The 113,934-nt window shown below is 62.4% G+C and carries 104 protein-coding genes and 2 pseudogenes (2 of these 106 running past the window's edge); 73 read left to right on the top strand and 33 right to left on the bottom strand.

The genetic code is table 11. The features are described 5' to 3' along the window. Together treS and IFT57_RS12880 are read right to left on the bottom strand one after the other, a co-directional pair. Window positions 1-1,096: the 5' portion of a maltose alpha-D-glucosyltransferase gene (treS, locus tag IFT57_RS12875; protein WP_192151646.1), read on the bottom strand. The gene continues 2,228 nt to the left of window position 1, outside the view; only the first 1,096 of its 3,324 coding nucleotides appear in the window; its start codon is at window positions 1,094-1,096; its stop codon lies off the left edge, out of view. 93 nt (window positions 1,097-1,189) lie between these two features. Further along, window positions 1,190-3,217 (bottom strand): alpha-1,4-glucan--maltose-1-phosphate maltosyltransferase, encoded by a 2,028-nt coding sequence (locus IFT57_RS12880; protein WP_192151647.1) that lies wholly within the window; start codon window positions 3,215-3,217, stop codon window positions 1,190-1,192. Between the two features lie 208 nt (window positions 3,218-3,425). Here IFT57_RS12880 and IFT57_RS12885 point away from each other — a divergent pair, with 208 nt between their 5' ends. From IFT57_RS12885 to IFT57_RS12895, 3 genes are all read left to right on the top strand, one after another. Next, complete coding sequence (locus tag IFT57_RS12885; RefSeq protein WP_192049235.1) at window positions 3,426-3,590, top strand: hypothetical protein; 165 nt, start codon at window positions 3,426-3,428, stop codon at window positions 3,588-3,590. A gap of 99 nt (window positions 3,591-3,689) precedes the next feature. After that, a complete protein-coding gene (mapR, locus tag IFT57_RS12890) occupies window positions 3,690-5,105 on the top strand; it encodes a GntR family transcriptional regulator MpaR (RefSeq protein WP_192151648.1) in 1,416 nt (471 codons plus the stop codon). Between the two features lie 525 nt (window positions 5,106-5,630). Further along, on the top strand, window positions 5,631-7,019 hold the full coding sequence (locus tag IFT57_RS12895; RefSeq protein WP_122477825.1) for an MFS transporter: 1,389 nt from the start codon (window positions 5,631-5,633) through the stop codon (window positions 7,017-7,019). A 52-nt stretch (window positions 7,020-7,071) separates the two neighbouring features. On the opposite strand, the gene IFT57_RS12900 is transcribed toward IFT57_RS12895, so the two are convergent. Then, complete coding sequence (locus IFT57_RS12900) at window positions 7,072-7,548, bottom strand: hypothetical protein (RefSeq protein ID WP_122715826.1); 477 nt, start codon at window positions 7,546-7,548, stop codon at window positions 7,072-7,074. Window positions 7,549-7,826: 278 nt separating this feature from the next. On the opposite strand from IFT57_RS12900, the gene IFT57_RS12905 reads away from it, so the two are divergent. The 3 genes from IFT57_RS12905 (at window position 7,827) to IFT57_RS12915 (ending at window position 10,030) form a co-directional block, all read left to right on the top strand. Beyond that, a complete protein-coding gene (locus IFT57_RS12905; RefSeq protein ID WP_122715514.1) occupies window positions 7,827-9,122 on the top strand; it encodes an Nramp family divalent metal transporter in 1,296 nt (431 codons plus the stop codon). A 310-nt stretch (window positions 9,123-9,432) separates the two neighbouring features. Further along, window positions 9,433-9,768, top strand: a complete 336-nt coding sequence (locus IFT57_RS12910) for a hypothetical protein (RefSeq protein ID WP_122797000.1) — start codon at window positions 9,433-9,435, stop codon at window positions 9,766-9,768. A gap of 34 nt (window positions 9,769-9,802) precedes the next feature. Next, window positions 9,803-10,030 carry a hypothetical protein gene (locus IFT57_RS12915; protein WP_192151649.1) on the top strand — a complete coding sequence of 76 codons (228 nt, stop codon included), beginning with the start codon at window positions 9,803-9,805 and terminating at the stop codon, window positions 10,028-10,030. A gap of 30 nt (window positions 10,031-10,060) precedes the next feature. Here IFT57_RS12915 and IFT57_RS12920 read toward each other — a convergent pair whose 3' ends face one another. The 4 genes from IFT57_RS12920 to IFT57_RS12935 all read right to left on the bottom strand — a co-directional run bounded on the left by IFT57_RS12920 (window position 10,061) and on the right by IFT57_RS12935 (window position 13,329). After that, entirely contained in the window at window positions 10,061-10,291 is a 231-nt protein-coding gene (locus IFT57_RS12920) for a hypothetical protein (protein ID WP_192151650.1), read from the bottom strand. A 166-nt stretch (window positions 10,292-10,457) separates the two neighbouring features. After that, window positions 10,458-11,876 carry a short-chain fatty acid transporter gene (locus IFT57_RS12925; RefSeq protein ID WP_192151651.1) on the bottom strand — a complete coding sequence of 473 codons (1,419 nt, stop codon included), beginning with the start codon at window positions 11,874-11,876 and terminating at the stop codon, window positions 10,458-10,460. Between the two features lie 59 nt (window positions 11,877-11,935). After that, complete coding sequence (locus IFT57_RS12930) at window positions 11,936-12,592, bottom strand: 3-oxoacid CoA-transferase subunit B (RefSeq protein WP_122715519.1); 657 nt, start codon at window positions 12,590-12,592, stop codon at window positions 11,936-11,938. 38 nt (window positions 12,593-12,630) lie between these two features. Continuing rightward, window positions 12,631-13,329, bottom strand: a complete 699-nt coding sequence (locus tag IFT57_RS12935) for a CoA transferase subunit A (protein ID WP_122715520.1) — start codon at window positions 13,327-13,329, stop codon at window positions 12,631-12,633. Between the two features lie 129 nt (window positions 13,330-13,458). On the opposite strand from IFT57_RS12935, the gene IFT57_RS12940 reads away from it, so the two are divergent. Both IFT57_RS12940 and IFT57_RS12945 read left to right on the top strand, forming a co-directional pair. Further along, window positions 13,459-14,352, top strand: coding sequence for a LysR family transcriptional regulator (locus IFT57_RS12940; RefSeq protein ID WP_192151652.1), 894 nt, complete (start codon window positions 13,459-13,461; stop codon window positions 14,350-14,352). Window positions 14,353-14,536: 184 nt separating this feature from the next. Beyond that, the gene (locus IFT57_RS12945; RefSeq protein ID WP_192151653.1) at window positions 14,537-15,358 is read left to right on the top strand and encodes an aldo/keto reductase; all 822 of its coding nucleotides are present in this window, start codon (window positions 14,537-14,539) and stop codon (window positions 15,356-15,358) included. Between the two features lie 44 nt (window positions 15,359-15,402). On the opposite strand, the gene IFT57_RS12950 is transcribed toward IFT57_RS12945, so the two are convergent. Next, complete coding sequence (locus IFT57_RS12950) at window positions 15,403-15,936, bottom strand: DUF4174 domain-containing protein (protein WP_192151654.1); 534 nt, start codon at window positions 15,934-15,936, stop codon at window positions 15,403-15,405. A gap of 31 nt (window positions 15,937-15,967) precedes the next feature. Beyond that, window positions 15,968-16,852 (bottom strand): EamA family transporter, encoded by an 885-nt coding sequence (locus tag IFT57_RS12955; protein WP_199868889.1) that lies wholly within the window; start codon window positions 16,850-16,852, stop codon window positions 15,968-15,970. Between the two features lie 195 nt (window positions 16,853-17,047). Between IFT57_RS12955 and IFT57_RS12960 the strand changes: the two genes are divergently transcribed. The 10 genes from IFT57_RS12960 (at window position 17,048) to prpF (ending at window position 28,780) form a co-directional block, all read left to right on the top strand. Beyond that, window positions 17,048-17,473, top strand: a complete 426-nt coding sequence (locus IFT57_RS12960; RefSeq protein ID WP_122715525.1) for a 3-isopropylmalate dehydratase — start codon at window positions 17,048-17,050, stop codon at window positions 17,471-17,473. A 50-nt stretch (window positions 17,474-17,523) separates the two neighbouring features. After that, a complete protein-coding gene (locus IFT57_RS12965) occupies window positions 17,524-18,246 on the top strand; it encodes a GNAT family N-acetyltransferase (protein WP_192151656.1) in 723 nt (240 codons plus the stop codon). A gap of 76 nt (window positions 18,247-18,322) precedes the next feature. Then, window positions 18,323-20,050 (top strand): gamma-glutamyltransferase, encoded by a 1,728-nt coding sequence (gene ggt / locus IFT57_RS12970; RefSeq protein ID WP_122800409.1) that lies wholly within the window; start codon window positions 18,323-18,325, stop codon window positions 20,048-20,050. Window positions 20,051-20,197: 147 nt separating this feature from the next. Then, a complete protein-coding gene (locus IFT57_RS12975) occupies window positions 20,198-20,761 on the top strand; it encodes a type 1 glutamine amidotransferase domain-containing protein (RefSeq protein ID WP_192151657.1) in 564 nt (187 codons plus the stop codon). Between the two features lie 33 nt (window positions 20,762-20,794). Continuing rightward, a complete protein-coding gene (locus tag IFT57_RS12980; RefSeq protein ID WP_192151658.1) occupies window positions 20,795-21,871 on the top strand; it encodes an alkene reductase in 1,077 nt (358 codons plus the stop codon). A 130-nt stretch (window positions 21,872-22,001) separates the two neighbouring features. Further along, a complete protein-coding gene (locus tag IFT57_RS12985; protein ID WP_244657305.1) occupies window positions 22,002-22,754 on the top strand; it encodes a GntR family transcriptional regulator in 753 nt (250 codons plus the stop codon). After that, window positions 22,751-23,638, top strand: a complete 888-nt coding sequence (gene prpB, locus IFT57_RS12990) for a methylisocitrate lyase (protein WP_192049208.1) — start codon at window positions 22,751-22,753, stop codon at window positions 23,636-23,638. The genes IFT57_RS12985 and prpB overlap by 4 nt, the downstream gene beginning before the upstream one ends. Before the next feature lie 41 nt (window positions 23,639-23,679). Continuing rightward, the gene (gene prpC / locus IFT57_RS12995; RefSeq protein WP_192151659.1) at window positions 23,680-24,807 is read left to right on the top strand and encodes a bifunctional 2-methylcitrate synthase/citrate synthase; all 1,128 of its coding nucleotides are present in this window, start codon (window positions 23,680-23,682) and stop codon (window positions 24,805-24,807) included. Between the two features lie 162 nt (window positions 24,808-24,969). Continuing rightward, the gene (gene acnD, locus IFT57_RS13000; protein WP_192151660.1) at window positions 24,970-27,585 is read left to right on the top strand and encodes a Fe/S-dependent 2-methylisocitrate dehydratase AcnD; all 2,616 of its coding nucleotides are present in this window, start codon (window positions 24,970-24,972) and stop codon (window positions 27,583-27,585) included. Window positions 27,586-27,595: 10 nt separating this feature from the next. Next, window positions 27,596-28,780, top strand: a complete 1,185-nt coding sequence (prpF, locus tag IFT57_RS13005) for a 2-methylaconitate cis-trans isomerase PrpF (protein WP_192151661.1) — start codon at window positions 27,596-27,598, stop codon at window positions 28,778-28,780. A gap of 17 nt (window positions 28,781-28,797) precedes the next feature. On the opposite strand, the gene IFT57_RS13010 is transcribed toward prpF, so the two are convergent. The 3 genes from IFT57_RS13010 to IFT57_RS13020 are packed head-to-tail and all read right to left on the bottom strand — an operon-like array spanning window position 28,798 to window position 30,888. Continuing rightward, a complete protein-coding gene (locus IFT57_RS13010; protein WP_192151662.1) occupies window positions 28,798-29,496 on the bottom strand; it encodes a dihydrofolate reductase family protein in 699 nt (232 codons plus the stop codon). Window positions 29,497-29,553: 57 nt separating this feature from the next. Continuing rightward, complete coding sequence (locus tag IFT57_RS13015) at window positions 29,554-30,057, bottom strand: GNAT family N-acetyltransferase (protein WP_192151663.1); 504 nt, start codon at window positions 30,055-30,057, stop codon at window positions 29,554-29,556. A 45-nt stretch (window positions 30,058-30,102) separates the two neighbouring features. After that, a complete protein-coding gene (locus IFT57_RS13020) occupies window positions 30,103-30,888 on the bottom strand; it encodes a sulfite exporter TauE/SafE family protein (RefSeq protein WP_122477789.1) in 786 nt (261 codons plus the stop codon). A gap of 269 nt (window positions 30,889-31,157) precedes the next feature. Between IFT57_RS13020 and IFT57_RS13025 the strand changes: the two genes are divergently transcribed. The 4 genes from IFT57_RS13025 to IFT57_RS13040 all read left to right on the top strand — a co-directional run bounded on the left by IFT57_RS13025 (window position 31,158) and on the right by IFT57_RS13040 (window position 34,807). Continuing rightward, window positions 31,158-31,880, top strand: coding sequence for a pirin family protein (locus IFT57_RS13025; protein WP_122797019.1), 723 nt, complete (start codon window positions 31,158-31,160; stop codon window positions 31,878-31,880). Between the two features lie 163 nt (window positions 31,881-32,043). Next, window positions 32,044-33,048, top strand: coding sequence for a GTP 3',8-cyclase MoaA (gene moaA / locus IFT57_RS13030; RefSeq protein ID WP_192151664.1), 1,005 nt, complete (start codon window positions 32,044-32,046; stop codon window positions 33,046-33,048). A gap of 185 nt (window positions 33,049-33,233) precedes the next feature. Further along, window positions 33,234-34,415: an acetyl-CoA C-acetyltransferase gene (locus IFT57_RS13035; protein WP_192151665.1), complete on the top strand. Its 1,182-nt coding sequence runs from the start codon at window positions 33,234-33,236 to the stop codon at window positions 34,413-34,415. Between the two features lie 89 nt (window positions 34,416-34,504). Further along, a complete protein-coding gene (locus IFT57_RS13040; protein WP_192151666.1) occupies window positions 34,505-34,807 on the top strand; it encodes an RcnB family protein in 303 nt (100 codons plus the stop codon). A gap of 43 nt (window positions 34,808-34,850) precedes the next feature. Here the strand turns inward: IFT57_RS13040 and cysG are convergent, their stop codons facing one another. From cysG to IFT57_RS13070, 6 genes are read right to left on the bottom strand one after another with little or no spacing between them, the layout of a single operon-like run. Further along, on the bottom strand, window positions 34,851-36,242 hold the full coding sequence (gene cysG, locus IFT57_RS13045; protein WP_122715539.1) for a siroheme synthase CysG: 1,392 nt from the start codon (window positions 36,240-36,242) through the stop codon (window positions 34,851-34,853). After that, entirely contained in the window at window positions 36,243-37,523 is a 1,281-nt protein-coding gene (gene serS / locus IFT57_RS13050; protein ID WP_122715540.1) for a serine--tRNA ligase, read from the bottom strand. 26 nt (window positions 37,524-37,549) lie between these two features. Next, a complete protein-coding gene (gene crcB, locus IFT57_RS13055; protein ID WP_122715541.1) occupies window positions 37,550-37,924 on the bottom strand; it encodes a fluoride efflux transporter CrcB in 375 nt (124 codons plus the stop codon). Continuing rightward, window positions 37,921-39,246: a replication-associated recombination protein A gene (locus IFT57_RS13060; protein WP_122797023.1), complete on the bottom strand. Its 1,326-nt coding sequence runs from the start codon at window positions 39,244-39,246 to the stop codon at window positions 37,921-37,923. Before IFT57_RS13060 ends, crcB begins: the two co-directional genes overlap by 4 nt. Before the next feature lie 21 nt (window positions 39,247-39,267). Further along, a complete protein-coding gene (gene lolA, locus IFT57_RS13065) occupies window positions 39,268-39,891 on the bottom strand; it encodes an outer membrane lipoprotein chaperone LolA (protein WP_122797024.1) in 624 nt (207 codons plus the stop codon). Between the two features lie 37 nt (window positions 39,892-39,928). Beyond that, window positions 39,929-42,409: a DNA translocase FtsK gene (locus tag IFT57_RS13070; protein WP_244657306.1), complete on the bottom strand. Its 2,481-nt coding sequence runs from the start codon at window positions 42,407-42,409 to the stop codon at window positions 39,929-39,931. Between IFT57_RS13070 and IFT57_RS26995 the strand changes: the two genes are divergently transcribed. The 4 genes from IFT57_RS26995 (at window position 42,388) to infA (ending at window position 44,577) form a co-directional block, all read left to right on the top strand. Further along, a complete protein-coding gene (locus IFT57_RS26995) occupies window positions 42,388-42,819 on the top strand; it encodes a hypothetical protein (protein WP_244657347.1) in 432 nt (143 codons plus the stop codon). The two genes, IFT57_RS13070 and IFT57_RS26995, sit on opposite strands and share 22 nt — an antisense overlap. Next, window positions 42,813-43,493, top strand: coding sequence for a leucyl/phenylalanyl-tRNA--protein transferase (gene aat, locus IFT57_RS13075; RefSeq protein WP_192151668.1), 681 nt, complete (start codon window positions 42,813-42,815; stop codon window positions 43,491-43,493). The genes IFT57_RS26995 and aat overlap by 7 nt, the downstream gene beginning before the upstream one ends. Window positions 43,494-43,551: 58 nt before the next feature. After that, the gene (locus IFT57_RS13080; RefSeq protein ID WP_122715546.1) at window positions 43,552-44,259 is read left to right on the top strand and encodes an arginyltransferase; all 708 of its coding nucleotides are present in this window, start codon (window positions 43,552-43,554) and stop codon (window positions 44,257-44,259) included. Between the two features lie 99 nt (window positions 44,260-44,358). Further along, window positions 44,359-44,577, top strand: a complete 219-nt coding sequence (gene infA, locus IFT57_RS13085) for a translation initiation factor IF-1 (protein WP_002553999.1) — start codon at window positions 44,359-44,361, stop codon at window positions 44,575-44,577. Window positions 44,578-44,718: 141 nt separating this feature from the next. On the opposite strand, the gene clpA is transcribed toward infA, so the two are convergent. Together clpA and clpS are read right to left on the bottom strand one after the other, a co-directional pair. Next, complete coding sequence (clpA, locus tag IFT57_RS13090; RefSeq protein ID WP_122477768.1) at window positions 44,719-46,989, bottom strand: ATP-dependent Clp protease ATP-binding subunit ClpA; 2,271 nt, start codon at window positions 46,987-46,989, stop codon at window positions 44,719-44,721. 29 nt (window positions 46,990-47,018) lie between these two features. Continuing rightward, window positions 47,019-47,381, bottom strand: coding sequence for an ATP-dependent Clp protease adapter ClpS (clpS, locus tag IFT57_RS13095; protein WP_043190060.1), 363 nt, complete (start codon window positions 47,379-47,381; stop codon window positions 47,019-47,021). Between the two features lie 229 nt (window positions 47,382-47,610). On the opposite strand from clpS, the gene cspD reads away from it, so the two are divergent. The 23 genes from cspD to nuoN all read left to right on the top strand — a co-directional run bounded on the left by cspD (window position 47,611) and on the right by nuoN (window position 74,891). Further along, complete coding sequence (cspD, locus tag IFT57_RS13100) at window positions 47,611-47,895, top strand: cold shock domain-containing protein CspD (RefSeq protein WP_192151669.1); 285 nt, start codon at window positions 47,611-47,613, stop codon at window positions 47,893-47,895. Between the two features lie 437 nt (window positions 47,896-48,332). Beyond that, window positions 48,333-50,561: an NADP-dependent isocitrate dehydrogenase gene (locus IFT57_RS13105; protein WP_192151670.1), complete on the top strand. Its 2,229-nt coding sequence runs from the start codon at window positions 48,333-48,335 to the stop codon at window positions 50,559-50,561. A gap of 817 nt (window positions 50,562-51,378) precedes the next feature. Then, a complete protein-coding gene (locus IFT57_RS13110) occupies window positions 51,379-51,819 on the top strand; it encodes an NUDIX hydrolase (RefSeq protein ID WP_122715548.1) in 441 nt (146 codons plus the stop codon). Window positions 51,820-51,878: 59 nt separating this feature from the next. Beyond that, window positions 51,879-53,000: a tRNA 2-thiouridine(34) synthase MnmA gene (gene mnmA, locus IFT57_RS13115; RefSeq protein WP_122797028.1), complete on the top strand. Its 1,122-nt coding sequence runs from the start codon at window positions 51,879-51,881 to the stop codon at window positions 52,998-53,000. Then, window positions 52,997-53,617, top strand: coding sequence for a high frequency lysogenization protein HflD (hflD, locus tag IFT57_RS13120; protein WP_122477760.1), 621 nt, complete (start codon window positions 52,997-52,999; stop codon window positions 53,615-53,617). The genes mnmA and hflD overlap by 4 nt, the downstream gene beginning before the upstream one ends. An 89-nt stretch (window positions 53,618-53,706) precedes the next feature. Next, complete coding sequence (purB, locus tag IFT57_RS13125; protein WP_122715550.1) at window positions 53,707-55,077, top strand: adenylosuccinate lyase; 1,371 nt, start codon at window positions 53,707-53,709, stop codon at window positions 55,075-55,077. A gap of 84 nt (window positions 55,078-55,161) precedes the next feature. Continuing rightward, entirely contained in the window at window positions 55,162-56,331 is a 1,170-nt protein-coding gene (locus tag IFT57_RS13130) for a ribosomal protein uL16 3-hydroxylase (protein ID WP_122715551.1), read from the top strand. Continuing rightward, complete coding sequence (locus IFT57_RS13135; protein WP_192151671.1) at window positions 56,324-56,749, top strand: GNAT family N-acetyltransferase; 426 nt, start codon at window positions 56,324-56,326, stop codon at window positions 56,747-56,749. The genes IFT57_RS13130 and IFT57_RS13135 overlap by 8 nt, the downstream gene beginning before the upstream one ends. Window positions 56,750-56,961: 212 nt before the next feature. Continuing rightward, window positions 56,962-57,717: a secretin N-terminal domain-containing protein gene (locus tag IFT57_RS13140; RefSeq protein ID WP_192151672.1), complete on the top strand. Its 756-nt coding sequence runs from the start codon at window positions 56,962-56,964 to the stop codon at window positions 57,715-57,717. Window positions 57,718-58,000: 283 nt separating this feature from the next. Beyond that, window positions 58,001-59,326 (top strand): isocitrate lyase, encoded by a 1,326-nt coding sequence (gene aceA, locus IFT57_RS13145; protein ID WP_122715554.1) that lies wholly within the window; start codon window positions 58,001-58,003, stop codon window positions 59,324-59,326. A gap of 598 nt (window positions 59,327-59,924) precedes the next feature. After that, window positions 59,925-60,338, top strand: a complete 414-nt coding sequence (locus tag IFT57_RS13150; RefSeq protein ID WP_043190089.1) for an NADH-quinone oxidoreductase subunit A — start codon at window positions 59,925-59,927, stop codon at window positions 60,336-60,338. Window positions 60,339-60,348: 10 nt separating this feature from the next. Next, entirely contained in the window at window positions 60,349-61,023 is a 675-nt protein-coding gene (locus IFT57_RS13155; RefSeq protein ID WP_122477749.1) for a NuoB/complex I 20 kDa subunit family protein, read from the top strand. A gap of 79 nt (window positions 61,024-61,102) precedes the next feature. After that, the gene (gene nuoC / locus IFT57_RS13160) at window positions 61,103-62,890 is read left to right on the top strand and encodes an NADH-quinone oxidoreductase subunit C/D (protein ID WP_122797032.1); all 1,788 of its coding nucleotides are present in this window, start codon (window positions 61,103-61,105) and stop codon (window positions 62,888-62,890) included. Between the two features lie 2 nt (window positions 62,891-62,892). Further along, window positions 62,893-63,390, top strand: a complete 498-nt coding sequence (gene nuoE, locus IFT57_RS13165; RefSeq protein WP_122477746.1) for an NADH-quinone oxidoreductase subunit NuoE — start codon at window positions 62,893-62,895, stop codon at window positions 63,388-63,390. Continuing rightward, entirely contained in the window at window positions 63,387-64,745 is a 1,359-nt protein-coding gene (nuoF, locus tag IFT57_RS13170) for an NADH-quinone oxidoreductase subunit NuoF (RefSeq protein WP_192151673.1), read from the top strand. Before nuoE ends, nuoF begins: the two co-directional genes overlap by 4 nt. Window positions 64,746-64,875: 130 nt before the next feature. Beyond that, window positions 64,876-67,593: an NADH-quinone oxidoreductase subunit NuoG gene (gene nuoG / locus IFT57_RS13175; protein WP_192151674.1), complete on the top strand. Its 2,718-nt coding sequence runs from the start codon at window positions 64,876-64,878 to the stop codon at window positions 67,591-67,593. Beyond that, complete coding sequence (nuoH, locus tag IFT57_RS13180; protein ID WP_122477741.1) at window positions 67,590-68,597, top strand: NADH-quinone oxidoreductase subunit NuoH; 1,008 nt, start codon at window positions 67,590-67,592, stop codon at window positions 68,595-68,597. Before nuoG ends, nuoH begins: the two co-directional genes overlap by 4 nt. 11 nt (window positions 68,598-68,608) lie before the next feature. After that, window positions 68,609-69,157 carry an NADH-quinone oxidoreductase subunit NuoI gene (gene nuoI, locus IFT57_RS13185; protein WP_122477739.1) on the top strand — a complete coding sequence of 183 codons (549 nt, stop codon included), beginning with the start codon at window positions 68,609-68,611 and terminating at the stop codon, window positions 69,155-69,157. 9 nt (window positions 69,158-69,166) lie between these two features. Then, the gene (gene nuoJ, locus IFT57_RS13190) at window positions 69,167-69,664 is read left to right on the top strand and encodes an NADH-quinone oxidoreductase subunit J (protein WP_049860090.1); all 498 of its coding nucleotides are present in this window, start codon (window positions 69,167-69,169) and stop codon (window positions 69,662-69,664) included. A gap of 4 nt (window positions 69,665-69,668) precedes the next feature. After that, window positions 69,669-69,977: an NADH-quinone oxidoreductase subunit NuoK gene (gene nuoK / locus IFT57_RS13195; protein ID WP_043190115.1), complete on the top strand. Its 309-nt coding sequence runs from the start codon at window positions 69,669-69,671 to the stop codon at window positions 69,975-69,977. Further along, the gene (gene nuoL / locus IFT57_RS13200; protein WP_122477737.1) at window positions 69,974-71,827 is read left to right on the top strand and encodes an NADH-quinone oxidoreductase subunit L; all 1,854 of its coding nucleotides are present in this window, start codon (window positions 69,974-69,976) and stop codon (window positions 71,825-71,827) included. Before nuoK ends, nuoL begins: the two co-directional genes overlap by 4 nt. Before the next feature lie 39 nt (window positions 71,828-71,866). Next, on the top strand, window positions 71,867-73,399 hold the full coding sequence (gene nuoM / locus IFT57_RS13205) for an NADH-quinone oxidoreductase subunit M (protein ID WP_192151675.1): 1,533 nt from the start codon (window positions 71,867-71,869) through the stop codon (window positions 73,397-73,399). 7 nt (window positions 73,400-73,406) lie between these two features. Then, window positions 73,407-74,891, top strand: coding sequence for an NADH-quinone oxidoreductase subunit NuoN (gene nuoN / locus IFT57_RS13210; protein ID WP_122477733.1), 1,485 nt, complete (start codon window positions 73,407-73,409; stop codon window positions 74,889-74,891). Between the two features lie 95 nt (window positions 74,892-74,986). Here the strand turns inward: nuoN and IFT57_RS13215 are convergent, their stop codons facing one another. The 5 genes from IFT57_RS13215 to IFT57_RS13235 form a co-directional block, all read right to left on the bottom strand. Continuing rightward, on the bottom strand, window positions 74,987-77,236 hold the full coding sequence (locus IFT57_RS13215; protein WP_192151676.1) for an ATP-dependent DNA helicase: 2,250 nt from the start codon (window positions 77,234-77,236) through the stop codon (window positions 74,987-74,989). Continuing rightward, window positions 77,233-78,885: a VRR-NUC domain-containing protein gene (locus tag IFT57_RS13220; RefSeq protein ID WP_342030350.1), complete on the bottom strand. Its 1,653-nt coding sequence runs from the start codon at window positions 78,883-78,885 to the stop codon at window positions 77,233-77,235. Before IFT57_RS13220 ends, IFT57_RS13215 begins: the two co-directional genes overlap by 4 nt. A gap of 84 nt (window positions 78,886-78,969) precedes the next feature. Next, window positions 78,970-80,373, bottom strand: coding sequence for an aminotransferase-like domain-containing protein (locus IFT57_RS13225; protein ID WP_192151678.1), 1,404 nt, complete (start codon window positions 80,371-80,373; stop codon window positions 78,970-78,972). Then, complete coding sequence (locus IFT57_RS13230; RefSeq protein ID WP_192151679.1) at window positions 80,370-81,683, bottom strand: hypothetical protein; 1,314 nt, start codon at window positions 81,681-81,683, stop codon at window positions 80,370-80,372. The genes IFT57_RS13225 and IFT57_RS13230 overlap by 4 nt, the downstream gene beginning before the upstream one ends. Before the next feature lie 332 nt (window positions 81,684-82,015). Beyond that, on the bottom strand, window positions 82,016-83,029 hold the full coding sequence (locus IFT57_RS13235) for a zinc-dependent alcohol dehydrogenase family protein (RefSeq protein WP_122715562.1): 1,014 nt from the start codon (window positions 83,027-83,029) through the stop codon (window positions 82,016-82,018). 230 nt (window positions 83,030-83,259) lie between these two features. Here IFT57_RS13235 and IFT57_RS13240 point away from each other — a divergent pair, with 230 nt between their 5' ends. The 7 genes and pseudogenes from IFT57_RS13240 to IFT57_RS13270 all read left to right on the top strand — a co-directional run bounded on the left by IFT57_RS13240 (window position 83,260) and on the right by IFT57_RS13270 (window position 88,898). Continuing rightward, window positions 83,260-84,174 carry a LysR family transcriptional regulator gene (locus IFT57_RS13240; RefSeq protein WP_122477722.1) on the top strand — a complete coding sequence of 305 codons (915 nt, stop codon included), beginning with the start codon at window positions 83,260-83,262 and terminating at the stop codon, window positions 84,172-84,174. Window positions 84,175-84,413: 239 nt separating this feature from the next. Continuing rightward, window positions 84,414-84,713, top strand: coding sequence for a His-Xaa-Ser system protein HxsD (gene hxsD / locus IFT57_RS13245; protein WP_122715563.1), 300 nt, complete (start codon window positions 84,414-84,416; stop codon window positions 84,711-84,713). Continuing rightward, the gene (gene hxsB / locus IFT57_RS13250) at window positions 84,710-86,197 is read left to right on the top strand and encodes a His-Xaa-Ser system radical SAM maturase HxsB (protein WP_192151680.1); all 1,488 of its coding nucleotides are present in this window, start codon (window positions 84,710-84,712) and stop codon (window positions 86,195-86,197) included. The genes hxsD and hxsB overlap by 4 nt, the downstream gene beginning before the upstream one ends. Further along, window positions 86,197-87,431: pseudogene (hxsC, locus tag IFT57_RS13255) on the top strand (His-Xaa-Ser system radical SAM maturase HxsC). Before hxsB ends, hxsC begins: the two are co-directional and overlap by 1 nt. Continuing rightward, window positions 87,428-88,036 carry a His-Xaa-Ser repeat protein HxsA gene (gene hxsA / locus IFT57_RS13260; RefSeq protein WP_192151681.1) on the top strand — a complete coding sequence of 203 codons (609 nt, stop codon included), beginning with the start codon at window positions 87,428-87,430 and terminating at the stop codon, window positions 88,034-88,036. The pseudogene hxsC and the gene hxsA overlap by 4 nt, the downstream one beginning before the upstream one ends. Before the next feature lie 213 nt (window positions 88,037-88,249). Next, on the top strand, window positions 88,250-88,540 hold the full coding sequence (locus IFT57_RS13265) for a type II toxin-antitoxin system ParD family antitoxin (protein ID WP_192151682.1): 291 nt from the start codon (window positions 88,250-88,252) through the stop codon (window positions 88,538-88,540). A gap of 2 nt (window positions 88,541-88,542) precedes the next feature. Next, window positions 88,543-88,898, top strand: a pseudogene (locus tag IFT57_RS13270) (type II toxin-antitoxin system RelE/ParE family toxin). 6 nt (window positions 88,899-88,904) lie between these two features. Here the strand turns inward: IFT57_RS13270 and IFT57_RS13275 are convergent. Beyond that, window positions 88,905-90,155, bottom strand: coding sequence for an MFS transporter (locus IFT57_RS13275; protein WP_192151684.1), 1,251 nt, complete (start codon window positions 90,153-90,155; stop codon window positions 88,905-88,907). A 102-nt stretch (window positions 90,156-90,257) separates the two neighbouring features. On the opposite strand from IFT57_RS13275, the gene IFT57_RS13280 reads away from it, so the two are divergent. The 3 genes from IFT57_RS13280 to IFT57_RS13290 all read left to right on the top strand — a co-directional run bounded on the left by IFT57_RS13280 (window position 90,258) and on the right by IFT57_RS13290 (window position 92,832). Further along, entirely contained in the window at window positions 90,258-91,226 is a 969-nt protein-coding gene (locus tag IFT57_RS13280) for an AraC family transcriptional regulator (protein ID WP_192151685.1), read from the top strand. Between the two features lie 194 nt (window positions 91,227-91,420). Continuing rightward, the gene (locus tag IFT57_RS13285) at window positions 91,421-92,284 is read left to right on the top strand and encodes a LysR family transcriptional regulator (protein WP_192151686.1); all 864 of its coding nucleotides are present in this window, start codon (window positions 91,421-91,423) and stop codon (window positions 92,282-92,284) included. Between the two features lie 122 nt (window positions 92,285-92,406). After that, window positions 92,407-92,832 carry a VOC family protein gene (locus IFT57_RS13290; RefSeq protein WP_122477711.1) on the top strand — a complete coding sequence of 142 codons (426 nt, stop codon included), beginning with the start codon at window positions 92,407-92,409 and terminating at the stop codon, window positions 92,830-92,832. Between the two features lie 8 nt (window positions 92,833-92,840). On the opposite strand, the gene IFT57_RS13295 is transcribed toward IFT57_RS13290, so the two are convergent. Next, the gene (locus tag IFT57_RS13295) at window positions 92,841-94,112 is read right to left on the bottom strand and encodes a type II toxin-antitoxin system HipA family toxin (protein WP_192151687.1); all 1,272 of its coding nucleotides are present in this window, start codon (window positions 94,110-94,112) and stop codon (window positions 92,841-92,843) included. Beyond that, window positions 94,105-94,422: a helix-turn-helix domain-containing protein gene (locus IFT57_RS13300; RefSeq protein WP_192151688.1), complete on the bottom strand. Its 318-nt coding sequence runs from the start codon at window positions 94,420-94,422 to the stop codon at window positions 94,105-94,107. The genes IFT57_RS13295 and IFT57_RS13300 overlap by 8 nt, the downstream gene beginning before the upstream one ends. A 346-nt stretch (window positions 94,423-94,768) precedes the next feature. Here IFT57_RS13300 and IFT57_RS13305 point away from each other — a divergent pair, with 346 nt between their 5' ends. The 3 genes from IFT57_RS13305 to IFT57_RS13315 are packed head-to-tail and all read left to right on the top strand — an operon-like array spanning window position 94,769 to window position 97,781. Next, window positions 94,769-95,551, top strand: a complete 783-nt coding sequence (locus IFT57_RS13305) for an endonuclease/exonuclease/phosphatase family protein (protein ID WP_192049130.1) — start codon at window positions 94,769-94,771, stop codon at window positions 95,549-95,551. Beyond that, window positions 95,548-96,786 carry a cardiolipin synthase ClsB gene (gene clsB / locus IFT57_RS13310; RefSeq protein WP_192151689.1) on the top strand — a complete coding sequence of 413 codons (1,239 nt, stop codon included), beginning with the start codon at window positions 95,548-95,550 and terminating at the stop codon, window positions 96,784-96,786. The genes IFT57_RS13305 and clsB overlap by 4 nt, the downstream gene beginning before the upstream one ends. Next, entirely contained in the window at window positions 96,783-97,781 is a 999-nt protein-coding gene (locus IFT57_RS13315) for a lysylphosphatidylglycerol synthase domain-containing protein (protein WP_122797050.1), read from the top strand. Before clsB ends, IFT57_RS13315 begins: the two co-directional genes overlap by 4 nt. A gap of 9 nt (window positions 97,782-97,790) precedes the next feature. Here the strand turns inward: IFT57_RS13315 and IFT57_RS13320 are convergent, their stop codons facing one another. From IFT57_RS13320 to IFT57_RS13330, 3 genes are all read right to left on the bottom strand, one after another. Next, window positions 97,791-99,866 (bottom strand): hybrid sensor histidine kinase/response regulator, encoded by a 2,076-nt coding sequence (locus IFT57_RS13320; RefSeq protein ID WP_244657307.1) that lies wholly within the window; start codon window positions 99,864-99,866, stop codon window positions 97,791-97,793. Between the two features lie 39 nt (window positions 99,867-99,905). Then, on the bottom strand, window positions 99,906-100,901 hold the full coding sequence (locus IFT57_RS13325) for an aldo/keto reductase (RefSeq protein WP_192151690.1): 996 nt from the start codon (window positions 100,899-100,901) through the stop codon (window positions 99,906-99,908). 110 nt (window positions 100,902-101,011) lie between these two features. Further along, on the bottom strand, window positions 101,012-101,863 hold the full coding sequence (locus IFT57_RS13330) for a LysR family transcriptional regulator (RefSeq protein WP_192151691.1): 852 nt from the start codon (window positions 101,861-101,863) through the stop codon (window positions 101,012-101,014). 275 nt (window positions 101,864-102,138) lie between these two features. Between IFT57_RS13330 and IFT57_RS13335 the strand changes: the two genes are divergently transcribed. The 6 genes from IFT57_RS13335 (at window position 102,139) to IFT57_RS13360 (ending at window position 107,008) form a co-directional block, all read left to right on the top strand. Continuing rightward, window positions 102,139-102,729 (top strand): amino acid synthesis family protein, encoded by a 591-nt coding sequence (locus IFT57_RS13335; protein ID WP_122715581.1) that lies wholly within the window; start codon window positions 102,139-102,141, stop codon window positions 102,727-102,729. Between the two features lie 23 nt (window positions 102,730-102,752). Further along, window positions 102,753-103,586 (top strand): alpha/beta fold hydrolase, encoded by an 834-nt coding sequence (locus tag IFT57_RS13340; protein WP_192151692.1) that lies wholly within the window; start codon window positions 102,753-102,755, stop codon window positions 103,584-103,586. Next, window positions 103,583-105,064 carry an aldehyde dehydrogenase gene (locus IFT57_RS13345; protein ID WP_192151693.1) on the top strand — a complete coding sequence of 494 codons (1,482 nt, stop codon included), beginning with the start codon at window positions 103,583-103,585 and terminating at the stop codon, window positions 105,062-105,064. The genes IFT57_RS13340 and IFT57_RS13345 overlap by 4 nt, the downstream gene beginning before the upstream one ends. Window positions 105,065-105,075: 11 nt before the next feature. Beyond that, a complete protein-coding gene (locus IFT57_RS13350; RefSeq protein ID WP_122477692.1) occupies window positions 105,076-105,561 on the top strand; it encodes a flavin reductase family protein in 486 nt (161 codons plus the stop codon). Window positions 105,562-105,686: 125 nt separating this feature from the next. Beyond that, entirely contained in the window at window positions 105,687-106,439 is a 753-nt protein-coding gene (locus IFT57_RS13355) for a GntR family transcriptional regulator (protein ID WP_122715584.1), read from the top strand. 5 nt (window positions 106,440-106,444) lie between these two features. After that, entirely contained in the window at window positions 106,445-107,008 is a 564-nt protein-coding gene (locus IFT57_RS13360; protein ID WP_122797055.1) for an NUDIX hydrolase, read from the top strand. Here the strand turns inward: IFT57_RS13360 and IFT57_RS13365 are convergent. Then, window positions 107,005-107,307, bottom strand: coding sequence for a DUF1330 domain-containing protein (locus tag IFT57_RS13365; protein WP_122715586.1), 303 nt, complete (start codon window positions 107,305-107,307; stop codon window positions 107,005-107,007). The two genes, IFT57_RS13360 and IFT57_RS13365, sit on opposite strands and share 4 nt — an antisense overlap. An 88-nt stretch (window positions 107,308-107,395) precedes the next feature. Here IFT57_RS13365 and ribBA point away from each other — a divergent pair, with 88 nt between their 5' ends. From ribBA to IFT57_RS13390, 5 genes are all read left to right on the top strand, one after another. After that, window positions 107,396-108,544 (top strand): bifunctional 3,4-dihydroxy-2-butanone-4-phosphate synthase/GTP cyclohydrolase II, encoded by a 1,149-nt coding sequence (ribBA, locus tag IFT57_RS13370; protein ID WP_192151694.1) that lies wholly within the window; start codon window positions 107,396-107,398, stop codon window positions 108,542-108,544. 95 nt (window positions 108,545-108,639) lie between these two features. Further along, on the top strand, window positions 108,640-109,665 hold the full coding sequence (locus IFT57_RS13375) for an ABC transporter substrate-binding protein (protein ID WP_192059732.1): 1,026 nt from the start codon (window positions 108,640-108,642) through the stop codon (window positions 109,663-109,665). Further along, a complete protein-coding gene (locus tag IFT57_RS13380) occupies window positions 109,650-110,588 on the top strand; it encodes an ABC transporter permease (RefSeq protein WP_122477681.1) in 939 nt (312 codons plus the stop codon). Before IFT57_RS13375 ends, IFT57_RS13380 begins: the two co-directional genes overlap by 16 nt. 6 nt (window positions 110,589-110,594) lie before the next feature. After that, the gene (locus IFT57_RS13385) at window positions 110,595-111,404 is read left to right on the top strand and encodes an ABC transporter permease (RefSeq protein WP_192151695.1); all 810 of its coding nucleotides are present in this window, start codon (window positions 110,595-110,597) and stop codon (window positions 111,402-111,404) included. A gap of 9 nt (window positions 111,405-111,413) precedes the next feature. Next, on the top strand, window positions 111,414-112,568 hold the full coding sequence (locus IFT57_RS13390; RefSeq protein ID WP_192151696.1) for an ABC transporter ATP-binding protein: 1,155 nt from the start codon (window positions 111,414-111,416) through the stop codon (window positions 112,566-112,568). Window positions 112,569-112,655: 87 nt separating this feature from the next. Here IFT57_RS13390 and IFT57_RS13395 read toward each other — a convergent pair whose 3' ends face one another. Continuing rightward, window positions 112,656-113,934 carry the 3' portion of a purine-cytosine permease family protein gene (locus IFT57_RS13395; protein WP_122797060.1) on the bottom strand. 125 nt of this gene lie beyond the right edge of the window, so the window shows 1,279 of its 1,404 coding nt (coding positions 126-1,404); its start codon lies off the right edge, out of view; its stop codon occupies window positions 112,656-112,658.

Raw genomic sequence — 113,934 nt, forward strand, 5'->3', positions numbered from 1 at the left:
GTTCGAGCAGCGGCGCCAGCCGGCGACGAATGCCGAGGTTGATCCGCGCGCGGCTGTCGGCCGCGTAGTAGTTCCACAGGTAGTCGCGTTCACGATCGGTGACCATTTCCAGGGTCAGTTCATCGTGGTTGCGCAGAAAGATTGCCCACTGGCAGTTGGCTGGGATGGCTGGCGTCTGGCGCAGAATGTCGGTGACCGGGAAGCGGTCTTCCTGCGCCAGTGCCATGTACATGCGTGGCATCAACGGGAAATGGAACGCCATGTGGCATTCGTCGCCGTTGTCGCCGTGGGCATCGCCGAAGTAAAGCTGGGTGTCCTCGGGCCACTGGTTGGCCTCAGCCAGCAGCATGCGGTCCGGGTAGTTGGCGTCAATCTCAGCACGGATCTGCTTGAGCACCTGGTGGGTTTCGGGCAGGTTCTCGTTGTTGGTACCGTCGCGCTCGATCAGATACGGGATGGCATCCAGGCGCAGGCCGTCGATGCCCATGTCCAGCCAATAGCGCATGACATCGATGACCGCTTTCATCACCTGCGGGTTGTCGAAATTCAAATCCGGTTGGTGCGAATAGAAACGGTGCCAGAAGTATTGGCCTGCGACCGGGTCCCAGGTCCAGTTGGACTTCTCGGTGTCCAGAAAGATGATGCGTGTCCCGTCGTATTTCTCGTCGCTGTCGGACCACACATAGAAGTCACGGGCCTTGGAGCCCTTCTTGGCCTTGCGCGCGCGCTGAAACCAGGGGTGCTGATCGGAGGTGTGGTTGATGACCAGCTCGGTGATCACCCGCAGACCGCGCTTGTGCGCCTCGCTGATGAAGCGGCGAACATCGGCCAATGTACCGTAGTCCGAATGCACCGCCTTGTACTCGGCGATGTCGTAGCCGTCGTCGCGGCGGGGGGACGGGTAGAACGGCAGCAGCCAGATGGTGTTGACGCCCAGATCGGCGATGTAATCGAGTTTGGCGATCAACCCCGGAAAGTCACCGATGCCGTCGTTGTCGGAGTCGAAGAACGACTTGACGTGGACCTGATAGATAACCGCGTCCTTGTACCAGAGCGGATCATCGATGAACGCTTGCGACCGAGGCTTTTTCGCCATTGTGGATTCCCTGTAGTGAGCAGCCTCTGGAGCGGCCGGACAACCTTGAGTGCAGCGTGAGACACGGTGTGGAGCGTATGGCCAGGCGCTTGCCTACGGCTGTACGCGGGTGATCCTCCAGATGCCGAACGGTTGGTAGGCCGGGTCGATCCGCATGAACTGATTCTTGCCGTGCCACGTCCAGCGATGCCCGGTCATCAGGTCTTCGCCATTGGTGGCCGCATCGTCGTCCAATCCCAACTCCCAAAGCGGCAGCTCGAAGTGGGCTTCCTGGACGGTGTGCGGATCGAGGCTCACTGCGACCAGCACATAGTTGCTGCGGTCAGCGGTACGCTTGCCGAAATACAGGACGTTGTCGTTGTAGCACTGAAAGAACTCGACGCCCAGATGTGTTTGCAGCGCCGGGTTCTGACGGCGAATCCGGTTGAGCTGGGCGATCTCGGCAATGATGTTGCCGGGGGCGGTGAAGTCGCGCGGACGGATCTCGTATTTCTCCGAGTCCAGGTACTCTTCCTTGCCGGGGATGGGCGCCGATTCACACAGTTCGAAGCCCGAATACATCCCCCACAGACCCGAGCCCATGGTGGCCAGCGCGGCGCGGATGAGGAAACCGGCACGGCCGCTGTCGTGCAGAAAGAATGGGTTGATGTCCGGCGTGTTGACGAAGAAGTTCGGCCGGTAGCAGTGCGCCCATGGTGCCTGGTTGAGCTGGGTGAAATAGGTGGTCAGCTCGGGCTTGGTGTTGCGCCAGGTGAAGTAGGTGTAGCTCTGCGAATAGCCGACCTTGCCCAGGCGCGCCATCATGGCTGGCTTGGTGAACGCTTCGGCAAGGAACATCACGCTGGGGTCCTTGCTGCGGATATCGGCAATCAGCCATTGCCAGAATGGCAGCGGCTTGGTGTGCGGGTTGTCGACGCGGAAGATCTTCACGCCTTCTTCGACCCAGCCCCACACGACGTCACGCAGCTCGGTCCAAAGGCCCGGCACTGCGTCGGCAGCGTAGAAATCGACGTTGACGATATCCTGGTATTTCTTCGGCGGGTTTTCCGCATAGCGGATGGTGCCGTCCGGGCGCCAGCTGAACCAGCCTGGATGCTCTTTGAGCCACAGGTGATCCTGGGAACACTGGATGGCGAAGTCCAGAGCGATCTCCAGGCCGTGCTCGGCCGCGGCGGCGACCAGTCTGCGGAAGTCTTCGCGTGTGCCCAACTGCGGATGAATGGCATCGTGCCCGCCCTCCGCGCTGCCGATGGCATAGGGGCTGCCAGGATCATCCGGGCCGGCGGTGAGGGAGTTGTTCGGACCCTTGCGGTGAGCGCGTCCGATCGGATGGATCGGCGGGAAGTACAGCACGTCGAAGTTCATGTCGCGAATCATCGGCAGACGGCTGTGCACGTCATTGAAGGTGCCATGACGCGCCTTGTCATCGGTGATCGAGCGCGGGAACAACTCGTACCAGCTGGCGAATTGCGCCAGTTCACGTTCCACATCCAGCGCATATTCGCTACTGGAACAGAGGAACGCACGCGGATCCGCCAGGGACATCAGCGCCTGGGTGTCACGTTGCAGCAGCAGCGCTACCTTGGCGTCCTGATCGAGCCCCTGCAATTCATCGTGCAGCTGGCGCAACTGACGCGCCAGGGTGTCCTGGCTGCGGGCAGCGGCCTGCTCGAGGTGCACGCGCCCTTCTTCCAACTCGAGGTCGATGGTAACGCCGGCGGCATATTTCTTTTCCAGCTCGTAACGGTAGCTGGCGAACTGGTCGATCCAGGCGTCGATGCAATAGGCATGGGTGCCGACGCTGTCGACTACCAGCTCGGCTTCCCAGCTGTCGTTGCCCAGTTCACGCATGGCGGTGCTGTGCCAGGTGTCGCTGCCCGCCTCGTGCCAGCGCAGAACCACGGCCAGCTTGTCGTGGCCGTCGGCGTAGACCTTGGTGCTCACGGTGACCGTCTGGCCTACGATGGCCTTGACGGCGAACTGCCCACCGTCAATGACTGGCTGTGTGTCTTCGATCACGATCCGAGGCAACAGCAGCGCCTGGGACAGGCTCAGCACATGGTCTGGGGTCTGTTCGTCGGTCGCGTTCTGGTCCGCTTGGAAAGTCTGATCAGCCGTCATCGAGCCTCGCTCCTGTGCGTCACCTGGACGCTGTTGTGCTTGTGCAAGCGGTGAAGTGAACCGGGTTTGTCTTTCGCTTAGGTTCGGAGCCGGGGTGGCAGGGAAAGTTCATATGCTTTTACACCCTGCAACGCGCTTCGAGGGACCGAAATGATGGTAGCCGGTGTCAACCACAGGCATATGTCCATCACCCACCAGAGGCCGTCCCATGAACCTTCCCCTTCCGCCTGGAACACCGGATCCGAACATCGACCAACCGAACCTGCCGCCGCCGGTGCCGCAGGACGATCCGGACGGTGTGCCCGTGCAACCGACCGTGCCGCCGACCCCGGTCGGCGACCCTCCCATCGACCCCGCCCCGATCCAGGCCTGAAACCGACGCAGGTCACCGGCGGGCCATGTGCGCATGGCCTGCCGGCTGGGCGTGGGGCTGTGGCATAGTGCGGCCCTCGCCCATGGACCCAGGCCGGTCATGAAACGCTACGAGCAGTTTGCCCACCACATCGCCGAGCTCATTCGCACCGGCGTACTGAAGCCGGACGAGCGCGTGCCTTCCGTGCGGCATGCCAGCCAGACTCAGGGCGTCAGCCCTTCCACGGTGTTCCAGGCCTATTACCTGCTCGAACGCCGCGGGATGATCCGCGCCCGGCCGCGCTCCGGGTATTTCGTCAATGCCCTGGCCGAACGGTCACTCGAGGAACCCACGGCGACACCGCAGTTGCTGGCCGAATCGACCGATGTCGACGTCAGTGAGCTGGTGTTTTCCATCCTCGATTCGATCAAGGACCCCAACACCGTGCCATTGGGCTCCGCCTTTCCCAGCCCGGACCTGTTCCCCCTGCCGCGCCTGGCGCGCTCGCTGGCCAGTACCAGCCGGGCCATGCACCCGCGCGAAACGGTCACCGATCTGTCGCCGGGCAGCCCCGAGCTGCGCCGGCAGATCGCCTTGCGTTACAACATCGCCGGAATCAACCTGCCGGTCGACGAATTGCTGATCACCAACGGTGCATTGGAAGCGTTGAACCTGTGCCTGCAGGCGGTGACCGAGCCGGGCGACATGGTGGCCATCGAGGCACCGGCGTTCTACGCCTGCTTGCAGGTGCTGGAACGGCTCAAGCTCAAGGCAGTGGAGATTCCCACCCATCCGCGCGACGGGTTGGACGTGGATGCCTTGGCCAACGCTCTGCAGCGCCTGCCGATCAAGGCTTGCTGGTGCATGCCGACGTTCCAGAATCCGATCGGTGCGAGCATGCCGGAGGCGCGCAAGCGCCAACTGGTGGCGCTGCTGCATGAACACCAGGTACCGCTGATCGAAGACGACGTGTACGCCGAGTTGTACTTCGGGCAGCATGCGCCGCGCCCGGCCAAGGCCTATGACAGCGAAGGCTGGGTGCTGCACTGCGGATCGTTCGCCAAGAGCCTGGCACCCGGATACAGAATCGGCTGGGTCGCTGCCGGACGCTTCGCGCAGAAGGTCGAGCGCCTGAAGATCATGACCTCGATCTGCGCTTCGGTGCCGGGCCAGGCGGCGATTGCCGACTACCTTCAGCACGGCGGCTATGATCGACACCTGCATCGGTTGCGCGACGCCCTGCAGGGTCAGCAGCATGCAATGATGGCGGCCATCGCACGCTATTTTCCCGAGGACACCCGAGTGAGTCGTCCCGAAGGTGGGTATTTCCTGTGGCTCGAGTTGCCGGCGAAGGTGGATTCGCTGCAGTTGTTTCGTCTGGCGCTGGCGCAGGGCATCAGCATCGCGCCGGGGCCGATCTTTTCCGCCAGCGGCCGGTTCGGCAACTGCATTCGTTTGAATTACGGCACACCGATGGGCAAGGTACAGTTGGCGGCGATGCAGACGCTGGGCAATCTGGTCCGCGAGTTGGCCTGAGCCGGGGGCGCAATCAGCGGCAGCGAATGACACACCGTGCATTGACAGACGCACCGTGGCGCTCTCTTCGCGGCCGTTGACCGCTCCTACGGGGGATTTGGGATCTTGGCTCGACGAGGGATGCGGGGGAACCAGGATCCTGTAGCAGCGGCGCAAGCCGCGTCCGGGAGCGCCGCAAATCGGGCTGAATCAAAACCAAATGTGTGCGATCAGCGGCTACAATAGCAAGCAAGCTAGGCACCGATCGCGGCCGCGAGCGACCTGCTTCGTGCGCCTGCGCAACGCTCTATTCCGGCACTGTCGGTTGAAACCCGACCCCACTTGGGGCAGTCTTGCACGCAGCCCGGGCGACGGACCTCCTCAACCCCGGCATGCGGCTGTATTGACACCTCTTCGGCACCACTGCTAAACATTAACTACCCAGTTAGTTTTGCCCCACTCCAGCGCACGCAATCTTGCCTGCCCAAGGGTGGAAACGAAGCCAACGGTTCCAATGCTTCATAATAAAAACAAAGGAGACACAGCATGGCGCATGCTCAGTCAGAATCGCACGGCTCGCAGCAAACCAAGAAGGCCACCGCCAGCGGTTGGGTCGGTTCCGCTCTGGAATACTACGACTTCTTCATCTATGCCCAGGCCGCGGCGTTGATCTTTCCGCAGATATTCTTCCCCAATACCGACCCCAAGGTCGCCATCGTCGCCTCCCTGGCCACCTACGGCGTAGGCTACGTTGCACGCCCCATCGGCGCGTTCTTCCTCGGCCACTGGGGCGATACCCGCGGCCGCAAGAACGTACTGCTGTTGTGCATGTTCCTGATGGGCTTCGCCACCATGGCCGTCGGCCTGCTGCCGACCTATAGCCAGGTCGGCCTGTGGGCACCAGCCATGCTGGTGGTACTGCGCTTGATCCAGGGCTTCGCGGTCGCAGGGGAGATATCCGGAGCCAGTTCCATGGTCCTGGAACACGCGCCGTTCGGACGGCGAGGTTTCTACGCCAGTTTCACCTTGCAGGGCGTGCAGGCCGGGCAAATCTTCGCCGCAGCGATTTTCCTGCCGTTGGCCTATTTCATGCCCGACGAAGCGTTCAACTCGTGGGGCTGGCGTATTCCGTTCCTGCTCAGTGCCGTGGTGCTGATCGCCGGCTACATCATTCGCCGCGAGGTCAATGAAACCCCGGCCTTCGAAACTCAGGAAGCGCGCGCCACCATCACCAAGTCGCCGGTCCTGGAGGCTTTCAAGCACAGCTGGCGGAACATGGGTCTGGTCATGTGCATGGCGCTGATGAACGTGATCCCCGTGGTCGCGACCATCTTCGGCGCCGCGTACGCGGTGCAACCGGCCTACGGCATCGGTTTCGCAAAGAGCGTGTACCTGTGGATCCCGGTAATCGGCAACATCGTGGCGGTATGCGTGATCCCGTTCGTGGGCAATCTGTCGGACCGGATCGGCCGCCGTCCGATGATCATCGGTGGCGCACTAAGCTCCGGCATCCTGTCGTTCTTCTACCTGTATGCGATCAGCGTGCATAACGTACCGCTGGCCATCGGCATGTCGATCCTGATGTGGGGCGTGTTCTACCAGGGCTACAACGCGGTATTTCCGAGTTTCTACCCTGAACTGTTCGAAACCCGCTACCGCGTCTCGGCCATGGCCATTTCGCAGAACGTCGGCACGCTGATCACCGCTATGCTTCCGGTGCTGTTCGCCGCGATGGCCCCACCGGGCTCCGCCAACATCCCCATGGTAGTGGGTTCACTGGCCTTGGGTGTGTGCTGCATCGCAGCGTTGGCAGCGTTCTGTGCCAAGGAGACCTATCGCATCCCGTTGAACGAGTTGGGCAAGCCAGGCGCCGCTGCAGTGGACCCGCAGGCGTATGAGCGCAGTCGCCAGGAGGCTTTCAGTTCGGTGCGCTGAGCTACCCCCGCATGACCCGAAGGCCCCTGCACATGCAGAGGCCTTTTTCGTTTCAACCGCCTGGATTGGTGTATTGCGCGTACACCGCGAACACACCCAGCAATACCCACAACACGCTGAACAGAAACGGCGATCTCATCGAGAACAGCAGCGCCCCACGCCAGCGCTTCTCGTTCGACTCGCGCTCGCTGAACAACGGCGACTCGTCATAGGCGGCGCCCATTGCCGGTTCGCTGTCCAACAGTTGGCTCTGCTTGAAATGCCAATGGTCGATGATGTCGTAGGCCGAACGGATACCCGGCCAGGCATGCAGCGAACTGACCAGGCCGAACAGCGCCAGCAGCGGCGGCACGACCAAGGTAAACAGCTTGCCCCACTCCGGATTAAGGTTGGCCATGGACGAGGCGTAGGCAATGACCAGGAACGACTGTGCGGACAGATAGGCGTCGGTGCGGTTGGAAAGAATGGATGTTTCGTACTGGATCTCCTTGCGGTAGAAATCCAGGCGGTCCTTGGGGCTGCCGAACATCAGCACATCGGCTGCCGCGTCGGCTCTGGCAGGCGTCTGAGTGTCATCGACGATGATCTGCGACATGGCTGCATTCCTTTTGCGGTAAGGCTCATCGGAAAGCCTGCGGCATGATTGGTTCAGCGCAGTCGATAGGCGGATGCTGTGGACGGCGAGGCAGGCGGAATGTGAAATATCCTCTTACACCTTTTTGCAACTTGTCAGGTCATATGACATCCTAACTCATGATTGAATGACCCCCTGATCCATCCACAAAAACAACAAAGGGAATTCACCCAATGACGAGTACCCACTCGCTCGAAAAAAAGGCGGCTGCCCCCACGACCCGCATGGGCCGCCTCGCCAAGATCATCGGACCGGGCATCATTGCCGTGCTGTCATGGCTGGGCGCCGGTGACCTGATCACCTCCTCCGTGGCAGGCGCCAACTACGGCTATGCCATGATGTGGGTGCTGGCGGTGTCGCTGCTGCTCAGATTCCTCATCGTCAACATCATTGCCCGCTTCCAGCTGTGCAACAACCAAGGCATGACCATCCTGCAGGGTTATGCACAACTGCACCCGTTCTTTGCCTGGTTCATGCTGGGCTACGCATTGATCATGGGCCACTTGACCAACGCCTACATGATCAAGGGCGCCGGCGAAGCATTGGCCACCCTGCTCCACATCAATCAGCCACTGCTGGCGTCCTTTGCCGTGGTACTGGGTGTGTGGCTGCTGGTGGGGCGCAACATCTATTCGCTGATCGAAGGCGTCATGAAAGGTCTGCTGGCCCTGATGACCCTGGCGTTCATGGCGCTGGCGATCATGTCCAAACCGGACGTGGGCGGCATCCTGGCCGGGACTATCGGCTTCAGCATTCCACCGGATGAAGGCGTGCATGGCGCGCTGCTGGTCGCGGTATCGGTCATCGGTGCGGTTGCCGGTTCCATCGCCAACTTCGTACACCCCTACGTGATGCGGCAGAAAGGCTGGGTCGGCCCGGAACACAAACGCATCCAGCGTAACGACCTGCTGTTCGCGGTGTTCGTCGGCATCATCATCAACCTGGCCATCTGGGTAGTGGGTGCGGAAATCCTGCGTCCCAACGGCATCGAAGTGAAAACCCTGGACGACCTGGGTTCGGCACTGCAGATGTTCTTCGGCACCGGCGGCTGGTTGATCTTCTTCGTCGGTGTGTTCGCCACCCTGTTCGCCAGCATCGCCGGCAAGACCACAGCCTTCCCGATGCTGATCACCGATGCCTTCCAGCACATCCGTCCCGAGCGTCGCGAGAAGTACGGCAAGGAATTCCACCATGACCCGATGCACAAATGGTTCATGCTGTTCATTCTGGTCACGCCGCTGGTGTGGTCGCTGCCAGGCATGCCCGACTTCGTGACCCTGACCATTGGCGTGAACGCGCTGAACATCATTGGTTTGCCGGTGATTTCCCTTGGCCTGCTGATCATGTCCAACCAGAAGAAGTTGCTCGGCAAATACCGCAACAACTGGTTCGAAAACATCGCGCTGGGCTTCGCCACCATCCTGGCCGTATGGGTCGCGTTCCAACTGGGCATGCAATTGCTGGCCTGATAGCCCCTCCCCTACGTGGGCGGCAGCGGTCGCGCCCACGCCCTGTACATCCCCTGTGGGAGCGGTCAATGGCCGCTCCCACTTTTTGTACATGACATGTGAAAGCGGTACTGGTGGGAGCGGTACTTGTAGGAGCGGTCAGTGGCCGCGAAGCAGTCACCGCGGTGCCTCCGGGAGCCCGCATCGCTCCTTTCGCGGCCAATGACCGCTCCTACGAGGTTTCCAGAACTTGCCGTTCGTCGGCATGTGGGCACCTATAACCGTACCTCATAGCCCAATGCATGAAGCATTCACGAACAAGGAGAGCTCCATGAAAAGCCAGAAATACATCACTACAGCATTACTCGCAGGCCTGTTGGCGGCTGCAGCCCTACCGGCCATGGCCGACAACAGCACCGGGCCGACCAACCCAGCCGCCAAGGGCACAGTGCCTTCAGCGGTAGGTGTGCCTTCCGGTACCGGTACCAACATGCCCAATGGCAACACCGACGGGTCGGCAGCCCCGCGTGACGGCACCAGTACCCAGATCAAGCCGCAGAACACCGGCAACCCTGAAGGGAGCTCCATGGGCGGTGCAGTGACCAAGCCTGAGTCCGGTGCGATGGACAATGGCGACGGTACCGGTTCCGAAGGCGGCAAGCGCTGATCGGCCACGCATCCAGTCACAGCGGGAGAACACCATGAGCGAACACACACCTGCACCGAACCCGGTCGAGCGTGATACGGACGAAGCACAGAGCAGCTTGCCCAACGATCCAGCGCTTGACCCCAAGCCCGAAGATTCCGGGGATCCAACCACCCCGGAGGGGAATCGCTTCAGTCCCGATTTCAAATCGGAGCCCGAAGTCGATCCTGGTAGCGTGGGCACTGAAGAAACCGACGCCGACATCGACACTGCAGGCGGCTGATCAGCGCTTCAACGCTTGCTGAGCGCTCGCTCAGCGGCTGATGCGACTGCGCTCGTTGCGCACATCGAAGATCAGTTGCCGAGCGACCTCCGAACTGATCAAACCCTGCTCCCTGAAGCCCTCGACCTTGCCTATGATCTGCACTGCTGCCTGATCCAGGTCCCTGGATGCTGCGGTATGCAGGTTGCGTATTTCCTGGGAAATGATCTTATCGACCTGTTCACCCTGGTCCGGACCTCCGCCCGCGCCGTTATCAAGCATTTCAAGATCTCCCTTCATCGGTTCACGATGGGTGGGCGTCCAGCCCATATCCCGTTCAACCTAGATGTTTACCGCGAGCGCTGGCTACTTCGCAATAGCCACTATGCAATCAATCGCCCGGCGGGAGCATATTCCCGATCAACGTAGCGCGCGGATCGAGCTGGCGTCAGGGTGCAACGGGAGGCACGTAGGCCAACGTCGTTCCCAGCGCCCACAGCAGAAACAGCACCAGCGGCGCATGCACCAGCAGCTGCACGAACGAGAAGCCGATCAGATCCCGAGCCTTCAGGCCCAGCACGCCGAGCAGAGGCAGCATGTAGAACGGGTTGATCAGGTTCGGCAAGGCCTCGGCGGCGTTGTAGATCTGTACGGCCCAACCCAGATGGTATTGCAGCTCGTTGGCCACCTGCATGACATAGGGCGCCTCGATGATCCACTTGCCACCGCCCGACGGAATGAAAAATCCGAGCACTGCCGAATAGACCCCCATCAACAGCGCATAGGTATCGTGCGAGGCGATCTGTACGAAGAAGGTGGAAATGTGGTGGGCCAGGGTCTGCGCATCGCCACCCTTGACCGTGGTCATGATCGCGGCGATCGAGCCGTACAGGGGAAACTGGATCAGCACGCCGGTCGTGGTCGGCACCGCGCGCGCGACGGCGTCGAGGAAGCTGCGCGGACGCCAGTGCAGCAGCAGGCCCAGCATGATGAACAGAAAGTTGTAGGTATTGAGCCCGGAGATGGCGGTGATCGCCGGTTTGGTAGAAAACTCGTGGAACAGCCATCCTGCGGCCAGCAACACCAGAAAAATGGTGATCACCGGGCTGTATTCCAACCATTCGCCAGGCCGACTGCGCTTGCTCAGTGGCGGCAGACTGAAGGCCGGGTCGATGCCGCAGGCCTGGGCGTCGCGGGCAGAGTTGGGGCCCGGCGCCGTGGCGTAGGCCACCACCAGCGAGACCAGCACCAAAGCCAGCAGCAGTACCCCCGACTGCCACAGAAAGATCGTCTGGGTGAAGGGAATCACGCCCGTGATCGACAGGATCGACGGTGGCAGGCTGGCAGGGTTGGCCTGTAACTGAGCCGCCGACGACGACAGCCCGAGCGCCCATACCGCGCCCAACCCCAGATAGGCCGCGGCACCGGCTGCACGGTAGTCCATGCGCAGGTCGGTCCGTCGTGCCAATGCCCGCACCAGCAGCCCGCCGAATACCAGCGACAGCCCCCAGTTGAGCAACGAAGCGACCATCGATATCAACGCCACCCAGGCCACGGCCGAGCGACCATTGCGCGGAATGCGCGCGAGGCGATCGATCAGCTTGACCGCAGGTGGCGAACTGGCGACCACGTAACCGCCGATCACCACGAAAGCCATCTGCATGGTGAACGGAATCAAGCTCCAGAATCCGTCGCCAAAGGCTGTTGCCGTTGCGGTCGGGGTGCCGCCAATGGCCAGCGCTCCCAGTGCCACCAGCAATACCGCGACGGCGGCGAACACGTAGGAATCAGGGAACCAGCGCTCGGCCCAGCTCGAACAGCGCAGGGCGAAGCGAGCGTAGCGGCTCTCTTCAAGTTGTGCAGACATGGTCGTGTTTCCCTTGTTCTTATAAGTATGAGATCGGCTATGGGTAGTGCAGCAGGTGCTCAGAAGCTCATTTCAATGACGTCATCGGCAATGATCAGCTTGCCGGCCGTCTTCGCCTTGATTTCATCGATACTGACGCCGGGCGCACGCTCCTTGAGGATGAACGCGCCGTCTTCGATCTCCAGGTAAGCCAGGTCGGTGAGCACCTTGCGAATGCACCCGGCACCGGTCAGCGGCAGCGTGCACAGCGGCAGCAACTTCGACTCGCCATCCTTGGAGGCATGGGTCATGGTGACGATGATGTTCTCTGCGCCCGCCACCAGGTCCATCGCCCCGCCCATGCCCTTGACCAGTTTGCCGGGGATCATCCACGAGGCAATGTTGCCCTGCACGTCCACCTCGAACGCACCCAGCACAGTGAGGTCGACATGGCCGCCGCGGATCATCGCGAACGACTGCGCCGAGTCGAAGATGGACGCGCCCGCACGGGCCGTCACGGTCTGTTTGCCGGCATTGATCATGTCGGCGTCGACGGTGGCCTCGGTGGGGAATTCGCCCATGCCCAACAGGCCGTTTTCCGATTGCAGCATGACGTCGATGCCTGTCGGCACGTAGTTGGCCACCAGGGTGGGTATGCCGATCCCCAGGTTCACGTAGAAGCCGTCTTGCAGTTCGCGCGCCACGCGCTGGGCCATCTGTTCGCGGGTAAGTGCCATTTGGGAAACCTCATGTGAAACAGAGCAGATGGGAAGACTCAGGCCTTGAGCGTGCGTTTTTCGATACGCTTCTCGAAGGTGCCCTGGATCACCCGGTCGACGTAGATACCGGGCGTGTGAATGTGCTCGGGCAGGAGCACGCCGGGCTCGACGATTTCCTCGACCTCGACCACAGTGATGCGCCCGGCGCTTGCCGCCAGCGGGTTGAAGTTCTGTGCGGTATGGCGATAGATGACATTGCCGAAATGGTCGGCCTTCCAGCCCTTGACGATGGCGAAGTCACCGGTGATGGCCTGCTCCAGAATGTACTGGCGGCCATTGAATTCACGTACTTCCTTGCCTTGCGCTATCGGCGTGCCGTAGCCGGTGGCGGTGAAGAACGCGGGGATGCCGGCGCCGCCGGCGCGCATCTTTTCCGCCAGGGTGCCTTGAGGGGTCAGTTCGACTTCCAGTTCACCGTCCAGCAGCTGACGCTCGAACAGGGCATTTTCGCCCACGTACGAGGCGATCATCTTGCGGATCTGCCGGTCTTCGAGCAGCACGCCCAGGCCAAAGCCATCAACTCCGCAGTTGTTCGACACCACCGTGAGGTCACGCACACCCAGCCGCTTGATTTCGGCAATGAGATTTTCGGGGATGCCGCACAGGCCGAACCCGCCGGCCAGTACGGTCATGCCATCGCGCAGGCCTTCGAGTGCCTGGGCATAGGTTGCCACTCGTTTATCGAGTCCAGCCATGATTGTTCGCCTTGTTTTGTTTGTTATGGCGCCGTCACTTCGGCAACGGCAAGCGTGACGGTATCTTCTCCCCACGGTGGTAATTTGTTAAATTTGTTTTTCTTGGGGATTGATTGGTTTTGCAAATAAATGAACGTCAAACAATTGCGCGCCTTTCTCGCTGTAGCCCAAGCGCTGAGCTTCGCCCAGGCCGGCGAAAAACTGCACCTTTCGCAACCCGCCTTGAGCCTGACCATCAAGGGCCTGGAAGAAGACCTGGGCGGCGCGCTGCTGATCCGCACTACGCGCAGCGTCAGCCTGACGCCGGAAGGTGAGGTGTTGGTGCCACTGGCGCGCCGCTTGCTGGCGGATTGGGACAATACCGAAGAGCTGCTGCGCCAGCACTTCACCCTGCAGTTGGGCAAAGTGTCCATCGCGGCCATGCCGTCATTCGCCGGCAACCTGCTGCCAGCGGCGCTGCGCATCTTTCGTGACCGGCACCCACGGGTCAATGTCGCCGTGCATGACGTGATCAACGAGCACGTGGTGGAGATGGTCCGCCATCGCCGGGTCGAGCTGGGCATAGGCTTCGAACCGGAAAGCACCTCGTCCCTGGTGTTCACGCCCTTCTACACCGATCGGTTCGTGGCGGTGGTAGCAGCCGATTCGCCGTTGGCCGAGCAGGCAATGCTCACTTGGGAGACTCTGCTCGCCCACGATTTCATTGCCCTGCAGCGCCCTTCCGCGGTTCGCCTGCTGCTGGAAAGTGCCATCAGCGAGCAGCATGGCAAGCTTGCGGTGGCATTCGAGAGCCATCAGTTGAGCACCATCGGCCGCATGGTTGCCCACGGCCTGGGGGTGAGCGCGGTGCCGGCATTGTGCATCGAACAGATGCACGAGCTGGGTGCACGCTGCGTGCCGTTGGAGTCGCCCAGCGTCGAGCGCCGAATCGGTCTGATGCGCTTGCCGGACCACAAGCTTTCGGCCGCCGCGCATGCGCTGATGGAAGTGCTGCTGGAGCACACGGCCCACCGTCGCCAGTGATCCTGCCACCCGACGGTTTGAACCGCAGCCCGATGACACTGCCCAACCCACACGCTCCGTGTAGCAGCGGCGTAAGCCGCGTCAGCGGGCCCCGCGGTATTCTGACCCGCCGCGTCGAGGCCGGACGCGGCTTGCGCCGCTGCTACAGAGGCGCTTAATTCCTTTTCCATCAAGGAGCATTGTGATGAACAGCATTGATCTGGCCGGCAGGTCGGTACCACGCATTGGCCAGGGGACTTGGCGCATGGGCGAGGATCCGGCCCGCGCACGGCAGGAAATCGCCGCGCTGCAGCAGGGTATCGACCTGGGCCTGACCCTGCTCGACACCGCCGAAATGTACGGCGAAGGCGGCGCCGAGAAGATCGTCGGGCAAGCCATTCAGGGCCGTCGTGACGACGTCATGCTGGTCAGCAAGGTCTACCCGCACAACGCCAGCAGCCAAGGTGTGATCAAGGCCTGCGAGCGCAGCCTGCAGCGCCTGAACACCGAGCGCATCGACCTGTATCTGCTGCACTGGCGCGGCCAGTATCCCTTGAGCGAAACCGTAGAGGCGTTCGAGCGCCTGCAGGCCCAGGGCAAGATCGGCCGTTGGGGCGTGTCGAATTTCGATGTCGATGACATGACCGAGCTGGACGACGCTGGATGCGCGACCAACCAGGTGCTGTACAACCTGGAAGAGCGTGGCATCGAGTTCGACTTGTTTTCGTGGTGCGCGAAGCAGGCGATGCCGCTGATGGCGTATTGTCCGATTGCCCAGGGCGGTCGGCTGCTCGACCAGCCGGCATTGCGCAAGGTGGCCGAGCGCCACGGCATCACGCCGGCGCAGGCATGCCTGGCCTGGGTCCTACGCCACGACAACGTGATCGCGATCCCCAAGGCTTCCACGCCCGAGCATGTCAGGCTGAATGCCGGGGCCTTGCAGGTGAAGCTCGACGAAGCAGATCTAGCCTCGCTGGATGCTGTTTACCCACCGCCCCTGCGCAAGCAGCGCCTCAACATGGTTTGAACGCAGGCGTTTGAACCTGCAACGCGGCGCGGACCGCTGACCGATCAATCGTCGAGCGGCTGCGGCGCCTTGCTCGGCTTGGCCGCCTTGCCCGGTTTGCTGGCAGGCTCCTGGGCAGCAGGCGCCACGGCTGCGGGCGCACTGGCGTCCTTTTCCGTTGCCGGCAACTGGTCAATGGTGCTGAACAGCTGTGAAGGCTCGACGTAACCCGCCTGTTCGAGCTTCTTCTCGCCATCCTTGCCCAACAGCACGAACTTCTGGCTGGACCCGGCACCCAGTTTCAAGTCGCGGATCAGCGACATGGTGGCTTGCGGGTCGAGATCCTTGCCGTCACGCTGGCCAATGGTATTGATCACGGTGTAAAGGACCATGCCGCGCTGCTTGAAGCCGTCGCGATTGGCGGGTTCTTCCAGCGCCTTGCGCAGCTTCAGCAGATTGGGATCCACGGAGCTTGGAGCAATCACCACCAGCGGCCGGGCCCTCCCGCGGTCCTGGGCCAGGGGGCTGTCACCATCGGCGGCCAGCAAGGGCGCGGCGAACGCGAACAGGGTGGCGAGGGTCAGCGACCGGATCATCATGCTGCATCTCCTTGACGTATCGATGGCCTCATCATTGCAGAGATTTCGCCTCGGTGCGACCCGTGCCCAGCCGGCTGAACAGAGTGCTGCCGAACACGTTGATCAACAGCCCGACCATGACCAGCGCCCCGCCCCACCACTGCAATGCACCCAGGCGCTCGCCCAGGATCCACGCCGAAGAACTCAAGCCCACCACCGGCACCAGCAACGAAAACGGCGCGACCTTGCCTGCCGGATAACGCGACAACAGCTTGCTCCAGAGGCTGTAGCCGAGCACCGTAGCCACGGCTGCCAGATAGACCAGGCTACCGATGGATTTCCAGCCGATGCCCAACAGCGACTGCTGGATCAGTGCCGGACCTTCCAGCCACAGTGACAAGGCGAAGAACGGCAAGGGCGGAATCAATGCGCCCCAGATCACCAGCGCGACCAGGTCGATGTTGCCGAAGCGGCGGGTGATGACATTGCCCATTGCCCACATCGACGCTGCGCACAGGGTCAGCAAGACCGCCATCAGCGGCGTGGCCTGATCGCTTTCCAGGCCGATCATCGCCAGACCTCCAGCCGCTACCAGCAAGCCCACCACGCTGGCGGCGCGCAGCCGCTCGCCGATGAACAGCGCAGCGAAGAACAAGGTGAAGAAGGCCTGCGATTGCAGCACCAGCGAGGCCAGGCCGGCGGGCATGCCATTGGCCATGGCCTCGAACAGGAACGCGAACTGGCCCAGGGAAATGGTCGCACCATAGGCGATCAGCCAGCGCAGCGGCAGGTTCGGCCGGCGGATGAAGAACACCGCGGGAATCGCCACCAAAGTGAAGCGCAGGCCGCCCAGCAGCATCGGCGGCAGGCCATCGAGACCGTAGCGGATCACCACGAAATTCAAACCCCAGACAACGATCACGACCAGGGCCAACATCAGGTCTCTAGGTGCCACGGTACCTCCACAGGTTCAGGTCAGTCCGTACGGATAAGCCTGCCCATTCTTGCCCATCGCGGACCTTGGCGTGAACCTGTTTCAAAACTTTTCTGAAGCTGGTCGCCTCGCGAGTGTTCAGCAGCCCGTCACCCTTGAGCTAGAGTGGGAGCACAGTGCCCTCTGAGGAATCGAACGATGCGTGTGTTCTGGATAATGCTGGCCGCGGCAAGCCTGTCGGGTTGTACCTCGTTTCGCGCTGATTCGGAGCATTTGAAAGCCGTACCGGCCGAACGCCTGTCGGCCTGGCAACAGACACTTTCGCCCTCGAGCGAACTGGTGGTGGACCGCGACATCGGCATGCTGGGGGGCGGCTGTTACGTGGCGCTGCTGATCGACCGCGAACCCGCCGCGCTGCTGGCCGTGGGTGAAGTGGCGACCTTCCACCTGCCGCCCGGCGAACACATCGTCGGCATCACCACCGACAAACAAGGTGGCCTGCTGTGCAGCAAGGGCCGCCTGAATCGCGAACTGCGCCTGCAGGCACAGCCCGGCGAGCGCCAGCACCTGCGTATCGTCAGCGAAGCCAAGAGCGGCTTCGGCATCGTGCTGGATCCGCGCTGAGGTCGGTGCAACCTTCTTGCCTCACCCTGCTTACTTCATCAGGAGTCGTCATGCCCAGCAACCAGAACAGCCACAACGAGCACCACCAGCCAGTCGGTCACGCCCTCCCCGAGTGGAGCGCCCGCCCTCGCCCGGCCCACGACGTCATCGAGGGGCGCTATTGCCGGCTCGAACCGCTGGACGCCGCGGCCCATGCCGAAGACCTGTTCAGTGGCTATTGCCAACAGACCGATGGCAGCGACTGGACCTACCTGCCGGTCGGACCGTTTGCCGACCTGGACAGCTATCGCACGCATTTGCAGCACGCGGCAGCCAGCCAGGATCCGCAACACTGGGCAGTGATCGACCTGCGCACCCAGCGCGCGGTGGGCACCCTGGCCTTGATGCGCATGGACCCGGCCAACGGCGTCATCGAGGTCGGCCATGTGACGTTCTCGCCGCTGATGAAACGCACACCGCTGTCGACCGAAGCGCAGTACCTGTTGATGCGCCGGGTGTTCGACGAACTGGGTTACCGCCGCTACGAATGGAAGTGCGACGCCCTCAACGAGCCCTCGCGCAAGGCCGCAGCGCGGCTGGGCTTCAGCTTCGAAGGCGTCTTCCGCCAGGCGCTGGTGTACAAGGGCCGCAACCGCGATACCGCCTGGTTTTCCATCATCGACAGCGAATGGCCGGCGCTGCGCGCAGACTTCGAGCGGTGGCTGGCAGCGGATAACTTCGATGCTGCCGGCCAGCAGCTGACGGCGTTGACCGCCGGTCGCCAGCAACATTGAGAAACACGGCTATTCTTGCGATTGGCGAAGCGATTCGCTTTTTTGCTCCCCATCCGCAGAAGAAGAGAGCCACCTCTTGAAACTCGAACCCTTGCCCAAGTCGCTGATCGCCCTTGCGTTCGCGCTGGTACCCGCCTGTACATTCGCCGCCTCTCCCGCCCCCGTCGCTGCCGAGAACGGCATGGTGGTCACCGCGCAGCAACTGGCCACCCACATTGGCGTGGATGTGCTCAAGGACGGCGGCAATGCCGTCGATGCCGCCGTGGCCGTAGGCTATGCCCTGGCCGTGGTCTACCCGGCTGCAGGCAATATCGGCGGCGGTGGCTTCATGACCCTGCAGATGGCCGACGGCCGCAAGACCTTCCTCGACTTCCGCGAGAAGGCGCCGCTGGCCGCCACCGCCGACATGTACCTGGACAAGGCCGGCAACGTCATTGAGGGCCTGAGCACCGATGGCCATTTATCGGTAGGCATACCCGGCACGGTCTCGGGCATGGAGCTGGCCTTGCAGAAGTACGGCACCTTCAAACGCGCCGATCTGCTGGCACCGGCCATCAAACTGGCGGACGAAGGTTTCACCCTGGCCCAGGGCGACGTCGATCTACTGGAAACCGCCACCGAGGACTTCCGCAAGGACAGCCAGGATTCGGCAAAGATCTTTCTCAAGCAGGGCCAGCCGTTCAAGGCCGGCGAGAAGCTGGTGCAGAAGGACTTGGCGCGCACCCTGCGGGAGATCTCCGACAAGGGTAACGCCGGGTTCTACCAAGGCTGGGTGGCCAAGGCCATCGTCGATTCGAGTCAGGCAGGCAAAGGCATCATCACTCAGGCCGACCTCGACAAGTACAAGACCCGCGAACTGGACCCGATCGAGTGCGACTACCGCGGCTACCATGTGGTTTCCGCGCCACCGCCCAGCTCCGGCGGCGTGGTCATCTGCCAGATCATGAACATCCTCCAGGGCTATCCGATGGCCGAGTTGGGCTATGGCTCGGCGCAGGGCATGCACTATCAGATCGAAGCCATGCGCCACGCCTACGTGGACCGCAACAGCTACCTGGGCGACCCGGATTTCGTCAAGAACCCGATCGCGCACCTGCTCGACGCCAACTACGCGACCAAGCTGCGCGACAGCATCGCACCGAACAAGGCCGGCGTTTCCGCCGAGATCAAGCCGGGTGTGGCGCCTCATGAGGGCAGCAATACCACCCATTACTCCATTGTCGACAAATGGGGCAACGCGGTGTCGGTGACCTACACCCTCAACGGCTGGTTCGGCGCGCGAGTGATGGCCAGCGGTACCGGCATCCTGCTCAACGACGAAATGGACGACTTCACCTCCAAGGTCGGCGTGGCCAACATGTATGGGCTGGTCCAAGGCGAGGCCAACGCCATCGCGCCGTACAAGACGCCGCTGTCCTCCATGAGCCCGACCATCGTCACCAAGGACGGCAAGCCAGTCATGGTGCTCGGCACGCCCGGCGGCAGCAGGATCATCACTGCCACCCTGCTGACCATGCTCAATGTCATCGACTACGGCATGGACATCCAGCAGGCGGTCAATGCACCGCGCTTCCACCAGCAGTGGATGCCCGACGTCACCAACCTGGAAAACTTCGCCATCAGCCCCGACACCCGCAAGATTCTCGAAAGCTGGGGGCACAAGTTCGGTGAGCCGCAGGATGCCAACCACTTGGCTGCGATTCTGGTAGGCGCTCCGGCGCTGGGCGCCAAACCGGTGGCCAACAACCGTTTCTACGGTGCCAACGATCCACGCCGTAACACCGGCCTGGCCGCAGGCTACTGACCCGGCAAACGCAAGGGCAGGCCTGCAATCGGGCCTGTCCGCCCGCCGCACCGAAGACGAATCCGCCTGAACTTTCCATTTTCCTCCGTGCTCAGATTTTCTGATCGCCTGGCATGCCAGGCACCTACTGAGCTGAGGAAGACCTTCATGAGTACCCAACTGCAAGGCAAGAAAGTCCTGTTCATCACTGCCAACACCGGCATCGAACGCGATGAACTGCTCAAACCCCTCGAAGCGCTGCGCGAAGCAGGCGCCACCGTGACCCACGCTTCGAGCGAAGGCGGCACCGTGCAGACCTTCCAGCAGGACACCGAGAAAGACCGTACCGTTGAATCCGACGGCAAGATCCAGGGCCTGAACGCCAGCGACTTCGACGCACTGGTGATTCCCGGCGGCACCGTGAATGCCGACACCCTGCGCCAGGACACCGATGCCCAGCAATTGGTCAAGGCATTCGCCGATGCCGGCAAGGTCGTGGCCGCCATCTGCCATGGTCCATGGCTGCTGATCAATGCCGGCGTGATCCCCGGCAAAACCCTGACCTCGTACCCCAGCGTGAGTCTCGATTTGACCAACGCCGGTGCCGCTGGTTGGGTCGACCAAGAGGTCAAGCAGTGCGGAGCCAACGGCTGGACCTTGATTACCTCGCGCAACCCAAAGGACATCCCGGCCTTCAATGACGCCATCATCAAGGCCCTCGGCACTGCCTGAGCCGCCTTTCAACCCACAGACCAGGGAGACCAGATGCCTTCTTTATTCGACCCGATCCAGGTTGGCGCGCAGAAGCTGCCCCATCGCATCCTGATGGCGCCGCTGACCCGCGGCCGTGCCACGCGCAACCATGTACCCACCGATCTGATGATCGAGTACTACACCCAGCGCGCGAGCGCCGGGTTGATCATCACCGAAGCCACCGGCATCACTCAGGAAGGCCTGGGCTGGCCCTACGCGCCCGGCATCTGGAGCGACGAGCAGGTCGAGGGCTGGAAGAAGATCACCGCTGCGGTGCATGAGGCCGGTGGCCGCATCGACCTGCAACTGTGGCACATGGGCCGGATCGTTCACCCAAGCTTCCTCGGCGGCGCGCAGCCGGTTTCCTCGTCGGCGACCACTGCGCCAGGTCAGACCCACACCTACGATGGCAAGCAGCCCTATGTGCAAGCGCGTCCGTTGGGGATCCACGAGATTCCACGGTTGCTGGACGATTACGAGCATGCCGCGAAAAACGCCATGCGTGCCGGTTTCGATGGCGTGCAGATCCACGCGGCCAACGGTTACCTGATCGATCAGTTCCTGCGCGACAACAGCAATTTCCGCGAGGACGCCTACGGCGGCTCGGTGGAAAACCGCATCCGTCTGTTGACCGAGGTCACACAGCGGGTTGTCGACACCATTGGTGCCGAGCGCACCGGCGTGCGCCTGTCGCCCAACGGCGATTCGCAGGGGGTCAACGACAGCGATCCGGAAACCCTGTTCTCGGCTGCGGCCGCGGCGTTGGACAAGATCGGCATTGCCTACCTTGAACTGCGTGAGCCACCGTTCGACGGTACCTTCGGCAAGGCCGACCGCCCGCCCGTGCATCCGGTCATCCGCAAGGCCTTCAGCCGCACGTTGGTGCTCAACTCCGATTACACCCATGAGAAAGCGCAGGCCGCGCTGGACGCAGGTGAAGCTGACGCCATTGCCTTCGGGCGCCCGTTCCTGGCCAACCCCGATCTACCCCATCGGTTCGCCGAAGGCTTGCCGCTGAACAAGGATGTAATGGAAACCTGGTACAGCCAGGGGCCCGAAGGCTATGTGGACTACCCCACAGCCGAGTGATAGCAGCACGGTATCGGGGGCCAGCGCCCCCGATCACTTCAACAGATTGTCGACACTTGACCTAGCGCGTATTGACTAGCTGCTTTAACAGGGCTATTTTTTGGTCACTACCTGCCCAGGTGTCGACAATATGTCTTCCGCTCCCGTTTCATTGCACGTCCTGCCCAACGATGACGCCTCGCTCGTTTCCAGTGTTCCGGGTGAAACCGAGACGCTGTCGGAAAACGTCTTCCGTCGTATCCAGGCGGCCATCGTCAATGGCGAAATTGCCCCTGGCAGCAAGATTTCCGAGCCCGAACTGGCACGCACCTACGGCATCAGTCGCGGTCCCCTGCGTGAAGCCATCCATCGGCTGGAAGGCCAGCGCCTGCTGGTGCGCATCCCACACGTGGGCGCACGGGTGGTGTCGCTCAATCACGCCGAACTCATCGAACTCTACGAAATCCGCGAATCGCTCGAAGGCATGGCCTGCCGGCTCGCGGCCACGCGCATGAGCCAGGTACAGATCGACGAACTGCGCGAGGTGCTGGCCACCCATGAGCGCGATGCCGCCTTCCAGGCCGGCGTCGGCTACTACCAGCAGGAGGGCGATTTCGACTTCCACTACCGGATCATCCAGGGCAGCGGCAACAGCACGCTGGTGCAGATGCTGTGTGACGACCTCTACCAGTTGGTGCGCATGTACCGGATCCAGTTCTCGGCCACGCCCAACCGCCCCCATCAGGCCTTTGCCGAACACCACCGTATCCTCGACGCCATCGCCGAGCGTGATGGCGAACTGGCCGAGTTGCTCATGCGTAGGCACATTGCTGCGTCCAAGCGCAACATCGAGCGCCATTACCTGGAACCCAACCACAACAACACCCCAGGAGCCCAACCATGAATCAGCCGTCCCGCCCCGGCCAACGCTTCCGCCAGGCACTCGCCGAAGAGTCACCCCTGCAGGTAGTCGGCACCATCAACGCCAATCACGCACTGCTCGCGCAGCGGGCTGGCTTCAAGGCCATCTACCTGTCCGGAGGCGGCGTCGCGGCGGGCTCACTGGGCCTGCCCGACCTAGGCATCACCGGACTGGACGATGTACTGACGGATGTGCGCCGCATCACCGACGTCTGCGAACTGCCGTTGCTGGTCGATGTCGACACCGGTTTCGGCTCGTCGGCGTTCAACGTCGCGCGCACCGTCAAGTCGATGATCAAGTTTGGCGCGGCGGCCATGCACATCGAGGACCAGGTGGGCGCCAAGCGCTGCGGCCATCGGCCGAACAAGGAAATCGTTTCGCAGCAGGAGATGGTCGATCGCATCAAGGCGGCCGTGGACGCCCGCACCGACGACAGCTTCGTGATCATGGCGCGCACCGACGCCTTGGCGGTGGAAGGCCTGGAGTCTGCCCTGGATCGCGCCGCCGCCTGCATCGAGGCGGGTGCGGACATGATCTTTCCCGAAGCCATCACCGAATTGCAGATGTACCAGCTGTTCGCCAGCCGAGTGAAAGCGCCGATTCTGGCCAACATCACCGAGTTCGGCGCCACACCGCTGTTCACCACCGAGCAGTTGGGTGGCGTTGGCGTCGGCCTGGTGCTTTACCCACTGTCGGCATTCCGCGCCATGAACAAGGCGGCCGAGAACGTCTACACCGCGATACGCCGCGACGGCACTCAGCAGAATGTCATCGACACCATGCAGACTCGCATGGAGCTGTACGAGGCAATCGACTACCACGACTTCGAGCGCAAACTGGACGCACTGTTTGCGCAGAAAAAGTGACTACTGCATTCCAATAAAAAATCCAAGATCGGAGAAAACCCATGGCCGAAGCAAAAGTACTCAGTGGCGCTGGCCTGCGTGGCCAGGTGGCCGGACAGACCGCCCTGTCGACCGTCGGCATGCCCGGTGCCGGGCTGACCTATCGTGGCTATGATGTGCGCGAACTGGCCGAACACGCCCTGTTCGAAGAAGTCGCCTACCTGCTTCTCCACGGCGAGCTGCCCACGCCTGCCGAATTGGCTGCCTACCAAGGCAAGCTGCGCAGCCTGCGCGACCTGCCGCAGCCGCTGAAGGAAGTGCTCGAACGCATTCCGTCGAGCACTCATCCGATGGACGTAATGCGCACCGGTTGCTCGTTCCTTGGCACCCTGGAGCCGGAGCGCAACTTCGACCAGCAGGAACACGTAAGCGACCGTCTGCTGGCGGCGTTCCCGGCGATGATGTGCTACTGGTACCGCTACAGCCACCATGGCGTGCGCATCAGTTGCAGCAGCGACGAGCAGACGTTCGCCGGGCACTTCCTGTACCTGCTGCATGGCAAGTCGCCGAGTGAATTGCACAGCAAGGTGATGGACGTTTCGTTGATTCTCTACGCCGAGCACGAATTCAACGCCTCGACCTTCACCGCCCGCGTCTGCGCATCGACCTTGTCGGACATGTATTCATGCGTGACCGCTGCCATCGGCTCCTTGCGCGGCCCCCTGCACGGCGGTGCCAACGAAGCCGCCATGGCGATGATCCAGAAGTTCGCCTCGCCCGAAGAAGCGATGCGCGGCACTTTGGCCATGCTGGAACGCAAGGACAAGATCATGGGTTTCGGCCATGCCGTGTACAAGGACAACGATCCGCGCAACGAGGTGATCAAGGGCTGGGCCAAGAAGCTGAGCGAAGAAGCCGGCGACAAGGTGCTCTACCCGGTGTCCGAGGCCATCGACAAGACCATGTGGGAGCAGAAGAAGCTGTTTCCCAACGCCGACTTCTACCATGCCTCGGCGTACCACTTCATGGGCATCGCCACCGAACTGTTCACGCCCATCTTCGTTTGCTCGCGAGTGACGGGCTGGGCGGCGCATGTGTTCGAACAGCGGGCCAACAACCGGATCATCCGGCCCAGCGCGGAGTATGTCGGCGTGGAACAGCGCGCATTCGTGCCCCTGGATCGTCGCTGACCTGGCGGGCCTCTTCGCGGGTAGATGGCTGGCCGTCCGCCCCGCTCCCACAATCCTCCGAATCTGGAGCTGGGTTTTATGTGGGAGCGGGTTCTACCCGCGAAGGCCGCCCAGCCGAACTTTTGCCATGCCTGACCATGCCGTGCACCGTGAGCCGACCTGATGAACACACAATACCGCAAGTCCCTGCCGAACTCGCCACTGGACTATTACGACGCCCGAGAAGCCGTCGAAGCCCTCCAGCCAGGCGCTTACGCCACCCTGCCCTACACCTCCCGCGTACTCGCCGAAAACCTGGTGCGACGCTGCGACCCGATCACCCTGGACGCCTCGCTGCGCCAGCTGATCGAGCGCAAGCGCGATCTGGACTTTCCCTGGTACCCGGCGCGAGTGGTGTGCCATGACATCCTCGGCCAGACCGCGCTGGTCGACCTCGCCGGCCTGCGCGACGCCATTGCCTCCCAGGGCGGCGACCCGGCGCTGGTCAACCCGGTAGTGCCGACCCAATTGATCGTCGATCACTCGCTGGCGGTGGAAAGCGCCGGCTTCGACCCCCAGGCGTTCGAAAAGAACCGCGCCATCGAAGACCGTCGCAACGAAGACCGCTTCCATTTCATCGACTGGACGCGCAAGGCCTTCAAGAACGTCGACGTCATTCCACCGGGCAACGGCATCATGCACCAGATCAACCTGGAGAAGATGTCGCCGGTCATTCAGGTTCGCGAAGGCGTGGCCTTCCCTGACACCTGTGTCGGTACCGACAGCCACACGCCCCACGTCGACGCGCTGGGGGTGGTTGCCATCGGCGTCGGCGGCCTCGAAGCCGAAAGCGTCATGCTCGGTCGCGCCTCGTGGATGCGCCTGCCCGAGATCGTCGGGGTCGAACTGACCGGGCAATTGCAACCCGGCATCACTGCCACCGACATGGTGCTGGCCCTGACCCAATACCTGCGCCAGCAGAAGGTCGTCGGAGCCTATTTGGAATTCTTCGGCGAAGGCGCACGCGAACTGACGCTGGGCGACCGCGCCACCATCTCCAACATGGCCCCGGAATACGGTGCCACGGCGGCGATGTTCGCCATCGACCAGCAGACCATCGACTACCTGCGCCTCACCGGTCGCGAAGAGCAGCAAGTGCAGCTGGTCGAGGACTACGCGCGTCTCACCGGCCTGTGGGCCGACAGCCTGGGAGCCGCCGTCTATGAACGCGACCTGAGCTTCGATCTGTCGGGCGTGGTGCGCAACATGGCCGGCCCGAGCAACCCCCACGCGCGGGTGGCGACCAGCGACCTGGCCGCCCAAGGCATCGCCGGCCCCTGGACCGACGTGCCAGGGCAGATGCCGGACGGCGCGGTGATCATCGCCGCCATCACCAGTTGCACCAACACCAGCAACCCACGCAACGTGATCGCCGCCGGCCTCTTGGCGCGCAACGCCAGCCGCCTGGGCCTGATCCGCAAGCCCTGGGTGAAGTCATCCCTGGCACCGGGCTCGAAAACCGTGGCGCTGTACCTGGACGAAGCCGGGCTGACCAAGGAACTGGAAACCCTGGGCTTCGGCATCGTCGCGTTCGCCTGCACCACTTGCAACGGCATGTCCGGCGCGCTAGACCCGGTGATCCAGCAAGAGATCGTCGAACGCGACCTGTATGCCACGGCGGTGCTCTCGGGCAACCGCAACTTCGACGGGCGCATCCACCCGTATGCCCGTCAGGCGTTCCTCGCCTCACCGCCTTTGGTAGTCGCCTATGCCATCGCCGGCACCATCCGCTTCGACATCGAGAAAGACGTGCTCGGCTACGATCAGCAGGGCCAACCCATTCGGCTCAAGGACATCTGGCCCAGTGACGAAGAAGTCAATGCCGTGGTCAAGTCGTCGGTGAAACCGGAGCAGTTCCGCCAGGTGTACATCCCCATGTTCGCCATTCACGAAGACACCGGACCGAAAGTCGCGCCGCTCTACGACTGGCGCCCGGCGAGCACCTACATCCGCCGTCCACCCTACTGGGAAGGCGCCCTGGCCGGCGAGCGCACGCTCAAGGGCATGCGCCCCCTGGCCGTGCTGCCGGACAACATCACCACCGATCACTTGTCGCCGTCCAACGCGATCATGCTCGACAGCGCTGCGGGCGAATACCTGGCCAAAATGGGCCTGCCCGAAGAAGACTTCAATTCCTACGCCACCCACCGCGGCGATCACCTGACCGCCCAACGCGCGACGTTCGCCAACCCCAAGCTGTTCAATGAAATGGTGATGGAAAACGGCAAGGTCCGCCAAGGCTCGCTGACCCGCCTGGAACCCGAAGGCCAGGTGATGCGCATGTGGGAAGCGATCGAAACCTACATGCTGCGCAAGCAGCCGCTGATCATCATTGCCGGGGCCGACTACGGCCAGGGTTCCTCGCGCGACTGGGCGGCCAAAGGCGTACGCCTGGCCGGGGTCGAGGCGATTGCAGCGGAGGGCTTCGAGCGCATCCACCGGACCAATCTGGTGGGCATGGGCGTGCTGCCGCTGCAGTTCGCCGCCGGTACCGACCGCAAGACCCTGGGTATCGACGGCACCGAAGTGTTCGATGTCATTGGCCGACTGACGCCCCAGGCGCAGCTGACGCTGATCATCGAGCGGCGCAATGGCGAGCGCCTGGAGGTGCCGGTGACCTGCCGACTGGACACTGCCGAAGAGGTCTCGATCTACGAAGCCGGTGGTGTGCTGCAGCGCTTCGCCCAGGATTTCCTGCAGGCCACCACGCCCGCTCCCCATGCCGCCGGCGCTCACTGAGGACAGCTCCATGACGCAGATTCGCATTCCCGCCACCTACATGCGCGGCGGCACCAGCAAGGGCGTGTTCTTCAACCTCGCCGACCTGCCCGAGCCGGCGCGCCAGCCAGGGCCGCTGCGTGACGCCCTGCTGCTGCGGGTGATCGGCAGCCCGGACCCGTACGGCAAGCAGATCGACGGCATGGGTGGCGCCACTTCGAGCACCAGCAAGACGGTGATCGTCAGCCCAAGCAGCCAGCCGGGGCATGACGTCGACTATCTGTTCGGCCAGGTATCCATCGACAGCGCGTTTGTCGACTGGAGCGGCAACTGCGGCAACCTGTCCGCGGCGGTCGGCCCCTTTGCCATCAGCAATGGCCTGCTCGATCCTTCCCGCGTTCCCCACGACGGCATCGCCGTGGTTCGCGTGTGGCAGGCCAACATCGGCAAGACGATCATCGCCCATGTGCCCATGAGCGGCGGTGTGGTGCAGGAAACCGGTGACTTCGAACTCGACGGCGTGACGTTTCCGGCCGCCGAAGTGCAACTGGAGTTTCTCGATCCGGCTGCCGAAGCCGAGGGCGCGGCAGGTGCGATGTTCCCCACCGGCAACCTTGTCGACACGCTGGACGTGCCCGGCGTAGGTCGTTTCGAGGCGACCCTGATCAACGCGGGTATTCCGACCATCTTCATCGATGCTGCCGCGCTGGGTTACAGCGGCTGCGAATTGCAGGAGGCGATCAACGGGGACTCGCAGGCGCTGGCCCGCTTCGAAACCATCCGCGCCCACGGCGCGTTGCGCATGGGTCTGATCAGCCGCCTGGAAGACGCGCAGACGCGCCAGCACACGCCCAAGGTCGCTTTCGTCGCGCCACCGGCCGATTACCTCGCGTCCAGCGGCAAACCCGTAGCGGCCGCTGATATTGACCTGAGCGTGCGCGCCATGTCGATGGGCAAGCTGCACCACGCCATGATGGGCACCGCGGCGGTGGCCATCGGTACCGCCGCGGCCATCCCCGGCACCGTGGTCAACCGCGCGGCCGGGGGCGGCGTGCGCAGTACGGTGTGTTTCGGCCATCCCTCGGGCACCTTGCGTGTCGGCGCCCAGTCGGACGAAGTCGCGGGCCAGTGGCAAGTGACCAAGGCGATCATGAGCCGCAGCGCGCGAGTCCTGATGGAAGGCTGGGTACGCGTGCCCGAGCAGACCCTGGCTTAGCTTCGCGCGTCTGGCCTTCAGCCCGGCAGTGCTTGCTGCCGGTAGCGCAGCCACACCGCACCGCCCTCCTGCACTTCGGCACTGTCCAGGGACAGGTAGGTTGGCTGTTGCCACTGCTCGGCGTCGATCTCGAACGACGCCGGATGCTCGCCGCGGCCGTCTACCAAGGGCAGCAGCAGGACACTGATTTCATCGACCAGCCCTGCATTCACGAACGAGCCACTGACGTGCGGCCCGCCTTCGACGATCAGGCGTTTGATCCCCAATTCACGGCCGAGAATGTCCAGCACTCGATGCAGGTCGAGGGTGTCCTGGCCGCCAAAAATGTAGGACACCTGGATCGATTGCAGGTAAGCCAGGTAGTCGTCGCTGACGCCTTCGGTCAGCACTTCGACGATGTGCGAGTCCAGCGCCGTGTTGGATTTCCAACCGACCTTGCCCTTCGGATCGATGGAAATGGCATAGGCGCTCGCCGCGCGATCGGCAAAGTACGGGGTACGCGCAATCGGCCCGGTGGCCAGGCCGGACGGATAACCCTCGTCGTGGGCGATCTCCTGCATGGTCACCCGGCCACAGGCCCAGGCATCGAACTCGAACTGCTTGGCCAGCCGCTCGTACAGCTCACCTGCGGCGTTCTTGAACGGCCGCGCCCAGCCGTCGGTGAGGGCATGACCATCGACGGAGGACATCATGTGGCAGATCACGTAGGGCTTCATTGGGCGCTCCAAGGCTTTCGGTATGTCTATCACCGACCGGCGCCCTTGGCCGTTGGTTCAGCCTGAAGCGGCGCAGCGCATGTGGGTCGTCTGCCACACGGGATCGGACTCGACGTCGAGCACCTCGAACCCCTGTTTCTGCCAGAACGCGATGGCTCCGGGAAGGAACGGGTGAGTATGCAGGTACAGGGTTCGCACACCCGCCGCACGCGCCTGCGCAAGCAGCGCTGCATACAGCGCCTTGGCCACGCCGGCGCCACGGCAGCTGGGCGAAACGAACAATCGGACGACCTCGACGGTGGCCTCGCGCGGCAGCTGCAGCTGATTGAAGCGCTGGTCGTAGGGCAGGTAACCGATGCTGCCAACGATCTGGCCCGCCTGCCAGGCCAGCAGGAAACAGCCTTGGGCGGGGCCCAGGTAAACCTCGGTAAAACGCGCCAGGTCATCCGGCATCTGCGTGGCATCCAGTTGCGGAAAGATCGAGGCCCGCGCAGCCATGACGTAATCGAGGGTCGTAGCGACCTGATTCGATTGCACGGGGCGAATGTCAACTGCGTTCATGGAATCTGCTCCGCACATGAGATAACCCGCGCCGGTATGAGGGGCTCAGAAAGCAAGCTTGAAACCGATCAGCAGCAGCATCACCGCCAGGCAAGGCCGCAGGATGTCGTCCGACACTCGCCCGGACAGATGACTGCCCAGCCAGATGCCTGGCAACGAGCCAAGCAGCAAGTGGCCGAGCAGCGACCAGTCCATGTTGCCCATACTGGCGTGGCCCATGCCCGCCACCAGGGTCAGGGGCACGGCGTGGGCGATCTCGGTGCCGACCAGGCGCCGCGTCGCCAGGAACGGGTACAGCAGGAACAGGGCCACGGTGCCCAGTGCACCGGCGCCGATGGACGTGAGCGAAACCATCACACCAAGGACTACGCCAGTGATCACCGTCAAGCCGTTGAGGGTGCTGGCGCTGAGGTTGTAGCGGTCGCCGGCATGGCGGCTGGCAAAGGCCTGCAGGCGCTTCTTGAAGAGGATGGCGAACGCGGTCAGGAACAGCACCGCAGCCAATGCCTGCTTGATTACCGCGCCCATGGCCTGCGGTTCGGCATCCAGGCTTTTCAGATACCAGAGCACCAGCGCCGCCGCGGGCACGCTGCCCAGCGCCAGCCAGCCGGTAATCTTCCAGTCGATGTTCTTGTTGCGGCCATGCACCCAGACGCCACTGGCCTTGGTAATGGCGGCGTACAGCAGGTCGGTGCCAACGGCAGTGGCCGGATTGATCCCGAACCAGAGCAGGATAGGCGTCATCAGCGAGCCGCCGCCTACACCCGTCATGCCGACGATGAAACCGACCACCAGCCCGGCCACGGTGAAACCCCAGGTACCTACGTCCATTCTTACGTCCTACACATCAGATTCAGCATCGCGGGAGCGGTAGCCGGGCGGCAGGATAACAATTTCTGATATAGCCAATTATAACTATGCAGCATTAGCTTATAACCATCACATGATCATACGGAGCAAACGCGACACCCCAAGATTGTCAACCTGAGAGCGACAGTCCTGCGCTCTCGGGGCGATTTATCCCGGCGCTGCGAACGCATAATCTTTACCCATCGCACAGCATCTCCAACGCTGCGCCCCACCAGAATCGGGAGAACACCATGCTCGCACTTCGCAAAGCTTCGGACCGCGGTCTCGCCAACCATGGCTGGCTGCAATCCTTCCATACCTTTTCCTTCGGCCATTACCGTGATCCGCAGGAGCAGGGCTTCTCCGATCTGTTGGTGATCAACGACGACCGCGTCAGCGCCGGCAAGGGTTTCGGTCAGCATCCGCACCGCGACATGGAGATCTTCTCCTACGTGCTGCAAGGCGCACTGGCGCACAAGGACACCCTGGGCACCGGCTCGGTCATTCGCCCGGGCGACGTGCAGCTGATGAGCGCAGGCCACGGGGTGGCCCACAGCGAGTTCAACCACAGCGATGTCGATTCCGTGCACTTCCTGCAGATCTGGATCGTGCCCGCGCAAGCAGGCGCCGAGCCTCGCTACCAGCAGGAGCATTTCTCGGCCGAGCAGAAACGCGGCCGCCTGCAACTGATCATCTCGCCCGATGGCGCGCAAGGTTCGCTTGAAGTGCGCCAGGATGCGCGGGTCTACGCCGGACTGTTCGACGGCGCGGAACAGGCCACGCTGACGCTGGCGGACAACCGTTACGCCTATGTGCACGTCGCCACGGGCAGCGTCGAACTCAACGGCCAGCGTCTGAATGAAGGGGATGGCGTGCGCCTGCGCGAGGAAACCGTGTTGCAGTTGGCCAACGGAGTGGATGCTGAGGTGTTGGTGTTCGACTTGCGTCCCAACGAGTTGCCACAGATGCCTTGACCCGGCTATGCACCGGGGACCGATCAATCCTGTCGATGACTGCATTGAAAAAAGCGATTGGCTTGACCCCGGTGTGGCGCGTACCTTCAAGGTCTGCATTTTTTTTGCAACGCCTGCATGGCGTTGGCAGTCGAAATGGTCATGCCCTTTACTGGTACCCCCGATGCACACCCCTGAGCGCACCCTGCACGATGGCTACGCCCGCAAAGTCGATTACCTGAGGTTGTCGGTTACCGATCGCTGCGATTTCCGCTGCGTGTATTGCATGGCCGAAGACATGACGTTTCTGCCGCGCCAGCAGATCCTCAGCCTCGAGGAACTCGAGCAGGTGGCCGCAAGCTTCGTCGCCCTGGGGACGCGCAAGATCCGCCTGACCGGCGGTGAACCCCTGGTGCGCTCGGGCATCGTTGACCTGTGCCGCCGCATCGCCGCCCTGCCCGGCCTGCAGGAACTGTGCATGACCACCAATGGCTCGCGACTGGAAACCTTGGCCCAGCCGTTGTTCGACGCCGGCGTCAAGCGCCTGAACATCAGCCTGGACAGCCTCGATCCAGCGCGCTTTCGCGAGCTCACCCGCACCGGCGACCTGAACAAGGTGATTGCCGGCATCGACGCCGCGAACGCGGCCGGATTTCACCATACCAAGCTCAACTGCGTGGTCATGCAGGGTCGCAATGATGACGAAGTCGTCGACCTGGTGACCTTTGCCATCGACCGCGGCCTGGACATTTCCTTCATCGAGGAGATGCCCCTGGGGGCCATCAGCGAGCACAGCCGCGCCGAAGCGTTCTACTCGAGTGATCAGGTGCGCGCGCGCATCGCCGAGCGTTACGAGCTGTTGCCCTCTACCGACTCCACCCAGGGCCCATCGCGCTACTGGCGCATCCCCCAGGCCCCGGGCACGCGCATCGGTTTCATTTCCCCCCATAGCCACAACTTCTGTGCGACCTGCAACCGCGTGCGCCTCACCGTCGAAGGGCGCCTTCTGCTGTGCCTGGGCAACGAGCATTCGGCGGACCTCAAGCAAGTCCTGCGTGATCATCCCGGCCAGCCGGAAGTGCTCGAACAGGCCATCATCCAAGCCATGCAGCTCAAGCCGTGGAGCCACAACTTCCGTCTCGACGACGACGTGCAGGTGGTGCGTTTCATGAACATGACCGGCGGCTGATCGCGGGCGCCGGTGTTCTGCATTGTTCTGCTTTTTTTATGAACCCGTTTGAAAATGCAATTTATCAAATCAGTGCACAGGGCTGACAATCACTCTGTGCCGTCGCTGTGTCTCCGGTACGTCAAGCGGTGCCATCCGCTTCCTACAAGAACAAGGCCACCGGCCGCCCTACCGAGGACTCCTTCATGCAAGACGTCGTTATCGTTGCCGCCACACGCACTGCCGTCGGCAGTTTCCAGGGTTCACTGGCGAGCGTACCCGCCGTCGAGCTGGGCGCTGCGGTGATTCGCCGACTGATCGCACAGACCAGTCTTGATCCCGCACAGATCGACGAAGTCATTCTCGGGCAGGTACTTACCGCAGGCGCGGGGCAAAACCCTGCGCGCCAGGCGGCGATGTTTGCCGGCCTGCCCAGCGCCGTGCCGGCCATGACCTTGAACAAGGTCTGCGGTTCGGGGCTCAAGGCCGTGCACCTGGCCGCCCAGGCCATCCGCTGCGGCGACGCCGAGGTGATCATCGCCGGCGGCATGGAAAACATGAGCCTGGCGCCCTATCTACTGCCGGGCGCACGTACCGGTCTGCGCATGGGCAATGCCGCGCTGGTCGACAGCATGATCAAGGATGGCCTGTGGGATGTCTTCAACGACTATCACATGGGCATTACCGCAGAAAACCTGGCCGAACAGTACGGCATCAGCCGCGAGGCGCAGGATGCGTTCGCCGCGCAGTCTCAGCAAAAAGCCGTGGCAGCCATCGAAGCGGGTCGTTTCGTCGATGAAATCACCCCCATTGCCGTGCCCCAGCGCAAAGGCGAACCCGTGCAGTTCGCGGTAGACGAGCAGCCCCGTGCCGACACCACGGCGCAAAGCCTGGGCAAGCTCAAGCCGGCCTTCAAAGCCGAGGGCAGCGTTACTGCTGGCAATGCGTCGTCGCTCAACGATGGCGCTGCGGCCGTGCTGCTCATGAGTGCGAGCAAGGCCCAGGCGTTGGGCCTGCCGGTGCTGGCGCGCATTGCAGCCTATGCCAATGCCGGTGTGGATCCGGCGGTGATGGGCATCGCGCCGGTGTCGGCGACCCGTCGCTGCTTGGAGAAGGCCGGCTGGAGCCTGGAGCAACTGGACCTGATCGAAGCCAACGAGGCCTTCGCAGCACAAGCGCTGTCGGTTGGCCAAGTGCTGGGCTGGGACGCCGACAAGGTCAACGTCAACGGCGGCGCCATTGCCTTGGGCCACCCCATCGGCGCTTCCGGCTGCCGGGTACTGGTCACGTTGCTGCACGAAATGCTGCGTCGAGATGCCAGCAAGGGTTTGGCCACCCTGTGCATCGGCGGTGGGCAAGGTGTAGCCCTGGCTCTGGCGCGAGACTGACCCGGCAGCAGGCAACGCGCACTGGCCAGCGTGTAGTGAATGGATGGAGAATGGTAGGCTCAGCCCACGGTATTGTTCAGGAGTTACCCATGAGCCGCATGCTGTTCGCTTCGCTGTGCGTCACCGGCGCGCTACTGTCGGCCGCATCGCCCGCCACGTTCGCCATCGAAGTATTCCGCCCGCCCGGCAACGGCACCGAACTGGTGTCCCTGGGCAAGGGCGACCGCGTTCCGGCAGCCTATGCCCAACCCGATTCAGCTTTCACCGGGTGGAAATCCTCCGGGCTCAAGCAACCCGACCCGGACAGCCAGTGGGTGCAGATCGGCGACAACTTCGTACTGGTCCGACGCAGCAACGCGGTGATTCAGGACATCCAGCCCATTCCCAAGTAACGGCTGTCGCCTGTCAGCGACACCCGGCGCCGGCCTGTGCTCGTCAGCGATACTGCGCGCCGTCGAACCAGGCCAGTTTCTCGCGCAGCACCACCACTTCGCCAACGATGACCAGCGTAGGTGCATGTACTTCATGCTCGGCGACCATCCGCGGCAAGTCCGCCAGGGTGCCGGTGAACACCCGCTGGTTCACCGTGGTGCCCTGCTGGATCAACGCCGCCGGTGTATCCGCGGCGCGCCCGTGGCGAATCAACTCTTCACAGATGATCGGCAGGCCGATCAGGCCCATGTAGAACACCAGGGTCTGCCCTGGAGACACCAGATCGTGCCACGGCAGATCACTGGTGTTGTTCTTCAAGTGCCCGGTAACGAAACGCACCGACTGCGCGTAGTCGCGGTGGGTCAGTGGAATGCCGGCATACGCCGCACAGCCGCTGGCTGCAGTGATGCCCGGTACCACCTGGAACGGGATGCCATGGGCCGCCAATTCCTCGATCTCTTCGCCGCCCCGGCCGAAGATGAACGGATCGCCGCCCTTGAGACGCAGCACGCGCTTGCCCTGCTTGGCCAAGGCCACCAATTGCTGGTTGATCTGGTCTTGCGGCAAGGCATGCTCGGCGCGACGCTTGCCGACATACACCCGTTCGGCGTCCCGGCGGCACAGGTCGAGGATGGCCGGTGCGACCAAACGGTCGTACAGCACCACATCGGCCTGCTGCATCAAGCGCAGGGCGCGGAAGGTCAGCAGGTCCGGGTCACCGGGGCCGGCACCCACCAGGTAGACTTCACCAGGGGCATGGGGCGGCGCGCCGTCCACCTTGGCCTGAAGCATGCGCTCGGCCTCGGCGCCCTGCCCGGCCAACTGGCGATCGGCGATCGGGCCCTGAAACACTTCTTCCCAGAACGCGCGGCGCTGAGTGACATCCGGGTACAGCGCTTTCACCTTCTGCCGAAAGCGCGCCGCCAGACCGGCCAGCTCGCCGTAGGTGGATGGAATCCAGGTTTCCAGCTTGGCGCGGATCAGCCGTGCCAGGACCGGGGCGTCGCCGCCACTGGACACCGCCACCACCAAGGGTGAGCGGTCGACGATGGCCGGAAAGATCACCGTACACAGTGCTGGCGCATCCACCACGTTGACCGGCACACAGCGCGCGCGGGCATCGGCCGACACCTGGGCGTTGAGCGGTTCGTCATCGGTCGCGGCGATCACCAGCACGCAGCCGTCCAGATCGCTGCTCAGGTAACCCCGGTCGAGCATCTGCCCGCCGCTGCCGCGCACCAGATCGGCAAGCTGCGGGTCGATGCTCGGAGCGACCACGCGCAACACCGCGCCAGCCTCGGCCAGCAGGCGCGATTTGCGCAGGGCGATCTCGCCCCCGCCTACCACCAGCACCTGGCTGTCGCGCAATTTGTGGAACAGCGGCAGAAACTCCATTTAGCCGATGACCTCGAGGCCGCCCATATAGGGCTTGAGTACTTCGGGCACGCGGATGCTGCCGTCGGCCTGCTGGTAGTTCTCCAGCACGGCCACCAAGGTGCGACCGACGGCCAGGCCCGAGCCGTTCAAGGTATGCACCAGTTCGGGTTTGCCTGTCTCTGGGTTACGGAAGCGGGCCTGCATGCGCCGCGCCTGGAAATCCCCGGTGTTGGAACACGAGGAAATCTCGCGGTACTTGTCCTGGCTCGGCACCCAGACTTCCAGGTCGTAGGTTTTCACCGCGCTGAAGCCCATGTCGCCGGTGCACAAGGCCAGTACGCGGTACGGCAGCTCCAGCGCCTGCAGGATGCGCTCGGCGTTGGCAGTCAGGCTTTCCAGAGCCTCCATGGACTTGGAAGGTTCGACCACCTGGACCATCTCGACCTTGTCGAACTGGTGCTGGCGGATCATGCCACGCGTATCGCGCCCGGACGCACCGGCTTCGCTGCGGAAGCACGGCGTGTGGGCAACGAACTTGAGGGGCAGCAGCTTGGCATCGAGGATTTCCCCGGCCACGATGTTGGTCAGCGAGACTTCGGCCGTGGGGATCAGATACAGATCGGCTTCACCTTCACGGCTGATCTTGAACAGGTCTTCTTCGAACTTGGGCAACTGACCGGTGCCCTGCAAGGCTGGCGCCTGTACCAGGTACGGGGTGTAGGCTTCTTCGTAGCCATGTTCGCTGACGTGCAGGTTGATCATGAACTGCGCCAGTGCGCGATGCAGGCGGGCAATCGGCCCACGCATGATGGCAAAGCGTGCGCCGGACAGCTTGGCGGCCGTCTCGAAATCCAGGCCGCCCGACTTGCCACCCAAGGCAACATGATCCTGCACCGGAAAGTCGAACGTGGTGGGCGTTCCCCAGCGGCGGACCTCGACGTTGCCGTCTTCGTCCTCGCCGACCGGCACCGATTCGTGGGGCAGGTTGGGAATGCCCAGCGCAATACCGTCGAGCTCGCCCTGTAGCTGTTCCAGCTCCGACTTGCCACGACCCAGTTCCTCGGCAATGGACTCGACCTGCGCTTTCAGCGCGTCGACATCGCCGCCACTTTTCATCACCTGGCCAATCGACTTGGACAGCGCATTGCGCTCGGCCTGCAGTTGTTCGGTGCGGGTCTGCACGGTCTTGCGCTGGGCCTCCAGCGCCTCGAGGCGTGCCACATCCAGGACATAGCCACGGCTGGCAAGGCGATCCGCTACGTCCTGAAGCTGGCTACGTAACAGTTTGGAATCGAGCATGTCGGTCTCTCGTTTATCAGTATTGGTCAGATTTTAGTCAGTGCCAGGCCGGCCCAGGTGGCCAACAGGCCGCCGAATACGCTCACGGCGCAGTAGCCCATGGCAACCAGTCCCTGGCCGCTTTCGAGCAAGCGAACGGTGTCCAGCGAAAATGACGAGAAGGTGGTCAGGCCACCCACGAATCCCACCATCAATCCCGAACGGATCTCGACCGGAATGTCCGGGCGAATCATGAATAGCCCATACAGGTAGCCAATGATCAGGCACCCGATGATATTGACGGCCAGCGTACCGGTATAGAACAGACGTGGCCAGTTCGCATTGATGTAGGTCGCAGTGAACAGGCGCAGCAGTGTGCCGATCACCCCACCCAGGGATACCGCGACGATGGTCGGGATCACGCCTTTCTCCGCCGCCATGGACTGCTGTCGTCCAGACTGGCGAGGTGCTTGAGTTTTTCGCCTATTTTCAGTTCCAGGCCGCGCGGCACAGGACGATAGTAGTGACGTGGGCTCAGTTGCTCGGGGAAGTAGTCTTCACCGGCCGCATAGGCGTCGGGTTCATCGTGGGCATAGCGGTACTCGTCGCCATAGCCCAGCTGCTTCATCAGTTTGGTCGGGGCGTTGCGCAAATGCAGCGGCACTTCCAGCGAGCCATGCTCGGCCGCCTCGCGCATCGCCGCCTTGAAGCCCATGTACACGGCATTGCTCTTGGGTGCGCACGCCAGGTAAACGATGGCCTGGGCCACCGCCAGTTCACCTTCGGGGCTGCCCAGACGCTCCTGCACATCCCACGCCGACAGGCACAGCGGCAGCGCGCGGGGGTCGGCGTTGCCGATGTCCTCGCTGGCCATGCGCACCACCCGCCGGGCCAGATAGAGCGGGTCGCAACCGCCGTCGAGCATCCGTGCGAACCAGTACAGCGACGCATCCGGATCGGAGCCGCGCACCGATTTGTGCAAGGCCGATATCTGGTCGTAGAACGCCTCGCCGCCCTTGTCGAAGCGTCGACGGGTATCGCCCAGCAGGCTCTGCAACAGCTCAGTGCCTATTTCATCGCCGTCTTCGGCAAGGTCGGAGGCATTCTCCAGCAGGTTGAGAATCCTGCGTCCGTCACCGTCGGCGGCGGCCATGAGCATGGCGAAGGCTTCATCGCCCAGGCGCAGGCGGCGCTTGCCCAGGCCGCGCTCCTCGTTCAGCGCGCGGTCGACCAGACGCCGCAGCGCTGCTTCGTCGAGGCTTTTGAGCACGTACACCCGGGCCCGCGAAAGCAAGGCGTTGTTGAGTTCGAACGAAGGGTTTTCGGTGGTGGCGCCGATGAAAATCAGCGTGCCGTCTTCCACGTAGGGCAGGAACGCGTCCTGCTGAGACTTGTTGAAACGGTGCACTTCATCGACGAACAGAATCGTGCGACGGCCATACTGGCCCGCCTGCTGCTTGGCCACCTCGACCGCCTGGCGAATCTCCTTGACCCCGGCCAGCACCGCCGAAACGGTTTCGAAGTGAGCATCGGACACCTTCGCCAGCAGCCGTGCCAGGGTGGTCTTGCCCACGCCCGGTGGCCCCCAGAAGATCATCGAGTGCAGGGCGCCCTGCTCCAATGCCTCGCGCAGCGGCTTGCCGCGGGCAAGCAGATGCTCCTGGCCGACGTATTCGTCCAGGTTGCTGGCCCGCAGGCGCGCGGCCAGCGGCTGGGCAATGGGATCACTGCGAAACAGGTCCATGGGGTGGCAATCGACCTCGAGTTATTCCTGGATCACGTCCGCCCCTTTGGGGATGTCGAACTTGAACTTGTTCGCGGCGATCGGCTCGTTGGCCTTGACGTTCATGAACAGGATATTGGTGCGTTGGCCAACGCTGTCGATCAGCTGCATGTCGTTGATCACACCCTTGCGGAACGATAGGCGCAACGAATCGAACAAGGTGTCGCGGGTCTTGGGCTTGAGCACGAAATCGATCACGTCGCCGGCTTCCTTGGCACTGATGTCGAAGCTCTGGCTGATCTTCGACACGTCACCGGACAACAGCAGCGCCGGGGTCTGGGTCAAGCGCTGGTCGAGGGTCTTGATGGTGACCTGCTCCAGGTCCGGGTCCCACAGCGAAACCTTCTTGCCGTCGGAAACCATCAGTTGCTCCTGCGGCGCGTCGGTGTGCCAATTGAACAGGCCAGGGCGCTGCAGGGCCATCTGCCCGGCGGTTTCCTGCAACTGGGTACCGCTGCCGTCCAGGGTCAGCTGGGAAAAACGCGCGGTCAGCGTCTGGGATTTCTCCAGCAGTTGCGTCAGGCGCGCCACGTCCTTGTCGTCGGCGTGAACCGACAGGCTGGACAAGGCCAGGGCAGAAACCAACAGCATGCGAATCAGGCGCATGGGAATCCTCGTTCTAGGGTAAGGCGCGAGCGTTGCATCAGTCGCGCATCGGGCCCGGCGCGATCACTTCGCGCGAGCCATTGGTGTTCATGGGCGTAACCACACCGGCCATTTCCATGGACTCGATCATGCGCGCCGCGCGGTTGTAGCCGATCTTGAGCTTGCGCTGTACCGCAGAGATGGATGCACGACGGCTTTCCAGCACGAAGTTGACTGCCTCGTCGTAGAGTGCATCGCTTTCGCTATCGTCGCCATCGCCACCGCCACTGCTGCCCTCGAAGCCACTGCCGGCTTCCTCGACGCCCGCCAGAATGTCTTCGTTGTAGTCGGGCACGCCACGCTGCTTCCACGCCTCGACCACGCGATGCACCTCTTCGTCGGACACGAAGGCGCCGTGCACACGAATCGGCAGGCTGGTGCCAGGCGGCATGTAGAGCATGTCACCGTGACCCAGCAACTGTTCGGCGCCGCCCTGGTCGATGATCGTGCGCGAGTCGATCTTGCTCGATACCTGGAATGCCATGCGCGTGGGGATGTTGGCCTTGATCAAACCGGTGATGACGTCCACCGAAGGTCGCTGGGTGGCGAGGATCAGGTGGATACCGGCGGCACGAGCCTTCTGCGCGATACGTGCAATGAGCTCTTCGACCTTCTTGCCGACGATCATCATCATGTCGGCGAATTCGTCCACGACCACCACGATGGTCGGCAGGGTCTTGAGCAGTGGCGCCTCGTCGTGAATGCTCTCGCGCTTGTACAGCGGGTCGCCCAGTGGCGTTCCGGCCTCCTCGGCGTCCTTGATCTTGCGGTTGAAGCCCGCCAGGTTACGCACGCCCATGGCCGCCATCAGCTTGTAGCGACGCTCCATCTCGGCAACGCTCCAGCGCAGCGCGTTGGCCGCATCCTTCATGTCGGTGACCACAGGGCAAAGCAGGTGCGGAATGCCCTCGTAGATCGACAATTCGAGCATCTTCGGGTCGATCATGATCAGCTTGGCGTCTTCCGGGCCCGACTTGAACAGGATCGACAGGATCATCGCGTTGACCCCCACCGACTTGCCGGAACCGGTGGTACCGGCCACCAGCAGGTGAGGCATCTTGGCCAGGTCGGTGATCACCGGCTTGCCGCCGATGTCGTGGCCCAGCGCCATTGTAACGGGCGACTTGGCCTCGTCGTACTGGGGCGAGGACAGCACTTCGGAGAAGCGCACGATCTGCCGGTCTTCGTTGGGAATCTCGATACCGACGGTGGTCTTGCCGGGAATGACTTCGACCACACGGACACTGAGCACCGCCAGCGAACGCGCCAGGTCCTTGGCCAGGTTGGAGATGCGGCTGACCTTGACGCCGGCCGCCGGCTGGATCTCGTAACGGGTGATCACCGGGCCGGGATGAATGGAATCGACGGTCACTTCCACGCCGAACTCCTTGAGTTTCACCTCCAGCAACTGGCCCACCGCCGCCAGCGACTCTGGCGAATAGTTGACCTTCTTCTCTTCGGCGGGATCGAGAATGGAAATCGGCGGCAAGGTGCCCTGCACGGCGCTGTCGACGAACAACGCCGCCTGCTTCTCCTTCTGCACCCGCGCGCTTTGCTCAGGCGGCTTGCCGCTCGGCGCACCCTGTGTGCTTTCCTCACTCAACGGCTTGATCGGTACCGCAGGCCGCAGGGGCTGAATGGCCGCGACCGGCGCCGCCATTGCAGCCGGCGCGATGGGTGCTACTGGACGGCTCTGCAGGGTCGGCTCCACCGGCGCCGGCCGCACCGGCCTGGGCTTGGCGATATCGCGCGGCTCGCTGACCCTGGGCGCAGCGTAGGCCGGTTCGTCCACTTCACGCAGCTGGGCAACCAGTTGCTTGCGTTCGGCACGCGCCGCCCACCAGCGGCTGGCCGAGCCCTGCATCAGCTCGAGCAGATCGAGGGTGATCTTGCCGGTCATGTCCATGACCTTGAACCAGGACAGGTCAGTGAACACGGTCAGGCCGAACAGAAACAGTGCGATGAACAACAGGGTGCTGCCCTGGATGTTCAAGGCGTTGAGCGCCAGGTTGCCCAGGCTCTGGCCCAGCGCGCCGCCGGCGGACGCCGGCAGGCTGCCGGCGGAATGGAAATGGATATGAGCCAGGGCCGCGCCGGAGAGAATCAGGAACACCAGCCCGATCAGGCGCCAGGAAAACAGCCAGCCACTCCACTGCCAGGGTTCGTGGCGCTGACGGAAGATCTGCCAGGTCTTGACTGCCAGCAGCAGGGGGAAGATGTAGGCGAAATAGCCCAGCACCATGAACAGAATGTCGGCGGCGAACGCACCGGCACGACCGGCAGCGTTCTGCACCTGGTCCATGTTGCTGCTGGTGTGGCTCCAGCCAGGATCGGTCTGGTCGTAGGTCAACAACGCCATCCACAGGTAAAGGCACAGCGCGCCCATGGCGATCAGTGCGCCTTCCTTGAGGCGATAATGCATCTGCTGGCGCCAGACAGGCACCGATACGGGAGCGGATGAGGCAGTGGATTTCTTCAAAACGCTTGATTTCCTGCGCCTGTCCGAGCGCGCAACTGATGAATGACAAAAATACAGCAAATGGCCACTATCGGTGGACAACGGGCCCTGCAAAGATCGCATTGTACGGGTTTGTCGGCAATTCGCGCATCTGCAATATAAGCGTCTGCCGCCTTGTGCCGTTCAGTACCGAACCGGAGGACGCACGAATACCAGTTCCGCAGTGCATTGCCTTATCCGACAAGACCTTACGAGCGGATCTTGAAGAACAGTGCCATGAGACTCCAGTTGTCCGGAAAAGTTACATGAAAGCTCGACTGCAGGCGGCCCGCAGCACGCCGACGCGCATTGGCGTGCCAACAGGTTCGTGGCAGGATGAGCTCATCGCCGCCGATACCACCCTCCCCTGCCGTAGCGAACAATCATGCTGACTTGGCTCAAACGAAACGAACTGGTCTTTCCTCCGCTGAGCAAGGCGATGCGCGAGCCCAATGGCCTGTTGGCTGCCGGTGGCGATCTGAGTCCCGAGCGCCTGGTGCAGGCCTACCGACACGGCTGCTTCCCCTGGTTTGAAAACGGTCAGCCGATTCTCTGGTGGTCGCCGGATCCACGTACCGTGCTGATGCCCGCCGAACTGCATGTGTCACGCAGCCTGCGCAAGGTGCTGCGCCAGCAACGCTTCAGGGTGACCTTCGATCAGGATTTTGCGGCTGTCATCTCTGCCTGCGCCGGGCCGCGCGACTACACCGACGGCACCTGGATAACCGGCGACATGCAACGCGCCTACCTCACCCTGCACGAGCAAGGCCACGCGCACTCGGTCGAGGTGTGGGACGGCGAGACACTGGTGGGTGGCCTCTACGGCCTGGCCATGGGCAAACTGTTTTTCGGCGAATCCATGTTCAGCCGTGCCGACAATGCCTCCAAGGTTGGCTTCGTGACCCTGGTCGAGCATCTGCAGCAGGCCGGCTTCGTGCTGATCGACTGCCAGATGCCCACCGAGCACTTGCACAGCCTGGGCGCGAGAAGCATCCCCCGAGACCAGTTCGCCGGTTACCTGAGCCAATACCTCGACCAGCCCAACAGCGCGACATGGCAGCGCTAGGCGAGTTATCCGGCACTGGCTTACACTTGATGCAATGGTTTCATTCCGAGGGTTCATCATGACTGAGTTGGCGCGCTTGAAGTTCTATGCCACTCAACCCCATTCGTGCAGCTACCTGCCCGACGAGCAAGCCACGACCTTGTTTCTCGACCCGAGCCAGCCGATGGACGTCAACGTCTACGCCGACCTTTCGGAGATGGGGTTCCGACGCAGCGGTGACCACCTTTACCGACCGCACTGCCAGCGTTGCAACGCCTGTGTGCCGGCACGCATTCCCACGGCAGGCTTCACTCCCTCGCGCCAGCAGAAACGCATCGTCAAGCGCAATCACGACGTTCAGGTGACGAGCGCAACCCCCCGCTTCAGCGAGGAGTATTTCGACCTGTACCAGCGCTACATCGAACAGCGTCACGCCGATGGCGACATGTTCCCGCCCAGCCGTGATCAGTTTTCGACGTTTCTGGTCCGAGACCTGCCGTTTTCGCGCTTCTACGAATTCCGCCTGGAAGGCAGGCTGCTCGCGGTGGCCGTGACAGACCTGCTGCCCAACGGGCTGTCTGCCGTGTATACCTTCTACGAGCCGACCGAAGAGCGTCGCAGCCTGGGGCGTTTGGCTATCCTCTGGCAGATCGAGGAAGCGCGGCGATTGAATCTGGATGCGGTCTATCTGGGTTACTGGATCAAGAACTGCCAAAAGATGAATTACAAGACCCAATATCGACCGATCGAGCTGCTTATCAACCAGAGATGGGTAACACTTAACTGAACCCCTTGGCTTGAGCCCCCTTTTTCGGGCACAATGCACGCCGCTTTTGCCTGGCGCAGTTGCACCGGGCCATCAACTGGATACCGAGGGTTTTACTGCATGTCGAAAGAAGACAGCTTCGAAATGGAAGGCACTGTCGTCGACACCCTGCCCAACACCATGTTTCGCGTGGAGTTGGAAAACGGGCACGTCGTAACCGCGCATATCTCCGGCAAGATGCGCAAGAACTACATTCGTATTCTGACCGGTGACAAGGTGCGTGTGGAACTGACGCCCTATGATTTGAGCAAAGGGCGCATCACTTACCGCGCTCGCTGAACCGAGACACATGAAAACGCCCGGCATTGCCGGGCGTTTTTGTGTGCGTGGGATTTGGACACGAAAAGCTGACGCGGCTTGCGCCGCTGCTACAGGGGTTACACAAACCTCTGTAGCAGCGGCGCAAGCCGCGTCGAGCCGTTACGCCATCTCAGCCGTGGTTTCGAAATCGAAGGTCAGCTCGCCGTCCTTGATGTCGATGTGGACCACCCCGCCATGCTCGGCCAACTCGCCGAACAGGATCTCTTCCGCCAACGGCCGCTTGATCTTGTCCTGGATCAGGCGCGCCATGGGACGTGCACCCATCTGCACGTCGTAGCCGCTTGCCGCCAGCCAGCCGCGTGCGGCATCGGTGACTTCAAGCTGCACACGCTTGTCTTCCAGTTGCGCCTGCAGTTCGGTGAGGAACTTGTCGACCACGCTCTTGATGACTTCGTGGCTCAGGCGACCGAACTGGATGATGGTGTCCAGGCGGTTGCGGAATTCCGGCGTGAAGCTCTTCTTGATCACTTCCATGGCGTCGGACGAGTGGTCCTGATGGGTAAACCCGATCGAGGCCCGCGCAGCGGTTTCGGCACCGGCGTTGGTGGTCATGATGAGAATCACGTTGCGGAAATCCGCCTTGCGTCCGTTGTTGTCGGTCAGGGTGCCGTGATCCATGACCTGCAGCAGCAGGTTGAAGACCTCGGGGTGAGCCTTTTCGATTTCATCGAGCAGCAGAACGCAATGCGGCTGCTTGGTGATCGCTTCGGTCAACAGACCGCCCTGGTCGAACCCGACATAACCCGGCGGCGCACCGATCAGACGCGATACGGTGTGACGCTCCATGTACTCGGACATGTCGAAACGCACCAGCTCCACGCCGAGGGCCTTGGCCAGCTGGCGCGCAGCCTCGGTCTTGCCGACACCGGTAGGGCCGGCGAACAGGAACGAACCCACCGGCTTGTCCGGCGCCTTCAACCCGGCACGCGACAGCTTGATGGCCGTGGCCAGCGAATCGATGGCAGCGTCCTGGCCAAATACAGTGAGCTTGAGATCACGCTCCAGGTTACGCAGCAGCTCCTTGTCGGAACTGGTGACATGCTTAGGCGGAATCCGCGCGATCTTGGCCACGATGTCTTCGACCTGAGGCACTTCGATACGCTTGACTCGATTGGCTTCAGGCTGCAGGCGCTGGTAGGCACCGGCCTCGTCGATGACGTCGATGGCCTTGTCGGGCATGTGGCGGTCATTGATGTAACGAGACGCCAACTCGGCGGCCGCACGCAGTGCTTCATCACTGTATTCGATGTTGTGATGCTGCTCGAACCGCCCCTTGAGGCCACGCAGGATACCGATGGTGTCTTCCACCGAAGGCTCGGACACGTCGACTTTCTGGAAGCGGCGTGCCAGGGCGCGGTCTTTCTCGAAGATGCCGCGGAATTCCTGGAAAGTGGTCGAACCGATGCAGCGGATGTCGCCGGAGGACAGCAGCGGTTTGAGCAGGTTGGACGCATCCATTACCCCGCCCGAAGCGGCACCTGCACCGATGATGGTGTGGATCTCGTCGATGAACAGGATCGCTTGCGGTCGTTTCTTCAACTCGCCGAGCAGCGCCTTGAAGCGCTTCTCGAAATCGCCGCGATACTTGGTACCGGCAAGCAATGCGCCCAGGTCGAGCGAATACACGACACTGTTGGCGAGCAGATCGGGTACCTGGCTGTCGACGATGCGCTTGGCCAGACCTTCGGCGATGGCTGTCTTGCCCACGCCTGCCTCGCCCACCAGCAACGGGTTGTTCTTGCGGCGACGGGCAAGAATCTGCGCGACGCGCTCGACTTCGCTCTCGCGACCGACCAATGGATCGATGCGGCCTTGGCGGGCAAGCTCGTTGAGATTGCTGGCATAGGCGTCCAGCGGGTTGCTTGAGGAAGACGTATCACCCCCTTCTTCGTCCTGCATCTCCTGCTCGCCTTCGGAACTGTCACCGTGGCCAGGGACCTTGGAAATGCCATGGGCGATGTAGTTGACCACATCGATTCGCGCCACGCTCTGCTGCTTGAGCAGGAACACGGCCTGGCTTTCCTGCTCGCTGAAGATCGCCACCAGCACATTGGCCCCGGTGACTTCTCGCTTGCCCGAACTTTGTACATGGAACACGGCGCGCTGCAGTACCCGCTGGAAGCCCAGGGTTGGCTGGGTCTCACGGTCCTCGTCATGCACGGGGATCAACGGCGTGGTGGAGTCGATGAACTCCTGCAGGTCGTGTTTGAGCTTTTCAAGATTGGCGCCGCACGCGCGCAATACGGTGGCGGCTGCCTCGTTGTCCAATAGCGCCAGAAGAAGGTGCTCCACGGTCATGAACTCATGACGCTTGGAGCGCGCTTCCTTGAAGGCAAGATTGAGCGTGACTTCGAGCTCGCGGTTTAACATAGCTTCACCTCATACCCAAGTGGTCGGCGTTAACCGTCCTTCTCGATTTCACAGAGTAGCGGATGCTGGCTTTCCCTGGCGTACTGGTTGACCTGCATGGCCTTGGTTTCGGCGATGTCACGGGTAAACAATCCGCATACTGCCCGTCCTTCTGTATGGACGGCCAGCATGACCTTGGTCGCCAGCTCACGATTCAGATTGAAAAAAACCTCGAGGATCTCGACGACGAAATCCATCGGGGTGTAGTCGTCATTGAACAAAACCACCTTGTACATCGGTGGTGCCTGCAACGCAGGCTTGGATTCCTGGACGGCAATGCCTGCCGAATCGTCCTCGTGCGACTGCGGGCGGTCTTGATTGAAGGTTAGTCGAATCTGACTGAATGCATGCATGGAAAGAAGATTCATCGTTGAGCGAATAGAAGTGGTGGGTTGACCTTGTGACCGAATTTTGACTCGGTCGCCGCATGACCTTGACTATCGGCAAAACGGTGTTACAAACAGTAGAACCCACATTGGGGAAGAAAGGTCCGCGCAGTCAACCAAATTTTTTCAATCGGTTGTGTTGCGCATGAAGTGGATGATACTCCAGAGCTGGAGTCCTTTGCAGAGGGATATGGGTATGCGCAGTGGTAAAGTCAAGTGGTTCAACAATGCCAAGGGCTACGGCTTCATTATCGAAGACGGTCAGACCGAGGATCTTTTCGCCCATTTTTCCGCCATTACCATGGAGGGTTACAAGACGCTGAAGGCCGGCCAGGCCGTCGCTTTCGAGATTATCCAGGGCCCCAAGGGCCTGCACGCCGTAAAGATCCAGGCAGCGGAGACCGCAATCACGCAGGCGGAAGTCACGCAAGCCAGCGTTGCGACGACCAGTGACGAGACCCGAGAGTCCGCGAACGCATGATCGCGGCGCAGGAACAGTGATCGCGAGCAAGCGTTCCTCGGGCGCATGCCGGGCAACGTGAGCGCTTGCTCGCCGTCATTGCTGCGAACTTGCACCCGCACAGGCCATCCACACGGATGGCCTGTTTCGTTTCCGGCAGCTGCCGACCCGCCCAGGTTTGTGCCCCCTACACAGTATTCATCGCCGCGACCAGTGGTATACTGCCGCAGTGACCGCAGGGTCACTCTGGTCGGACCGGTCCGCCCGCGTGCGCTGCCCATGCAAGCCGCGAGAGGGTCGCTGTCGCCGGTCGACCGCTTGACGCTCTACTGATGCATCCCACATCACCGCGACCAATGCTCGATTTTTCGCCTCATTGATGACAACGAGCGAAAGCGCCTATCCTGCGCATCTCGAGATTCTGTGCACGCTCAGCAAAGAAGAGAGTTAATTCGATTATGCCCACCCGCTCAAAGATCATCTATACCTTCACCGACGAAGCGCCAGCCCTGGCCACCTATTCGCTGCTGCCGATCATCGAAGCCTTCACCGCTTCTTCGGACATCGCCGTCGAGACCCGCGACATATCCCTGGCGGCACGCCTCCTTTCAAGCTTCCCCGAGCGTCTGCAGGCCGGCAAACCCGTGCCGGACGATCTCGCCGAGCTGGGCACCCTGGCCACCACGCCTGAAGCCAACATCATCAAGCTGCCGAACATCAGTGCTTCGGTACCGCAACTGAAGGCGGCGATCAAAGAGCTGCAGGATCAGGGCTTCGACCTGCCCGACTACCCCGACAGCGCCGAGTCGGATGCCGACAAGGACACCCGCGCCCGCTACGACAAGGTCAAGGGCAGCGCCGTGAACCCGGTACTGCGTGAAGGCAACTCCGACCGCCGTGCACCACTGTCGGTCAAGAACTACGCGCGCAAGCACCCGCACAAGATGGGCGCCTGGGCCGCCGACTCGAAGTCCCACGTTGCGCACATGAGCAGCGGCGATTTCTACGGCAGCGAGAAAAGTGCCCTGATCGAAGCTGACGGCAGCGTCAAGATCGAACTGGTCGGCAGCGACGGCAGCACCACCGTACTGAAGGAAAAGACCAAAGTCCTGGCCGGCGAGATCATCGACTGCGCCGCGCTGAGCAAAAATGCCCTGCGCGCCTTCGTGGCCGCCGAGATCGAGGACGCCAAGAAACAGGGCGTGCTGTTCTCCGTTCACCTGAAAGCCACCATGATGAAGGTCTCCGATCCGATCATGTTCGGCCAGATCGTCGCCGAGTTCTATCAAGAAGCGCTGGACAAGCACGCTGACGTGCTGGAGCAGGTCGGTTTCAACCTGAACAATGGCATCGGCGACCTGTACGCGCGCATCAAGTCGCTGCCCGCCGAACAGCAGGCGCAGATCGAAGCCGACGTGCAGGCCGTCTACGCCACTCGCCCTGCCCTGGCCATGGTCAACTCCGACAAGGGCATCACCAACCTGCACGTGCCCAGCGACGTCATCGTCGACGCCTCGATGCCTGCCATGATCCGCGACTCGGGCAAGATGTGGAACACCGAAGGTGTGCTGCAGGACACCAAGGCACTGATCCCGGATCGCTGCTACGCCAGCATTTACCAGGCGGCCATCGAAGACTGCAAGAAGCACGGTGCATTCGATCCGACCACCATGGGCAGCGTGCCCAACGTTGGCCTGATGGCGCAGAAAGCCGAAGAGTACGGCTCGCACGACAAGACCTTCCAGATTGCCGCCGACGGCGTGGTCCGCGTCAGCGACAGCAACGGCCGCGTGCTCATGGAGCAGAAGGTCGAGGCTGGCGACGTGTTCCGCATGTGCCAGACCAAGGACGCGCCGATCCAGGACTGGGTCAAGCTCGCCGTCAATCGCGCTCGCGCCAGTAGCACCCCTGCCGTGTTCTGGCTCGACCCTGCACGCGCCCATGACGCAGTGATGATCGACAAGGTGCAGAAATACCTGAAGGACCACGACACCAATGGCCTGGACATCCAGATCATGTCGCCGGTCGATGCGATGGCCTTCTCGCTCAAGCGCATTCGTGCCGGGCAAGACACGATTTCCGTGACCGGCAACGTGCTGCGCGACTACCTGACCGACCTGTTCCCGATCATGGAACTGGGCACCAGTGCCAAGATGCTTTCGATCGTGCCACTGATGAATGGCGGCGGCCTGTTCGAAACCGGCGCAGGTGGTTCGGCTCCCAAGCACGTTCAGCAACTGGTCGAAGAAAACTTCCTGCGCTGGGATTCTTTGGGTGAGTTCCTCGCTCTGGCCGCTTCGCTGGAGCACCTGGGCAGCACCTACGACAACCCCAAGGCGCTGGTACTGGCCGCAACCCTGGACAAGGCCACTGGCCAATTCCTCGACAACAACAAGTCGCCATCGCGCAAGGTCGGCAACATCGACAACCGCGGCAGCCACTTCTACCTGGCACTGTACTGGGCCCAGGCTCTGGCCGAGCAGAACGACGACGTCGCCCTGCAGGCGCAGTTCGCGCCGCTGGCCAAGACCCTGGCCGAGAACGAGGCGAAGATCGTCGCCGAGCTCAACGCCGTGCAAGGCAAGCCAGTGGACATCGGCGGCTACTACCATGCCGATGCGGAACTGACCCGCAAGGCCATGCGTCCGAGCGAAACCCTGAACGCCGCGATCGCTTCGCTGGTGTAAGGTTTGAATCGGTAACACCCCCAGCCCTGGCCCAGTGCCGGGGCTGACTTTTTCTGGCATCCGCGATCTCTCGTAGGAGCGGTCATCGGCCGCGAAAGGAGCAACGCGTATTGTCTGATGCACCGCGGCGCCTGGTTCGCGGCCACGGGCCGCTCCTACGGAAGATCGCATGCACCCGTAGGAGCGGTCATCGGCCGCGAAAGGAGCAACGCGTATTGTCTGATGCACCGCGGCGCCTGGTTCGCGGCCACGGACCGCTCCTACGGAAGATCGCATGCACCCGTAGGAGCGGTCATCGGCCGCGAAAGGAGCAACGCGTATTGTCTGATGCACCGCGGCGCCTGGTTCGCGGCCACGGACCGCTCCTACGGAAGATCGCATGCACCCGTAGGAGCGGTCATCGGCCGCGAAGAGGGCAACGCGAATCAACCGATGCACCGCGGTGCCTGGTTCGCAGCCACGGACCGCTCCTACGGAAGATCGCATGCACCCGTAGGAGCGGTCATCGGCTGCGAAAAGGGCAGCGCGAATCGACAGATGCACCGCGGTGCCTGGTTCGCAGCCACGGACCGCTCCTACGGAAGATCGCATGCACCCGTAGGAGCGGTCATCGGCCGCGAAAGGAGCAACGCGTATTGTCTGATGCACCGCGGCGCCTGGTTCGCGGCCACGGACCGCTCCTACGGAAGATCGCATGCACCCGTAGGAGCGGTCATCGGCCGCGAAAGGAGCAACGCGTATTGTCTGATGCACCGCGGCGCCTGGTTCGCGGCCACGGACCGCTCCTACGAGGGGTCCATCAATGGGAGATTCCATCATGACCTGGCAACCTCATATCACTGTCGCCACCATCATCGAGGACCGCGGACGCTTTCTGTTCGTCGAGGAAATGAAAGGTGGACGGTTGGTGCTCAACCAGCCTGCCGGCCATCTGGATCCTGACGAAAACCTCATGCAGGCCGCTTTGCGTGAAACCCTTGAGGAAACCGCCTGGGACGTCGAGCTGACCGGCGTGGTGGGCATCTACCTGTATACCGCACCCAGCAATGGCGTGACCTACCAGCGCATCTGCTTCAGCGCCCGGCCCTTGCACCTGAACCCCGAGCGCGAGCTGGACCCAGACATCAGCGGTACCACCTGGCTGAACCGCGACGAGCTCGCCGCCCAAGGGCATCGACTGCGCAGTGAGCTGGTCATGCAGTGCCTGGACGACTACCTGACACGCCCCCTGCACAGCCTGGAGCTGATTCGCACCTGAGCGTTTTCCAACGCACCCTGTTAGAATCGCGTCCTTTTCAGAGGCCCCATCGAATTCCTATGCGTGAGCCAGCTCCCCGCCACTGTGCAAAGCAGCGCGTCATCGTCGGCATGTCCGGCGGCGTCGACTCGTCCGTGTCCGCCCTTCTGCTGATGGAGCAGGGTTACCACGTGGAAGGCCTGTTCATGAAGAACTGGGAAGAAGACGACGGAACCGAATACTGCACGGCGCGCGAGGACCTGGCGGATGCCCAGGCCGTTTGCGACAAGCTGGGCATCAAGCTGCACACTGCCAACTTCGCGGCGGAATACTGGGACAACGTCTTCGAGCACTTCCTCGAGGAATACAAGGCCGGCCGCACGCCGAACCCGGACATCCTGTGCAACCGCGAGATCAAGTTCAAGGCGTTCCTGGACTACGCGCTGATGCTCGGCGCCGACCTGATCGCCACCGGTCACTACGTGCGTCGCCGCGACATCGACGGGCAGACGCAACTGCTCAAGGGCCTGGACCCGAACAAGGACCAGAGCTACTTCCTGCACGCCGTCGGCGGTGAGCAGATCGCCCGTACGCTGTTCCCCGTGGGCGAACTGGAAAAGCCCGAAGTGCGCGCGATCGCTGAGATGCACGGTCTGGCGACCGCGAAGAAAAAGGATTCCACCGGTATCTGCTTCATCGGCGAACGACGCTTCAGCGACTTTCTCAAGCAGTACCTGCCGGCACAGCCAGGCGAGATCAAGACCACCAGCGGCGAGGTCATCGGCCGTCACCACGGCTTGATGTACCACACCATCGGCCAGCGCCAGGGGCTGGGTATCGGCGGCCTCAAGGACGCCGGTGACGACCCGTGGTATGTGCTGGCCAAGGACCTGGTCAACAACGAATTGATCGTGGGCCAGGGCAATGAACACCCGATGCTGTTTTCCCGCGCCCTGCTCGCTTCGGAAATCTACTGGGTGAACCCGGTGGACCTGGCCGAGCCGCGACGCCTGACGGCCAAGGTGCGCTACCGGCAAGCCGACCAGGCGTGCACCCTGGAACAGACCGCCGAGGGCTATCGCGCGGTGTTCGACGAAGCTCAGCGAGCGGTCACCCCTGGCCAGTCCGTTGTATTCTACGACGGCGAAATCTGCCTGGGCGGCGGCGTCATCGAAGTCGCCGAGCCGTGGAGCCAGCCATGAACAACCTGCAGGAACAATTGGTAGCACTGGGTGCGGTGTTCCAGGCTGCGGTGCTGGTCGACCGGATCGCCAAGACCGGTTCCGCCGCCGAGGCCGACGTCGCCTGCCTGCTGGGCAGCCTGCTGGTGGTCGATCCGCAGAACACTCTCGAAGTGTTCGGCGGCGACGACAGCCACCTGCGCGAAGGTTATGGCGCGCTGTCCAGCGCGCTTGAGCGAGACCCCGGCAGCCTGCAGCGCGAGCCGCTGCGCTACGCATTGTCGATGCTGGGCCTGGAGCGGCAGCTGGCCAAGCGCGGCGAGATGCTGGAGATCATCGGCAAACGCATTCCGCAGATCCAGAACCAGGTCGAGCACTTCGGCCAGGGCCATGAGAACGTCATCGCCGCTACGGGTGCGCTGTACCAGGACACCCTGAGCACACTGCGCCAGCGCATCCAGGTGCACGGCGACACTCGCCACCTGCAGCAACCCAACAATGCTTCGAAGATTCGTGCCCTGCTGTTGGCCGGTATCCGCGCCGCGCGCCTGTGGCGACAGTTGGGTGGTCATCGCTGGCAGCTGGTGATCAGCCGCCGCAAGTTGTTGCGCGAGCTGTACCCCCTGATGCGCGGATGAATGACCGGAGGGTTGGCCCGCGCCGCCCAACCGGCTTTTTTCATGTATAATTCGCGCCCTTTTCAAAGCCCGACTGTCCGAGAATACCCATGCAGCTTTCTTCGCTCACTGCGGTTTCCCCTGTAGACGGCCGCTACGCCGGCAAAACCCAGGCCCTTCGCACCATTTTCAGCGAGTACGGCCTGATCCGCTTCCGCGCCCTGGTCGAAGTGCGCTGGTTGCAGCGCCTGGCCGCGCACCCGCAAATCGCCGAAGTACCGGCTTTCTCGGCAGAGGCCAACGCCGTACTGGATGTGCTTGCCAGTGATTTCGCCCTGGAGCATGCCGAGCGCGTCAAGGAAATCGAGCGCACCACCAACCACGACGTCAAGGCCATCGAGTACCTGCTCAAAGAACAGGCGGCCAAGCTGCCGGAACTGGCCAAGGTCAGCGAGTTTATCCATTTCGCCTGCACCAGCGAGGACATCAACAACCTGTCCCACGCCCTGATGCTGCGCGAAGGCCGCGACGACGTGATGCTGCCGCTGATGCGCCAGATCGCCGAGTCGATCCGCGAGCTGGCTCATCGCTTCGCCGACGTGCCGATGCTGTCGCGCACCCATGGCCAGCCGGCTTCGCCGACGACCCTGGGCAAGGAACTGGCGAACGTGGTGTACCGCCTGGAGCGGCAGATCGCCCAGGTGGCCGCCGTGCCTTTGCTGGGCAAGATCAACGGCGCGGTGGGCAACTACAACGCGCACCTGTCGGCCTACCCGCAGATCGACTGGGAAGCCAATGCCCGCGCCTTCATCGAAGACGAACTGGGGCTGGGCTTCAATCCCTACACCACGCAGATCGAGCCGCACGACTACATCGCCGAGCTGTTCGACGCCATCGCGCGCTTCAACACCATCCTCATCGACTTTGATCGCGACATCTGGGGCTACATCTCCCTGGGCTATTTCAAGCAGCGCACCATCGCTGGCGAAATCGGCTCCTCGACGATGCCGCACAAGGTCAATCCGATCGACTTCGAGAACTCCGAAGGTAACCTGGGTATCGCCAACGCGCTGTTCCAGCACCTGGCGAGCAAGCTGCCGATCTCGCGCTGGCAGCGCGACCTGACCGACTCCACCGTACTGCGCAACCTGGGCGTGGGCTTCGCCCACAGCGTCATCGCGTACGAAGCAAGTCTCAAGGGAATCAGCAAGCTAGAGATCAATACTCAGAAAATAGCTGAAGATCTGGATGCCTGTTGGGAAGTGCTCGCCGAGCCGATTCAGACGGTCATGCGCCGCTACGACATCGAGAATCCGTACGAGAAGCTCAAGGAGCTGACCCGCGGCAAGGGCATCGGCCCACAAGCTCTGCAGACCTTCATCGACGGGCTGGACATGCCTGACCAGGCCAAAGCCGAGCTCAAGCAACTGACGCCGGCCAATTACATAGGCAATGCGGCTGCACAGGCCAAGCGCGTCTGACAGTCGCCAACGACGCTTCGACGCCCGGCTTCGCCGGGCGTTTTTATTCCGGTTATAAAAGCAATATAATTCAGCAGGTTACACATGAAAGCTAATACCCCACTTCAAATACTGGGCGGCCTGACTGCCGCTGAATTTCTCCGCGACTACTGGCAGAAGAAACCCCTGCTGGTACGCCAGGCCTTCACCGATTTCGAAAATCCGCTGAGCGCCGATGAACTCGCCGGCCTGGCGCTCGAGGAAGAAGTCGAGTCGCGGATCGTCATCGAACACGGCGCCCAGCCGTGGGAAATGCGCCGTGGGCCCTTTGCCGAGGATGAATTCAGCAAGCTGCCTGAAACCGAGTGGACCCTGCTGGTCCAGGCTGTTGACCAGTTCGTTCCGGAAGTCGCCGAGCTGCTCGAGCACTTCCGCTTCCTGCCCAGCTGGCGCATCGATGACGTCATGATCAGCTTTGCCGCACCAGGCGGCGGCGTCGGTCCGCACTTCGACAACTACGATGTGTTCCTGCTGCAGGGGCTGGGCAAGCGCAACTGGAAAGTCGGACAGATGTGCGATTCGCAGAGCCCGCTGCTCGATCACGCGGATCTGCGCATCCTGGCCGACTTCCAGCAGAGCGAAGAGTGGACCCTGGAGCCCGGCGACATGCTCTATCTGCCGCCGCGCCTGGCCCATTGCGGCGTTGCCGTGGACGATTGCATGACCTATTCGGTCGGCTTCCGTGCCCCAAGCGCTGCCGAAGTGCTGACCCACTTCACCGACTTCCTCAGCCAGTTCCTGCCGGACGAAGAGCGCTACAGCGACGCCGATGCCGTGCCTGCGGCCGACCCTCACCAGATTCAGCACGACGCGCTGGATCGCCTCAAGCGCCTGCTGGCCGAGCACATGAGTGACGAGCGTCTGCTGCTGACCTGGTTTGGCCAATTCATGACCGAGCCGCGCTATCCGGAGCTGGTCGCTGGCGAAGACATGGCCGAGGCCGATCTGCTTGCCGAACTGGAACAGGGCGCGCTGCTGGTGCGTAACCCGAGCGCCCGCCTGGCCTGGTCGGAAGTCGACGAAGACCTGCTGTTGTTCGCCAGTGGCCAGAGCCGCTTGCTGCCCGGCGAACTGCGCGATCTGTTGAAGTTGATCTGCGCGGCCGACGCCTTGCACATCGACAACCTGGGCCCCTGGATGAACGACGAACAAGGCCGCGCGCTGCTGTGTGAACTGGTGAAGCAAGGGAGCCTGGGGTTCGCCATCGATGAATAGCGTCGAAGTACGCGTGGCGGACTGGCACAAGGACAATCGAGATATCCGGCGCATTCGCGAGGCGGTGTTCATCGCCGAGCAGGCGATTCCGGCCGAGCTGGAATGGGACGAGGACGATCTGAGCGCCGTGCACTTCCTGGCCGTCGAAGGCGACTACGCAGTGGGCACTGCCCGCCTGCTCGCCGACGGTGAGATCGGTCGGGTGTCCGTGCTCAAGGATTGGCGCGGGCTGAGGGTGGGCGACAAGTTGCTGCAAGCGGTCATCGCCCATGCCAATGCGCTGGGCCTGCACGAGCAGAAGCTCAGCGCCCAGGTGCACGCCACGGCGTTCTACGAACACCATGGCTTTCGCATCGTCAGCGGTGAGTTTCTCGAAGCTGGTTTGCCCCATGTGGACATGGTTCGCAGTCCAGGCTGACTTTCTGTGGGAGCCGAACGGCGCATTGTGGTGCGCCTGCGAAACCGCAGCGACCCTTTCGCGGCCACTGACCGCTCCTACGGAGGCTCGCATCCGTCTTTGGGTGGTCAGCGGCCGCGAAATGGGCGACGCGGTTCGGCTGATACACTGCATCCTGTACTCTCAGCGCGCATGCCATACTTGTCCGCACATCCAATGCGGAGATCACGGACATGCCGCTGCACCTTCTGCTCGCCAGCCTGCTGTTATGCCTGATGCCCAGTGCCCAAGCGGCTACCCAGGTCATGCCCCTTCACTATCGCACCAGTGCCGATATCCTCCCCATCGCCCAACAACTGGTGGGCCGTGAAGGCACCGTCGCGGCCTATGGCAACCAACTGGTGGTCAACGCCGAGCCCGACAAGCTGGACGAGCTCACTGCATTGCTCGAGCAATTGGACAAGCCGGCGCGACGCCTGCTGATCAGCGTCGACACCAGCGACAGCAACACCGCCAACCAGCGCGGTTATCGCGTCAACGGCGCAGGCACTACGCGCATCATCCAGTACGGCACCGACAACCGCAGCGGCGGTGTGCAACAGGTACAAGCCAGCGAAGGCAGCCCGGCACTCATCCAGATCGGCCAAAGCGTACCCTTGACCACCGCTGGCACCGACGCCTACGGCCGCCTGCAAGCGCAGACCGAGTATCGCGATGTCACCCAGGGCTTCTACGTCACCGCCAGCCTGACTGGCGATGTAGTACACCTGAATATCGCTACAAACAACGACCGATTGAGCCAGGAACGGGCCGACGTGGTCAACGTGCAAAGTACGCAATCGACCCTCAGCGGCCGGCTCGGCGAATGGATTACAGTGGCGGGCATGAACGAGCATTCGAGCATCAACCAACAGGGCATCGCCCGGCAATACAGCACCCAAGGGCGTAACGACACGACCGTTCGAGTAAAGGTCGACACTCTTGATTGAGCCTAAGTCACGACAGCGCTGCCCCTGTCGCGAATCGGCGACCGCAGCCTCGAAAACTGACTCTACAGTCGCGGAATCGGCAAATATGTAGTGCTTTATAATTTTCACTACAAAACGTTTGACGTGCAGAAAATCCATGGGGCATGATGGCCTCGCCCTCACCGGTCCGTGTCTTTGCCAACCAGGCAAGCGCGGCGCACGGTCAGGGCCGACCGGCAGTTCGGCACAAGCAGCGCCTGGCGCAGCAACCCCATCATCGAACCTATGCACGAGGTTTATCTCCATGGCACTGACACGCGAACAACAAGAAGCGGCCCTTGCGAAAGACTGGTCCGAAAACCCGCGCTGGAAAGGTGTGACGCGCAACTACTCACCCGCCGACGTGGTGCGCCTGCGTGGCTCGGTCCAACCCGAACACACGCTGGCCCGCCTGGGCGCAGAGAAACTCTGGAACCTGGTGACCCAGGGCGCCAAGCCTTCATTCCGCCCCGACAAGGATTTCGTCAACTGCATGGGCGCGCTTACCGGCGGCCAGGCGGTGCAGCAGGTCAAGGCCGGCATCCAGGCCATCTATCTGTCGGGCTGGCAGGTCGCGGCCGACAACAACTCCGCCGAATCGATGTACCCCGACCAGTCGCTGTACCCGGTGGACTCGGTGCCGACCGTGGTCAAGCGCATCAACAACTCGTTCCGACGTGCCGACCAGATCCAATGGAAGGCTGGCAAGAATCCGGGCGACCAAGGCTACATCGACTACTTCGCGCCAATCGTGGCTGACGCCGAAGCCGGCTTCGGCGGCGTGCTCAATGCCTATGAATTGATGAAGAATATGATCGAAGCGGGCGCTGCCGGCGTGCACTTCGAAGACCAGCTGGCCTCGGTGAAGAAATGCGGGCACATGGGCGGCAAAGTACTGGTGCCGACCCAGGAAGCCGTGCAGAAACTCACTGCGGCGCGCCTGGCCGCCGATGTCGCTGGTGTGCCGACGATCATCCTGGCGCGCACCGATGCGAACGCCGCGGACCTGCTGACGTCGGACTGCGACCCCTACGACCAGCCGTTCGTGACCGGCACCCGCACACCTGAAGGCTTCTACAAAGTACGTGCCGGCCTCGATCAGGCGATCGCCCGCGGCCTGGCTTACGCGCCCTATGCCGACCTTATCTGGTGCGAGACCGCCAAGCCGGACCTGGATGAGGCGCGTCGCTTCGCCGAGGCCATCAAGCGCGAGTACCCGGACCAGCTGCTTTCCTACAACTGCTCCCCTTCCTTCAACTGGAAGAAGAACCTGGATGACGCGACCATCGCCAAATTCCAGCGCGAGCTGTCGGCGATGGGCTACAAGCATCAGTTCATCACCCTGGCCGGGATCCACAACATGTGGCACGGCATGTTCAGCCTTGCGCACGATTACGCGCGCAACGACATGACGGCCTACGTGAAGCTGCAGGAGCAGGAATTCGCCGATGCCGAAAAGGGCTATACCTTTGTCGCTCACCAGCAGGAAGTGGGTACCGGTTACTTCGACGACATGACCACCGTGATCCAGGGCGGCGCCTCGTCGGTCACCGCCCTGACCGGCTCGACCGAAGAAGAGCAGTTCCACTGATCCCTCAGGCAAGCTGCTCTCGCGAGGGGAGCAGCGTCTGTGGGTCGAGGTGCCTGTTCAGCGAGGTAACTGTGGGAGCGAGCTCTGCCCGCGAAGAATTCGGCGCGTTGTACCTGCCAGACCGCAGCGTGGCATTCGCGGGTAGAACCCGCTCCCACAGGGTCGACATCGCTCCTGCAGGGATGGGTGTTGAATTCAGAGCCGCCGCATGCAGTTGCCGGGGGCTTTTTTATGCGTTCGATTGATCCAGCGCAATGCCGGCAACCGAATAACCCAGTACAACACTCCGCACGGTTAATTAGCCCAACTCGAACAGTCGAGCCAGCGCGCTAAATGATATTAGTTATCATTAAGATATTCACGTACTCACGGTAAAAGCTTGCCCTGCTTGATATTTTCTTCTTTCACCCACCTAAATCCTGCCAGTGAGCTACATTGAATAAGCCTATGTGCGTAATGATACGAATTAATTTGCGATCCGAAATTTACTTGCCCGGCTTTTACCCATAAAATCATCGCGATTGATTCTGCTGCGACATATCGTCACTGCGACACTTCATTCAACCCAGAGGCCCCGGCCTTTGCCAAGGAAACCAGCATGCCCGATTCGACAGGACTCATCGCCCACAACTGGGGCTTTGCCATCTTCCTTCTCGGTGTTGCCGGTCTGTGTGCGTTCATGCTCGGGCTCTCCAGCCTGCTGGGCAGCAAAGCCTTCGGACGCAGCAAGAACGAACCTTTCGAATCCGGCATGCTGCCGGTCGGCAGCGCCCGTCTGCGCCTTTCCGCCAAATTCTATCTGGTCGCGATGCTGTTCGTGATCTTCGATATCGAAGCCCTTTTTCTCTTTGCCTGGTCTGTGTCCGTCCGCGAAAGCGGCTGGACCGGATTCGTCGAAGCTCTCGTTTTCATAGCAATTCTGTTGGCAGGTCTTGTCTACCTGTTCCGAGTGGGCGCCCTTGACTGGGCACCGGAAGCTCGTCGCAAGCGGCAGGCGAAGCTGAAACAATGAGGCTTTGGCAATGCAATACAATCTCACCCGGATCGACCCCGATGCTCCCAACGAGCAGTATCCCATCGGCACCAGGGAAACTGTTTCCGACCCCCTAGAAGATCAGGTTCACAAGAACATCTTCATGGGCAAACTCGAAGACGTCCTCAGCGGCGCGGTCAACTGGGGTCGCAAGAACTCCCTGTGGCCGTACAACTTCGGTCTCTCGTGCTGCTACGTGGAAATGACCACGGCCTTCACGGCGCCCCACGACATCGCCCGCTTCGGCGCCGAAGTCATCCGGGCCTCGCCGCGTCAGGCCGACTTCATGGTCATCGCCGGCACCTGCTTCATCAAGATGGCGCCGATCATCCAGCGCCTCTACGAGCAGATGCTAGAGCCCAAGTGGGTCATCTCCATGGGTTCGTGCGCCAACTCCGGTGGCATGTACGACATCTACTCGGTGGTCCAGGGGGTCGACAAATTCCTCCCCGTGGACGTCTACGTGCCTGGCTGCCCGCCGCGCCCTGAAGCTTTCCTGCAAGGCTTGATGCTGTTGCAGGAGTCGATTGGCCAAGAGCGTCGCCCGCTGTCCTGGGTCGTCGGTGATCAAGGCGTATACCGCGCCGAGATGCCTTCGCAGAAGGAACAGCGCCGCGAACAGCGTATTGCGGTAACCCACCTGCGCAGCCCCGACGAAGTCTGATCCAGCGTTTGTCACGCCTGCCCATGCAGGCCGAGAACCTCTGGCTTCAAACCGTAGTTGACCGATAGCGACCGAGACCATGACAACAGCGGACACCGCTCTGTATATCCCGCCCTACAAGGCTGACGACCAAGATGTGGTCGTCGAACTGAACCAGCGCTTTGGCCCCGAGGCGTTCCTCGCCCAGGAAACCCGTACCGGCATGCCGGTACTGTGGGTGGCCCGCGCCAAGCTGGTCGAGATCCTCACGTTCCTGCGCAACGTGCCCAAGCCGTACAGCATGCTCTACGACCTGCACGGCGTGGACGAGCGCCTGCGCACCCACCGCCGAGCCATTCCGAGCGCCGGCGACTTCACGGTGTTCTACCACCTGCTGTCGGTCGAGCGTAACAGCGACGTCATGCTCAAGGTGGCCCTGAACGAAGGCGACCTGAACCTGCCGACCATCACCGGTATCTGGCCCAACGCCAACTGGTACGAGCGTGAAGTCTGGGACATGTTCGGCATCGACTTCGCCGGCCACCCTCACCTGTCGCGCATCATGATGCCGCCGACCTGGGAAGGCCACCCGCTGCGCAAGGACTACCCGGCGCGCGCGACCGAGTTCGACCCCTACAGCCTGACCCTGGCCAAGCAGCAGCTCGAGGAGGAAGCCGCGCGCTTCAAGCCCGAGGACTGGGGCATGAAGCGCTCCGGCACCAACGAGGACTACATGTTCCTCAACCTGGGGCCCAACCACCCTTCGGCGCACGGTGCGTTCCGCATCATTCTGCAGCTGGACGGCGAAGAGATCGTCGACTGCGTGCCCGACATCGGCTATCACCACCGTGGCGCCGAGAAAATGGCCGAGCGCCAGTCGTGGCACAGCTTCATCCCCTACACCGACCGCATCGACTACCTGGGCGGGGTGATGAACAACCTGCCCTACGTGCTAGCCGTCGAGAAGCTGGCCGGCATCAAGGTGCCGCAGAAGGTCGACACCATCCGCATCATGATGGCCGAGTTCTTCCGCATCACCAGCCACCTGCTGTTCCTGGGTACCTATATCCAGGACGTCGGCGCCATGACCCCGGTGTTCTTCACCTTCACCGACCGCCAGAAAGCCTACACGGTGATCGAAGCCATTACCGGTTTCCGCCTGCACCCGGCCTGGTACCGCATTGGTGGTGTGGCGCACGACCTGCCGCGCGGCTGGGAGAAGCTGGTCAAGGACTTCGTCGAATGGCTGCCCAAGCGCCTCGACGAATACACCAAGGCTGCGCTGCAGAACAGCATTCTCAAGGGCCGTACCATCGGCGTCGCCGCCTACAACACCAAGGAAGCCCTGGAGTGGGGCGTCACCGGTGCCGGGCTGCGCTCCACCGGTTGCGATTTCGACCTGCGCAAGGCGCGTCCGTATTCGGGCTACGAGAACTTCGAGTTCGAAGTGCCGCTTGCGCACAACGGCGATGCCTATGACCGCTGCATGGTTCGCGTCGAAGAGATGCGCCAGAGCATCCGCATCATCGACCAGTGTATGCGCAACATGCCCGAAGGCCCGTACAAGGCGGATCACCCGCTGACCACGCCGCCGCCCAAGGAGCGCACGCTGCAGCACATCGAAACCTTGATCACGCACTTCCTGCAGGTTTCGTGGGGCCCGGTGATGCCGGCCAACGAATCCTTCCAGATGATCGAAGCGACCAAGGGCATCAACAGCTACTACCTGACGAGCGACGGCGGCACCATGAGCTACCGTACCCGCATACGCACCCCGAGCTACCCGCACCTGCAGCAGATCCCTTCGGTGATCAAGGGCAGCATGGTCGCGGACTTGATCGCGTACTTGGGTAGCATCGATTTCGTTATGGCCGACGTGGACCGTTAAGCATGAACAGCACGCTCATCCAGACAGACCGTTTCGCCCTGAGCGAAACCGAGCGCTCGGCCATCGAGCACGAGCTGCACCACTACGAGGACCCGCGCGCGGCGTCCATCGAAGCCCTCAAGATCGTCCAGAAGGAACGTGGCTGGGTACCTGATGGCGCGCTTTACGCGATTGGCGAACTGCTCGGCATTCCGGCCAGTGACGTCGAAGGCGTGGCCACCTTTTATAGCCAGATTTTCCGTCAGCCGGTGGGCCGCCACATCATTCGCGTCTGCGACTCGATGGTCTGCTACATCGGCGGCCACGAGTCGGTGGTCAGCGAAATCCAGAGCAAGCTGGGCATAGGCCTGGGCCAGACCACCGCCGACGGCCGCTTCACCCTGCTGCCGGTGTGCTGCCTGGGCAACTGCGACAAGGCCCCGGCGCTGATGATCGACGACGATACCTTTGGCGATGTCCAGCCCGCTGGCGTGGCCCAACTGCTGGAGGGCTACGTATGAAGCTCACCTCGTTCGGCCCGGCCAACACCATTGCCCGCGCCGCTGAAACCCATCCGCTGACCTGGCGCCTGCGTGACGACGGCGAGCCGATCTGGCTCGACGAGTACCAGGCCAAGGACGGCTACAGCGCCGCGCGCAAGGCCTTTGCCGACATGTCGCAGGACGACATCGTGCAGACGGTGAAGGATTCCGGCCTCAAGGGCCGCGGCGGTGCGGGTTTCCCTACCGGCGTCAAATGGGGCCTGATGCCCAAAGACGAATCCATGGACATCCGCTACCTGCTGTGCAATGCGGATGAAATGGAGCCCAACACCTGGAAAGACCGCATGCTGATGGAGCAGCAGCCTCATCTGCTGATCGAAGGCATGCTGATTTCCGCGCGCGCGCTGAAGGCCTATCGCGGCTACATCTTCCTGCGCGGCGAATACACCACCGCGGCCAAGCACCTGAATCGTGCCGTACAGGAAGCGAAAGCCGCCGGACTGCTGGGCAAGAACATCCTGGGGTCGGGCTTCGACTTCGAACTGTTCGTGCACACCGGTGCCGGCCGCTACATCTGCGGTGAAGAAACCGCGCTGATCAACTCGCTGGAAGGTCGCCGCGCCAACCCGCGTTCCAAGCCGCCCTTCCCCGCTGCCGTGGGTGTGTGGGGTAAGCCGACGTGCGTGAACAACGTCGAAACCCTGTGCAACGTGCCGGCCATCGTCGGCAACGGCATCGACTGGTACAAGGCGCTGGCCATGCCCGGCAGTGAAGACCACGGCACCAAGCTGATGGGCTTCTCCGGCAAGGTCAAGAACCCCGGCCTGTGGGAACTGCCGTTCGGCATCAGCGCCCGCGAGCTGTTCGAAGACTATGCCGGCGGCATGCGCGACGGCTTCACGCTCAAGTGCTGGCAGCCAGGCGGTGCCGGTACCGGTTTCCTGCTGCCCGAACACCTCGACGCGCAGATGTACGCCGGCGGCATCGGCAAGGTCGGCACTCGGATGGGTACTGGCCTGGCCATGGCCGTGGACGACAGCGTCAACATGGTCTCGCTGCTGCGCAACATGGAAGAGTTCTTCTCCCGCGAGTCCTGTGGCTTCTGTACCCCTTGCCGCGACGGCCTGCCGTGGAGCGTCAAGCTGCTGCGCGCCATCGAGACCGGCAACGGCCAGCCGGGGGATATCGAAACCCTGCTGGGCCTGGTCGGTTTCCTCGGCCCCGGCAAGACGTTCTGTGCACACGCGCCCGGCGCCGTGGAGCCCTTGGGCAGCGCTATCAAATATTTCCGTGCCGAGTTCGAGGCGGGCATCAAGCCCGTCACGCCGGGCAGCCTGACCCAGGTGGCCACACCCACCATGGCCGGCGCCTGACTCACGGCACGCCCGGCGGCCCGTGCCGCCGGTATCGCCCGTTGACGCGCCCTTTCCGGCTGCGCCGGGCGAACGACAAGATTTCCATTAGCCACGCCCGCTGACAACGGGCCAACGAAGAACTTGAACCATGGCCACTATCCACGTAGACGGCAAAGCGCTCGAGGTCGATGGCGCAGACAACCTGTTGCAGGCCTGTCTGTCGCTGGGCCTCGACATCCCGTATTTCTGCTGGCATCCGGCGCTGGGCAGCGTCGGCGCCTGCCGCCAGTGCGCAGTCAAGCAATACACCGACGAGAACGACACCCGTGGTCGCATCGTCATGTCGTGCATGACACCCGCCACCGACAACACCTGGATCTCCATCGAAGACGACGAATCCAAGGCGTTCCGCGCCAGTGTCGTCGAATGGCTGATGACCAACCACCCGCACGACTGCCCTGTGTGCGAGGAAGGCGGTCACTGCCACCTGCAGGACATGACCGTGATGACCGGTCACAACGAGCGTCGCTATCGTTTCAGCAAGCGCACCCACCAGAATCAGGAGCTGGGTCCGTTCATCGCGCATGAGATGAACCGCTGCATCGCCTGCTATCGCTGCGTGCGCTTCTACAAGGACTACGCCGGCGGCACCGACCTGGGCGTGTTCGGCGCCCACGACAATGTCTACTTCGGACGGGTCGAAGACGGTACCCTGGAAAGCGAGTTTTCCGGCAACCTCACCGAGGTCTGCCCGACCGGTGTGTTCACCGACAAGACGCACTCCGAGCGCTACAACCGCAAGTGGGACATGCAGTTCGCCCCGAGCATCTGCCATGGCTGCTCGAGCGGTTGCAACATCAGCCCGGGCGAGCGCTACGGTGAGCTGCGCCGCATCGAGAACCGCTACAACGGTTCGGTGAACCACTATTTCCTGTGCGACCGCGGCCGTTTCGGCTACGGCTACGTCAACCGCACCGATCGCCCACGGCAACCGCTGCTGGCCGAAGGCAACCGCAAGCTGAGCCTCGACGAGGCGCTGGACAAGGCTGCCGAGCTGTTGCGCGGCCGCAACATCGTCGGCATCGGCTCGCCACGGGCCAGCCTGGAAAGCAACTACGCGCTGCTGGAACTGGTCGGTGCCAAGCACTTCTACAGCGGCATCGAAGCCGGCGAGCTGTCGCGCATCCGCCTGGCCTTGCAGGTGCTGCAGAACAGCCCGTTGCCGATCCCGAGCCTGCGCGAGGTCGAAGACCACGACGCGGTGTTCGTGTTGGGCGAAGACTTGACCCAGACCGCCGCGCGCATGGCGCTGGCACTGCGTCAATCGGTGAAGGGCAAGGCGGAGGCGATGGCCGAGGCCATGCGCGTTCAACCTTGGCTCGACGCTGCCGTGAAGAACATTGGTCAGCATGAGCTGCATCCATTGTTCATCGCCAGCCTGACCGACACCAAGCTCGACGATGTCGCCGAAGAATGCGTGCACGCCGCGCCCGAAGACCTGGCGCGCATCGGCTTCGCCGTCGCCCATGCGATCGACCCCAGTGCTCCGGCCGTCAGCGGCCTGGACAGCGAGGCCCTCGAGCTGGCCCAGCGCATTGCCGATGCGCTGGTGGCTGCCAAGCGTCCGCTGGTCATCAGCGGCACTTCGCTGGGCTGCAACGCCCTGATCGAAGCGGCAGGCAACATCGCCAAGGCCTTGAAGGGCCGCGACAAGGCCGGCTCGCTGAGCCTGATCGTGCCGGAAGCCAACAGCATGGGCCTGGCGATGCTGGGCGGCGAGTCGGTGGACGACGCGCTGCAAGCCGTGATCGACGGTCACGCCGACGCACTGGTGATCCTGGAAAACGATTTGTACACCCGTGTCGATGCCGCCAAGGTTGACGCCGCGCTGAACGCCGCCAAGGTAGTCATTGTTGCCGATCACCAGCACACCCGCACCGTCGAGCGCGCCCATCTGGTCTTGCCGGCCGCCAGCTTCGCCGAAGGCGATGGCACCCTGGTCAGCCAGGAAGGCCGCGCCCAGCGGTTCTTCCAGGTGTTCGATCCGGTCTACCTGGATTCCAGCATTCTGATCCACGAAGGCTGGCGCTGGCTGCATGCATTGCGCAGCACGCTGCTGAACCAGCCGGTGGACTGGACCCAACTCGACCATGTGACCGCTGCAGTGGCCAACAGCACCGCGCAACTGGCCCGCATCGTCGACGCCGCGCCGTCGGCCTCGTTCCGCATCAAGGGTCTGAAGCTGGCCCGCGAACCGTTGCGCTACAGCGGTCGTACCGCCATGCGCGCCAACATCAGCGTGCACGAGCCACGGACATCGCAGGATACCGACACCGCCTTCTCGTTCTCCATGGAAGGCTACTCGGGCTCGGTCGAGCCGCGCCAGCAGGTGCCGTTCGCCTGGTCGCCAGGCTGGAACTCGCCGCAGGCCTGGAACAAGTTCCAGGACGAAGTGGGTGGCCACCTGCGTGCCGGTGACCCTGGCACACGCCTGATCGAAAGCCAGGGCGATGGCCTGGGCTGGTTCGCCAGCGTACCGGCGGCCTTCTCGCCCGCTCGCGGCACCTGGCAGGCAGTGCCGTTCTATCACCTGTTCGGCAGCGAAGAAAACTCTTCCCGCTCCGCACCGGTGCAGGAGCGGATTCCGGCCCCCTATATCGCGTTGGCCAAATCCGAGGCGGATCGTCTGGGCGTCAACGATGGCGCGCTGCTGAGCCTCACCGTCGCCGGCCAGGCCTTGCGCCTGCCGCTGCGCATCAGTGAAGAACTGGGCGCAGGCCTGGTGGGTCTGCCCGCTGGCCTGGCGGGCATCCCGCCGGCGTTTGCCGGCGCATCCGTCGAAGGCCTGCAGGAGGCAGCACAATGACCTGGTTCACCCCTGAAGTGATCGACATCATCATCGGTGTGGTCAAGGCCCTGGTCATCATGCTGGCGGTGGTCGTTTGCGGCGCATTGCTCAGCTTCGTCGAGCGCCGCCTGCTGGGTTGGTGGCAGGATCGCTACGGGCCGAACCGGGTCGGTCCGTTCGGCATGTTCCAGATTGCCGCCGACATGCTGAAGATGTTCTTCAAGGAAGACTGGAACCCGCCCTTCGTCGACAAGGTGATCTTCACCCTGGCGCCGGTGGTGGCCATGAGTGCCTTGCTGATCGCCTTCGCGATCATCCCGATCACCCCCACCTGGGGCGTGGCCGACCTGAACATCGGGCTGCTGTTCTTCTTCGCCATGGCCGGTTTGTCGGTGTATGCCGTTTTGTTCGCCGGTTGGGCCAGCAACAACAAGTACGCCCTGCTGGGCAGCTTGCGGGCCTCCGCGCAGACCGTGTCGTACGAAGTGTTCATGGGCCTGTCGCTGATGGGTATCGTGATCCAGGCCGGCTCGTTCAACATGCGCGACATCGTCGAGTATCAGGCGCAGAACCTGTGGTTCATCATTCCGCAGTTCTTCGGCTTCTGTACCTTCTTCGTCGCCGGCGTGGCGGTGACTCACCGTCATCCGTTCGACCAGCCGGAAGCAGAACAGGAATTGGCAGACGGCTACCACATCGAATACGCCGGCATGAAATGGGGCATGTTCTTCGTCGGTGAATACATCGGCATCATCCTGATCTCGGCCTTGCTGGTAACGCTGTTCTTCGGCGGCTGGCACGGGCCGTTCGGAATTCTGCCGCAACTGTCGTTCGTCTGGTTCGCACTGAAAACCGCGTTCTTCATCATGCTGTTCGTACTGCTGCGCGCGTCCATCCCGCGCCCTCGCTACGACCAGGTAATGGATTTCAGCTGGAAGTTCTGCCTGCCACTGACCCTGATCAACATGCTGGTGACCGCCGCGATCGTGTTGTTGAACACGCCCGCCGGCACGGTTCAGTGAGGAATTGACCCATGTTCAAATATATCGGTGACATCGTAAAAGGAACGGGTACGCAGCTGCGCAGCCTGATCATGGTGTTCGGCCACGGTTTCCGTAAGCGCGACACCCTGCAATACCCCGAGGAGGCGGTGTACCTGCCGCCGCGCTATCGCGGCCGTATCGTCTTGACCCGCGACCCCGACGGCGAGGAACGCTGCGTGGCCTGCAACCTGTGCGCCGTGGCCTGCCCGGTGGGTTGCATCTCGTTGCAGAAGGCAGAAACCGAGGACGGTCGCTGGTACCCGGACTTCTTCCGGATCAACTTCTCGCGCTGCATTTTCTGTGGCCTGTGCGAGGAAGCCTGCCCGACGACCGCGATCCAGCTCACACCGGACTTCGAGATGGCCGAGTTCAAGCGTCAGGATCTGGTCTACGAAAAGGAAGATCTGCTGATCTCCGGACCCGGCAAGAACCCTGACTACAACTTCTACCGCGTAGCCGGCATGGCCGTAGCCGGCAAGCCCAAGGGCGCCGCGCAGAACGAAGCCCAGCCGATCAACGTGAAGAGCTTGCTCCCTTAAGGAAGAAAGATGGAATTCGCTTTCTATTTCGCGTCGGGTATCGCGGTGGTGTCCACCCTCAGGGTGATCACCAATACCAACCCCGTACACGCCCTGCTCTATCTGATCATCTCGTTGATCGCCGTGGCGATGACCTTCTTCGCCCTCGGTGCGCCGTTCGCCGGCGTGCTTGAAGTGATCGCCTACGCCGGCGCCATCATGGTGCTGTTCGTCTTCGTGGTGATGATGCTCAACCTGGGCCCGGCCTCGGTGCAGCAGGAACGCGTGTGGCTCAAGCCGGGTATCTGGGCTGGCCCGGTGTTCCTCGGTGCCTTGTTGCTGCTCGAACTGCTGTACGTGCTGTTCGCCAACCCCAGCGCTGCCGGTATCGGCCAGACCACGGTCGATGCCAAGGCAGTCGGCATCAGTCTGTTCGGCCCCTACCTGCTGGTGGTTGAACTGGCGTCGATGCTGCTGCTGGCTGCAGCCGTGACGGCGTTCCACCTCGGCCGTACGGAAAAGGAGTAAACAGATGCCCGCTATCCCTCTCGAGCATGGCCTGGCTGTCGCCGGCATCCTGTTCACCCTTGGTCTGGTCGGCCTGATGGTCCGCCGTAACATTCTTTTCGTGTTGATGAGTCTGGAAATCATGATGAACGCCTCTGCCCTGGCGTTCATCGTGGCGGGCGCACGCTGGGGTCAGCCCGATGGACAGATCATGTTCATCCTGGTGATCACCCTGGCAGCGGCCGAGGCCTCCATTGGCCTGGCGATCCTGATGCAACTGTATCGCCGCTTCCACACGCTCGACATCGACGCTGCCAGTGAGATGCGCGGATGAACCTGATCTTCCTGACCTTCGTATTCCCGCTGATCGGCTTCCTGCTGCTGTCGTTCTCGCGCGGGCGCTTCTCGGAAAACCTCTCGGCGCTGATCGGCGTCGGCTCCATCGGCCTGTCGGCGGTGGTTGCCGCTTACGTCATCTGGCAGTTTAACGTTGCCCCGCCCGAGGGTGGCGTGTACACCCAACTGCTGTGGCGCTGGATGGCGGTGGACGGGTTCGAACCCAACTTCACCCTGTACCTGGACGGCCTGTCGATCACCATGCTCGGTGTGGTGGTGGGCGTAGGCTTCCTGATCCACCTGTTCGCCTCCTGGTACATGCGTGGTGAAGAGGGCTACTCGCGCTTCTTCGCCTACACCAACCTGTTCATCGCCAGCATGCTGTTCCTGATCCTGGGCGACAACCTGCTGTTCATCTACTTCGGTTGGGAAGGCGTGGGCCTGTGCTCGTACCTGTTGATCGGTTTCTACTATGGCAACCGCAACAACGGCAACGCAGCGCTCAAGGCGTTCATCGTGACCCGTATCGGCGACGTGTTCATGGCCATCGGCCTGTTCATCCTGTTCCAGCAACTGGGTACGCTGAATATCCAGGAACTGCTGGTACGGGCGCCGGAACATTTCAAGGTCGGTGACTTCTGGATCGTGCTGGCCACGTTGATGCTGCTCGGCGGTGCCGTCGGCAAGTCCGCGCAACTGCCCCTGCAGACCTGGCTGGCAGACGCCATGGCCGGTCCTACCCCGGTGTCGGCACTGATCCACGCCGCCACCATGGTAACCGCTGGTGTCTACCTGATCGCCCGGACCCACGGGCTGTTCGCCCTGGCCCCGGACATCCTGCATCTGGTCGGTGTGGTCGGTGGTGTCACGCTGGTCCTGGCCGGCTTCGCTGCGCTGGTGCAGACCGACATCAAGCGTATCCTGGCCTACTCGACCATGAGCCAGATCGGCTACATGTTTCTCGCCCTGGGCGTCGGTGCCTGGGACGGCGCTATCTTCCACCTGATGACCCACGCCTTCTTCAAGGCGCTGCTGTTCCTCGCCTCGGGTGCGGTGATCGTCGCCTGCCACCACGAGCAGAACATCTTCAAGATGGGTGGCCTGTGGAAGAAACTGCCGTTGGCCTACGCCAGTTTCATCGTCGGCGGCTCTGCCCTCGCGGCATTGCCGTTGCTGACGGCCGGCTTCTATTCCAAGGACGAGATCCTCTGGGAAGCCTTCGCCAGCGGCAACAACGGCTTGCTGTACGCCGGCCTGGTCGGTGCGTTCATGACCTCGCTGTACACCTTCCGCCTGATCTTCATCACCTTCCATGGCGAAGCCAAGACCGAAGCACACGCCGGCCACGGCGTTGCCCACTGGCTGCCGCTGGGCGTGCTGATCGTGCTGTCGACCTTCATCGGTGCCTGGATCCATCCGCCATTGGCGGGCGTGCTGCCGCAGAGCGTCGGTCATGCCGGCGGCGAGGCCAAGCACAGCCTGGAGATCGCCTCGGGCGCCATTGCCCTGGCCGGTATCCTGCTGGCAGCCATGCTGTTCCTCGGCAAGCGCCGCGTTGCCACGGCCGTGGCCAACAGCGGCATCGGCCGGATGCTGTCGGCCTGGTGGTTCGCCGCCTGGGGCTTCGACTGGATCTACGACAAGCTGTTCGTCAAACCCTACCTGCTGATCAGCCACCTGTTGCGCAAGGACCCGGTTGACCAGGTGATTGGCTTGATCCCGCGTACGGCCAAGGGCGGCAACAACGCCATGAGCCGTACCGAGACCGGTCAGTTGCGCTGGTATGCCGCTTCGATGGCCGCTGGCGCCGTGCTAGTGCTCGGCGCCGTCGTGCTGGCGGCGGTCTGATATGAATCCTGTGACTTTGCGAAAGGAAACGAGCCCGTCATGATTTTGCCCTGGCTGATCCTGATCCCCTTCATCGGCGGCCTTCTGTGCTGGGTAGCGGAGCGCAGCAGCGCTACCCTGCCCCGCTGGATCGCATTGCTGACCATGTTCCTGGAACTTGCGCTCGGCCTCTGGCTGTGGGGCAACGGCGACTACACCCTGGCGCCTGCGCCCGGCACGGAACCTGTCTGGGCCTACGAATTCAAGCTCAACTGGATCCAGCGCTTCGGCATCAGCGTACACCTGGCGCTGGACGGCCTGTCGCTGCTGATGATCCTGCTCACCGGCCTGCTGGGTATCCTCTCGGTCCTGTGCTCGTGGAAAGAGATCCAGCGCCACGTCGGCTTCTTCCACCTCAACCTGATGTGGATCCTGGGCGGCGTGGTCGGTGTGTTCCTGGCGCTGGACCTGTTCCTGTTCTTCTTCTTCTGGGAAATGATGCTGGTGCCGATGTATTTCCTCATCGCGCTCTGGGGTCACAGCTCCTCGGATGGCAAGAAGACCCGGATCTACGCCGCCACCAAGTTCTTCATCTTCACTCAGGCCAGCGGCCTGATCATGCTGGTGGCGATCCTCGGCCTGGTGCTGTTCAACTACAGCAACACTGGCGTGATGACGTTCAACTACAGCGACCTGCTCAAGGCGCAGTTGCCGGAGCATGTCGAATACCTGCTGATGCTCGGCTTCTTCATCGCCTTCGCGGTGAAGCTGCCGGTGGTGCCGTTCCACTCCTGGTTGCCCGATGCTCACGCCCAGGCGCCTACCGCGGGCTCCGTGGACCTGGCCGGTATCCTGCTGAAAACCGCCGCCTACGGCATCCTGCGCTTCGCCCTGCCGCTGTTCCCCAATGCCTCGGCAGAGTTCGCGCCGATCGCCATGACCCTAGGTCTGGTGGGCATCTTCTACGGCGCCTTCCTGGCGTTCGCGCAGAGCGACATCAAGCGCCTGATCGCCTTCTCCAGCGTCTCGCACATGGGCTTCGTGCTGATCGGTATCTACTCCGGCACCCAGCAGGCCCTGCAGGGCGCGGTGATCCAGATGCTCGCCCACGGCTTGTCGGCAGCGGCGCTGTTCATCCTCAGCGGCCAGTTGTACGAGCGTCTGCACACCCGCGACATGCGTGAAATGGGCGGGCTATGGTCGCGCATTGCCTACCTGCCGGCCATCAGCCTGTTCTTTGCCGCTGCCTCGCTGGGCCTGCCGGGCACGGGCAACTTTGTCGGTGAGTTCCTGATCCTGCTGGGCAGCTTCACCGTCGCCCCGTGGATCACTGCCATCGCCACCTCCGGGCTGGTATTCGGTTCGGTGTACTCGCTGATCATGATTCACCGAGCCTACTTCGGCCCCTCCAAGTCGGACGCGGTACTGGCCGGCATGGACAACCGCGAACTGATCATGGTGCTGGGCCTTGCGGGCCTGCTGATTCTGCTTGGCGTCTACCCGCAGCCTTTCCTCGACACCTCCGCTGCCACCATGACCGGTGTGCAGCAGTGGTTCGGCACCGCCTTCACTCAACTCGCTTCGGCCCGGTAAGAGCGCTATGGACCTGACGATTCAACACTTTATTGCGCTTGCGCCGCTGCTGATCACCACCGTCACCGTCGTTGCGGTGATGCTGGCGATCGCCTGGCGGCGCAACCATTCGCAAACCTTCCTGCTCTCGTGTGCGGGCTTGAACCTGGCGCTGCTGTCGATCCTGCCGGTGCTCAAGCTGACGCCCATGACCGTGACGCCGTTGTTGCAAGTGGACAACTTCGCCGCGCTGTACATGGCGCTGATCCTGGTTGCCACACTGGCCTGCGTGACCCTGGCACACGCCTACCTGGGTGATGGCGCTACCGGCTATCCCGGCAACCGTGAAGAGCTTTACCTGCTGATCCTGATGGCCGCGCTGGGTGGCTTGGTACTGGTCTGCGCGCAGCACCTGGCCGGCCTGTTCATCGGCCTGGAACTGCTCTCGGTACCCACGTACGGACTGATTGCCTACGCCTTCTTCAACAAGCGCTCGCTGGAAGGCGGCATCAAGTACATGGTGCTGTCGGCCGCAGGCTCGGCGTTCCTTCTGTTCGGCATGGCGCTGTTGTACGCCGATGCCGGCAGCCTGAGCTTTTCCGGTATCGGCCTGGCCCTGGCCGCCACCGGCGTGCCGAGTGCGCTGGCGCAACTGGGCCTGGCGATGATGCTGGTGGGCCTGGCGTTCAAGCTGTCGCTGGTGCCCTTCCACTTGTGGACACCCGACGTGTACGAAGGCGCTCCGGCGCCTGTCGCTGCGTTCCTGGCCACTGCCAGCAAGGTCGCGGTGTTCGCCGTGGTGGTGCGCTTGTTCCAGCTGTCGCCGGCAGCCAGCAGCGGTGTGCTCAGCGATGTGCTGGCGGTGATTGCGGTGGCATCGATCCTGATCGGCAACCTGCTCGCGGTGACCCAGAGCAACCTCAAGCGCCTGCTGGGTTATTCGTCCATTGCCCACTTCGGTTACCTGCTGATCGCGCTGGTAGCTAGCAAGGGCCTGGCCCTGGAAGCCATCGGCGTCTACCTGGTGACCTACGTGATCACCAGCCTGGGTGCGTTTGGCGTGATCACCCTGATGTCCTCGCCGTACAACGGCCGCGACGCCGATGCACTGTACGAGTACCGTGGCCTGTTCTGGCGCCGTCCGTACCTGACGGCGGTACTGACCGTAATGATGCTGTCGCTGGCGGGCATTCCGCTGACCGCTGGTTTCATTGGCAAGTTCTACATCATCGCCACAGGCGTGGAATCGCAACTGTGGTGGCTGACCGGTGCGCTGGTGATCGGTAGCGCCATCGGCGTCTTCTACTACCTGCGCGTGATGGTGACCTTGTTCCTGATGGAAAAGAACCTGCGTCGCACCGATGCCCCGCTGAAGTGGGAACAGCGCACCGGTGGTGTGATGCTGCTGGCCATCGCCGCCCTCGCCTTTCTCCTGGGCGTGTACCCGCAACCGCTGCTGGAGCTGGTGCAGCATGCCGGGTTCCAGTTGGGTTCGGTGGTTGTGAAAGGCTGAAGATCGGCTGCATGAAAAAACCCGCTTCGGCGGGTTTCTTTGTGTATCCGTGGCGGCCTCTTCGCGGGCAGAGCCCGCTCCCACATAGCCGAAAACTAAACCGCCCACCACCGCGGAAACAGGCTCTTGACCCGCGCCTCGGCAAAGCGGTCGTCGATAAGCACTACCACCCCCCTGTCGTCCTGACCACGGATCACCCGTCCTGCCGCCTGCACCACCTTGCACAAACCGGGATACAGGTAGGTGTAGTCATACCCCGAACCAAACAGGGTATTCATGCGCCCCTTGATCTGCTCGTTGACCGGGTTGAACTGGGCCAATCCAAGGGTAGCGATAAAGGCGCCGATCAAGCGCTTGCCGGGCAAATCGATGCCCTCGCCAAACGCACCGCCAAGCACCGCAAAACCGACGCCCTGACTGGTCGAGGTGAAGCGGGCAAGAAAGTCACGCCGTGCCCCTTCATCCATCTTGCGTGCCTGGGCCCACTGCTCGATGTTCGGGTAGCGCTCGGCCAACAGTGCCTCGACCTGCTGCAGGTAATCGAAACTGCTGAAGAACGCCAGGTAGTTGCCCGGCTGCGCCAGATACTGCTTGGCAATCAGTTCCACAATGGGCCCCAGCGACGCTAGTCGATGGTTGAAGCGCGTGGAGATGTCGTCGACGATGCGCACTTCCAACTGCTCGGCACTGAACGGCGACTGCACGTCGATCCACGCATGGTCCTTGGGTAGCCCGAGCAGGTCGGCATAGTAGCGTCGCGGGCTGAGCGTCGCGGAAAACAGAATGGCACTGCGTGCTGCGGCGATGCGCGGCCCCAGCAAGGGCGCCGGGACGATATTGCGCAGGCACAGCTGCGACTGCACACGCTTGCCCGAACCGTCGCGGCGAGTCACGTCGAATACATAGTGCTCATCGAACAGCTCGGCGACACGGGTGAACTGCAACGCCTGGAAATAGAAGTCCAGCAGTTGCGGGTCGATGCCTTGGGGCTGCGCATTCATTTCGTCGCCAATCAGACTGATGCAGTGCAGCAGCGCCAGGATCAACTTGTCCGGCAGACGCGCGTGCGCCTGGTATGGCCCCGATTGCTCGGCGTGCAGCGCGTTCCACTCCCGATTCACACGTTGCAGCGGACTCTTGAGCTTGCTTGGCGGCGCTGCGCGCACGGCCTGCAGCGTGCGCTGGTCGAGGGTGGCGCTGTACATGCCGCGCGCCCGCTCGACCAGATTATGCGACTCGTCGACCAGCACTGCCACACGCCACTGGCGCTCTTGAGCCAGACCGAACAGCAGGGCATTGAGGTCGAAATAATAGTTGTAGTCGCCGATGACCACGTCCGCCCAACGGGCCAGTTCCTGGCTCAGGTAATACGGGCAGATGCGGTGCGCCAGGGCGGTCTGGCGCACCTGTGCCTGATCCAGGATCTGCAAGCGCACGGCGTCTTCGCGAGCCGCCGGCAGCCGGTCGTAGAAGCCCTTGGCCAATGGGCAGGATTCACCGTGACAGGCCTTGTCCGGATGCTCACAGGCCTTGTCCCGCGCGACCATTTCCAACGTGCGAAGTGGCAGGCCTGGCTGGCGATGCAATTGCGCCACGGCCTCCAGCGCCAGGGCACGACCGGGGCTTTTGGCGCTGAGAAAGAAAATCTTGTCCAGTTGCTGCGGGACCATCGCCTTGAGCAACGGAAACAGCGTGGCCAGGGTCTTGCCGATACCGGTGGTGGCCTGGGCCATCAGGCAGCGCCCGGTGCTGACCGCCTTGTAGACGGTTTCCGCCAATTCGCGCTGACCGACGCGAAAGGCCGCATGGGGGAAAGTCAGTGCCCGCAGCGCCGCATCGCGCTCGGCGCTACGGGCCAGCTCCTGACGCGCCCATTGCAGGAAGCGCGAACACAGCCGTTCGAAATGTGCCTCCAGCTCCTGCGCCTGGCACTGCTGGCTGAATACGGTCTGCTTGTCGTAATCGACATCGAAATACACCAGGGCAACGTCCATGCGCGTCAGCTGCAACTGCTGACACATCAGCCAGGCATAGACCTTGGCCTGGGCCCAATGCAATTGGCGATGATTGTCGGGCTGCAGGTCGAGGTCACCGCGGTGGGTCTTGATCTCTTCCAGGCGGTTCAGCGCCGGGTCATAGCCATCGGCACGGCCGCGCACCTGCAACTCATGGTATTGGCCGCTGAGGGTGACTTCGCTCTGGTAGCCGGCTTCGCGGCCCTGAGTCACCCGGCGATGGCCGAGCATGCCCTCCTGGGCCGACGGCGAGGGTGTGAAGCGCAGGTCGAGGTCACCCGCCTTCGCCGTGAACTCGCACAAGGCCCGTACGGCCACGGTGTAGCTCACGCGGGCTGTCCTGCCCACTCCACGTAGCAGACCTGCACCGGCAGGGAATGGCGGGCACAGAATTCCAGCCAGCGCAGTTGATTGTCCTGCAGGCGGTCGCCGGGCCCCTTGACCTCGATCATCAGGTAGCGGCCTTCGGCGGGCCAGAACTGAATGAGGTCAGGCATGCCGGTACGGTTGGCCTTGACGTCTTCCAGCACGCGGTCGAAACAGTGTTTGAGGTGCTGCGCGGGAATACAGCCCAATGCGAGTTCGAGCAGGGTTTCGTCGAGCATGCCCCAGTGCACGAAAGGCGATTGCAGGCCCTGCTTGTCCCGCCAGGTCTGGCGGATGGTGTGCTTGTAGCGCCCATCGTCGAGCTCGCCCAGACACGCGTCGAACAGCGCACTGCGACGCTGGCGGAAGTCGGGCTGATGCAAGTCGGCCGGGCCGTTCTGGAACGGGTGAAAAAACGCCCCTGGCAACGGTGCGAAAATCGCCTTCCAGCACAGCAGGCCGAACAAGGCGTTGAACAAGGTGTTCTCGACATAGTGCACCGGCGCATCTTCACTGTGCAGCGACGCGGCCACCCGCCGCTCGACGCTCAAGCGCTGTTCGCAGAGCACCAGTGTCAGATCCAGGCGCGCGACTTTTGCAGCGTGGCGCTTGGGCTGGGCAGGCAAACCCAAATGCCGACGCAGGCGCGGCAGCATACGCGGCAGTTGCTGCGCCTCGGCCGGATTGAGCGGGGCCAGGCTGGCCTGCTCGGCCAATTCCAGCGCCTGGCTGTATTCACCGCGCAGCTCGAGCACGCGAATGATCCGCGCACGGGCCTGGGCGAACGCGCAACTGCGGTACACCACCAGGGCCTGCTGCAGATCCTGCTGACGCTCGCAGGCATAGCCCAGGCGGAACAGCAGCTTCTGCCGACGGCTCTGCAACCAGGATTTGTCCGTGGTCACCGCCAGCAGTTGACGGTGAATGTCTTCGCACGGCAGCCCGGCTTCGATCGCTTCGCTGCACGCATGCAGCGCCAGCCCGGCCGCCACGTCGTCGCGGTGGGTCAGCCCCCTTGACTCGGGCGCCAGCTGCACTGCCTCGTAGCGATACACCCCCAGGTCGGCCAGCACGAACTCGGTCCAGCCTTGATGCAGATTGCCGAAGAACAGCAACCGCAGGCGGTCACAGAGCGCTTGCACCGTCAGGCAGTAGAGCGTGTCGACCAACGCTGGACACCAGCTCCGAAACGGCTGCACGGGCCAGTCGTGTTCGGCAAGGGCCAGTAGCAGTTGTGGCTTGGGCAACGATGGCTTGGCGAGGTGGGTCGCGAAACAGCTGACGATTTCCGGCTTGAGCAACACTTCACCCACCTGCTGCAGCGTCAGCGGGGCTTGATCGGTTAGATAACCGCTGGCCAGCAACGGTCGCGCCGCCGCGTCTGGACAGCCGATCTCGGCGTACTCGAGGCGACTGGCGCGGAACATCTCGCCCTTGCGCATGATCATGCGCACCAACAGTGCCTGGGACGGCTGCGGCAGTGCGTCGAAACGCTGAATGAAGCTCAGCTCCTCGGCATCCAGCACGTCCAGGTAGCGTTGCTCCAGCCACGCCAGTACGCGACGGAAATTGGCCAGGTAGTAGAAGGGGTCTTCGAGCGCTGCAAATGCCACGTTTTCGCCAAACCAGTGTCGTGAAAGCCACTGTTTATACATACAGAAAAAAGCCAAGGCAATCGGAAATGGACCGATGGTGGACTACACCTCATGCTCTTCCAGGGCCGCCGCCAACGCAGCGGCGCAGCGCTCCCACTGCGCCGCGGAGTGCCCGCAGCCATTGAGGCGCAGGTGTTGATGGCAATGGCCCTGCAGGCTGAAGATGTCACCCGGGGCGATCAGCAGACGTTGCCTGCGCAGGTCCTCGTGGACACCGCGCATGTCCACCGGGTACCGCGCCCGCGCCCATACACAGGCGCCACCGGCGGTACGGATCAGTTGCAATCGCTCGTCCAGCCGCGTGTGCAGGAGTGTGGCGAAGGCCGTTACCTGTTGCTGCAGCGCTTGTCGTTGCAGGTTCAGGTAATCGTCGTAGGTGCCTGCGCTGATCAACCGAGCGAGCGCCTTGTGGCGCAAGGGTGGTGCAGTGGTCACGCGTTGCAGGCAGTACTGCTGCAGTCGGCTCGGCCAATGCCGCGACAGCAGGTAGGCGAAAGGCGCCTCGGCGCCCATGACAGGTTGCAGCGAGCCGAAGATCAGCAAGCGTTGCGGTGCCACCAGTTCGCGAAAGCGCGGTACCGCCTCAAAGCACAGGTCGCCTTCGGTGTCGTCTTCGGCCACCCACACCCCGTGCCGCTCCAGCAGGCTGGCAATCGTGCGCTTGTCGGCGTCACCGATGCAGGTGCCGTGGGGGCCATGGAAAGACGCGCCGAGCACCATCAGGCGTACCTGGCGCCTGGCAAGCACTTCGCGCAGGCGCTGCATCGGCACCCGGCCGCGCTCATCGAGCACCAGCTCGATCACTCGCGCCCCAGCCTGCTGCAGGGTGCGCAAGATGCGCCAGCCGCACGGCACCAATACCACCACCACTGCGCCTTGCAGTTGCATGGCGGTCCAGGTCATGTGCAGCACGCTCGACAGGTCACCGCCCAGGTAAACATGGTCGGCGCACCAGTGGTGGTCCAGGCAACGGGTGTAGCGCGCCGCCAGCGCATGGCGCAGCTCCAGTTCACCACACGGCTGGACGATGCTCCCCAGCCCTGCCGGATAACGCCGGGCCAGCTCGACTTCGAACCTGAGCAGGGTTTTCAAGGCATCGGCCCGGGGCGGTGGTGCTGCACCACTGAATACGTCCACACTGGACTGGCAGGCGCCGGCAAGTACCTGTTGGAGCAGATCGGGGCTAACCAACGCGGGCCCGAAGGCTGTGGAGCCCCGTGCGTAGTAACCCGACTTGGCGATCGGCTCGATTCGGCCTTCGGCTTCGAGTAGCCCGTAGGCGGCCTGTACGGTGGAGACCGAAACATCCAGGGTTCGCCCCAGCGCCCGCAGGGATGGCAGCTTGACGCGCAGCCCTGGTTCGATCCCGTCGATCAGACGCAGCAGGTAACGGTAAACACCCTGATAGGCGAATGCGCCGGCCTTGTCCCTGGCAGCGCCGCTCATGGCAACCTGGGTCGCTGGTAGAGCCCTTGCAGGGTCGGCAAGGACAGCCCGCTGACCGATTCCAGCCACTGCGAGACCTGCGCTGAAACTCTTGAACCCCGCAGCCCGCTGTGCAGATGTGGAAGCGCTACTTGCATACCCGGATGGCACGCCTGCAGAAACGCCTCCAGGCGTGCCCCGCGATCGCTGAACGGGGCGTACACCGCACAACTCAGCTGCGCCGGGTCCATCCCGTACCACGTGGACAGGCGGGTCTGCATCTGTTCGGCAGCCCCCTCCACCTGTGCCCTGGGCAGGTGGGGTGCCGCCCGGGTCGGGTTCGTACCCGCGCGGCCGAAACTGGTGCAGAAGGCCTCCAGCCCCTGCTCGAAGCTGCCCCCGTGCAGCCACTGGCTGCGCAGTCCATACAGGTAAGCGAACCAGGCCAGTTGCGGATGCTGGATCTCGTGTCGGTCAAACAGTGGGAGCACCGGCTGGCAGCCCAGAAACTGCCACAGGGCCTCATCAGACGCCGACGGTTCACCGAGCAGATCATGCATACCCAGCAATCGCGCGTTGGCAGGAAGATCGCCGCGCTGGCCGCGGGGCATGCCCACGACGCCAGCACCCAGGCCCTGCAGGCAGCCACTGCCCTGCCAGTGTTCGCGAGGCACGGGCGATGCGCTCGCCCGGCGCCGCTCACGCATTGCCCAGGCAACGAAACGTCGCCGCTGCAACACCGGCTGGTCGAGCACGATGGCATCGGCCGCGGCCGAGTAGCCCACCAATCGCTGATAGACCCGTGCAATCGCTCGATAGCCCTGATTCTGCAGGTTGGCAGCGCTCAAGGAAGCGAATTCGTGGGCGGCGCTCAACAATTCGCTGCGGCAACTCGATTGCCGGGAGTTGCCGCCTGCAAGGCGATACTCGTACGGCCGCAGGGCATCGTCGGCGAACGCCAGCAGTTCGATGCGCGGATCGTCGTGCACAAACAGCGCATTGCAGGCCCGCTGGATGTTGCCGTTGCGGACATCGTCGAGCAGGGCCTGGCTGCTCACCGCCGCACGGATGAAGAACGTCGGTTGATGACGGGCAGCCAAGGTCAGTTGCGCTGCCCGCAGCAACGCCAGACCGCCATGGCCGGCCGTGCTCCCGCAGAGCCTGTAAACGACTCGATAGCCGCCCAGTCGCTGGGCGCCACCGGCGGCCGTCATCAAGCGCTGGATCAGTGGCTGTACCGCCACTCGCCGCGCTGGCGAAAAGGAACCGAGCAAACGCGACAGCACCTGCTGGTAGACGCGATTCATGGCTTGCTGGTGCATTGCGCTCATGGCTGCTTTCCGAGTACTGGCCGAGAACCCGCCGGACGACTGCCACACTTCGAAACGTGCTCGCACAGCCCCGGAGACGGGCATGAAGCGCGCATTATGAAGAGCCGTTTCCCAATTAAAAGATACAGAAAGCGGGCAACGGACAATGCAGATTGGCGGGCGCACGGCAAATCCGCACGAGCACCATGAGGCGCTCACGCCGGCGCCAGGCGCAATCGGATGAGTCTGAAAGAGAAGTGGAAAGGTCCTACAAAACTGCGTGAATCCGGGCTACTGACGCTTCAGAAAACAGGCGTCCCGCGCAGGAACGCCTTGGTTGCCGTGTCGGCCGGTTACAGCTGCAGCGCGATGCGCCCCCCACAGGGGCATTCGTCCATGGCCTTGTGCGCCTCGACGAACTGGTCGAAGGGATACACCTTCGCGATTTGCGGCACCAGCACGCGGTCTGCCGTCATCTGGTTGATATCACGCAGCGCGCGTTGCAGGGCCTCGGCATCCTGGACGATCCCCAGTTCCGGCTTGCCGAGAAAGTTGCCCAGGCAATGTACATGGAACTGGATGTTCTTCTGGAACGCGGCACACGCGGGAAACGGCGTCTGGTTGCCGCCCTGCAAGCCATACAGGATCAAGCTGCCACGCGGTGCCAGGACGTCGCCGAGTACCGACATCTGCGGCCCGCCCAAACCATCCAGAACCATGTCGACGCCGCGATTGCCGGTGAACTTGTCGATCTGCATGAGCAGGTCCTGTTCCTCGGTCACCACGACTTTCTCGGCGCCCAGCGACAGCAGGTAATCGCGCTCGGCCGGATTGCGCGTGGCGGCGACTACCTTCAGGCCAAGAGCCTTGCCCAACTGCACGAACGAAGGTCCGGCGCAGTGGCTGGCGTCGGTTACCAATGCAGTCTGCCCTGGCTTGGCACGGGCCAGTTCGGCGTACGCAAAGTAGGCGATCAGCAACGGCGTGTAATGCACCGCTGCCTCGAGCGGCGAGAGAATGTCGGGATAACGCGTAAGCGCCGTGGCCGGCAACAGAATCATTTCGCCATAGACCGGGTACTCGTTGGGGCTTTCTGCGGGAAAGCTGGCGACTTTGTCGCCCACCGCGAAACCTTCGACCCCTTCGCCCAGCGCCGTGACCACGCCGGCCATTTCCTGACCGAGGCCCGCCGGCAGGCGTGCTTGCGAGGGCGCCAGGTTCTGCCGCCACAGCACGTCGTACCAGCTGATACCGATCGCCTCGACACGTACCTGAACTTCGCCCGGAGCGGGCGATGCCACTGCATGCTCTTCGCACGTCAAGACCTGCGCCGGACCAAATTTATGAAAACGGATCGTGCGGGACATCGCAAACCTCGCCTTGTAAACCTCTAATGCCATGAACTTTATCTGGGCATTCGCGCTTAAGCTATCAGCGCCTGTTAATAGTCGACATGCTTGCCATTGATTCGACCCTGCGGCCGCTCTGCGCAGCCGCACGAGGATGACTCAAACCGAAATTTTCCGGTGCAGGGTAGCAGCCTTTGCCCTTAAGATTCACGCCTGCACCTCTTCTTCATGTTCCAGCGGGCCTATAGATGAACCGTAACGACCTGCGTCGCGTCGACCTGAACCTGTTGATCGTGTTCGAAACCTTGATGCATGAACGCAGTGTCACCCGCGCCGCCGAGAAGCTCTTTCTCGGCCAGCCGGCCATCAGTGCCGCCCTTTCACGCCTGCGCGGCCTGTTCGACGACCCGCTGTTCGTGCGCACCGGGCGCAGCATGGAACCGTCGGCACGGGCCATGGAGATCTTCGCCCTGCTGTCGCCGGCACTGGACTCCATCTCCACCGCCGTCAGCCGCGCCGCCGACTTCGACCCGGCCACCAGCAACGCGGTCTTTCGCATCGGCCTGTCCGACGACGTCGAATTCGCCCTGCTGCCCATGCTGCTCAAGCGCATCCGCGCCGAAGCGCCAGGCATCGTGCTGGTGATCCGTCGCGCCAACTACATTCTCATGCCCGCCCTGCTCGCCTCCGGGGAAATCTCCATCGGCGTCAGCTACACCGATGACCTGCCAGCCAACGCCAAGCGCAAGGTGCTGCGGCGCAACCGCCCCATGCTGCTGCGCGCCGACACCAAGCCGGGCAACCTCACCCTCGACGAGTTCTGCGCCCGCCCCCATGCGCTGGTGTCGTTCGCCGGCGACCTGAGCGGCTTCATCGACGAAGAGTTGAAGAAGCACGGCCGCACACGGCACGTAGTGTTGGCGGTACCGCAATTCAACGGCCTGAGCACCCTGCTCGCCGGCACCGACATCGTCGCCACCGTGCCCGACTACACCGCCGATTCGCTCACCGCTGCCGGCGGCGTGCGCGCCGAGCCGCTGCCGCTGGACACGCCGTCGTTCGAGCTGCACCTGGCTTGGAGGGGGTCACAGGATAATGATCCGGGGGAGCGGTGGTTGAGGTCGCGGATTCAGATGTTTTTTGGGGATCCGGATAGTCTCTAGGCGTTGTCGAGTCGGCTGTTTAGCTGATCATTTTGCTTTCCACAAACCATGGCACTGCAATTCTGGTGGATTGCCACCTGAGGCACATCTGGGATCCGTGGTTCAGATGATTTGAAAATAGCGGGTGCACCATCTGCAATGCTCGACAACTGCAGGAGATTGTAAAAAAGATGATGGCATAACGCCCTGGCAACCGGCAGAATCCACATGTTCTCAACGGATTTGAAGGACCGCTTCCGATGACATGGCAAGTCACGCTGCAACTAGATAGCGCAGCCTACCCGCTCAGTGTTGTGCAACGCACCGCTTATTCCCTGGCCGACATTGTCTCGATCCAGATCGGCATCGAAGCCACTCAGATAAGCCTCACTGCCCACCCCGCTGAGGCAAGGCTAACGTTTTCCCCTGAGCAGGCTCACTCGCTGATCCTCCAGCATCTAAACGACTTCGCCCTACGTGACCATATCCACCGCGAAACAGTAGGGTTGCGCGAGGTCCTGGCCCGAGCCGCGCTCGCTGGATGTGGGAATTGCCAATGACGTTGATTGCGACAGACGCCAAGCATTACCGCTTGCTGCCTTTTCGATTCATGCGCATGAACACGGGACATGACCGTGACATCCTGCTTACTTCCGATACCGGTGAGTATATGCACGTGAATGACGCGCAGTTACGAGCTCTCAGTTACTTCAACGTGCAACCAAGTACGCCTTTTTACAAGGACCTGCTGGCTCGCCATTTCATTTACGAACCGGGCCGCCACGACCCCTTCCCGGAAATGGCCGCGCAGTATCGCAGCCGCAAGGACTTCCTCTTCCAGGGCCCTGCACTGCACTTATTCGTGGTTACATTGCGCTGCAATCACACCTGCCAGTATTGCCAAGTATCGCGCGCGCCTCTGGGAGGATCCGGGCATGACCTATCAGAAGCGGATGCGCAGGCGGCAGTCGATCGACTGTTCGAATCGAACGCTCCCGCCTTGACTGTGGAGTTTCAGGGTGGCGAACCGCTTCTGGCCTTCGAGCGCGTCCGCCAGATTGTCGAATGGGTCGTTGAACGCAACGTGGTCGAACAGCGGGATATCCAGTTCGTCATTACCACCACGCTGCACCACCTGACAGAGGAAATACTCGACTTCGCAGAACTAAATCGCATCCAGTTTTCGACCTCGCTGGATGGGCCAGCGCTCTTGCACAATGCCAACCGCCCTACCCCATCCCGAGACTCTTACGAACGCACGGTAAAAGGCATCCAATGGGTCCGTCAGCGCCTTGGCCATGATGCAGTTTCCGCACTGACCACGCTGACTTCAAGAAGCCTCGAACAACCTGAAGCGATCATTGATGAGTATGTAAGCCAAGGCTTCTCCAGCATCTCGCTTCGTCCTCTTAGCCCTTATGGGTTTGCCACTAAGAGTGCCCATCGACTTGATTACCCTATTGAGCGATACCTGGCTTTCTACAAGAAGGCACTGGCCTATTTGCTGGATATCAACCAACAGGGTGTATACCTGTCAGAGAGTTATGCGAGCCTGTTGCTGAAAAATATCCTGACACCCTTCTCCTCCGGCTATGTAGACCTGCGTTCCCCTGCTGGCGCAGGCACTGCAACGCTCGTCTACAACTATGACGGTTACGTCTATCCCTCGGACGAAGCCCGAATGTTGCTGGAGATGGGTGAAGACGGGTTGAGGCTCGGTACCGTGCAGCAACCCTTGTCGGAGTTACTCTCATCGCCTGTTATGAACGCGTTGCTCGCCAGTGGTGTAGCAGAAGCGCTGCCGGGCTGCTCCGACTGCGCACTTGTCCCGTACTGTGGTGCTGACCCCATCGAGCACTATGCCCGCCAAGCTGACCCGATCGGCCACCGAGTGTTCAGCAGCTTCTGCAAGAAGAACATGGGGCTGTTGAAGCATATTTTCGGCCTGCTTGGCGATAGCGACGACAACGTACAGAGAGTACTGCTGTCTTGGTTGAACAGGCGCTCTTACAACGATGTCCGGTTCCCCGGTTACGGGGGCTGATAGTGATGCTGCGCAAAGATACCCACTTCGAAATTCATCACCTGAATGAGCCGAAACTGTTCAAAGTCATACTCTGGATGAGTTTATCGAGCAAGGCCTGGCTGTTTGTGCCGGAATGGCAGAGTTCGGTGACTTGCTGCTTTGGCTGCCAAACGAAGAGCGGCGACGGAGCCCCCATCTGCTCTCATTACCAGTGGGTGGCTTCCTGATCCCGGAGCCAATGATCGGCGACTTCGACAGCGCACGGCCACACCTGCACACCCCTAAAGATGCGGATGTTGTGCAGCCCGGCGATGTCATTGCTATCACACCAGGTAACGCGTTGGTGCGAGTGCTCTATCGACGAGGTTCAGACAGCAACCTGCTGTTCATGACCGATCGTTGCAACAGCCTCTGTTTGATGTGCTCGCAGCCGCCCAAAGATATCGATGACCGTTGGCATATCGACGAGAATTTACGGCTAATCGACCTGATGGACCCCGGCGAGGAAAATCTGGGAATCAGCGGCGGAGAACCAACGCTTTATCGCGCCGGCCTGCTAGAAATCCTGGCCAAGTGCAAAGCCGTTCTGCCGCAGAAATCTGTTCACATGCTCAGCAACGGGCGTCTGTTCCAAGATCCGAGCTGGATTGCAGCGCTTTCTGCCATCGGCCACCCTCAGCTGAGCTGGGGCATCCCGCTGTACGCCGACAATGCCGAAGACCATGACCATGTGGTGCAAGCTCAAGGCGCGTTCAGCGAAACCTTGCAAGGTCTTTACAACCTCGCGCGCGCTAACCAGATCATCGAGATACGCGTGGTGCTCAATCGGCTGACCACGTCACGCTTGCCAGAGCTCGCCCACTACGTGTTCAGGAACCTGCCCTTCGTGCGGCATGTTGCGCTGATGGGGATCGAAAGTACCGGCCTGGCCAGGAAGAACTACGAAGAATTGTGGATTGATCCGCTGGACTATCAAGAGCCGTTGAGCCAGGCCGTGTATTTCCTGTTCAACAGAGGAGTACCGGTTTCAATCTACAACTTGCCCTTGTGCCTGATCCCGGCCCACCTCTCGCGATTCGCCCGCCAGAGCATCTCGGATTGGAAGAACCTGTTCATCGATACCTGCCAGCAATGCGCTGCCGTCAAAGATTGCTCTGGTTTCTTCAAATCCCACACCGACCGTTGGCAAAGCCGCGGCGTACAATCACTATCGACCGAGGCCTTCAGCGCCTATGCAAGGAGTGCACAGTGAAATTGCTCGACCGCTGGAAAGTACTGATCAGTGGGATCAGCCTACTGCCAATGACAGGTATCACCCTTGCACAGGCGGGCCATCTGTCGCTCGCCGATGCGAATTGGCAACCCAACGATAAGCTACAGCCCCCGGTGTTTGCCGATACGCTCAATGCGCCAGACGCCGTCAACATCTATGCGGCACATCGCTCGCACAGTTCTCACCGATCCCATAGTTCGCACAGCTCTCACTACAGCGGCTCGGGTGGCTATAGCGCACCTCGCTATTACAGCCCACCCGCTACCAGCACTCGAAGCTACAGCACGCCGGGTGCTTCGAGCAGCACCCCAAGCCGCAATAGCCTTTATCAGTCGTCTGACACTACCAATGGTACAACTTCGAGCACTTCAAAAAGCCGCGCGACCAATGAGCAGAAAAACGACTTGGTCACCCGCGTGCAGACTGCGCTCATGGTGCGCCAGTATTACCAAGGCCCCATTGATGGGGTGATGGGCAAAGCGACACGTGGTGCATTGATGGCCTTTCAGATGGACAGTGGGCTGACCATAAACGGCCTGATGGATACAGCATCGCTGAATGCATTGGGTATCAAGATTCCATAAGTCGTTTCAGGTGGTGAAGGTCCAACTCCACACTGACCAGAATATTCACTGCACCCCTACGCCACCCTTTTTTGAGGTTGTGCGCATGAAGCAACGGGTGACCCCATACGCCGCAGCTCGTCAGTTCCAAACCTCAAGCCATGTGTTCGCAAGCAAAATGGCATAATATGCCAATGAGCGGAAGAAACTTCTTATCGAAAGCTGGAGCTCATGATGGCGACGCGAAACGTTGTGCTCACCCCTCACCAGGAACAGGTTATCCAAGACCTGGTGCAGTCCGGCCGTTATCAGAATGCCAGCGAAGTGATGCGAGAAGGTTTGCGTCTATTGGAACAGCGCGTCGCCGAAGACACTGCCAAAATTGAGGCCCTGCGTCAGGCGACCTCGATCGGCATCATGGACCTTGAGCACGGGCGCTTCACTCAGTTGAACGAAGGGGATCTGGATCACTACCTCGAGGACTTGAGCCTGGAGGCCACCCTCCCCGCGCGTGAGAAACGCTGAGCATGTCGCAGTATCGAATTCCAACGCGGCGCGCGCCGACATTGTCGACATCCTCAGGCTCTCCCAGACGCAGTTCGGCAATCAGGCACGCCAGCGTTACCAGGCGCTGATCCTTGCGGCGCTGCAAGCTATTGCCGGCACGCCTTTTCGCATTGGCAGCCACGACCGCGATGAGCTTGCTCCAGGCCTTCGCAGCTATCACCTCATCTATTCGCGTCAGCAGGCCAAACAAACCCACGGAACGGTCAAAAGCCCCCGCCATATCGTGTTCTATCGTGTGGCAAACGACGATGTGATCGAGGTCGTCAGACTCCTTCATGACGCCATGGAAGTGCGGTTGCACTTGCTGGACGACTGATCAGAATCACAGGTGCAGCGCAGGCTCCCGCTGGCCAACTCCGCGGCGAGAAGGAACGCGCACCCGCAGCGCAATCAGCAACGCAGCCAGCAGCATCACCACAGCCGCCGCCACGAATACACCTGAGCTGCCGCCGAGGCTGAACATTGCACCACCAGCGGCGGCGCCGGTGGCGATGGCTGATTGCACGCAAGCCACGACCATGCCTCCGGCGCTTTCCGCCTGATCAGGGACCGCGCTGGCGACCCAGTTCGACCACGCTACCGGCACCCCACCGAAGGCCAGGCCCCAGATTGCCAGCAGTACCGCCTGCCCCGGCACCGAGGCCGGCAACAACACCAATGTCAGTGCTGCAACGCCGACCAGTGCGGGCATCAGTACCAGGGTGGCCAGCGGGTTTCGTTCCAGCAGCTTGCCGGCCAACAGCGTGCCGACGAAATTCGCCGCACCGAAGCCCAGCAGCATCAGTGACAGCCCTTGAGCGCCGATGCCGGTCGTCCCTTCAAGGAACGGCCGAACATAGGTGAACATCGCGAAGTGGCCGCTGTGCACCAGCACGCAACCGAACATCCCCATGGCAATGCCCGGACGCTGCAACACCTCGAAAATGGTACGCAGTCTCGCCGGCCGCCGCGGCGCCAGGCGCGGCAAAGTGAACGACTGGAAAGCCAAGGTCACCATGCCCACCGCCGCCGCTGCAAAGAACGCGCTGCGCCAGCCATACAGCCCGCCCAGATAGCTGCCCAGCGGCACCGCAACGACCGTGCCGATAGCGATGCCGCTGAAAATGATCGATAGCGCCCGGGGCAACAAGGCAGTTGGCACCAGGCGCATCGCTACCGCCGCTGCCATGCTCCAGAACCCGCCCAAGGCAACGCCCAACAGGATGCGCATCGATAACAGCACCGCGAAGCTGGAGGACACGGCGACCAATAGATTGGAGGCGACCATCAAGGTAGAAAAACCCAGCAACACCCAGCGCCGGTCGATGCTGCGGGTCAGGCCAGGCACCAGCAAACCAGCGAACAGTGCCACCACTGCAGTTACTGTTACTGCCTGGCCAGCCAGCGCTTCGGATACGCCCAGGTCGGTAGCCATCAGCGTCAGCAAACTGGCCGGAAGGTACTCGGCGGTCAGCAATCCGAACACCCCCATTGCCAACGAGAAGACGGCCATCCATGCCGGCGTCGCAGGCTCTACGTCTGCGTCCATACCGGTATGGCGGTCGGATACGGTGTTGCATACACCTTCATTCATTGCTCAGGTCTCCCAATCTTGATTACGAGCGGAAGTCTAGGCGCCGAGATCTGGATGATCTATGATCCTGAGTCTCTGGTTTTTGACTGAAACACCTGAACGATGCGTGCAGATCAGTTTGCTCTTTCCTCGGATCTCATCAACGAACTGTTACGCGGCATGCGATTGCGTGGCGTCGAGTACCGGCGTATCCAGGCGGGCCCTACTTTCGGTCTGGGCTTCACGGAAAAGTCCGGGCACGCCTGGTTCCACTTCATCGCCGTCGGCACTGCGGTGCTGCAAATGGAGGATGGCAGCACCTACGCGCTGTCTGCCGGCAATGCCGTGTTCATCTCCCATGGCGCAGCCCATCAACTGTTTTCTCATCCGGATGCCCCTGTTCAAGACATCGACCGTCTGGACGGCGCACCGCTCGGTGATACCGTAAGCGCGGTGGACACCGGAACCGATGCCTGCGCCACGCCAAGCACAATCTTGTTCAGCGGTTGCATGGAGTTTGAGCTGGGCAGCCTCCATGGCCTTGGCCGGCTGATGCCGGGTCTGATGCTGATCGATGCCGGTGGCCAGCGTTACCCGGGGCTGGTGCCGATTCTGGCCACCATGGAGCGCGAGGTCAGCGCCGCCCGCGTCGGTTTCGCCGGTATCCTTGCGCGGTTGGCCGACGTGGTAGCTGCCATGGTCGTTCGAGGCTGGGTCGAGTGCGCCTGCGGCAATGCCTCTGGGCTCGTCGCGGCCTTGCGCGACCCACGCCTGGCAGGTGCACTGCTGGCGCTTCATCAACAACCGGGTCGGGACTGGACCGTCGCGCAGTTGGCCGAGTACTGCAATACCTCGCGTTCAGCCTTCGCGGAGCGCTTCCAAGTGACGGTTGGCATGGCGCCGTTGCGCTACGTGACCGAACTGCGAATGCGCCTTGCAAGCCAGTGGCTAACCTTGGACAGGCTGCCGATCGAAGAGGTGGCGCAGCGCTTGGGATACACCTCCCAGGCCGCGTTCAGTCGCGCATTCAAACGCATTACCGGCAAAACGCCTGGACTGAGCCGCAAGGTGAGGCAAGCCGAACGCAGGTAGTGGAAGCAACAGAAATAGCAGCTCGTGAACGCTGGTACACCCGGTGAAAACGAGGGGCGAAACGGGGAGCAACATGGTGTTTTTCTGGCTGTAATTGCCGCCCAGAAGTACAGCCAAAGTGCTTTTCGAGGACCAGGATAGTTTCTGGATATCCCGTCATTGCGCAACCATCCGACAACACACCAAGGCCCCCCATGATCCGAGAACTGAAGACCTTCATCTGCGTAGCCCAACGAGGCACTTTCGCCGCCGCCGGCCAGCAAGTCGGGCTGACCCAGTCAGCCGTCAGTGCGCAGATCAGAAGTCTCGAGGAAACACTCGGCGTCAAGCTGTTCGACCGCACAGGCCGCTCCGCCACCCTCAATTCGGCAGGCCAACGCGCCATACCAATGGCAGAAGACATCCTGCGCCTGTTCGAGCAGATGGGCGCGGCCGACAGTGCCAATGGTTTCCAGGGCTCGTTGCGCATCGGCGCCATCGGCACGGTTCAGACCGGGATCCTGCCGCAGGCACTGGTGGCCTTGAAAGCACAGGCGCCGTTCATTGAAACCCACCTGGTGCCAGGCGTTTCGTTGAACCTGCTCAGTCAGGTGGATGCAGGTGAGCTGGACCTGGCCATCATGATCAAACCGCCCTTCTCGCTACCCAAGGATCTGCAGGCCGAAGTGATCGCGCGCGAGGCGTTCGTGCTGATCACCGCCAAGGACATAGCAGGCGACGATCCGCTGCAGCTCCTCGCAGAACAGCCCTTCGTGCGGTATGACCGCGGATCGTTCGGCGGCCGCCTGGTCACCCAGTTTCTCAAGGAGCAAAAGATCCACGTTAGCCAAACCTTGGAACTGGATGAGCTGGATGCGATTGTAAAGATGGTGCGCAGTGGGCTGGGCGTTTCGTTGGTACCCAAGGCGGGTCTATGGCTCGAACATTCGGAAGACGTGAAAATATTGGAGCTGCACGACCTCACGTTTTTCAGAGAAATCGTGTTGGTATCCAAGTACCGACAAAAGCATTCACCGCTGTTCACTCTGTTTCGAGACTGCGTATTGCAGGCGGTATGAGGCTTACCGAACGCGCGATTCATCAGAATAATTGGAGCTCGGAACCCAAGATTTGCGCTTTTACTCGAGGTATTTCCGGATAAGAATTGATAAAAATCAAAACCAGTCCAAAGGAAATCAACGTGAGCCTTTCGCCCTTCCACCTTGCAATCCCCGTGTACGACCTGGCCGCCACCCGTCACTTCTACGGTGAGGTGTTCGGCCTTGCCGAAGGCCGCTCGAGCGCACAGTGGGTAGACTTCGATTTCTACGGCCATCAACTGGTCATCCATGAGCACCCCAAGACGGCTTCGCAGGAAAGTGTGCACAGCAACGCGGTGGACGGCCACAACGTACCGGTCCCGCACTTCGGCATCATTCTGGAATGGGCGCAGTGGGAGGCCCTGGCAGAGCGCTTGAGGGCGCGCGGAACCGAGTTCGTGATCGAACCCTACATCCGTTTCCAGGGCCAGGTTGGCGAGCAGGCCACCATGTTCCTGTTCGATCCCTGCGGCAATGCGCTGGAGTTCAAGGCCTTCAAGGACATGAGCCAGCTGTTTGCCAAGTGATCCATGGTTCAGCTGACTGTTGCTCGCAGCCGAGCAACGTTCTCATCAATACGGTTCTGGATCATGCGCAAGGTGTCTTGAGTAATGAGCTGCGGATACAGGTCCTGAGCAATAGTCGCGAACCGGCTGGCCACATCACAAATACCCTCGATCATTTTGCTTGCGGCAGCCGGGGCGAGCTCTGCTTCCTCGGCAAGCCGCAGCATTTGCGTACGTGAAATCGCCAGCGCCTCACCCATCACATCCATCTGGTGGTATCCGCCTGGTCCTTCGCAGAACGTCACGTCGTAGGCCGGCGACAATCGCCACTGACCATCGCGCGTCATGATGTAGGCAAAGTTCTTCGGGTGATCGTCCCGGTTGTTGAACGCGACATTGAAGACCGCACGCTCGAACGCCGTTGCCATCGCTCGCACGTCGTTGGTGCACATATGCGTCGCCCGCAGGAAGTTGACGTAGTCCAATACGCCCGGTGATCTATAGTCGGCCCCGGTAAAGGCTGCGAGGCTTTGCATCGGGATGCGCAGGCCATTCCGGCGGTCAAAACGCTTGCTGGCAAACGCCGCCAACCCGCCCGGCAGACTGAAGTACTGGGTCTCGGGCGTTTCGATCCCGCACATGCGCAGGCACTCGGCATAGACCATTTCAATGGCGCACACCTCCGCATGTTCGTCCTTGGCTGGAAACTTCACCAGCCAGGCCTCGAAACCCGGCATCACCGCCGTGGTGAATCCGCCCGTTGCCGGGTCGCGATGAACAAGCGCTTTGGGCCTCGCACCCTGAGGCGAGCCGCCCACCAGAAGCAGGGTCTGCAAGAACTCACCGCCGTCTCCCTGGAGCACTTCCTGCACTTGGGTTGCAAGTTGTTCCAAAGGAATATGAACATCGGACTCCTGCCCCTCGGGTACCACCGGCTCGAACGTCATGGCGCCCATCGCATTGCTACCGATGTAGGCCAGCCGTTGCAGCGTACCGATTCGCGCCGTGCCGAGCCCACGACGCCTGAACATGCGATCCATCAGCAACACGCCCCAGCCGTCTGGCAGCGCGTCGTAGACGGGTCCTGGCAGATGCCATTGGTGGTCTGGAAAATCCCGCCGCAATCGAGCACCTTTCAACGGCAGCCTGTAAGACGACAGCTCAAAGCCTTTTTCCCTGGCTTCATTGCTGTACTCGAACACGATCAGCGGACGACCCGTCAGGGCAGTGGTAGACAATAGCGTGCCCCACTGCCATCGCTCGCCCCAGCCCTCGTAAAAAACGTTCACCTGCTCAGGCATCGCCAGTCTTCCTTTTGGAGCGAAGACGTTTGGCACTGTTTTCATAGCGCTGGATGTCATCGATGCTTTCCAGCCTGGGCATGAACAAGTCATCGAGCTCCTGGGCTCGACCCAATGCCATCGCCACCCTGACCAGGTTCTCGAACCCGACATTGCGTCCGGCTTCAAGGTTGGAAACGGTGTTGGTGCCTATGCCGGCGCGCGCCGCCAGATCGGCCTGGGTCATGTTCAATGCCAGCCGCTCGGTGCGCAAGCGCCCGCAAAGGCGCTTGGCGATCTCGGCTGGCTTGTTGAAATATAAATCCAACATTGCGAAACCTCGGGGACTGTCTGGCGTAGTGACCCACATTATAGGATGGGCATGCATCCAAGGTAAAATTTAAATCCCTTATACTGTGGGTTATGTCAATTTTATCGACTTATGCCACAGCTTATTGGATTTATGATTTTTCAGGTCACATACAGTCCACATGACCTCGCCTCGCACCAGCACCCTGAGCGGACCTGAGCACGTCTTTGAAACGCATTTTCTACAGCATCAGGTCGCTCCGGCATGGGCCTGGTCTCCAATGATGGCACCGTTGAACCTTCACAATCGCTTCCGAGTCGGACCATAGGGGCCAAAGTGCCCCTGTCGTCCCCTCAGGAGCTTCAGCATGACCACCCCTAATCCTCAGCCGTTACCCCAGGACGCTGTGGCGGTAACTTCCCTGCATGTTCTGACGGTCAATACCCACAAGGGCTTCAGCCCGCTGAACCGGCGCTTCGTGCTGCCCGAGTTGCGCGAGGCTGTACGCACGCTGGGCGCCGATGTGGTGTTCCTGCAGGAAGTGCTCGGGATGCATCGCTCCCACGGCCAGCGCTACGACAACTGGTCGGACGTTCCCCAATACGAATTCCTCGCTGACAGCATGTGGCCGGTGTACGCCTACGGCCGCAATGCGGTGTACCCGGACGGCGACCATGGCAACGCGCTGCTGTCCAAGTTTCCCATCGTGCGCCACGAAAATCTCGACGTCAGCGTCAATGGCACCGAGGAGCGTGGCCTGCTGCATTCGGTGCTGGCAGTACCGGGGCACGGAGAAGTGCACACCGTCTGCGTGCACCTGGGGCTGGGCGAAAGCCAGCGTCAGCAGCAACTGAAGTTGCTGTGTCGGCTGCTCGACAGCCTGGATCCGAAGGCTGCCGTCATCGTCGCCGGCGACTTCAACGACTGGCGCCTGCGCGCCGATGAGGCCTTGGCCGACTGCAACATGACCGAGGTGTTCGTCGAAGCCTTCGGCAGGCATGCCAAGACGTTCCCGGCCCGCCTGCCGCTGCTCAGGCTCGACCGTATCTACATTCGCAACGCGACAGCCCATATGCCCAAGGTGCTGTCGCGCAAACCCTGGTCCCATCTTTCCGATCATGTGCCCCTCGCAGTGGAGGTTCGCCTATGAGCGAGCAATGGCGTGACAACAATGAAATCCAGCTGCTGATCAACGGTGAGGAGTTCTTCCCGGCAGTGTTCGAGGCTATCGGCCAGGCTCGCGAGGAAGTGTTGATCGAAACCTTCATCATCTACGAAGATGAAGTGGGCAAGGATCTGCAGCGCGTGCTGATCGAAGCGGCGCAGCGCGGCGTGCGTGTGGAAGTGCTGGTAGACGGTTACGGCACGGCGGAACTGAGCACGCAGTTCCTGCGCGAACTGTCCGATGCGGGCGTGAAACTGTTGGCCTTCGACCCGCAGCCGCGGGTGATGGGCGTACGCACCAACTTGTTTCGTCGGCTGCACCGCAAGATTGCGGTCATCGACGGCGAAATCGGTTTCGTCGGTGGCATCAACTACAGCTCCGACCACCTGGCCGACTCCGGCGACCCGATGGCCAAGCAGGACTATGCCGTGCGTGTACGAGGCCCCATCGTGGCCGACCTGCACCGAGCCACCCTGGCACTGCTCGACCGCACCAGCAAGGTCGTGCGTGACCGTGCGCCATGGCGCTCGCGCAGCCCGTCGCCCGATGCCGACAGTGCCAGCGCTCGGCTGCTGCTGACCATTCGCGACAACAACGAACACACCACCGATATCGAGGACCACTACCTCAAGGCCATTCGTGGTGCGCGTGAACGGATCATCATCGCCAACGCCTATTTCTTCCCCGGCTACCGTTTCTTGCGCGAGTTGCGCAATGCTGCCCGGCGCGGTGTCGACGTGACCCTGATTCTGCAGGGCATGCCCGACATGCCGCTGGTGCGCCTGTGCTCGCGCCTGCTCTACAACTATCTGCTGCGTGACGGCGTGGTCATCCGCGAGTACTGCCAGCGTCCGCTGCATGGCAAGGTCGCGGTGGTGGACCGGGAATGGTCGACCGTGGGCTCCAGCAACCTCGACCCGCTGAGCCTGTCGCTCAACCTGGAAGGCAACCTGATCATCAACGACCGCCGTTTCAACCAGCGGCTGCACGATCACCTGCAGGAACTGGCCGAAAGCACCTGCAAGTCGATCAGCCTGCAACGGGTTCTGCGTGGGTACTGGTGGCGCGCGCCGATCATCTTTCTGACCTTCCACTTCCTGCGCCACTTTCCGGCCATGGTGGGGTTCATTCCAGCGCACTCGCCCAAGCTGGTGCCGCTGATCGATGTCGAACCGCAGCATTGCCAGGCGCCGTCGCTGGATCACAAGGAGACGGTATGACGACTTCATCGCAGAGCGCGCCGAAGGCCTCACCGAAATCCAGCAAGTGGGTATGGGCCAAGCGCATCATGACCGTGCTGTGCTTCATTCTGGTCCCGGTGCTGGTGTTCATGCTGGTGAAAAACCTCGACTGGCAGGAGGTCAAGCATGCGCTGAGCTCCTACAAGTTGAGCACCTTGCTGATCGGTGCCGGCATCGTCGCAGCCAGCTACCTGACGTTCGCCAGCTATGACTTGCTGGCCAAGCGTTACATCGGCCACGAAGTGCCCAGTCGGCAGGTGCTGCCATTGGCCTTCGTGTGCTACGCGTTCAACCTCAACCTGGGCTCGTGGGTCGGTGGGATAGCCCTGCGTTATCGCCTGTACTCCAAGCTGGGTCTGGATGTGCCGGCCATCACCAAGATTCTCAGCCTGTGCCTGATCACCAACTGGCTGGGTTACCTGTTCGTGGCCGGTACGCTGTTCGCGATGGGCCTGCCGGCGCTGCCCGAAGGTTTCAAGATCGGCAGTACCGGGCTGCAGATCATCGGCGTGGTGATCATCCTGCTTGGGCTGGCATACCTGGCGGCCTGCCGCTTCTCGAAGAAACGCACCTGGACGATACGCAAGCAGGAAATCCTCCTGCCCTCGTTCAAGATGGCGCTGACCCAAGCCTGTCTGGGCGCGCTGAACTGGAGTCTGATGGGCTTGCTGGTGTGGTCGCTGCTGCCCGAGAAAGTCGGCTATCCGACCATTCTGGCGATCCTGCTGATCAGCAGCATTGCCGGTGTGATCACCCACATCCCAGCCGGCCTGGGTGTATTGGAGACCATCTTCATCACCCTGCTGCAGGGGCAATACTCCAAAGGTGCGCTGCTGGCCGCGTTGATTGCCTACCGTGCGCTGTATTTCCTGCTGCCGCTGGCGATTGCCTGCGTGGTGTACCTGGTGCTGGAGAAACGCACCCGCACCATCGAGAAAGACCGCGAATCGGGCGCCAGCAGCGGCGCCGGATAGCGGTATCACCTAACGCCTAACCAACATCGAGCGCACGGTGTGGGTCAGGTGGTCCAGGGTGAATGGTTTGGTGAGCACATGGGCGATGGCGCCTGGTACCTCGTCGCTGGCCGCGGTCTGATCCGCATAGCCGGTGATGAACAGCACTTTCAGGCCGGGCTCCAACGCCCAAGCGGCATCTGCCACCTGACGGCCATCGAGGCCACCCGGCAGGCCGATGTCGGTGATCAACAGGTCGGCCTTCAAGCCGCCCTGCACCAGTGACAGGCCCTCTACGCCATTGGCCGCTTCCAGCACTCGGTAGCCCTTCTCCCGCAACGCCTCGCCCACCATCTGCCGCAACGTTCCTTCGTCGTCGATCAACACGATGGTTTCACCGGTGGCTTCGGTGTCTAGCAGAGCTCCGGTCACTACCGGCAGCGTCGCACCGATCTCGCCGGTGTGTCGCGGCAGAAACAGGTGCATTGCGGTGCCCTGCCCCGGTGAGGAATCGACACGGATCTGCCCGCCGGACTGGCGTACGAAGCCGTACACCATCGACAGGCCCAGGCCGGTGCCCTGACCCAGTGGCTTGGTGGTGAAGAACGGATCGAATACCCGTGCGATGGTCTGCGGATCCATGCCCGTGCCACTGTCGGTCACACTCAGGCACACGTACTGGCCCGGCTGCAGATCGTTCTCGGTGCGGGCTCGGGCGAACTGATGGTGATTGCGCGCGCGCAACCACAGGCTGCCACCCCCCGGCATTGCATCACGGGCGTTGATGCAGAGGTTGAGCAGTGCGCTTTCCAACTGGTTGGCGTCCACCCGCACCCACCAGACATCGTCCTCGCTCTGGGCACTGAACTCGATGCTCGGGCCCAGCGTCTGGCGTACCAGGTCTTCGAGGTCGGCGATCAGGGCCTTGGGTTCGACAGCCCGTGGCGCCAGGGTTTGACGACGCGAGAACGCCAGCAGCCGATGAGTCAGGGTCGCGGCCCGGGCCGAGGCCCCTTGGGCGGCGTCGATGTACCGCTTGAGCTCGCCGATGCGGCCCTGTTCGACACGCTGACGCAGCAGTTCCAGGCTGGCACTGATGCCGGTCAGCAGGTTGTTGAAGTCGTGGGCAAGCCCGCCAGTCAACTGCCCGACCGCTTCCATCTTGAGGCTGTGGCGCAGTTGCTCTTCGACCTGCTGCAGCATCAGCGCACGCTCGCGCTCTTCGGTCACGTCGCGGCCTACGGAGTGGAACGAGTCTTCGGCAGGCACCGCTGCCCAGGCGATCCAACGGTAGCTGCCATCGCGGTGGCGCAGGCGGCAGGTCATGTCATGCAGTTGCTCGCTGCGAAACAGCGGCACCATCGCGACCGCTACCGCTTCATGATCGTCGGGGTGGATCAGGTCGATAGCGTGCCGGCCAACCAGGTCCTCGGCGCTCCAGCCCAGCACCCGCGACCAGGCCGGATTGATGGCAGTGATTTCGAGCCTGCGGCTGGCCACCAGCATGATGTCGGATGAAAGGTCCCAGAACCGGTTGCGTTCGGCCGTGCGCGCCATGGCTTCGCGCTCGAAGCCTTCGGCTGCCTGCTCGGCCTTGTCCCTGGCGTGCAATGTTGCAGTGGTTTCGATGACCGTGTCGAGCATGCCCACGATGCTGCCATGTTCGTCGCGTACAGGGCTGTAGCAGAACGTGAAATACGCCTGCTCGGCTCTGCCGTTGCGCTGGATGACCAGCGGGAAGTCCTCGATGTAGGTCGCTTCGCCCTCGAAGGCGCGCGTCACGATCGGCTCGATGTCGTCCCAGACCTCGTTCCAGACAGTGCTGAGCGGCAAGCCCAGGGCGTGTGGCTTGCCTTCCAGCAGGGGTTCGAACGCATCGTTGTAGAGCATGATGCGCTCGGTTCCCCAGGCCAGGCAGCCGGGAAAACGCGATGCCAACAGCATATCGACGGCGATGCGCAGGACGGCAGGCCAACTGTGGATCGGCCCCAGCGGCGTCGCGGCCCAGTCGTGGCAGCGTACTTTCTCGCTCATGCCCTCTCGGGAAAAGGGAAACGGGTGGGTCATGTTCAACTCAGGCAGTGGATCGCCGAGCAAAGATAGCATCCGCGCGATTCTTCGGCGACCCACCTGCGCCGAGCTCTGTCAGGCAAAACCGGTCACCACGTGTGGCACGTAGGGGCCTTCGAGCCGCGCCGTTTCCTCTTCGCTCAACGACAGTTGCAGTGCAGCCAGGGCATCGTCCAACTGCACGGCCCTGGAAGCACCGACGATGGGCGCCGACACGCCGCGCTTGTTCAACACCCACGCCAGCGCTACCTGCGCCATGGGCACGCCGCGTTCCTTGGCGATCTGCTCGACCACGTCGATCACCTTGCCATCCTCGACCTCGGTGGCCGCATAGAACGACTGCCCGGAAATGTCGGTGCGGGTGCGTTCGGTCTGCATCCCGTGCGGGCGGGTCAGCCGGCCGCGGGCCATCGGGCTCCAGGGCATCAGGCCGACGCCCTGATCCAGGCACAGGGGAATCATTTCGCGCTCTTCTTCGCGATAGATGAGGTTGAGGTAGTTCTGCATCGAGACGAACCGGCTCCAACCGTTGCTGGCCGCGACCTGCTGGGCCTTGGCGAATTGCCAGGCGTACATCGACGAGGCACCGATGTAGCGCGCCTTGCCTGCTTTCACCACGTCGTGCAGGGCTTCCATGGTCTCTTCGATCGGCGTGTGATAGTCCCAGCGATGGATCTGATAGAGGTCGACGTAGTCGGTGCCCAGCCGCTGCAGGCTTGCATCGATGCTGGCCATGATCGCCTTGCGCGACAGGCCCTGCTCATTGGGCTTTTTCGAGCCTTCCCACATGTTGGCCGGAAAGAACACCTTGGTGGCGATCACGGTTTCTTCGCGACGGGTGAACTCCTTGAGCAATTTGCCGACGATGACTTCGGAGGTGCCGGCCGAGTAGCTGTTGGCCGTGTCGAAGAAGTTGATGCCCTGCTCCACCGCATGCTTGATGATCGGCCGACTGGCATCCTCGCCCAAGGTCCAAGGGTGGGTACCGGCATCCGGCTCGCCGAAGGTCATGCAGCCCAGGCACAGGCGGGAGATGTCCAGGCCAGTGTTGCCCAGCTTGACGTAGTTCATGGAGAGGCTCCTGCGGGGGACCGCGCGACATGCCGGTCCGATGCCTTTACCTTAGCGCCTACTCCGACCGGACATAACCCCCAGGCGTCGCACCTGAGCTATGCAGAAATTCACAAGCGTGGCAGCACTGCCATGCAGTGCCGCACGAATTCGCTGACCGCCTGGATGCGTGGCGTTGCGCGTACGTCTTCGTGGAACGCCATCCAGACCTCGATGTTCAAGGTGGCCGCTTCCGGGTCGACCCGTTGCAGGCCGTGTTCGGCGGCAATGAACGCCGGCAGGCAGACGATACCCGCTGCGCCTGCAGCAGCCAGTGCCTGCACGCGCAGGTCGTTGCTGCACAGCACGAATTCGCCGTCCACGGCCTGCTCGACCAGCCAGCGATGCTGGACGGATTTGGCTTGCGAAGCGTCGTAGCCAATGAAGCGCGGCTTCGCTGCCTGCGCCAGGTAGGCAGGGCTGGCGTACAGCGCATAGTCCAGGTGCCCGAGCAGACTCGCCACCAATGTCGACTCCAGCGGCCGGGCCAGGCTGACGGCGACGTCTGCCTCCCGGCGCGCCAGCGAGGTGCGCGACTTGGTGCCCACCAGGCGCAGCGACAATGCCGGATGCTGCACCAGCAGGTTACCGGCGTGGGGCGCGATCAGGCTGCCGAGCAATACCGGCGGCGCCGACAGCACCACTTCGCCCTGCACGTCCGGCTGGTCGGCGCCAGCGTAATGCTCGAGGGCGAACGAAGAGCTGCTCATCTGCTCGGCGAACTCGGCAATCCGCAGCCCCTGGTGGGTCAGCACGTAGGCACGCGAGCGGCGATCGACCAGCTTCAGGCCGAGCGCGGCTTCCAGTGACGCAATGCGCCGCGCCACGGTGGCATGGTCCACCGCCAGCGCCCTGGCCGCCGCCGTCAACGAGCCCGCCCGCACGAAGGCCGCAAAGTGCCTCAGATCTTCCCAATCGAACATGGATACCTCGCCTGTGAGTGGGCAATGATACCCATAGATCTGCGCAAATCCTGCAACTACGCATGCTGTCATCTCTGGAGCACCGCGCCGCTCTGTAGCAGCGGCGCAAGCCGCGTCGGCGGCACATGCAGTATGCCTGCAGGGTCGCGGTGACTCCGGACGCGGCTCGCGCCGCTGCTACAGGACTGTGAAATCCCCTGATAAAAAACACTTGCCGAAGCTCGTTCTTGGTATACCATAATACCAGATACACACCCTCCAAGAAGGAAACAGGCATGAGCTTCGAGATCCGCAAAATCGTCACCTACTCCGAAGAGACCCTCATCGAAGGCGGCAAGGCCACCGACAGCCCCGTGACCATGGTCGGCCTGGCGGTGGTCATGAAGAACCCGTGGCTGGGCCGCGGCTTCGTCGATGACCTGAAACCGGAGATCAAGGCCAGCTGTTCGGACCTCGGCGCTCTGATGGTCGAGCGCCTGGTAGCCAGCATCGGTGGTGCGGACAAGATCGAGGCCTACGGCAAGGCAGCAGTGGTCGGTGCCGACGGCGAAATCGAACACGCCTCGGCGGTCATCCATACCCTGCGTTTCGGCAACCATTACCGCGAGGCGGTGCAAGCCAAGAGCTACCTGAGCTTCACCAACAAGCGTGGCGGCCCTGGCACCTCTATTCAGATCCCGATGATGCACAAGGACGACGAAGGGCTGCGCTCTCACTACGTCACCCTGGAAATGCAGATCGAAGATTCGCCGCGCGCCGATGAGATCGTCGTCGTCCTGGGCTGCGCCAACGGCGGGCGCCTGCACCCGCGGATCGGCAACCGTTACATCGACCTGGAAGAGCTGGCTGCCGAAAAGGCACAGTGACCCACTTGACTCAGGAGCGCTCCATGATTCGGCTTACCGCTGAACGCACTGCGGCCGGTACCAGTTACCTGGCCGCGGGTGACGGCCCGCCCGTGGTGTTCATCCATGGAGTGGGCTTGAACAAGGAAATGTGGGGAGGCCAGTTCGTCGGGCTGATGCCGCACTATCGGGTCATTGCCTACGACATGCTCGGACATGGCGACAGTGCGTTGCCTGCGCCTGGCACGGCGCTGCTCGGTTATGCCGACCAATTGCTCGAACTGCTGGACCACCTGCAGGTACCCGCAGCGACGGTCATCGGTTTCTCTATGGGCGGGCTGGTGGCACGGGCGTTCGCCCTGCACTACCCCGAACGCCTGCAGGCCCTGGTGGTGCTCAACAGCGTGTTCAACCGCAGCGCCGAACAGCGCGCCGGGGTAATAGCACGTACGGGCCAGGCTGCCGAGCATGGCCCGGACGCGAACGCCGAGGCGGCGTTGTCGCGCTGGTTCAGCCGCGAGTATCAGGCGGCCAACCCGGCGCAGATCGCCGCGCTGCGCGAGACCCTGGCCAGCAATGATCCGCAGGGCTACCTGACCACCTATGAACTGTTCGCCACCCAGGACATGTACCGCGCCGATGACCTTGGCAGCATCGCGGCGCCGGCGCTGATCGCCACGGGTGAACTCGACCCGGGCTCCACGCCGCAGATGGCCCGGGAAATGGCCGAGCGCATTCCCCACGCCGAGGTAGCGATACTCCACGAGCAACGGCATATGATGCCCGTGGAATCACCCCGGCTGGTCAACCAGATGTTGTTGGATTTTCTTACCCGGGCCCAGCGCCTGGACAACCAGGCACAGGGGATCGTCGCATGACCCTTTCACGCTTTCAGATGTGCATCGACGGCCAGTGGGTCGATGCGCTGTCCGGCAAGACCTTCGAGAGTCATAACCCGGCCCTGGCGCAACCCTGGGCGCTGTTGCCCGACGCCGACGAGGCCGATGTCGACCGCGCCGTGCAAGCCGCGCAGCGGGCGTTCGAGGCGCCGGCATGGCGCGGGCTCACCGCCACCGCCCGGGGCAAGCTGCTGCGCCGGCTGGGCGACCTGATCGGCGAGAACAAGGAAGCGCTGGCTCAGCTCGAAAGCCGTGACAACGGCAAGCTGATCCGCGAAACCCGTGGCCAGGTGGGTTATCTGCCCGAGTTTTTCCACTACACCGCAGGCCTGGCAGACAAACTGGAGGGCGGCACACTGCCGCTCGACAAGCCTGACCTGTTCGCCTACACGGTGCACGAACCGATCGGCGTGGTTGCCGGGATCATTCCCTGGAACAGCCCGCTGTACCTGACGGCGATCAAGCTGGCACCAGCCCTGGCGGCCGGCAACACCATCGTTCTCAAGCCCTCCGAGCATGCCAGTGCCACCTTGCTGGAATTGGCGCGCCTGGCTCTGGAAGCCGGCATTCCGCCGGGCGTGGTCAACGTCGTCACCGGCTATGGCCCGAGCACCGGCGCCGCCCTCACCCGCCACCCGTTGGTGCGCAAGATCGCCTTCACCGGCGGTGCCGCCACCGCGCGCCACGTGGTACGCAGCAGCGCTGAAAACTTTGCCAAGCTGTCCCTGGAGCTGGGCGGCAAGTCACCGAACATCATTTTCGCCGACGCCGACCTGGACAGCGCCATCAACGGCGTAGTGGCCGGCATCTACGCCGCCTCCGGGCAGAGCTGCGTGGCCGGTTCGCGCCTGCTGGTGCAGGACGAGATCTACGACGAGTTCGTCGAGCGTCTGGTCGAGCGCGCCAAGCGCATCAAGATCGGCAACCCCCAGGACGAATCCAGCGAAATGGGCCCCATGGCCACCGCCCAGCAATTGGCCGTAGTCGAAAGCCTGGTCGCGCAGGCGCTGGAAGAAGGCGCTACCCTGCGCATGGGCGGTCAGCGCGCACAGACCGACAGCGACGGTTGGTACTACCAGCCGACCCTGTTCGAATGCAACAACCACTCCATGAAAATCATGCAGGAGGAAGTCTTCGGTCCGGTGGCGTCGGTCATCCGCTTCTCCACCGAAGCTGAAGCGCTGGCCATGGCCAACGATTCCCAGTTCGGCCTCGCCGCCGGCATCTGGACCCGCGACCTGGGCCGGGCCCACCGCCTGGCCCGTGACGTGCGTTCCGGTATCATCTGGGTCAACACCTACCGCGCGGTATCGGCCATGGCGCCGATCGGCGGCTTCAAGAACAGTGGCTATGGCCGCGAGAGCGGCATTGATTCGGTACTGGCCTACACAGAACTCAAGACGGTATGGATCAACCTGTCCCAGGCACCCATGCCCGACCCATTCGTGATGCGTTGAGGTAATTTGAAATGATCGAACCCGGCATCTACAAAGAAGTGATGGCTTCGTTCCCATCCGGCGTGACGGTCGTCACCACGCTGGACCCGGAAGGCGGCATCGTCGGCATCACCGCCAGTGCATTCAGTGCGCTGTCGATCGACCCGGCGCTGGTACTGTTCTGCCCCAACTACGAGTCGGACACCTACCCGGTCCTGCGCGACAGCAAGCGCTTCGCGATTCACCTGCTGTCCGCAGACCAGCAGGCAGAGGCCTACGCCTTTGCCAGCAAGGGCAAAGACAAGGCGCGGGCCATCGCCTGGCACCTCAGCGAGCTGGGCAACCCGCTGCTGGAGAAAGCCACGGCCATCATCGAGTGCGAGCTGTGGCGCGAGTACGACGGTGGCGATCACGCGATCATCGTCGGTGCCGTGAAGAACCTGATCCTGCCCAGCGAGCCGTTGACGCCCATGCTCTACCACCGCGGCAAACTGGGCGCATTGCCGACCCTGGGATGATCGACCTGCGCTGACCCAACGGGCCAGCCGCACCTGCGTGCCTGGCCTGTCGCCGTTGGGCAGCAACGCCGGGTGGCGTGCTAGACTCGCCGCTGTTTTTTTGCCTTTTCAACAGAGCGGACCCGATGAAACGCCTGCCCCTCGACGACAGCTTCAAGGTCAATCGCAACCCCGTCACCCTGCGCGAAATCGTGCTCGACAAGTTGCGCAGTGCCATCATGAATTTTCAGCTCCTGCCGGGCGATCGCCTGGTCGAGCGTGATCTGTGCGAGCGCCTGGGCGTGAGCCGTACCTCGGTGCGCGAGGCGCTGCGACACCTGGAATCCGAAGGCCTGGTGGAATTCGCCGACGCCAAGGGTCCACGCGTGGCCATCATCACCCTGGAAGACGCCCGCGACATCTATGAACTGCGTTGCGTGCTCGAAGGCCTGATCGTCCAGCTGTTCACCCTCAATGCCAAGGCCCGGGACATCCGCGCCCTGGAAAAAGCCTTGGCGGTCAATCGCAAGGCGCTCGAAGAGCGTGCATTGTCCGACGTGCTCAGCTCGGTCCAGGGCTTCTACGACGTGCTGTTCGAAGGCTCGGGCAACCAGGTTGCCGCAACCCAGTTGCGCCAGCTGCAGGCTCGCATCAGCTACCTGCGCGCGACCTCGGTGTCGCAGGAAAACCGCCGCGGCGTCAGCAACGACGAAATGGAGCGCATCGTCACCGCGATCAAGAGCGGCGATCCGATGGCGGCGCACCAGGCGTCTGTCGACCACGTCCGTGCTGCTGCGAAAGTGGCCCTGGAGTCATTGCGTCAGCAGCGCAACGACGACCACAAGGTGCGCGACATCGCAGTGCCCATCGCCCTCAACGAACCGCGCATCGGACGCTGACCGCCATGGCCACTCCACGGTTTTGCCCCCAATGCGGTGCCTGCGGCCTGAGCCTCGGAATCCCCGCGGGCGATACCCATGAGCGGACCTTTTGCTCCGGTTGCGGGCACATCCATTACGTCAATCCGAAGATCATCACCGGCTGCATCGTCGAAACCGATGGCAAGTACTTGCTGTGCCAGCGCGCGATCCCTCCGCGCCCCGGCACCTGGACGCTGCCCGCAGGCTTCATGGAAAGCGGCGAAACCACCGAGGAAGGCGCCCTGCGCGAGCTGTGGGAAGAAGCCGGGGTACGCGCCGAGATCCTCTCGCCGTACTCGATCTTCAGCGTCCCGCGGATCAGTGAGGTGTACATCATCTTTCGCGCAATGGCCCTGGAGATCACCGACGAATTCGGCCCGGAAACTGCCGCACGGCAGTTCTTCGCGCCGCAGGACATTCCCTGGGACAGCATCTACTACCCCGCCATCCGGCAGATTCTGGAGCGCTACATCCAGGAGCGCGCGACCGGTACCTACGGCATCTACATGGGCAACGACGATACCGGCCGCATCCACTTCATGCGCTAGCCGGCGACCGCCTCGCAACCTTCGACGATGATCACTTCGGCCTTCGCGGCGCCCGCACGCAGGGCGGCCGCTTCCTGATACTCGCTGGATTCATAGCAGGCTTGCGCCTGGGCGTACGAATCGAACTCGATCACCACGCTGCGCTGCGGCGTGGCCCTGCCTTCCATGGCTTGCGAACGACCTCCACGGGCCAGCAGGCGACCCCCGAACCTGGCGAAAACCGCCGGCGCGCGCTGCGTGTAAAGCACGTACTGCGCAGGATCGGTAACGTCTACATGAGCAATCCAATAAGCCTTCATTTTCACCTCGACAGGGGGGTAATGTACGTATTATGGTATACCACGATTCAGGCGGTTATCCCAGTCAGTCATCCCAGAGAGTGCAGGCATGGCGTTCAACAGCATCGAAGAAATCATCGAGGACTTTCGTCAAGGCAAGATGGTCTTGCTGGTGGACGACGAAGACCGCGAAAACGAAGGTGACCTGCTGCTTGCCGCCGACTGCTGCACCGCCGAGGCCATTAGTTTCATGGCCCGCGAAGCACGCGGATTGATCTGCCTCACCCTCACCGAGGAACGCTGCCAACGACTGGGGCTGGAGCAGATGGTCCCCAGCAACGGCAGCGGTTTCGGCACGGCATTCACCGTGTCCATCGAAGCCGCCAGCGGGGTCACCACCGGTATCTCCGCCGCCGACCGGGCGCGCACCGTCGCCGCCGCAGTGGCGCCGCAGGCGGTTGCCGCCGACTTGGTGCAACCGGGCCACATCTTTCCCCTGCGCGCCCGCGAAGGCGGCGTGCTGACCCGCGCCGGACATACCGAAGCCGGCTGCGACCTGGCGCGGCTGGCCGGTTTCAGCCCTGCCGCGGTGATCGTCGAAGTGATGAAAGACGACGGCACCATGGCGCGCCGTCCGGACCTCGAACTGTTCGCTGCCCGTCACGGCATCAAGATCGGCAGCATCGCCGACCTCATCCACTACCGCTTGAGCACCGAGCACACGGTGACGCGCATGGGCGAGCGCGAGTTGCCCACGGTGCACGGCACGTTCCGCCTGGTCAGCTACGAAGACCGCATTCAGGGTGGCGTGCACATGGCCATGGTCATGGGCGACATCCGCCGTGAAGATCCGACTTTGGTGCGGGTCCATGTCATCGACCCGCTCCGCGACCTGGTCGGCGCCGAGTACACCGGTCCCGCCAACTGGACGCTGTGGGCGGCGCTGCAGAAAGTCGCCGAGCACGGTGCGGGCGTGGTGGTGGTGCTGGCCAACCACGAGTCTTCCCAGGCCCTGCTCGAGCGGGTACCGCACCTGACCCAGCCGGTGCGCCCGTATTCGCGTACGCAGACACGCATCTATTCGGAAGTCGGTACCGGCGCGCAGATCCTCCAGGATCTGGGCGTCGGCAAACTGCGTCACCTGGGCCCGCCGCTCAAGTACGCAGGTCTCACCGGCTACGACCTCGAAGTGGTCGAAAGCATCGCATTCCAGGCACCCGGACCGGATGCATCCGCCATGGACGGCAACGGCATCTGAAACAAACGATCGTCCAGGTCGCCACGACCTGACTGCTCCCGATACGCGGGTGTGGAAACAGCCCGCTCAAACAATGACAAATGAGGGCGTACAAGATGGTATTCAAAAAACGTGCGATAGCGGTGTTGGCCGCAGCGACGCTGGCGTTCACGGCAGGCACTGCCGTGGCAGCCGAGACGCTGAGCTTCGTTAGCTGGGGCGGCACCACCCAGGACGCGCAGAAGTCGTCGTGGGCCGATCCGTTCAGCAAGAGCAGCGGCACCGCGGTGGTCATGGATGGACCCACCGACTACGGCAAGCTCAAGGCCATGGTCGAGAGCGGCAACGTGCAGTGGGACGTGGTCGACGTGGAAGCCGATTTCGCCTTGCGTGCGGCCAGCGAAGGCCTGCTTGAACCCATGGACTTCAAGGTCATCGACCGCACCAAGCTGGACCCGCGCTTCGTCTCCGACTACGGCGTGGGCTCGTTCTACTTCTCCTTCGTGCTGGGCTTCAACGAAGGCAAGGTCGGCGCCGGCAAACCTCAGGATTGGACTGCACTGTTCGACACCAAGGCCTATCCCGGCAAACGCGCACTGTACAAGTGGCCCAGCCCAGGCGTGTTGGAGATCGCCCTGCTGGCCGACGGCGTCGCCGCCGACAAGCTCTATCCACTGGACCTGGACCGCGCTTTCAAGAAGCTCGATTCGATCAAGAAGGACATCGTCTGGTGGGGCGGCGGCGCCCAGTCCCAGCAGCTGCTGGCCTCGGGCGAAGTCACCATGGGTCAGTTCTGGAACGGTCGGGTCTACGCCCTGCAACAGGACGGTGCTCCGGTGGGCGTGAGCTGGAAGCAGAACCTGGCGATGGCCGATTTCCTGGTCGTGCCCAAGGGCTCGAAAAACAAGGAGGCAGCCATGCGCTTCGTGGCCAACGCCACCGGTGCCAAGGGCCAGGCCGATTTCTCCAATCTGACGGCCTACGCCCCGGTCAACACTGAAAGCGTGCAGCGCCTGGACTCGGTTCTGGCGCCCAACCTGTCGACCGCGCACGTTGACGACCAGATCACTCTGGACTTCGCCTACTGGGCCAAGAATGGCCCCTCTATCGCGACACGGTGGAACGAATGGCTGGTCAAGTGAAGCTGTCCTCGCCTTCCGCCCTCGGCAGCACCGGGGGCGCCGCCGGCGGCCCTGGTGCGCTGCGCGCCGCCCAGCCGCGCCCGAGCTTGATCCAGCGCTGGCGCGGGTCGAGCAACCTGATCCCGGCGTTGGTGTTCCTCGGCCTGTTCTTCTTCGCCCCGCTCATTGGCCTGCTGCTGCGCGGCGTGCTGGAGCCGACACCGGGGCTGGACAACTACCGCGAACTGTTCGCCAACTCGGCCTATGCGCGGGTGTTGTTCAACACCTTTTCGGTGGCCGGGCTGGTGACCCTGTTCAGCGTGTTGCTGGGCTTTCCGCTGGCGTGGGTGATCACCTTGGTGCCACGGGGCTGGGGCCGCTGGATCTTCAGTATCGTGCTGCTGTCGATGTGGACCAGCCTGCTGGCGCGCACCTACTCCTGGCTGGTGCTGCTGCAGGCGTCGGGGGTGGTCAACAAGTTGCTCATGGCCCTGGGCATCATCGACCAGCCATTGGAGATGGTGCACAACCTGACCGGGGTGGTGATCGGCATGAGCTACATCATGATTCCGTTCATCGTTCTGCCGCTGCAGGCCACCATGCAGGCCATCGACCCGATGGTGCTGCAGGCCGGTGCCATCTGCGGCGCCAGTCCGTGGACCAACTTCTTCCGGGTATTCCTGCCGCTGTGCCGCTCGGGACTGTTCTCCGGTGCTTTGATGGTGTTCGTCATGTCGCTGGGCTATTACGTCACTCCGGCGCTGTTGGGTGGCGCGCAGAACATGATGCTGCCCGAGTTCATCGTGCAACAGGTGCAATCCTTCCTCAACTGGGGTCTGGCGAGCGCTGCCGCCGCACTGTTGGTGCTGATCACCCTGGTGCTGTTCTATTTCTATCTGAAGCTGCAACCGGAATCCCCGGTCGGCTCCAGCAATTCGAGGTAAGTCATCATGCTTCTTACCCCCAATGCCATGAGTCGACGCCTGCGCGTGGGCCTGTACCTCACCACGGGGTCGATCGGCCTGTTCCTGCTGTTGCCGATCGTCTTCATCGTGCTGCTGTCGTTCGGCTCGTCCCAGTGGCTGGTGTTTCCGCCACCGGGCTGGACCACCAAGTGGTACCTGCAGTTCTTCGCCAACCCGGAGTGGATGGCGGCGGCCTGGTCGAGCTTGAAAGTCGCTGCGCTGACAACGTTGTTCGCGGTACTGCTGGGCCTGCCGACTGCCTTCGCGCTGGTGCGCGGCAAGTTTCCGGGCCGCGAGTTGCTGTATGCCTTGTTCACCCTGCCGATGATCGTGCCGGTGGTGATCATCGCGGTGGCCGTGTATGCGCTGTTCCTCAAGCTGGGCTACACCGGCACGGTGTTCTCGTTCGTGGTCAGCCACGTGATCGTCGCCCTGCCCTTCACCATCATTTCGATCATCAACTCGCTGAAGCTGTTCGACCAGTCCATCGAGGACGCTGCGGTGATCTGTGGTGCGTCGCGCCTGCAGGCAATCTTCAAGGTGACGTTCCCGGCCATTCGTCCGGGCATGGTCGCCGGCGGCCTGTTCGCGTTCCTGGTTTCGTGGGATGAAGTGGTCCTCAGCGTGATGATGGCCAGCCCCACCCTGCAGACCCTTCCCGTGAAAATGTGGACCACCCTGCGCCAGGACCTGACGCCGGTGATCGCCGTCGCCTCGACGCTGCTGATCGCCCTGTCGGTGCTGGTCATGGTGGCTGCCGAAATCATTCGTCGCCGTAACCCCGTCAACGCCTAGGAGCTGGACATGAGTGCTGTGATCAAACAACAGGCCGTGCAGGCCGGCGACACCTTGGTCAGCCTTCGCGGCCTGAACCGTCATTACGGCGATTTCGCTGCGGTCGACAATATCGACCTGGACATCAAGAACGGCGAGTTCCTGACCTTCCTCGGCTCCAGTGGCTCGGGCAAGAGCACCACCCTGTCGATGCTGGCAGGCTTCGAGACACCCAGTTCCGGCGAGATCCTGGTCAGCGGCCAGTCGCTGGTCAACGTGCCGCCGCACAAGCGGGGTATCGGCATGGTGTTCCAGCGCTATTCGCTGTTTCCGCACCTGTCGGTGCGCGACAACATTGCCTTCCCCCTGGACATCCGCAAACTGGGCCGCGCCGAGCGTGATCGCAAGGTCGATGCAATGCTCAAGCTGGTGCAGCTCGAGGCCTTCGCACACCGTCGCCCGTCGCAGCTGTCCGGTGGCCAGCAGCAGCGCGTTGCCATCGCTCGCGCGCTGGTCTACGAGCCGCGCATTCTGCTCATGGACGAGCCCTTGGGCGCGCTGGACAAGAAGCTGCGCGAAGACCTGCAGGATGAGCTGCGCCAGCTGCACCGGCGCCTGGGCATCACCATCGTCTACGTGACCCACGACCAGGAAGAGGCCATGCGCCTGTCACAGCGCATCGCCATTTTCAGCCACGGCAAGATCGTCGGACTGGGCAGCGGCTACGACCTCTACCAGAACCCGCCCAATGCCTTCGTAGCCTCGTTTCTGGGCAACTCCAACTTCATCAAGCTGACCACCACCAGCAATGGTACCGGCAGCTTCGAAGGCGCCAGCCTGGGCATGCGCCTGACACCCGGCGCCAATGCCGGCCAGCAGGTCCTGCTGATGGTACGTCCCGAGAAAGCCCAGGCATTGAGCGCCGCGCACGCTGCAGAGCAACCGCTGCTGCCGGGCTGGAACCAGATCGCCGCCACGGTCACCGAGACGCTGTTTCTCGGCGAGAGCCAGACCTGCAGCGTCGTGACCCAGGGTGACACGCCGATGACGGTCAAGGCCTTGTCTGCAGCCGGCATGCCCTTGCAGGCCGGTGAGCGGGTCCAGGTGCGCTGGGCGGCGGCGGATGCCTGCGTGTACACCCAGTGGGAAGACGCTGACCTCAACAAGGCGGCTGGCGCGCACTGAGTCGCCGCCGTAGCCACCCCTCTGCGCAACGCAAAAGGCCCCGAGTGATCGGGGCCTTTTTGCAGGTGCTGTTTCTGTCGGTTCGAACTACTTGGCGTACCCGGCGCGAACACGTTCTGCGCGCTGTTGCTTGCGCGTGGCCAGGCAGTAGAACAGTGGGCAGGTGACCACGATGCCGACCAGCCAGGAGAGGTCGGCACCTTCGACCAGGTGGGCATAGGGGCCGACATACAAGGCCGTGTTGGCGAACGGCAACTGCACGGCAATGCCACAGGCGTAGGCGATGATCGCGTGCCAGTTGAAACGGCCGTACTGCCCGCCGTCGGCGGCGAAGATCGACTCGATGTCGTAGTTGCCGTATTTGATCAGGTAGAAGTCGATCAGGTTGATGGAGGCCCAGGGGACCAACACCAGCAGCAGTGCCAGGATCAAGCCGATGAAGTCCTGGATGAAGTCACCCGAGGCGCCCACCGCCACCAGACAGCAGCCACTCAACACCAGCGCCGACAGCACGATGCGTACTTTCACGCTGGGCGTCCAATGGGCCACGAAGGTCTGCACGGCGGTGACGATGGCCAGTACCGCACCGTACAGGTTCAGGGCGTTGTGGCTGATGATGTTGAGCAGGAACAACAGCATCAACAACGGGCCCAGCGCCCCGGTGGCCTGCGCCACGGCAGTCATCGCTTCGGTGCCCGGCGGCGTTGCAAGCACCACCACCGCGCCGAAACTGAACGACAGGATGGTCCCCAACGTGGCCCCGGCATAGGTGGCCCAGAATGGTTTGGCGATGCCGATATCGGTCGGCAGATAGCGCGAGTAATCCGATACGTAGGGCGAGAAGCTGACCTGCCAGATCACCCCCAGCGACACCGTGGCGATGAACCCCGCCAGGGTGAAACCGCCGCGGGTAAGGAAGTCGACTGGTAACGGCTGACTGAACACGAAGGCGAATCCGGCGAGCAGTGCGCCGCCCATCACCCAGGTACCGATCTTGTTCAAGGTGTGAATGAACCGGTAGCCCAGCACGCCGATGGCGGTGGCGGCCAAGGCGCCGATCACACTGCCCACGGGCAACGAGATCGGCTCGACCATCGCGTGGATCGACTTGCCCGCCAGCACGATGTTGGAAATGAAGAAACCGACATAGATCAAGGCGGCGAAAAACACGATCAGCAACGCACCGAAGCGGCCGAACTGTCCGCGGCTCTGGACCATCTGCGGTATGCCCAGTCGCGGCCCCTGGGCCGAGGACAAGGCGATGACCAGCCCACCCAGGCAGTGCCCGAGCACGATGGCCAGCAGCCCCCAGGCAAGGTTGAGGTTGAACACCTGTACCACCATGGCGCCGGTCACGATCGGCAGC

Origin of the sequence: Pseudomonas sp. CFBP 13719 (assembly GCF_014842095.1) — a bacterium.
Lineage (GTDB): Bacteria > Pseudomonadota > Gammaproteobacteria > Pseudomonadales > Pseudomonadaceae > Aquipseudomonas.

What these genes read in the sequence shown, in the direction of transcription:
- IFT57_RS12880 (WP_192151647.1), bottom strand. Translation starts at nt 3,217, where the DNA reads ATGACGGCTGATCAGACTTTCCAAGCGGACCAGAACGCGACCGACGAA.
- IFT57_RS12885 (WP_192049235.1), top strand. Translation starts at nt 3,426, where the DNA reads ATGAACCTTCCCCTTCCGCCTGGAACACCGGATCCGAACATCGACCAA.
- mapR (WP_192151648.1), top strand. Translation starts at nt 3,690, where the DNA reads ATGAAACGCTACGAGCAGTTTGCCCACCACATCGCCGAGCTCATTCGC.
- IFT57_RS12895 (WP_122477825.1), top strand. Translation starts at nt 5,631, where the DNA reads ATGGCGCATGCTCAGTCAGAATCGCACGGCTCGCAGCAAACCAAGAAG.
- IFT57_RS12900 (WP_122715826.1), bottom strand. Translation starts at nt 7,548, where the DNA reads ATGTTCGGCAGCCCCAAGGACCGCCTGGATTTCTACCGCAAGGAGATC.
- IFT57_RS12905 (WP_122715514.1), top strand. Translation starts at nt 7,827, where the DNA reads ATGACGAGTACCCACTCGCTCGAAAAAAAGGCGGCTGCCCCCACGACC.
- IFT57_RS12910 (WP_122797000.1), top strand. Translation starts at nt 9,433, where the DNA reads ATGAAAAGCCAGAAATACATCACTACAGCATTACTCGCAGGCCTGTTG.
- IFT57_RS12915 (WP_192151649.1), top strand. Translation starts at nt 9,803, where the DNA reads ATGAGCGAACACACACCTGCACCGAACCCGGTCGAGCGTGATACGGAC.
- IFT57_RS12920 (WP_192151650.1), bottom strand. Translation starts at nt 10,291, where the DNA reads ATGCTTGATAACGGCGCGGGCGGAGGTCCGGACCAGGGTGAACAGGTC.
- IFT57_RS12925 (WP_192151651.1), bottom strand. Translation starts at nt 11,876, where the DNA reads ATGTCTGCACAACTTGAAGAGAGCCGCTACGCTCGCTTCGCCCTGCGC.
- IFT57_RS12930 (WP_122715519.1), bottom strand. Translation starts at nt 12,592, where the DNA reads ATGGCACTTACCCGCGAACAGATGGCCCAGCGCGTGGCGCGCGAACTG.
- IFT57_RS12935 (WP_122715520.1), bottom strand. Translation starts at nt 13,329, where the DNA reads ATGGCTGGACTCGATAAACGAGTGGCAACCTATGCCCAGGCACTCGAA.
- IFT57_RS12940 (WP_192151652.1), top strand. Translation starts at nt 13,459, where the DNA reads ATGAACGTCAAACAATTGCGCGCCTTTCTCGCTGTAGCCCAAGCGCTG.
- IFT57_RS12945 (WP_192151653.1), top strand. Translation starts at nt 14,537, where the DNA reads ATGAACAGCATTGATCTGGCCGGCAGGTCGGTACCACGCATTGGCCAG.
- IFT57_RS12950 (WP_192151654.1), bottom strand. Translation starts at nt 15,936, where the DNA reads ATGATGATCCGGTCGCTGACCCTCGCCACCCTGTTCGCGTTCGCCGCG.
- IFT57_RS12955 (WP_199868889.1), bottom strand. Translation starts at nt 16,852, where the DNA reads ATGTTGGCCCTGGTCGTGATCGTTGTCTGGGGTTTGAATTTCGTGGTG.
- IFT57_RS12960 (WP_122715525.1), top strand. Translation starts at nt 17,048, where the DNA reads ATGCGTGTGTTCTGGATAATGCTGGCCGCGGCAAGCCTGTCGGGTTGT.
- IFT57_RS12965 (WP_192151656.1), top strand. Translation starts at nt 17,524, where the DNA reads ATGCCCAGCAACCAGAACAGCCACAACGAGCACCACCAGCCAGTCGGT.
- IFT57_RS12975 (WP_192151657.1), top strand. Translation starts at nt 20,198, where the DNA reads ATGAGTACCCAACTGCAAGGCAAGAAAGTCCTGTTCATCACTGCCAAC.
- IFT57_RS12980 (WP_192151658.1), top strand. Translation starts at nt 20,795, where the DNA reads ATGCCTTCTTTATTCGACCCGATCCAGGTTGGCGCGCAGAAGCTGCCC.
- IFT57_RS12985 (WP_244657305.1), top strand. Translation starts at nt 22,002, where the DNA reads ATGTCTTCCGCTCCCGTTTCATTGCACGTCCTGCCCAACGATGACGCC.
- prpB (WP_192049208.1), top strand. Translation starts at nt 22,751, where the DNA reads ATGAATCAGCCGTCCCGCCCCGGCCAACGCTTCCGCCAGGCACTCGCC.
- prpC (WP_192151659.1), top strand. Translation starts at nt 23,680, where the DNA reads ATGGCCGAAGCAAAAGTACTCAGTGGCGCTGGCCTGCGTGGCCAGGTG.
- acnD (WP_192151660.1), top strand. Translation starts at nt 24,970, where the DNA reads ATGAACACACAATACCGCAAGTCCCTGCCGAACTCGCCACTGGACTAT.
- prpF (WP_192151661.1), top strand. Translation starts at nt 27,596, where the DNA reads ATGACGCAGATTCGCATTCCCGCCACCTACATGCGCGGCGGCACCAGC.
- IFT57_RS13010 (WP_192151662.1), bottom strand. Translation starts at nt 29,496, where the DNA reads ATGAAGCCCTACGTGATCTGCCACATGATGTCCTCCGTCGATGGTCAT.
- IFT57_RS13015 (WP_192151663.1), bottom strand. Translation starts at nt 30,057, where the DNA reads ATGAACGCAGTTGACATTCGCCCCGTGCAATCGAATCAGGTCGCTACG.
- IFT57_RS13020 (WP_122477789.1), bottom strand. Translation starts at nt 30,888, where the DNA reads ATGGACGTAGGTACCTGGGGTTTCACCGTGGCCGGGCTGGTGGTCGGT.
- IFT57_RS13025 (WP_122797019.1), top strand. Translation starts at nt 31,158, where the DNA reads ATGCTCGCACTTCGCAAAGCTTCGGACCGCGGTCTCGCCAACCATGGC.
- moaA (WP_192151664.1), top strand. Translation starts at nt 32,044, where the DNA reads ATGCACACCCCTGAGCGCACCCTGCACGATGGCTACGCCCGCAAAGTC.
- IFT57_RS13035 (WP_192151665.1), top strand. Translation starts at nt 33,234, where the DNA reads ATGCAAGACGTCGTTATCGTTGCCGCCACACGCACTGCCGTCGGCAGT.
- IFT57_RS13040 (WP_192151666.1), top strand. Translation starts at nt 34,505, where the DNA reads ATGAGCCGCATGCTGTTCGCTTCGCTGTGCGTCACCGGCGCGCTACTG.
- cysG (WP_122715539.1), bottom strand. Translation starts at nt 36,242, where the DNA reads ATGGAGTTTCTGCCGCTGTTCCACAAATTGCGCGACAGCCAGGTGCTG.
- serS (WP_122715540.1), bottom strand. Translation starts at nt 37,523, where the DNA reads ATGCTCGATTCCAAACTGTTACGTAGCCAGCTTCAGGACGTAGCGGAT.
- IFT57_RS13060 (WP_122797023.1), bottom strand. Translation starts at nt 39,246, where the DNA reads ATGGACCTGTTTCGCAGTGATCCCATTGCCCAGCCGCTGGCCGCGCGC.
- lolA (WP_122797024.1), bottom strand. Translation starts at nt 39,891, where the DNA reads ATGCGCCTGATTCGCATGCTGTTGGTTTCTGCCCTGGCCTTGTCCAGC.
- IFT57_RS26995 (WP_244657347.1), top strand. Translation starts at nt 42,388, where the DNA reads ATGAGGCAGTGGATTTCTTCAAAACGCTTGATTTCCTGCGCCTGTCCG.
- aat (WP_192151668.1), top strand. Translation starts at nt 42,813, where the DNA reads ATGCTGACTTGGCTCAAACGAAACGAACTGGTCTTTCCTCCGCTGAGC.
- IFT57_RS13080 (WP_122715546.1), top strand. Translation starts at nt 43,552, where the DNA reads ATGACTGAGTTGGCGCGCTTGAAGTTCTATGCCACTCAACCCCATTCG.
- infA (WP_002553999.1), top strand. Translation starts at nt 44,359, where the DNA reads ATGTCGAAAGAAGACAGCTTCGAAATGGAAGGCACTGTCGTCGACACC.
- clpA (WP_122477768.1), bottom strand. Translation starts at nt 46,989, where the DNA reads ATGTTAAACCGCGAGCTCGAAGTCACGCTCAATCTTGCCTTCAAGGAA.
- clpS (WP_043190060.1), bottom strand. Translation starts at nt 47,381, where the DNA reads ATGCATGCATTCAGTCAGATTCGACTAACCTTCAATCAAGACCGCCCG.
- cspD (WP_192151669.1), top strand. Translation starts at nt 47,611, where the DNA reads ATGCGCAGTGGTAAAGTCAAGTGGTTCAACAATGCCAAGGGCTACGGC.
- IFT57_RS13105 (WP_192151670.1), top strand. Translation starts at nt 48,333, where the DNA reads ATGCCCACCCGCTCAAAGATCATCTATACCTTCACCGACGAAGCGCCA.
- IFT57_RS13110 (WP_122715548.1), top strand. Translation starts at nt 51,379, where the DNA reads ATGACCTGGCAACCTCATATCACTGTCGCCACCATCATCGAGGACCGC.
- mnmA (WP_122797028.1), top strand. Translation starts at nt 51,879, where the DNA reads ATGCGTGAGCCAGCTCCCCGCCACTGTGCAAAGCAGCGCGTCATCGTC.
- hflD (WP_122477760.1), top strand. Translation starts at nt 52,997, where the DNA reads ATGAACAACCTGCAGGAACAATTGGTAGCACTGGGTGCGGTGTTCCAG.
- purB (WP_122715550.1), top strand. Translation starts at nt 53,707, where the DNA reads ATGCAGCTTTCTTCGCTCACTGCGGTTTCCCCTGTAGACGGCCGCTAC.
- IFT57_RS13130 (WP_122715551.1), top strand. Translation starts at nt 55,162, where the DNA reads ATGAAAGCTAATACCCCACTTCAAATACTGGGCGGCCTGACTGCCGCT.
- IFT57_RS13135 (WP_192151671.1), top strand. Translation starts at nt 56,324, where the DNA reads ATGAATAGCGTCGAAGTACGCGTGGCGGACTGGCACAAGGACAATCGA.
- IFT57_RS13140 (WP_192151672.1), top strand. Translation starts at nt 56,962, where the DNA reads ATGCCGCTGCACCTTCTGCTCGCCAGCCTGCTGTTATGCCTGATGCCC.
- aceA (WP_122715554.1), top strand. Translation starts at nt 58,001, where the DNA reads ATGGCACTGACACGCGAACAACAAGAAGCGGCCCTTGCGAAAGACTGG.
- IFT57_RS13150 (WP_043190089.1), top strand. Translation starts at nt 59,925, where the DNA reads ATGCCCGATTCGACAGGACTCATCGCCCACAACTGGGGCTTTGCCATC.
- IFT57_RS13155 (WP_122477749.1), top strand. Translation starts at nt 60,349, where the DNA reads ATGCAATACAATCTCACCCGGATCGACCCCGATGCTCCCAACGAGCAG.
- nuoC (WP_122797032.1), top strand. Translation starts at nt 61,103, where the DNA reads ATGACAACAGCGGACACCGCTCTGTATATCCCGCCCTACAAGGCTGAC.
- nuoE (WP_122477746.1), top strand. Translation starts at nt 62,893, where the DNA reads ATGAACAGCACGCTCATCCAGACAGACCGTTTCGCCCTGAGCGAAACC.
- nuoF (WP_192151673.1), top strand. Translation starts at nt 63,387, where the DNA reads ATGAAGCTCACCTCGTTCGGCCCGGCCAACACCATTGCCCGCGCCGCT.
- nuoG (WP_192151674.1), top strand. Translation starts at nt 64,876, where the DNA reads ATGGCCACTATCCACGTAGACGGCAAAGCGCTCGAGGTCGATGGCGCA.
- nuoH (WP_122477741.1), top strand. Translation starts at nt 67,590, where the DNA reads ATGACCTGGTTCACCCCTGAAGTGATCGACATCATCATCGGTGTGGTC.
- nuoI (WP_122477739.1), top strand. Translation starts at nt 68,609, where the DNA reads ATGTTCAAATATATCGGTGACATCGTAAAAGGAACGGGTACGCAGCTG.
- nuoJ (WP_049860090.1), top strand. Translation starts at nt 69,167, where the DNA reads ATGGAATTCGCTTTCTATTTCGCGTCGGGTATCGCGGTGGTGTCCACC.
- nuoK (WP_043190115.1), top strand. Translation starts at nt 69,669, where the DNA reads ATGCCCGCTATCCCTCTCGAGCATGGCCTGGCTGTCGCCGGCATCCTG.
- nuoL (WP_122477737.1), top strand. Translation starts at nt 69,974, where the DNA reads ATGAACCTGATCTTCCTGACCTTCGTATTCCCGCTGATCGGCTTCCTG.
- nuoM (WP_192151675.1), top strand. Translation starts at nt 71,867, where the DNA reads ATGATTTTGCCCTGGCTGATCCTGATCCCCTTCATCGGCGGCCTTCTG.
- nuoN (WP_122477733.1), top strand. Translation starts at nt 73,407, where the DNA reads ATGGACCTGACGATTCAACACTTTATTGCGCTTGCGCCGCTGCTGATC.
- IFT57_RS13225 (WP_192151678.1), bottom strand. Translation starts at nt 80,373, where the DNA reads ATGAGCGGCGCTGCCAGGGACAAGGCCGGCGCATTCGCCTATCAGGGT.
- IFT57_RS13230 (WP_192151679.1), bottom strand. Translation starts at nt 81,683, where the DNA reads ATGAGCGCAATGCACCAGCAAGCCATGAATCGCGTCTACCAGCAGGTG.
- IFT57_RS13235 (WP_122715562.1), bottom strand. Translation starts at nt 83,029, where the DNA reads ATGTCCCGCACGATCCGTTTTCATAAATTTGGTCCGGCGCAGGTCTTG.
- IFT57_RS13240 (WP_122477722.1), top strand. Translation starts at nt 83,260, where the DNA reads ATGAACCGTAACGACCTGCGTCGCGTCGACCTGAACCTGTTGATCGTG.
- hxsD (WP_122715563.1), top strand. Translation starts at nt 84,414, where the DNA reads ATGACATGGCAAGTCACGCTGCAACTAGATAGCGCAGCCTACCCGCTC.
- hxsB (WP_192151680.1), top strand. Translation starts at nt 84,710, where the DNA reads ATGACGTTGATTGCGACAGACGCCAAGCATTACCGCTTGCTGCCTTTT.
- IFT57_RS13265 (WP_192151682.1), top strand. Translation starts at nt 88,250, where the DNA reads ATGGCGACGCGAAACGTTGTGCTCACCCCTCACCAGGAACAGGTTATC.
- IFT57_RS13275 (WP_192151684.1), bottom strand. Translation starts at nt 90,155, where the DNA reads ATGAATGAAGGTGTATGCAACACCGTATCCGACCGCCATACCGGTATG.
- IFT57_RS13280 (WP_192151685.1), top strand. Translation starts at nt 90,258, where the DNA reads ATGCGTGCAGATCAGTTTGCTCTTTCCTCGGATCTCATCAACGAACTG.
- IFT57_RS13285 (WP_192151686.1), top strand. Translation starts at nt 91,421, where the DNA reads ATGATCCGAGAACTGAAGACCTTCATCTGCGTAGCCCAACGAGGCACT.
- IFT57_RS13295 (WP_192151687.1), bottom strand. Translation starts at nt 94,112, where the DNA reads ATGCCTGAGCAGGTGAACGTTTTTTACGAGGGCTGGGGCGAGCGATGG.
- IFT57_RS13300 (WP_192151688.1), bottom strand. Translation starts at nt 94,422, where the DNA reads ATGTTGGATTTATATTTCAACAAGCCAGCCGAGATCGCCAAGCGCCTT.
- IFT57_RS13305 (WP_192049130.1), top strand. Translation starts at nt 94,769, where the DNA reads ATGACCACCCCTAATCCTCAGCCGTTACCCCAGGACGCTGTGGCGGTA.
- clsB (WP_192151689.1), top strand. Translation starts at nt 95,548, where the DNA reads ATGAGCGAGCAATGGCGTGACAACAATGAAATCCAGCTGCTGATCAAC.
- IFT57_RS13315 (WP_122797050.1), top strand. Translation starts at nt 96,783, where the DNA reads ATGACGACTTCATCGCAGAGCGCGCCGAAGGCCTCACCGAAATCCAGC.
- IFT57_RS13320 (WP_244657307.1), bottom strand. Translation starts at nt 99,866, where the DNA reads ATGCTATCTTTGCTCGGCGATCCACTGCCTGAGTTGAACATGACCCAC.
- IFT57_RS13325 (WP_192151690.1), bottom strand. Translation starts at nt 100,901, where the DNA reads ATGAACTACGTCAAGCTGGGCAACACTGGCCTGGACATCTCCCGCCTG.
- IFT57_RS13330 (WP_192151691.1), bottom strand. Translation starts at nt 101,863, where the DNA reads ATGTTCGATTGGGAAGATCTGAGGCACTTTGCGGCCTTCGTGCGGGCG.
- IFT57_RS13335 (WP_122715581.1), top strand. Translation starts at nt 102,139, where the DNA reads ATGAGCTTCGAGATCCGCAAAATCGTCACCTACTCCGAAGAGACCCTC.
- IFT57_RS13340 (WP_192151692.1), top strand. Translation starts at nt 102,753, where the DNA reads ATGATTCGGCTTACCGCTGAACGCACTGCGGCCGGTACCAGTTACCTG.
- IFT57_RS13345 (WP_192151693.1), top strand. Translation starts at nt 103,583, where the DNA reads ATGACCCTTTCACGCTTTCAGATGTGCATCGACGGCCAGTGGGTCGAT.
- IFT57_RS13350 (WP_122477692.1), top strand. Translation starts at nt 105,076, where the DNA reads ATGATCGAACCCGGCATCTACAAAGAAGTGATGGCTTCGTTCCCATCC.
- IFT57_RS13355 (WP_122715584.1), top strand. Translation starts at nt 105,687, where the DNA reads ATGAAACGCCTGCCCCTCGACGACAGCTTCAAGGTCAATCGCAACCCC.
- IFT57_RS13360 (WP_122797055.1), top strand. Translation starts at nt 106,445, where the DNA reads ATGGCCACTCCACGGTTTTGCCCCCAATGCGGTGCCTGCGGCCTGAGC.
- IFT57_RS13365 (WP_122715586.1), bottom strand. Translation starts at nt 107,307, where the DNA reads ATGAAGGCTTATTGGATTGCTCATGTAGACGTTACCGATCCTGCGCAG.
- ribBA (WP_192151694.1), top strand. Translation starts at nt 107,396, where the DNA reads ATGGCGTTCAACAGCATCGAAGAAATCATCGAGGACTTTCGTCAAGGC.
- IFT57_RS13375 (WP_192059732.1), top strand. Translation starts at nt 108,640, where the DNA reads ATGGTATTCAAAAAACGTGCGATAGCGGTGTTGGCCGCAGCGACGCTG.
- IFT57_RS13380 (WP_122477681.1), top strand. Translation starts at nt 109,650, where the DNA reads ATGGCTGGTCAAGTGAAGCTGTCCTCGCCTTCCGCCCTCGGCAGCACC.
- IFT57_RS13385 (WP_192151695.1), top strand. Translation starts at nt 110,595, where the DNA reads ATGCTTCTTACCCCCAATGCCATGAGTCGACGCCTGCGCGTGGGCCTG.
- IFT57_RS13390 (WP_192151696.1), top strand. Translation starts at nt 111,414, where the DNA reads ATGAGTGCTGTGATCAAACAACAGGCCGTGCAGGCCGGCGACACCTTG.